The sequence below is a fragment of the Saccharothrix lopnurensis genome, from assembly GCF_042658445.1.
Taxonomy (GTDB): domain Bacteria; phylum Actinomycetota; class Actinomycetes; order Mycobacteriales; family Pseudonocardiaceae; genus Actinosynnema; species Actinosynnema lopnurensis.
In genome coordinates this window covers 1-115,343 of the sequence record NZ_JBHSQO010000021.1, presented here as the reverse complement: position 1 = coordinate 115,343, position 115,343 = coordinate 1, and the positions used below count along the sequence as shown (strand labels likewise).

General features: G+C 73.5%; 73 protein-coding genes and 1 pseudogene (1 of these 74 running past the window's edge). 47 read left to right on the top strand and 27 right to left on the bottom strand.

Annotation, left to right across the window (positions count from 1 at the left end):
- A protein-coding gene (locus tag ACFP3R_RS21240) for a type I polyketide synthase (RefSeq protein ID WP_380638104.1) crosses the window boundary here: on the bottom strand, positions 1–6,256 show its 5' portion. 16,076 nt of this gene lie to the left of the window's left edge; only the first 6,256 of its 22,332 coding nucleotides appear in the window; the start codon lies at positions 6,254–6,256; its stop codon lies off the left edge, out of view.
- Between the two features lie 169 nt (positions 6,257–6,425).
- Positions 6,426–15,743: pseudogene (locus ACFP3R_RS21235) on the bottom strand (type I polyketide synthase); the annotation flags it as partial.
- A 195-nt stretch (positions 15,744–15,938) separates the two neighbouring features.
- Here ACFP3R_RS21235 and ACFP3R_RS21230 point away from each other — a divergent pair.
- The 7 genes from ACFP3R_RS21230 to ACFP3R_RS21200 are packed head-to-tail and all read left to right on the top strand — an operon-like array spanning position 15,939 to position 22,286.
- Positions 15,939–17,195 (top strand): glycosyltransferase, encoded by a 1,257-nt coding sequence (locus ACFP3R_RS21230; RefSeq protein ID WP_380638102.1) that lies wholly within the window; start codon positions 15,939–15,941, stop codon positions 17,193–17,195.
- Positions 17,192–18,031, top strand: a complete 840-nt coding sequence (locus ACFP3R_RS21225) for a 3-hydroxyacyl-CoA dehydrogenase family protein (RefSeq protein WP_380638101.1) — start codon at positions 17,192–17,194, stop codon at positions 18,029–18,031. Before ACFP3R_RS21230 ends, ACFP3R_RS21225 begins: the two co-directional genes overlap by 4 nt.
- Complete coding sequence (locus tag ACFP3R_RS21220) at positions 18,028–18,285, top strand: acyl carrier protein (RefSeq protein ID WP_380638100.1); 258 nt, start codon at positions 18,028–18,030, stop codon at positions 18,283–18,285. The genes ACFP3R_RS21225 and ACFP3R_RS21220 overlap by 4 nt, the downstream gene beginning before the upstream one ends.
- Positions 18,278–19,384 carry an acyl-CoA dehydrogenase family protein gene (locus ACFP3R_RS21215; RefSeq protein WP_380638099.1) on the top strand — a complete coding sequence of 369 codons (1,107 nt, stop codon included), beginning with the start codon at positions 18,278–18,280 and terminating at the stop codon, positions 19,382–19,384. Before ACFP3R_RS21220 ends, ACFP3R_RS21215 begins: the two co-directional genes overlap by 8 nt.
- A 19-nt stretch (positions 19,385–19,403) precedes the next feature.
- The gene (locus ACFP3R_RS21210; protein WP_380638098.1) at positions 19,404–20,543 is read left to right on the top strand and encodes an HAD-IIIC family phosphatase; all 1,140 of its coding nucleotides are present in this window, start codon (positions 19,404–19,406) and stop codon (positions 20,541–20,543) included.
- Positions 20,540–21,529 carry an ATP-binding cassette domain-containing protein gene (locus ACFP3R_RS21205; RefSeq protein WP_380638097.1) on the top strand — a complete coding sequence of 330 codons (990 nt, stop codon included), beginning with the start codon at positions 20,540–20,542 and terminating at the stop codon, positions 21,527–21,529. The genes ACFP3R_RS21210 and ACFP3R_RS21205 overlap by 4 nt, the downstream gene beginning before the upstream one ends.
- A complete protein-coding gene (locus ACFP3R_RS21200; protein ID WP_380638096.1) occupies positions 21,519–22,286 on the top strand; it encodes an ABC transporter permease in 768 nt (255 codons plus the stop codon). Before ACFP3R_RS21205 ends, ACFP3R_RS21200 begins: the two co-directional genes overlap by 11 nt.
- 66 nt (positions 22,287–22,352) lie before the next feature.
- On the opposite strand, the gene ACFP3R_RS21195 is transcribed toward ACFP3R_RS21200, so the two are convergent.
- Positions 22,353–23,471, bottom strand: a complete 1,119-nt coding sequence (locus ACFP3R_RS21195; protein ID WP_380638095.1) for a DegT/DnrJ/EryC1/StrS family aminotransferase — start codon at positions 23,469–23,471, stop codon at positions 22,353–22,355.
- An 11-nt stretch (positions 23,472–23,482) separates the two neighbouring features.
- Positions 23,483–24,907, bottom strand: a complete 1,425-nt coding sequence (locus ACFP3R_RS21190; protein WP_380638094.1) for an NDP-hexose 2,3-dehydratase family protein — start codon at positions 24,905–24,907, stop codon at positions 23,483–23,485.
- Positions 24,908–25,021: 114 nt separating this feature from the next.
- Between ACFP3R_RS21190 and ACFP3R_RS21185 the strand changes: the two genes are divergently transcribed.
- The 3 genes from ACFP3R_RS21185 to bla all read left to right on the top strand — a co-directional run bounded on the left by ACFP3R_RS21185 (position 25,022) and on the right by bla (position 28,172).
- Positions 25,022–26,239, top strand: coding sequence for a macrolide family glycosyltransferase (locus ACFP3R_RS21185; RefSeq protein ID WP_380638093.1), 1,218 nt, complete (start codon positions 25,022–25,024; stop codon positions 26,237–26,239).
- Positions 26,239–27,000 carry an NAD-dependent epimerase/dehydratase family protein gene (locus ACFP3R_RS21180; protein ID WP_380638092.1) on the top strand — a complete coding sequence of 254 codons (762 nt, stop codon included), beginning with the start codon at positions 26,239–26,241 and terminating at the stop codon, positions 26,998–27,000. Before ACFP3R_RS21185 ends, ACFP3R_RS21180 begins: the two co-directional genes overlap by 1 nt.
- Positions 27,001–27,245: 245 nt before the next feature.
- A complete protein-coding gene (gene bla, locus ACFP3R_RS21175) occupies positions 27,246–28,172 on the top strand; it encodes a class A beta-lactamase (RefSeq protein WP_380638091.1) in 927 nt (308 codons plus the stop codon).
- A gap of 16 nt (positions 28,173–28,188) precedes the next feature.
- On the opposite strand, the gene ACFP3R_RS21170 is transcribed toward bla, so the two are convergent.
- From ACFP3R_RS21170 to lat, 7 genes are read right to left on the bottom strand one after another with little or no spacing between them, the layout of a single operon-like run.
- Positions 28,189–29,748: a carbamoyltransferase C-terminal domain-containing protein gene (locus ACFP3R_RS21170; RefSeq protein ID WP_380638090.1), complete on the bottom strand. Its 1,560-nt coding sequence runs from the start codon at positions 29,746–29,748 to the stop codon at positions 28,189–28,191.
- A gap of 2 nt (positions 29,749–29,750) precedes the next feature.
- Complete coding sequence (locus tag ACFP3R_RS21165; protein WP_380638089.1) at positions 29,751–30,692, bottom strand: 2OG-Fe(II) oxygenase family protein; 942 nt, start codon at positions 30,690–30,692, stop codon at positions 29,751–29,753.
- 51 nt (positions 30,693–30,743) lie between these two features.
- A complete protein-coding gene (locus ACFP3R_RS21160) occupies positions 30,744–31,616 on the bottom strand; it encodes a CmcJ/NvfI family oxidoreductase (RefSeq protein WP_380638088.1) in 873 nt (290 codons plus the stop codon).
- 7 nt (positions 31,617–31,623) lie between these two features.
- Complete coding sequence (locus tag ACFP3R_RS21155) at positions 31,624–32,319, bottom strand: CmcI family methyltransferase (protein WP_380638087.1); 696 nt, start codon at positions 32,317–32,319, stop codon at positions 31,624–31,626.
- A gap of 55 nt (positions 32,320–32,374) precedes the next feature.
- Entirely contained in the window at positions 32,375–33,358 is a 984-nt protein-coding gene (locus ACFP3R_RS21150; protein ID WP_380638086.1) for a 2OG-Fe(II) oxygenase family protein, read from the bottom strand.
- Positions 33,355–44,484 carry an amino acid adenylation domain-containing protein gene (locus ACFP3R_RS21145; RefSeq protein WP_380638085.1) on the bottom strand — a complete coding sequence of 3,710 codons (11,130 nt, stop codon included), beginning with the start codon at positions 44,482–44,484 and terminating at the stop codon, positions 33,355–33,357. The genes ACFP3R_RS21150 and ACFP3R_RS21145 overlap by 4 nt, the downstream gene beginning before the upstream one ends.
- A gap of 40 nt (positions 44,485–44,524) precedes the next feature.
- Positions 44,525–45,907 (bottom strand): L-lysine 6-transaminase, encoded by a 1,383-nt coding sequence (gene lat, locus ACFP3R_RS21140; RefSeq protein WP_380638084.1) that lies wholly within the window; start codon positions 45,905–45,907, stop codon positions 44,525–44,527.
- Between the two features lie 865 nt (positions 45,908–46,772).
- Here lat and ACFP3R_RS21135 point away from each other — a divergent pair.
- The 6 genes from ACFP3R_RS21135 (at position 46,773) to ACFP3R_RS21110 (ending at position 53,848) form a co-directional block, all read left to right on the top strand.
- Positions 46,773–48,035: an aminotransferase class V-fold PLP-dependent enzyme gene (locus ACFP3R_RS21135; RefSeq protein ID WP_380638083.1), complete on the top strand. Its 1,263-nt coding sequence runs from the start codon at positions 46,773–46,775 to the stop codon at positions 48,033–48,035.
- Entirely contained in the window at positions 48,032–48,973 is a 942-nt protein-coding gene (locus tag ACFP3R_RS21130; RefSeq protein WP_380638082.1) for a 2OG-Fe(II) oxygenase family protein, read from the top strand. The genes ACFP3R_RS21135 and ACFP3R_RS21130 overlap by 4 nt, the downstream gene beginning before the upstream one ends.
- Complete coding sequence (amaB, locus tag ACFP3R_RS21125) at positions 48,970–50,502, top strand: L-piperidine-6-carboxylate dehydrogenase (protein WP_380638081.1); 1,533 nt, start codon at positions 48,970–48,972, stop codon at positions 50,500–50,502. The genes ACFP3R_RS21130 and amaB overlap by 4 nt, the downstream gene beginning before the upstream one ends.
- 53 nt (positions 50,503–50,555) lie before the next feature.
- Positions 50,556–52,022 carry an MFS transporter gene (locus ACFP3R_RS21120; RefSeq protein ID WP_380638080.1) on the top strand — a complete coding sequence of 489 codons (1,467 nt, stop codon included), beginning with the start codon at positions 50,556–50,558 and terminating at the stop codon, positions 52,020–52,022.
- 58 nt (positions 52,023–52,080) lie between these two features.
- The gene (locus tag ACFP3R_RS21115; RefSeq protein ID WP_380638079.1) at positions 52,081–52,464 is read left to right on the top strand and encodes a hypothetical protein; all 384 of its coding nucleotides are present in this window, start codon (positions 52,081–52,083) and stop codon (positions 52,462–52,464) included.
- Positions 52,465–52,609: 145 nt separating this feature from the next.
- A complete protein-coding gene (locus ACFP3R_RS21110; protein ID WP_380638078.1) occupies positions 52,610–53,848 on the top strand; it encodes a PQQ-dependent sugar dehydrogenase in 1,239 nt (412 codons plus the stop codon).
- A gap of 239 nt (positions 53,849–54,087) precedes the next feature.
- On the opposite strand, the gene ACFP3R_RS21105 is transcribed toward ACFP3R_RS21110, so the two are convergent.
- Positions 54,088–54,645, bottom strand: coding sequence for an EF-hand domain-containing protein (locus tag ACFP3R_RS21105; RefSeq protein WP_380638077.1), 558 nt, complete (start codon positions 54,643–54,645; stop codon positions 54,088–54,090).
- An 83-nt stretch (positions 54,646–54,728) separates the two neighbouring features.
- Here ACFP3R_RS21105 and ACFP3R_RS21100 point away from each other — a divergent pair, with 83 nt between their 5' ends.
- From ACFP3R_RS21100 to ACFP3R_RS21085, 4 genes are all read left to right on the top strand, one after another.
- On the top strand, positions 54,729–55,787 hold the full coding sequence (locus tag ACFP3R_RS21100) for an SDR family oxidoreductase (RefSeq protein ID WP_380638076.1): 1,059 nt from the start codon (positions 54,729–54,731) through the stop codon (positions 55,785–55,787).
- Positions 55,784–57,463 (top strand): fatty acyl-AMP ligase, encoded by a 1,680-nt coding sequence (locus ACFP3R_RS21095; RefSeq protein ID WP_380638075.1) that lies wholly within the window; start codon positions 55,784–55,786, stop codon positions 57,461–57,463. The genes ACFP3R_RS21100 and ACFP3R_RS21095 overlap by 4 nt, the downstream gene beginning before the upstream one ends.
- Positions 57,456–57,704 (top strand): acyl carrier protein, encoded by a 249-nt coding sequence (locus ACFP3R_RS21090; protein WP_380638074.1) that lies wholly within the window; start codon positions 57,456–57,458, stop codon positions 57,702–57,704. Before ACFP3R_RS21095 ends, ACFP3R_RS21090 begins: the two co-directional genes overlap by 8 nt.
- Before the next feature lie 61 nt (positions 57,705–57,765).
- Positions 57,766–58,251 carry a DUF5980 family protein gene (locus tag ACFP3R_RS21085; protein ID WP_380638073.1) on the top strand — a complete coding sequence of 162 codons (486 nt, stop codon included), beginning with the start codon at positions 57,766–57,768 and terminating at the stop codon, positions 58,249–58,251.
- 117 nt (positions 58,252–58,368) lie between these two features.
- Here the strand turns inward: ACFP3R_RS21085 and ACFP3R_RS21080 are convergent, their stop codons facing one another.
- Positions 58,369–59,871, bottom strand: coding sequence for a multicopper oxidase family protein (locus ACFP3R_RS21080; protein ID WP_380638072.1), 1,503 nt, complete (start codon positions 59,869–59,871; stop codon positions 58,369–58,371).
- A 159-nt stretch (positions 59,872–60,030) separates the two neighbouring features.
- Between ACFP3R_RS21080 and ACFP3R_RS21075 the strand changes: the two genes are divergently transcribed.
- From ACFP3R_RS21075 to ACFP3R_RS21065, 3 genes are all read left to right on the top strand, one after another.
- Positions 60,031–62,718, top strand: coding sequence for an AAA family ATPase (locus tag ACFP3R_RS21075; RefSeq protein WP_380638071.1), 2,688 nt, complete (start codon positions 60,031–60,033; stop codon positions 62,716–62,718).
- A gap of 116 nt (positions 62,719–62,834) precedes the next feature.
- Positions 62,835–63,386: a hypothetical protein gene (locus ACFP3R_RS21070; RefSeq protein ID WP_380638070.1), complete on the top strand. Its 552-nt coding sequence runs from the start codon at positions 62,835–62,837 to the stop codon at positions 63,384–63,386.
- 290 nt (positions 63,387–63,676) lie between these two features.
- Positions 63,677–64,195 (top strand): hypothetical protein, encoded by a 519-nt coding sequence (locus tag ACFP3R_RS21065; RefSeq protein ID WP_380638069.1) that lies wholly within the window; start codon positions 63,677–63,679, stop codon positions 64,193–64,195.
- Between the two features lie 287 nt (positions 64,196–64,482).
- Here ACFP3R_RS21065 and ACFP3R_RS21060 read toward each other — a convergent pair whose 3' ends face one another.
- Entirely contained in the window at positions 64,483–64,968 is a 486-nt protein-coding gene (locus tag ACFP3R_RS21060; RefSeq protein WP_380638068.1) for a peptidase inhibitor family I36 protein, read from the bottom strand.
- Here ACFP3R_RS21060 and ACFP3R_RS21055 point away from each other — a divergent pair.
- Positions 64,949–68,917: an nSTAND1 domain-containing NTPase gene (locus tag ACFP3R_RS21055; RefSeq protein ID WP_380638067.1), complete on the top strand. Its 3,969-nt coding sequence runs from the start codon at positions 64,949–64,951 to the stop codon at positions 68,915–68,917. The genes ACFP3R_RS21060 and ACFP3R_RS21055 overlap by 20 nt on opposite strands.
- 168 nt (positions 68,918–69,085) lie before the next feature.
- On the opposite strand, the gene ACFP3R_RS21050 is transcribed toward ACFP3R_RS21055, so the two are convergent.
- Complete coding sequence (locus ACFP3R_RS21050; RefSeq protein WP_380638066.1) at positions 69,086–69,469, bottom strand: hypothetical protein; 384 nt, start codon at positions 69,467–69,469, stop codon at positions 69,086–69,088.
- Between the two features lie 918 nt (positions 69,470–70,387).
- On the opposite strand from ACFP3R_RS21050, the gene ACFP3R_RS21045 reads away from it, so the two are divergent.
- Genes ACFP3R_RS21045 through ACFP3R_RS21030 form a run of 4 tightly spaced genes read left to right on the top strand, consistent with a single transcriptional unit; the run spans position 70,388 to position 75,882 of the window.
- Positions 70,388–72,187, top strand: coding sequence for a hypothetical protein (locus ACFP3R_RS21045; RefSeq protein WP_380638065.1), 1,800 nt, complete (start codon positions 70,388–70,390; stop codon positions 72,185–72,187).
- On the top strand, positions 72,180–74,996 hold the full coding sequence (locus tag ACFP3R_RS21040) for an ATP-binding protein (protein WP_380638064.1): 2,817 nt from the start codon (positions 72,180–72,182) through the stop codon (positions 74,994–74,996). The genes ACFP3R_RS21045 and ACFP3R_RS21040 overlap by 8 nt, the downstream gene beginning before the upstream one ends.
- Positions 74,997–74,999: 3 nt before the next feature.
- Positions 75,000–75,452 carry a hypothetical protein gene (locus ACFP3R_RS21035; protein WP_380638063.1) on the top strand — a complete coding sequence of 151 codons (453 nt, stop codon included), beginning with the start codon at positions 75,000–75,002 and terminating at the stop codon, positions 75,450–75,452.
- A complete protein-coding gene (locus tag ACFP3R_RS21030; RefSeq protein WP_380638062.1) occupies positions 75,442–75,882 on the top strand; it encodes a hypothetical protein in 441 nt (146 codons plus the stop codon). Before ACFP3R_RS21035 ends, ACFP3R_RS21030 begins: the two co-directional genes overlap by 11 nt.
- 140 nt (positions 75,883–76,022) lie before the next feature.
- Here ACFP3R_RS21030 and ACFP3R_RS21025 read toward each other — a convergent pair whose 3' ends face one another.
- Positions 76,023–76,322: a hypothetical protein gene (locus tag ACFP3R_RS21025; protein WP_380638061.1), complete on the bottom strand. Its 300-nt coding sequence runs from the start codon at positions 76,320–76,322 to the stop codon at positions 76,023–76,025.
- Positions 76,323–77,148: 826 nt separating this feature from the next.
- Between ACFP3R_RS21025 and ACFP3R_RS21020 the strand changes: the two genes are divergently transcribed.
- Together ACFP3R_RS21020 and ACFP3R_RS21015 are read left to right on the top strand one after the other, a co-directional pair.
- Positions 77,149–78,333 (top strand): cytochrome P450, encoded by a 1,185-nt coding sequence (locus tag ACFP3R_RS21020; RefSeq protein WP_380638060.1) that lies wholly within the window; start codon positions 77,149–77,151, stop codon positions 78,331–78,333.
- Between the two features lie 214 nt (positions 78,334–78,547).
- The gene (locus tag ACFP3R_RS21015; RefSeq protein ID WP_380638059.1) at positions 78,548–78,874 is read left to right on the top strand and encodes a hypothetical protein; all 327 of its coding nucleotides are present in this window, start codon (positions 78,548–78,550) and stop codon (positions 78,872–78,874) included.
- Here the strand turns inward: ACFP3R_RS21015 and ACFP3R_RS21010 are convergent.
- The 7 genes from ACFP3R_RS21010 to ACFP3R_RS20980 all read right to left on the bottom strand — a co-directional run bounded on the left by ACFP3R_RS21010 (position 78,852) and on the right by ACFP3R_RS20980 (position 82,127).
- On the bottom strand, positions 78,852–79,706 hold the full coding sequence (locus ACFP3R_RS21010; protein WP_380638058.1) for a helix-turn-helix domain-containing protein: 855 nt from the start codon (positions 79,704–79,706) through the stop codon (positions 78,852–78,854). The two genes, ACFP3R_RS21015 and ACFP3R_RS21010, sit on opposite strands and share 23 nt — an antisense overlap.
- An 89-nt stretch (positions 79,707–79,795) precedes the next feature.
- Entirely contained in the window at positions 79,796–80,062 is a 267-nt protein-coding gene (locus ACFP3R_RS21005) for a helix-turn-helix domain-containing protein (protein ID WP_380638057.1), read from the bottom strand.
- 24 nt (positions 80,063–80,086) lie between these two features.
- Positions 80,087–80,362 (bottom strand): HC3 family zinc finger protein, encoded by a 276-nt coding sequence (locus ACFP3R_RS21000; protein ID WP_380638056.1) that lies wholly within the window; start codon positions 80,360–80,362, stop codon positions 80,087–80,089.
- Positions 80,359–80,925 (bottom strand): helix-turn-helix domain-containing protein, encoded by a 567-nt coding sequence (locus tag ACFP3R_RS20995; protein WP_380638055.1) that lies wholly within the window; start codon positions 80,923–80,925, stop codon positions 80,359–80,361. The genes ACFP3R_RS21000 and ACFP3R_RS20995 overlap by 4 nt, the downstream gene beginning before the upstream one ends.
- Positions 80,926–80,977: 52 nt before the next feature.
- Positions 80,978–81,502 (bottom strand): hypothetical protein, encoded by a 525-nt coding sequence (locus ACFP3R_RS20990; protein ID WP_380638054.1) that lies wholly within the window; start codon positions 81,500–81,502, stop codon positions 80,978–80,980.
- The gene (locus ACFP3R_RS20985) at positions 81,499–81,915 is read right to left on the bottom strand and encodes a hypothetical protein (protein ID WP_380638053.1); all 417 of its coding nucleotides are present in this window, start codon (positions 81,913–81,915) and stop codon (positions 81,499–81,501) included. The genes ACFP3R_RS20990 and ACFP3R_RS20985 overlap by 4 nt, the downstream gene beginning before the upstream one ends.
- Positions 81,912–82,127 carry a hypothetical protein gene (locus tag ACFP3R_RS20980; RefSeq protein ID WP_380638052.1) on the bottom strand — a complete coding sequence of 72 codons (216 nt, stop codon included), beginning with the start codon at positions 82,125–82,127 and terminating at the stop codon, positions 81,912–81,914. Before ACFP3R_RS20980 ends, ACFP3R_RS20985 begins: the two co-directional genes overlap by 4 nt.
- A gap of 98 nt (positions 82,128–82,225) precedes the next feature.
- Here ACFP3R_RS20980 and ACFP3R_RS20975 point away from each other — a divergent pair, with 98 nt between their 5' ends.
- From ACFP3R_RS20975 to ACFP3R_RS20905, 15 genes are all read left to right on the top strand, one after another.
- Entirely contained in the window at positions 82,226–83,482 is a 1,257-nt protein-coding gene (locus tag ACFP3R_RS20975) for a hypothetical protein (protein ID WP_380638051.1), read from the top strand.
- A 12-nt stretch (positions 83,483–83,494) separates the two neighbouring features.
- Positions 83,495–84,058, top strand: a complete 564-nt coding sequence (locus tag ACFP3R_RS20970; RefSeq protein ID WP_380638050.1) for a flavoprotein — start codon at positions 83,495–83,497, stop codon at positions 84,056–84,058.
- Positions 84,059–85,036: 978 nt separating this feature from the next.
- The gene (locus tag ACFP3R_RS20965; protein ID WP_380638049.1) at positions 85,037–85,306 is read left to right on the top strand and encodes a phosphopantetheine-binding protein; all 270 of its coding nucleotides are present in this window, start codon (positions 85,037–85,039) and stop codon (positions 85,304–85,306) included.
- Between the two features lie 70 nt (positions 85,307–85,376).
- Positions 85,377–88,487, top strand: a complete 3,111-nt coding sequence (locus ACFP3R_RS20960; protein ID WP_380638048.1) for a non-ribosomal peptide synthetase — start codon at positions 85,377–85,379, stop codon at positions 88,485–88,487.
- Positions 88,484–91,525: a type I polyketide synthase gene (locus tag ACFP3R_RS20955; protein WP_380638047.1), complete on the top strand. Its 3,042-nt coding sequence runs from the start codon at positions 88,484–88,486 to the stop codon at positions 91,523–91,525. The genes ACFP3R_RS20960 and ACFP3R_RS20955 overlap by 4 nt, the downstream gene beginning before the upstream one ends.
- Positions 91,518–92,639: a MupA/Atu3671 family FMN-dependent luciferase-like monooxygenase gene (locus tag ACFP3R_RS20950; RefSeq protein WP_380638046.1), complete on the top strand. Its 1,122-nt coding sequence runs from the start codon at positions 91,518–91,520 to the stop codon at positions 92,637–92,639. The genes ACFP3R_RS20955 and ACFP3R_RS20950 overlap by 8 nt, the downstream gene beginning before the upstream one ends.
- Positions 92,636–95,749: a condensation domain-containing protein gene (locus ACFP3R_RS20945; protein WP_380638045.1), complete on the top strand. Its 3,114-nt coding sequence runs from the start codon at positions 92,636–92,638 to the stop codon at positions 95,747–95,749. Before ACFP3R_RS20950 ends, ACFP3R_RS20945 begins: the two co-directional genes overlap by 4 nt.
- The gene (locus ACFP3R_RS20940; protein WP_380638044.1) at positions 95,746–97,098 is read left to right on the top strand and encodes an MFS transporter; all 1,353 of its coding nucleotides are present in this window, start codon (positions 95,746–95,748) and stop codon (positions 97,096–97,098) included. The genes ACFP3R_RS20945 and ACFP3R_RS20940 overlap by 4 nt, the downstream gene beginning before the upstream one ends.
- On the top strand, positions 97,095–97,943 hold the full coding sequence (locus ACFP3R_RS20935; RefSeq protein ID WP_380638043.1) for an SDR family oxidoreductase: 849 nt from the start codon (positions 97,095–97,097) through the stop codon (positions 97,941–97,943). The genes ACFP3R_RS20940 and ACFP3R_RS20935 overlap by 4 nt, the downstream gene beginning before the upstream one ends.
- A gap of 5 nt (positions 97,944–97,948) precedes the next feature.
- Positions 97,949–99,298 (top strand): condensation domain-containing protein, encoded by a 1,350-nt coding sequence (locus ACFP3R_RS20930; RefSeq protein ID WP_380638042.1) that lies wholly within the window; start codon positions 97,949–97,951, stop codon positions 99,296–99,298.
- Entirely contained in the window at positions 99,295–99,987 is a 693-nt protein-coding gene (locus ACFP3R_RS20925) for a thioesterase II family protein (protein ID WP_380638041.1), read from the top strand. The genes ACFP3R_RS20930 and ACFP3R_RS20925 overlap by 4 nt, the downstream gene beginning before the upstream one ends.
- A 2-nt stretch (positions 99,988–99,989) precedes the next feature.
- Positions 99,990–101,399, top strand: coding sequence for a serine hydroxymethyltransferase (locus tag ACFP3R_RS20920; RefSeq protein WP_380638040.1), 1,410 nt, complete (start codon positions 99,990–99,992; stop codon positions 101,397–101,399).
- Positions 101,396–103,819: a non-ribosomal peptide synthetase gene (locus ACFP3R_RS20915; RefSeq protein WP_380638039.1), complete on the top strand. Its 2,424-nt coding sequence runs from the start codon at positions 101,396–101,398 to the stop codon at positions 103,817–103,819. The genes ACFP3R_RS20920 and ACFP3R_RS20915 overlap by 4 nt, the downstream gene beginning before the upstream one ends.
- Positions 103,820–103,951: 132 nt before the next feature.
- Entirely contained in the window at positions 103,952–107,113 is a 3,162-nt protein-coding gene (locus ACFP3R_RS20910; RefSeq protein WP_380638038.1) for an amino acid adenylation domain-containing protein, read from the top strand.
- Positions 107,114–107,187: 74 nt separating this feature from the next.
- On the top strand, positions 107,188–107,892 hold the full coding sequence (locus tag ACFP3R_RS20905; protein WP_380638037.1) for a thioesterase II family protein: 705 nt from the start codon (positions 107,188–107,190) through the stop codon (positions 107,890–107,892).
- A gap of 66 nt (positions 107,893–107,958) precedes the next feature.
- Here ACFP3R_RS20905 and ACFP3R_RS20900 read toward each other — a convergent pair whose 3' ends face one another.
- From ACFP3R_RS20900 to ACFP3R_RS20890, 3 genes are all read right to left on the bottom strand, one after another.
- Positions 107,959–109,530, bottom strand: a complete 1,572-nt coding sequence (locus ACFP3R_RS20900; RefSeq protein ID WP_380638036.1) for an amino acid adenylation domain-containing protein — start codon at positions 109,528–109,530, stop codon at positions 107,959–107,961.
- A complete protein-coding gene (locus ACFP3R_RS20895) occupies positions 109,530–110,549 on the bottom strand; it encodes an NAD-dependent epimerase/dehydratase family protein (RefSeq protein ID WP_380638035.1) in 1,020 nt (339 codons plus the stop codon). Before ACFP3R_RS20895 ends, ACFP3R_RS20900 begins: the two co-directional genes overlap by 1 nt.
- A gap of 232 nt (positions 110,550–110,781) precedes the next feature.
- Positions 110,782–110,991 (bottom strand): hypothetical protein, encoded by a 210-nt coding sequence (locus ACFP3R_RS20890; protein ID WP_380638034.1) that lies wholly within the window; start codon positions 110,989–110,991, stop codon positions 110,782–110,784.
- A 604-nt stretch (positions 110,992–111,595) separates the two neighbouring features.
- On the opposite strand from ACFP3R_RS20890, the gene ACFP3R_RS20885 reads away from it, so the two are divergent.
- Together ACFP3R_RS20885 and ACFP3R_RS20880 are read left to right on the top strand one after the other, a co-directional pair.
- Positions 111,596–113,074, top strand: a complete 1,479-nt coding sequence (locus ACFP3R_RS20885; protein ID WP_380638033.1) for a PKD domain-containing protein — start codon at positions 111,596–111,598, stop codon at positions 113,072–113,074.
- Positions 113,074–114,510, top strand: a complete 1,437-nt coding sequence (locus tag ACFP3R_RS20880) for a PKD domain-containing protein (protein WP_380638032.1) — start codon at positions 113,074–113,076, stop codon at positions 114,508–114,510. Before ACFP3R_RS20885 ends, ACFP3R_RS20880 begins: the two co-directional genes overlap by 1 nt.
- Before the next feature lie 76 nt (positions 114,511–114,586).
- Here the strand turns inward: ACFP3R_RS20880 and ACFP3R_RS20875 are convergent, their stop codons facing one another.
- Positions 114,587–114,742, bottom strand: coding sequence for a hypothetical protein (locus tag ACFP3R_RS20875; protein WP_380638031.1), 156 nt, complete (start codon positions 114,740–114,742; stop codon positions 114,587–114,589).
- Positions 114,743–115,343: the final 601 nt, after the last annotated feature.

Genomic DNA, 115,343 nt, shown 5'->3' with positions numbered 1-115,343 from the left:
TCGCCATCACCACCTTGATGACGCCGGCGATGCCCGCGGCCCACTGCGCGTGCCCGATGTTGGACTTGATCGACCCCAGCCACAGCGGCCGCTCGCGGTCCTGCCCGTAGGTGGCCATGAGCGCCTGGAGCTCGATCGGGTCGCCGAGCCTCGTGCCGGTGCCGTGCGCCTCGACGGCGTCCACCTCGGACGGCGCCAGGCGGGCGGCGGCGAGCGCGGCGCGGATCACGCGCTGCTGCGACGGGCCGTGCGGCGAGGTGATGCCGTTGGACGCGCCGTCGGAGTTGACCGCCGTGCCGCGCACCACCGCCCACACCTCGTGGCCGAGTTCCCGGGCCCGCGACAGCCGTTCGACCAGCAGCACGCCGACGCCCTCGGACCAGCCGGTGCCGGCCGCGTCGTCGGCGAAGGCCCGGCAGCGGCCGTCGGCGGACAGCGCGCCCTGCCGGCTGAACTCGACGAACAGCGACGGGTCGGTGAGCACCGTGACACCGCCGACCAGCGCCATGCCGCACTCCCCGGCCCGCAGCGCCGACACCGCCGAGTGCAGGGCGACCAGGGAGGACGAGCAGGACGTGTCGACGGTGACGGCCGGGCCCTCCAGGCCCAGGAAGTAGGCGACGCGACCGGAGGTGAAGCTCGGCGCGGTGCCGACCGCGTGCAGCCCCTCCAGGTGGGCGGCCTCCTCGGCGGTGCCGGGCGCGTAGCCGGTCCCGGTGGCGCCGACGAACACACCGGTGCGGGTGCCGCGCACGGAGGTCGGGTCGATGCCCGCGTGCTCGAAGACCTCCCACGCCGCCTCCAGCAGCAGGCGCTGCTGCGGGTGCATGGCCAGCGCCTCGCGCGGCGGGATGTCGAAGAAGGCGGCGTCGAACGCGCCCGCGTCGGGCAGGAACCCTCCCGAACGGGTGTAGGTGGTGCCCTGGCGGGTGCGGTCGGGGTCGTGGATGCGGGCCAGGTCCCAGCCCCGGTCGGCCGGGAAGTCGCCGATGGCGTCCACGCCGTCGGCGACGACCCGCCACAGGCCCTCGGCCGAGTCCGCGCCGCCGGGGTAGCGGCAGCTCATGCCCACGATGACGACGGGGTCGTCCTCGGCGCCCACCTCGGCGGTCCGCGGCTCGTCCGGCGCGGTGCCGGTCGCGCCGGACAGCTCCGCGACCAGGTGGCGGGCGAGGGCGGCGGGCGTGGGGTGGTCGAAGACGGCCGTGGCGGGCAGCCGCAGGCCGGTGGCGGCGGCGAGGCGGTTGCGCAGGTCCACGGCGGTCAGCGAGTCGAAGCCGAGGTCGCGGAACGCGCGGTGCGGCGGCACCCGGTCGGGGTCGGCGAAGTCGAGGACGGCGGCGGCGTGCGTGGTGACGAGCCTGGCCAGCGCGCGTTCCCGGTCGGCGGCGGGCAGCGCGGCCAGGCCCTCGGCGCGCTCGGTGGTCGACGCGGTGCGTCGGGTCGGGCGGCGGGGTCCGCGCAGCACGCCCGGCAGGTCGGGTCGGTCGGCGAGCACCGCCCGGTCGAGGTCGGCGGGCACCACGACGGCGTCGGTGCCGGCCAGCGCCGCGTCGAACAGCGCCAGCGCGTCCGGGGTGGGCAGCGGGCGGACGCCGGTGGTGGCCAGCCGGGTCACGTCCTGGTCGGTGAGGTGGGCGGTCAGCGCGCCGCGCAGCTCCCAGAAGCCCCAGGCCAGGGCGTGCGCGGGGAGGCCGTGCGCGTGCCGGTGGGCGGCGAGGGCGTCGAGGAAGGCGTTGGCGGCGGCGTAGTTGGCCTGCCCCGCCTGGCCGAGGGTGCCCGCGAGGGAGGAGAAGAGCACGAACGCGGCCAGGTCGAGGTGCGCGGTGGCCCGGTGCAGGTGCCACGCGCCACCGGCCTTGGCGGCGAGCACGCGGGAGAGCTGGTCGCCGGTCAGGTCGGTGACCAGGGCGTCGTCCAGGACGCCGGCCGCGTGCACGACGGCCGTCAGGTCCGGGATGCCGTCGACCAGGCGGCGCACCGCCTCGGCGTCGGTGACGTCGCAGGCCACGACCCGGACGTCGGCGCCGTCGAGGCCGCTCGGGACCTCGCCGCCGGTGCGGCCGGCGAGCACCAGGCCGCGCACGCCGTGCCGCTCCACCAGGTGCCGGGCGATCTCGCCGCCCAGCGCGCCGAGCCCGCCGGTGACCAGGACCGTGCCGCCGCCGAACGACGCCCCGCCGGTCGGCGTGACGCGCGCGAGCCTGCCCACGAGGACCGTGCCGCCGCGCACGACGAGCTGCGGCTCGTCCGTGCCCGGCAGGAGGTCGAGGACGGCGTCCGGGTCGCCGTCGGTGTCCACGAGCACGAGGCGACCGGGGTGCTCGGCCTGCGCGGCGCGCACCAGGCCCCACACCGCGCCGGCGGCGACGTCCTCGACCGCGTCGCCGGGGAGGGCGGCGACGGCGTTGCGCGTGACGACGACGAGCCGCCCGCCTTCCGCCGCCAGGCACTCCCGCAGCGCGGCGAGCACCCGCGCGCACAGCACCCCGGCCTCGGCCCCGGCGTCCACCGACGACGACGCGACCGGCAGCACGACCGCGTCGGCCAGGCCCCCACCGGCGGGGACCGGCGCCCACTCGACGCGGCGCAGCGCGGCGCCCGTCGTGGTCGCGTGCTCCCGGCGGCGCAGGACCAGGCGCTCGACCGACGCGACGGGCGCGCCGGCGGGGTCGGACGCCTCGACCGCGAACCCGGTCCCGGCGTTCCCCGTCACGCGCACGCGCAGCACCGACGCGCCGGTCGCGTGCAGCTCGACCCCGGCCCACGCGAACGGCAGCCCGGCGGGCCCGTCCCCGGCGAGCGCGGTGACGTGCAGGGCCGCGTCGAGCAGCGCCGGGTGCAGGCCGTAGCCGTCGGCCGGCGCGGCCTCGGGCAGCACGACCTCGCCGAACAGCTCGTTCCCCCGCCGCCACGCGGCCGTGAGCCCCCGGAACGCGGGGCCGTAGGCGAACCCGTGCGCCGCCAGGCCGTCGTGGAACCCGGCGAGGTCGACCGGCTCGGCGTCGGCGGGCGGCCACTGGGCGTCCGGCACGGGGGCCGCCCGCCCGGCCACCAGCACGCCGGAGGCGTGGTGCAGCCACTCGTCGCCGACGCGGGAGTGCACGTCCACGGTCCGCCGGCCGCCGTCGTCCGCGCCGACCACGACCCGCACCCGGACCCCGGGCGCGGGCACGGTGAGCGGCGCGTGCAGGGTCAGCTCGGCCACGCGCGGGCAGCCGACCTCGTCACCGGCCGCCACCGCCATCTCGACGAACGCCGCGCCGGGCAGCACCACGACCCCGTCCACGGCGTGGTCGGTCAGCCACGGCAGCGCGGCGGACCCCAGGCGCGTGCCGAACACCACCGCGCCCGACCCGATCACCTCGATCGGCGCGCCCAGCAGCGGGTGCCCCTCGGCGAGGGCGACGGGGCGGGGCGCGGGCCAGTAGCGGCGGCGCTGGAAGGCGTAGGTGGGCAGCTCGGCGCGCGGCCCGTCGGGCAGGGCGTCGAGCACCCGGACCGGGCAGCCGCGCACCGCCAGCTCGCCCAGGGACAGCAGGAAGCGGCGCGGGCCGCCCTCGTCGCGGCGCAGCGTGCCGACCGAGACGCCGGCGCCGGTCTCGGCCAGGGTCTCCGCGATCCCGGCGCGCAGCACGGGGTGCGGCGCGACCTCGACCAGGAACCCGTGGCCCTGGTCGAGCAGCGCGCGCACGGCCGGTCCGAAGTGGACCGTCTGCCGGAGGTTGCGGAACCAGTAGTCCGCGTCCAGCGCGGCGGTGTCCAGCCAGTCGCCGGTCACCGCGGAGAAGAACGGCACGGTCCCGGTGCGCGGCGCCACCGGGGCGAGGTCGGCCCGCAGGCGCTGCTCCAGCTCGGCGACCTGGGCCGAGTGCGAGGCGTAGTCCACGTCCACGCGGCGCGCGCGCACGCCCCGCGCGGTCAGCTCGGCGAACACCGCGTCCAGCGCGCCGACCTCGCCGGAGACGACCACCGAGGAGGGCCCGTTGACCGCGGCGATCGAGACCTCGGGGTGGTCCGCGAGCAGGTCCCGCACCCGCTCGGCGGGCCACGGCACGGACACCATGCCGCCGCGACCGGCCAGCCGTTCGCGGATGGCGGTGGCCCGCAGCGCCACCACGCGCGCGCCGTCCTCCAGCGACAGGCCGCCCGCGACCACGGCCGCCGCGATCTCGCCCTGGCTGTGGCCGACGACGGCGGCGGGCCGCACGCCGTGCGCCCGCCACACCTCGGCCAGCGACACCATCACCGCGAACAGCGCCGGCTGCACGACGTCCACGCGGTCCATCGGCACCTCGCCGCGCAGCACACCGGCCAGGTCCCAGTCCACGTGCGGCGCGAGGGCCCGCGCGCACTCCTCGGCGCGCGCCCGGAACACCGGCGAGGTGTCCCACAGCTCGTGGCCCATCGCCACCCACTGCGAGCCCTGACCGGGGAAGACGAACACGGCCTTGCCCCGGCCGTCGGCCACGCCGGTCACGACGTTGGCCGCCGCCCGCCCCTCGGCCAGTGCCGCGAGACCCGCCACCAGCTCGGCGCGGTCCGCGCCCACCACCACGGCCCGGTGGTCCAGCCGGGCACGGGTCCCGGCCAGCGCCCGGCCGACGTCGGCCGGGTCCAGGTCGGGTCGCCCGGTCACCCACGCGTGCAGCCGGGCGGCCTGGGCGCGCAACGCGTCCCCGGTCCGCCCGGAGACCAGCCACGGCACGGCCACCGGACCGGTCGCCTCGGCCACGGGTTCGGTCGCGGGTTTCACCACGGGCCCGGCACCGGTCGCGGGTTCAGCCGCGGCCCCAGTCGCGGGCCCCACCACGGCCCCGGCCGTCGCCCCGGCCACGGGCCCGGCGGTCGGCCCGGCGGTCGGTTCGTCCGCGTCGGGGTCGACCAGGTCCTGGACCGGCGCGTCCCCGGGAGCCTGCTCCAGGACGACGTGGGCGTTGGTGCCGCTGATGCCGAACGACGACACCGCCACCCGCCGCGGCCTGCCGGTCTCCGGCCACGGCTCCGCCTCGGTCAGCAGCCGCACCGCGCCCGCCGACCAGTCGACCCTCGTGGACGCGGCGTCCACGTGCAGGGTGCGCGGCAGCACGCCGTGCCGCATCGCCTCGACGACCTTGATGACGCCGCCGACACCCGCCGCGGCCTGCGCGTGCCCGATGTTCGACTTGAGCGACCCCAGCCGCAGCGGCTCGGACCGCTCGCCGCCGTACACGGCCAGCAGCGCCTGCGCCTCGATCGGGTCGCCCAGCGCGGTGCCGGTGCCGTGCGCCTCCACCGCGTCCACGTCGGCCGGCGTCAGGCGGGCGTCGGCCAGGGCCTCGCGGATCACGCGCTGCTGGGACGGTCCGTTGGGCGCGGTGAGCCCGTTGGACGCGCCGTCGGAGTTGACCGCGGTGCCGCGCACGACCGCGAGCACCTCGCGCCCCTCGCGCACCGCGTCGGACAGGCGCATCAGCACCAGCACGCCCACGCCCTCGGCCCAGCCGGTGCCGTCCGCGCCGTCGGCGAACGCCTTGCACCGGCCGTCCGGGGCCAGCCCGCCCTGCCGGGTGAAGTCGATGAACATCGACGGCGTGGCCATCACCGTGACGCCGCCGACGAGCGCCATCCCGCACTCGCCCGAGCGCAGCGACCGCACCGCCCAGTGCAGCGCCACCAGCGAGGACGAGCACGCCGTGTCCACGGTGACCGCGGGCCCCTCCAGGCCCAGCACGTACGCCAGCCGCCCGGACAGCACGCTGGTGGTGTTGCCGGTCAGCCGGAAGTCCTCCGCGTCACCGCTCACCGCCGCCGCGTAGTCCTGCGCGAACCCGCCGACGAACACGCCGGTGCGGCTGCCGCGCAGCGACAGCGGGTCGACGCCGGCCCGCTCGACCGCCTCCCAGGCGACCTCCAGCAGCAGCCGCTGCTGCGGGTCCATCGCCAGCGCCTCGCGCGGCGAGATCCCGAACAGCTCGGCGTCGAACCGCGCCGCGTCGTGCAGGAACCCGCCGCGGTCGGTCGCCGACAGCTCCCGCAACGCCTCCAGGTCCCACCCGCGGTCGGTGGGGAACGGCGTGGTGGCGTCCACCTCGGACGCCACCAGCCGCCACAGGCCCTCCGGGTCCTCCACCCCGCCGGGGAAGCGGCAGGCGGTGGCCACGACGGCGAGCGGTTGGCTGTCCCGCTCCTCCAGGTCGCGCACCCGCTGCTTGCTGCGCCGCAGATCGGCGCCCGCACGGCGGAGGTACTCCCGGAGCCTGTCTTCGTTGCCCATTCAACCCAACCCATCTCGACGGCCGACGGCGACACGAACGGGTACGCGTCTGCCCAGTCTCGACGGGTGATCGCCGGAAAATCCCTAGAGTCGCGGCGGCCTAGGACAACCCCAGCTCGTTGTCCAGCAGCTCGAACATCTCGTCGTCACCGGCCAGGTCGAAGTCGAAGTCGGCCAGCTCGTCGCGCACGGCGGGAGCACCCCACCGGCCGCGCAGCGCGTCCAGCCGCAGCGCGACCTGGTGGCGCAGCTCGGCGTCCGGGTCGACCTGGGCGCACAGGGCGTCCAGGCGGTCCAGCTCGACCAGGACCGCGGCCCGCTCCGAGGTCTCGGCGAGGCCGAGTTCGGCCAGCAGCAGGCCCGCCAGCGCGGCGGGCGTGGGGTGGTCGAACACGGCGGTCGGCGCCAGCCGCGCGCCGGTCGCCCCGGTGAGCCGGTTGCGCAGCTCCAGTCCGGTCAGCGAGTCGAACCCGGTGTCCCGGAAGGACCGGTCGGGCGCGACCCGCTCGGGGCCGGGCAGGCCCAGCACCACCGCGGCCTCGCGGCGCACCAGGTCCAGCGCGGCGTCCGCGCGGTCCGGTCCCGGCAGCGCGGCCAGTCGCCCGGCCGCCCCCGACCCGGTGGGCGCGGCGGCCGGCGGTCGGGTGGTGCGCCCCAGGCCGCGCAGCGCGGTCGGGCCGTCGGCGGTGAGCGCGTCGGCGTCGACCCGGGCCGCCACCACGGTCGGCTCGGTCCACGCCAGCGCCGCGTCGAACAGGGCCAGGCCGTGCGCGGGGGCCAGCGGTGGGGTGTAGCGGGTCAGCCGCGCCAGGTCGGCCTCGGCGAGCCCGCCGGTCATGCCCGTCTCGGCCGTCCACGGGCCCCAGGCCAGCGAGCGGGCGGGCAGGCCCTCGGCGTGCCAGTGGTCGACCAGGGCGTCGAGGTGGGCGTTCGCGGCGGCGTAGGCGGACTGCCCGGCCGCGCCGAGCGTGCCCACGACCGACGAGTAGGTCACGAACGCGGCCAGGTCCAGGTGCCGGGTCGCCTCGCGCAGCGCGCGGGCGCCGTCCACCTTGGGTCGCAGCACGGCCGCCAGCCGGTCCGGGGTGAGCGCGTCCAGCAGGCCGTCGTCCAGCACACCCGCCGCGTGCACCACGGCGGTGAGCCCCGGGACGCCCGCGACCAGGTCGGCCACGGCGTCGGGGTCGGCGACGTCGCACGCCGCCGCGGTGACCTCGGCCCCCAGCCCGCGCAGCGCGGCCAGCTCGTCCTCCCGGCCCGCGCCGCCGCCGCGCCCGACCAGCACCAGGCGGGTGACGCCGCGGTCGGCGACCAGGTGCCGGGCCAGGGCCAGCCCCAGCCCGCCGAGCCCGCCGGTGATCAGCGCGGCGCCGTCGGGGTCCCACGCGCGGGGCACGGTGAGCACCACCTTGCCGATGTGCTTGGCGCGGCTGACGTGCCGGAACGCCTCGGGCGCGCGGCGCACGTCCCACACCGCGACGGGCAGCGGCGCGAGCGCGCCGGCGGCGAACAACCCCGTCACGGCGGTCAGCATGGGCGCGATCCGCGCGGGCGGCAGCTCCAGCAGGTCGAACGCGGTGTGGTCCACGCCGTCCGGGTCGCGCGGGTCGGTCTTGCCCAGCTCGACGAACTTCCCGCCGGGCGCGACCAGGTCCAGCGAGGCGTCGGTGAACTCGCCGGCCAGGCAGTTCAGCACGACGTCCACGCCCCGGCCGCCGGTGGCGGCGCGGAACGCCTCGGCGAACTCCAGGGTGCGGGACGAGGCGATCCGGTCCTCGGCCAGCCCGAGCGCCCGCAGCGCGCCCCACTTGCCGGGGCTCGCGGTGGCGAACACGTCCGCGCCGAGGTGGCGGGCCAACTGGACGGCGGCCGTGCCGACCCCACCCGCGCCCGCGTGCACCAGCACGGACTGCCCGGCCCACACGCCCGCGACCTCGACCAGCGCGTGGTAGGCGGTGAGGAAGACGACCGGGGTCGCCGCCGCCCGCACCCACGACCAGTCGTCGGGCACCGGGGCGAGCAGGTCGCGGTGGGTGTCGGCGACGGGGCCGAACGAGCCCGCGAACAGGCCCATCACCCGGTCGCCCACGGCCAGGTCGGTCACGCCCGCGCCGACCGCGAGCACCACGCCCGCGCCCTCGATGCCCATCGGTCCGGGCTCGCCGGGGTAGCGGCCCAGCGCGGTGAGCACGTCGCGGAAGTTCACGCCGGCCGCGCGCACGCCGACCCGGACCGTGCCCGGCGCGGGGTGCTCCGCCGTGGGGACGGCTGCCGTGGAGGCGGCCACCACGGGGGTGACCGCCGTGGAGGTGGCCGGCGCCGGGGTGTCCGCCGTGGGGGTGTCCGCCGTGGGGGTGTCCGCTGTGGGGATGCCCGCCGTGGGGGCGGCCGGCGCGGGAGCGGCCTCCGCGGGGGTGCCCGGCGCGGGAACGGTCACAGGGGGAGCGGCCGGCGCAGGGGTGCCCGGCGCGGGCGAGGCGGGCGTGTCCAGGGCGCGCAGGACCAGCGCGTCCAGCGTGCCGGGCGCGGTGGTGTCCAGCCGCCAGGGCCCCTCCGGCGGGGTGAGCGCGTCGTCGGGGCGGCAGCGCACCAGTCGGGCGACCTTCGCCGTGCCCGCGCGCACCGCCGCCTGCGGCTCGTCGGTGAGCAGGGGCGGGCCGGTGTCGACGTCGACCAGCAGCAGCCGGCCCGGGTCCTCGGCCTGCGCCGCGCGCACCAGCCCCCACACCGCGGCGGCGTCGGGGTCGCGCACCGGTTCGCCGGGCTCCACGGCCACCGCGCCCCGCGTGACCACGGCCAGCGGGAAGGGCAGGGCGTGCTCGCGCCACAGCCGCAGCTCGTCGAGCACCCGGTTGACCTCGTCGCCCGACACGGGCAGCAGCGCAAGGCCCGGCGCGACCTCGCGCGCCGCGACGGCCTTGACCAGCGCGGCGACGTCCGGGTAGCGCTCGGCGGCGGGCAGGCCGAACCGGTCCTCCCCCACCACCACCGCGTCGGGCGGCAGCGCGCGGGCGGGCGCGGGGGTCCAGTCCAACCGCAACAGCGCCTCCGGCCCCGGTCGGGCGGCGCGCGCGGGCGCCGCCCGCAGCACCAGCCGGTCCACGGCCGCCACCGGCGCCCCGGTGGCGTCGGCCAGGACCAGCTCCACCTCGCCCGGCGCCACGCCGGTGACCCGCACGCGCAGCCCGGTCGCGCCGGAGGCGTGCAGGCGCAGACCGGTCCAGGCGAAGGGCAGGCCGGGCAGCCGGGCGGGGTCGGCCAGCAGCGCGGTGGCGTGCAGGGCCGCGTCGAGCACGGCCGGGTGCAGCGCGAACCGGTCGGCACCGACCGCCTCGCCCGCGCCCGCCACCTCGGCGAACACCTCCTCGCCCCGCCGCCACGCCGCGCGCAGGCCGCGGAAGGCCGGGCCGTAGGCGAACCCGTCGGCGGCCAGGCGCTCGTAGAAGTCCTCCAGCGGCACGGGCCGCGCGCCCGGCGGCGGCCACGCGCCCGCCAGGTCCGGCACGGGCGCGGCGGTCGAGGCCAGCACGCCGCGGGCGTGCCGGGTCCACGGCCCGTGCTCGCCCACCCGGCCGTGCACCACCAGCGCCCGCCGCCCGGCCTCGTCCGGCCCGTCCACGACGACCTGCACGGTCACCGGGTCCTCGGCCAGCACCAGCGGGGACTCCAGGGTCAGCTCGTCCACCGCGGGCGCGCCCACCTCGTCGGCGGCGCGCACCGCCAGCTCGGCCAGCGCCGCGCCGGGCAGCAGCACCGCGCCGCCCACCACGTGCTCGGCCAGCCACGGCTGCGCGTGCGCGGACAACCGGCCGGTGAGCACCGCGCCGCCCGTGCCGGGCAGCTCGGTGGCCGCGCCGAGCAGCGGGTGGCCGGGCGCCCGCAGGCCCACCGCGGACACCTCGGCGGCCGGGGCGGGCGACCAGAACCGCTCGTGCCGGAACGGGTAGGTCGGCAGGTCGACCACGCGCCCGCCGGTGCCGGCGCAGAACGCCCGCCAGTCCACCGGGACGCCGTGGACGTGCAGCCGGGAGAGCGCCTCGACGAGCGCGTGGTCCTCGTCGCGGCCGGCGCGCAGGCCCGGCGCGCACACCAGCCCGTCGGCGCGGGAGCCCGCGACGGCCTCCTGCGCCATCGCGGCGAGCGAGCCGTCCGGGCCGGTGTCCAGGGCGATCGTGACGTCCAGGTCGGCCAGCGCGCGGACGGCGTCGGCGAACAGCACGGGCTCGCGGACCTGCCGCACCCAGTGCTCGTGGTCGGTGGCGTCGACGCGCCCGCCGGTCAGGGTGGAGATCAGCGGCACGCGCGGCGGGCGCGGGGTGAGCCCGGCGACGACCTCGCGGAACCGGTCGAGCACCGGGTCCACCAGCGGCGAGTGGAAGGCGTGGCTGACCCGCAGCACGCGGGCCCGGTGGCCGCGCGCGGTGAGGTCCGCGGCGGCCCGGACCACCGCGTCGGCCTCGCCGGACAGCACCACCGAGCGCGGCCCGTTGACCGCGGCGACCACCAGCCCGTGCCCCAGGACCGGCCGCACGTCGTCCACCCCGGACCGCACCGCGACCATCGCCCCGCCGGGCGGCAGCGCGGCCATCAGCGAGCCCCGCGCGGCGACCAGGGCGCACGCGTCGGGCAGCGACAGCACGCCCGCGACGTGCGCGGCGGCGACCTCGCCGACCGAGTGGCCGACCACCGCGTCCGGCCGCACGCCCCACGAGTCCAGCAGGCGGGCCAGCGCGACGCCGAGCGCGAACAGGGCGGGCTGGGCGAAGCCGGTGTCGTCCAGGGCGTCCGCGTCCGCGCCGAACAGCACATCGCGCAGCGGGCGCGGCAGGCGCGGGTCGAGCAAGGCGCACACCTCGTCCAGCGCGTCGGCGAACACCGGGTGCGCGGCGGCCAGCCCGGCTCCCGCGCCGAGCCGCTGCGCGCCCTGCCCGGCGAACAGGAACGCGGTCACGGGCACGGGCACGGCGGTGTCGACCAGCACGCCCTCGGCCGACCCGCCCGCCGCCAGCGCCGCCAGCGCGGTCGCGCGGTCCTCGGCCACGACCGCCGCCCGGTGCCCCAGGTGGGCGCGCGTGGTGGCCAGCGACACCGCCACGTCGACCGCTCGACCGTCCACACCGGACAGCAGCCGGGCCTGCCCGCGCAGCGCCTCGGCACCGCGCGCGGACAGCACCCACGGCACCACCCGGTCGGTGGCCCCGGCCGGCGGCACGTCCTCGACGTCACCCTCCTCCAGCACGACGTGCGCGTTGGTGCCGCTGATGCCGAACGAGGACACCGCGCCGCGCCGGGGCCGATCGCCTCGCGGCCACGGCCGGGGCGAGGTGACCAGCTCCACCGCGCCGGCCGACCAGTCCACCCGGGACGACGGCGCGTCCACGTGCAGCGTCGCGGGCACGGAGCCGTGGCGCATCGCCTGCACCAGCTTGATCACCCCGGCCACGCCGGCCGCGGCCTGGGTGTGGCCGATGTTCGACTTGAGCGAGCCCACCAGCAGCGGCGACGGCCGGTCCTGCCCGTAGGCGGCGAGCAGCGCGCCCGCCTCGATCGGGTCGCCGAGCCGGGTGCCCGTGCCGTGCGCCTCGACCACGTCCACGTCCGCCGGGGCGAGCCCGGCCCGGCGCAGGGCCGCGCCGATCACCTCGCGCTGCGCCGCGCCGCTGGGGGCGGTCAGCCCGTTGGACGCGCCGTCGGAGTTCACCGCGCTCCCGCGCAGCACCGCCCGCACCGGCAGGCCGCGCCGGCGTGCCTCGGACAGCCTCGCGACCACCAGCACGCCGACGCCCTCGGCCCACCCGGTGCCGTCGGCGCCCTCGGCGAACGCCCTGCACCGGCCGTCCGGTGACAGCCCGTCCTGCTTGGCGAACTCCACGAACAGGCCGGGCTCGGACATCACCGTGACACCGCCCGCCAAGGCCAGGTCGCAGTCCCCCGCCCGCAGCGCCTGGGCGGCGAGGTGCAGCGCGACCAGGGACGAGGAGCACGCCGTGTCGACGGTCAGCGCCGGGCCGGCCAGGCCCAGGACGTAGGCGATCCGACCGGACAGCACGCTCGGGGTGGTGCCGGTGAGCGCGAACCCCTCGGTGCCGCCGGAGGTGCGGTGCAGCGGCGGCCCGTAGTCCTGCGCCATCGAACCGAGGAACACGCCGGTGCGGGTGCCCCGCAGCGCGGTCGGCGCGAGCCGGGCGCGTTCGACGGCCTCCCAGGCGACTTCGAGCGCCAACCGCTGCTGCGGGTCCATGGCCGACGCCTCGCGCGGCGAGATGCCGAAGAACTCCGCGTCGAACCCGGCCACGTCGGGCAGGAAACCCCCGCCGCGGCCCGTGCCCGTCACCGCCGGGCTCCAGCCCCGGTCGGCGGGCATCGGCGACACCGCGTCCACGCCGTCGGCCACGAGCCGCCACAGCGCCTCGGGCGAGTCCACGCCGCCGGGCAGCCGACACGCCATGCCGACGATCGCGATCGGCTCGTCAGCGGTGGCCCCGGCCCTGGTTTCGGCCCCAACCCCAACCCCAGCCCCAGCCCCAGCCCCAGCCCCAGCGCCGGCGCCGGCGCCGATTCCGGCCTTGGCCTCGGTCTCGGCAGCGTCGAAAAGCGGGGCGATCACCTCCGCCGTCGAACCCGCGATCGGCCCCGCGGTCGGCCCCGCCGTGGCCGCCAGGTGGGCGGCGAGCCTGCGGGGCGTCGGGTGGTCGTAGACCACCGCGGCCGTCACCTCGACACCGGTCGCCGCGCGCAACCGGGCCGCCAGCTCCACCACCATCGTGGAGTCGAAGCCCTGGGCCCGCAGCGGTTCGTCCACGAGCACCCGGTCCGGGTCGCGCGCCCCCAGCACCACCGCGCACTCGCCGCGCACGGTCCGCAGCGCCGCCGCGGGCTCGAACCGCCGGGCGACGACCTCCGGGTCCGGCCCGACCTCCTCGCCGATCCAGTACCGCTCCCGCTGGAACGCGTAGGTCGGCAGCGGCACGTGCCGCCCGCCCGGGTAGAGGGCCCCGAGGTCGACGGGACCGCCGTGCGCGGCCACCTCCGCCAGCGCCGCCAGCACCCGCTCCGGACCGCCCTCGCCGCGCCGCAACGTGCCCACCACCGCCACCGGCCGGTCGCCCGCCGTGTCGCGGACGCCGCCCGCCAGCACCGGGTGCGGGCCGACCTCCACGAACAAGCCGTGGCCGGCGACGATCAGCCCGTCCACCACCGCCCGGAACTCGACCGCGTGCCGCAGGTTCCGGTACCAGTACCCGGCGTCCAGCGAGGACGTGTCCAGCTCACCGCCGGTCACCGTCGAGAAGAACGGCACGCGGGACGTCCGGGGGCGCACCGGGCCCAGCAGCCCGACCAGCCGGTCCCGCACCCGCTCGACCGCCGGTGAGTGCGACGCGTAGTCGACGTCGATCCGGCGCACCCGCCCGGTGGACCCCCACCGCTCGACGAACTCCCCCACCGCGCCGGCCTCGCCGGTGACCACGAGCGACTCCGGCCCGTTGACCGCCGCCACCTCCAGCCGCCCGGCCCACGGCGCGAGCCCCGCCCGCACCTCGTCCTCGGGCAGCGCGACGGACACCATCCCGCCGCTGCCGGCCAGCTCCTCCGCGATCACCGCGCTGCGCAGGGCCACCACCCGCGCGCCGTCCTCCAGCGACAGCGCGCCCGCGACGCACGCGGCGGCCACCTCGCCCTGCGAGTGCCCGACGACCGCGGCGGGCTCCACCCCGCGGGACCTCCACACCGCCGCCAGCGACACCATCACCGCCCACAGCACGGGTTGCACGACGTCCACCCGGCTCAACGGGGGCGCGCCCGCGTCCTCCCGCAGCACGGCGGCGGCGGAGAAGTCCACGAACGCCGACAGCGCCTCGTCGCACCGGGCCAGCTCGGCGGCGAACACCGGCGACCCCTCCAGCAGCCGCGCGCCCATCCCCGCCCACTGCGACCCCTGCCCGGGGAACACGAACACCGGCCCGCCGGCCACCGCCGAGCCGCGCACGACGCCCACGGCGGGCTCGCCGGCCGCGACCGCCGCCAGACCGGCCGCGAAATCGGGCCCCGCCACGGCGGCCCGGTGCGGCAGCAGGGCCCGGCGCGTCGCCAGGGTGTGCCCGACGTCGGCGGGCAACAGCGCGGCCACGTGCGGCAGCAACCGCGCCGCCTGCGCCCGCAGCGCCGCCGGGTCGCGCGCGGACAGCAGCCAGAACGGCGCGTCGACCGGCGCCCGCTCCTCCCGCGCGCCCCGCGGCCCGGCCGAGAGCACCAGGTGGCAGTTCGTGCCCGACACGCCGAACGACGACACGCCGGCCAGCAGCCCGCCGCCGGCCGCCGCCGGCCACGGCACCGCCGAGGTCGCGACCTCCAGGTTCCACTCGTCGAACCGGATGTCCGGGTTGGGCTCGGTGAAGTGCAGGCTCGGCGGCACGACGCCGTGCCGCAGCCCCAGCACCGTCTTGAGCAGGCCGGCCACGCCCGCCGCGCCCTCCAGGTGGCCCACGTTCGTCTTGACCGACCCCACCAGCAGCGGCCCGCGCGCCCGCGCCCGCCCGTACACCTCGCCCAGGGCCGCGGCCTCGACCGGGTCGCCCACCCGGGTGCCGGTGCCGTGCAGCTCCACGTGGCCGACGTGCGCCGGGTCGATCCCGGCCCGGCGGCACGCCAGCCGGACCAGCTCGGCCTGCGCCGACGCGCTGGGCACGGTCAACCCCTCGGCCGGCCCGTCGTTGTTCACCGCCGAGCCCTCGATGACGGCCAGCACGTCGTCGCCGTCGGCCAGCGCGGCGGACAGCGCCTTCAGCACCACCACGCCGCCGCCCTCGCCGCGCGCGTAGCCGTTGGCGCGGGCGTCGAAGGTGTGGCAGCGGTGGTCGGGCGAGAGGGCGCCGAACCGCTCGACCACCTCGGTGCCGTCGGCGGCCAGGTTGAGCTGCACGCCGCCGGCCAGCGCCAGCGCCGACTCGCCGCGCCGCAGGCTCTCCACCGCCAGGTGCACGGCCACCAGCGACGAGGACTGCCCGGTGTCGACGACCATGCTGGGGCCGCGCAGCCCCAGCAGGTGCGACAGGCGGGTCGCGGCGGAGGCCCGGTTCAGCCCGGTCAGGGTGTGCGGGCCGATCTCGCCCGCGGTGCGGGTGAGCACGGCGTAGTCGTCGGTCATCGCGCCCAGGAACACCGCCGTGTCGGTGCCGCGCAGCGCGTCGGCGGGCACGCCCGCGTGCTCCAGCGCCTCCCAGCCCAGCTCCAGCGCCAGCCGGTGCTGCGGGTCCATCGCGCGCGCCTCGCGCGGGGAGACGCCGAAGAACCCCGCGTCGAAGGCGTCCACCGCGGGCAGGAACCCGCCCGTGCCGCGACCGGGCACGGTGGCGACGGCGTCGGTCCCGGACCGCAGCAGCCGCCAGAACGCCTCGGGGTCGGGCGCCGAGGGCAACCGGCAGGACAGGCCGATCACCGCGACGGCGGTGCGGGCGCGGTCCGGTGTGGGTGCTGGTGCTGGGGTCACGACTGGCTCCCGCTGGTGCGCGCGGCGATCGCGGGCCCGGCCGGGCCGACGGTCGCGGTGGGTCGTCGATGCCCTCCCCAGTCTCGGTGCCGCGCGGCCGGCGCGGGGCGCGCCTTTCTGGGGCTTTCCCCAGACATCCGGCCCTATCGTCACGCTCGGCAGTCCAGGCACACCCACTCCCAGGCGAAGGTGCCCATGAGGATCACGATGCTGACGTTCGGCACCCGCGGCGACGTGCAGCCGCTGGTCGCCCTCGGTCGGACCCTGCGCGGGCGCGGCCACGACGTGCGGATCGGCACCGCGCCGGCGTTCCGCGGCCTGGTCGAGGACGCCGGCCTCGACTTCCGGGCCGTCGAGCCGCCGCCGGGGATGCGCCCGGACCTGTTCAGCCAGCCCCGGATGAACGCCGCGCTGCGCAAGGGGCCGTCGTTCGTGCGCACCGTGCGGTCGGTGCAGCCGCCCACCGACGACGAGGTGGTGACGATGTTCGAGGGGATGCGCGCCGCGAGCGCCGACGCCGACCTCGTGGTGACGGCCCCGTTGACGCACATCGCCGGGTTCACCGACCCCGACCGGCCGTGGTGCTCGGTGTCCTGGATACCCATGACCCCCACCCGTGACTTCCCCGCCTACCAGGCCCGGCCGCGCCCGTGGGGCGGCGGCTACAACAGGCTCACCCACTGGTTCTTCGACACGTTCCAGTGGACCTCGATGAGCTGGATGGCCAACAAGTACGTCGAGCGCGTCGGCGGCGCGGCCCTGAAGGGCAGGTCGCGGTTCGCCGAGATCGGCCGTGACCGGCCGCTGCTCTACCCGTTCAGCGAGGTCGTGGTGCCCCGGCCCGCGGACTGGCCCGGGCAGGCGCACGTCACCGGCTACTGGTTCCACGACCGGGAGTGGTGGACCCCGCCCGCCGACCTGGCCGACTTCGTCGCGCAGGCCCCGCCCGTCCTGCTCACGCTGGGCAGCACGTGGCCGGTGCACGACGCGGACCGCACCGTGGACTGGGCCGTCGACGCGGCCCGCGGCGCGGGTCGGCCGCTGGTGGTGGTCGGCGGCAACGACCGCGCGCTGCCCGACGACGTGTTCCGGGCGACCGAGGTCGACTACAACTGGCTGATGCCGCGCTGCGCGGCGCTGGTGCACCACGGCGGCTGCGGCACGGCCGGCTCGGCGCTGCGCGCGGGCATCCCGCAGGTCACGATCCCGGCGGTGTTCGACAACCCGTTCTGGGCGCGGCGCATGCACGGGCTGGGGGTCGGCCCCGCTCCCCTGCCGCTGCACCGCCTGACCCGTGACGGCCTGGTCGCCGCGGTGGCCGAGGCGGTCGCCGACGACCGGATGCGCGAGCGCTCGGCCCGGCTGGGCGAGGCGATGGCGGGCGAGACGGGCCTGGCGACCGCCGCCGACGTGGTGGAGAAGTACCTGGCCGGCACCGGGGCCGCCGCGTGATCGCGATCTTCGGCGCGGGCACGATGGGGGCCGGCATCGCGGCGCTGGCGCTCGGGCACGGGGTGCCGGTGACCCTGGTCGACCTGGACCGGGCGACGGTGGACGACGCCGCGACGCGCGTGCGCGGCCACCTGCGCCACGGCGCGCTCCTGGGCTCGTTCCCCGACGTGGCACCCGGTGGGCTGACCACCGCCACCGACCCGTCGGCCGCCGCGGGCGCCGAGCTGGTGATCGAGGCGATCGTCGAGGACGCGCACGCCAAGGCCGAGCTGCTGGCCGGGCTGTGCGGGATCGTCGCGCCGGGCACGCCGCTGGTGTCCAACACCTCCGGCATCCCCATCGACGAGCTGGCGCGGGCCGTCACCGACCCGGCCGACCTGGTCGGCGTGCACTTCATGAACCCCACCTGGCTCATCGGCACCGCCGAGGTGGTGCGCGGGGACCGCACCGGCCGGCCCGCCCTGGACGCCGTGCTGGCCCTGCTGGAGCGCCTGGGGCGCAAGGCGGTCGTGGTCCGCGACGCGCCCGGCTTCGTCACCAGCCGGCTGCTGCACCCGATGATCAACGACGCGGCGCGGGTCGTGCAGGAGGGCACCGCGACCGCCGAGCAGGTCGACGAGCTGATGCGCGGCTGCCTGGGCCACCCCACCGGTCCCCTGCTCACCGGGGACCTCATCGGCCTGGACAACCTCGCCGACGCGCTGCGCGCGCTGGCCGACCGCACCGGGATCGCCTCGCACGCGCCGTGCGAGCTGCTGCTGGCCAAGGTCGCCGCGGGTCACCTGGGGCGCAAGAGCGGCCAGGGCTTCCACGACTACAGGAAGGTGCTGTCGTGACGGTCGAACCGATCTCGGCGGACATCGCCGGACCCATCACCGCGTTCCTCGCGGAGCGCACCAAGGTCGACGTGCCGCCGGACCAGGACCTGTTCGCCTCCGGCCTGGTGTCGTCGATCTTCGCCATGGAGCTGATCGTCCACCTGGAACAGACCTTCGACATCGCCATCACCGGCTCGGACCTGCGGTTGGACCACTTCCGCACGGTCGACCGGATGACCGGGCTGGTCACCCGGCTGCGGGCCGGTGCCTGAGCCGGCCGACCCGCGCGCGCTGGTGGACGACCTGGTCGCCCCGCACGCGGGCGACTGGGACCTGGCGGGCGCGGTGCCGCGGGAGGTGCTGCGCGCGCTGGGCGGGGCGGGGCTGCTGTGCCCCGGGGTGGACGCCCGCCACGGCGGGCTGGGCCGGGACAGCCGGTGGACCGGCGAGTTCACCGCCCACCTGGGCAGCCGGTGCAGCTCCGTGCGCAGCGTGCTGACCTCGCAGTCGATGGCCGCCGGCACCATCGCCCGCCTCGGCGACGCCGAGCAGCGGCGCGAGCACCTGCCCCGGCTCGTCTCGGGCGCGCTCGCCGCCGCCGCGTTCAGCGAGCCGGGGGCGGGCAGCGACCTGTCCGCGATGACCACCGAGGTGCGCCGCGACGGCGACGAGGTCGTGCTCACCGGCCACAAGACGTGGATCACCGCCGCCTCCTACGCCGACCTGGTCGTCGTGGTCGCCCGCCAGGACGACGGCGCGTCGGCGGTCGTGGTGCCCGCCGACGCGCCCGGCGTGGTGATCACCCCGGTGGCCGCGCCGAGCGGGTGCCGGGCCGCCGGGCACGCCGACGTGCGCCTGGACGGCGTGCGGCTGCCCGCCTCGGCCGTGCTGGGCGGCGGCGGGCAACCGCTGCCGCTGCTGGTCACGGCCGCCCTCCAGCACGGCCGGATGTCGGTGGCGTGGGGCTGCGTCGGCATCCTGCGCGCCTGCCTGACCGAGGCGTCCCGGCACGCGGCCGTCCGCGAGCAGTTCGGCGTGCCGCTGGCCGAGCACCAGCTGGTCGCCCGGCACCTGGCCGAGCTGCTGGTGGCCGAGCGGTCGGCGACGCGCGCCTGCGAGCACGCCGCCGACGCGGTGGACGCCGCCTCCCCCGACCAGGTGGTGGCGGCGGTGCTGGCCAAGCACACCGCCGCGACGCTGGCCGCGCGCGGCGCCGCCTCGGCCGTGCAGGTGCTCGGCTCCGCGGCGGCCCACGACGGGCACCCGGTGGCGCGGGCGCACCGCGACGCCAAGCTCATGGAGATCATCGAGGGCACCAGCGAGATCTGCCAGCTCATCCTCGCGCGCCACGCCGTCGCCGCGGCGCGCTGACCCTCCCGGGAGGACTCCGGTGGACCGATCGACCGCGCTGGTCAAGTGCCTGGTGTGGGACCTGGACAACACGCTGTGGCAGGGCACCCTGCTGGAGGACGGCGGTGGTGTGCTGCGCGAGGACGTGCTGCGCACCGTCACCGCCCTCGACGAGCGCGGCGTGCTCCAGGCCGTGGCCAGCCGCAACGACCACGACCACGCCTGGGCGCGGCTGGAGGCGCTCGGCGTCGCCGGGTACTTCGTGGCCGCGCGCATCGGCTGGGGCCCGAAGTCGGCCGCGGTGCGGGACATCGCGGAGGAGCTGGGCTTCGCGCTCGGCACGATCGCGTTCGTCGACGACCAGCCGGCCGAGCGCGCCGAGGTCGCCCACCACCTGCCCGAGGTGCGCTGCCTCACCCACGAGGACGTGCCCGGCCTGCTCGACCTGCCCGACTTCACCCCCGAGGCGGTCACCGAGGACTCGCGCCGCCGCCGCGCCAGGTACCAGGCGGGGCGGCAGCGGACCCACGCCAAGGAGGAGTTCGCGGGCGCCGACCAGGACTTCCTGCGCTCGCTGGAGATGCGCCTGGGCATCCGCCGCGCCGGACCGGACGACCTGACCCGCGTCGCCGAGCTGACCCTGCGCACCAGCCAGATGAACGCCACCGGCGTCCACTACCCGGACGCCGCGCTGCGCGAGCTGCTCGACGACCCCGCGCACGAGGTGCTGGTGGCCACGATGGACGACCGGTTCGGCGCGCACGGCGCGATCGGCGTGGTGCTGGTCGAGAAGCACGACCGGGTGTGGCGGCTCAAGCTGCTGGCCACCTCGTGCCGGGTGGTCGCGTTCGGGGCGGGCGCGGTGATCCTGACCTGGCTGGCCGACCAGGCGTACCGGGCGCGGGTGCACCTGGTCGCCGACTTCCGGCGCACCGACCGCAACCGGGTGATGGAGGTGGCCTACCGGTTCTCCGGCTACACCGACGACCCGTGCCCGTGCCGCGCGGAGATCGGCGCGGAAATCGACGCGGACACCACCGGGGACGGCGACGGCGCCGGGGACCGGGACGGCGACGGCGCCGGGGAGGTGCAGCGCCTGCACCTGGTGCCCGCGCCGCAGCCGCCGCCGGCGACGATGGCCCTGTACGCGCCCGAGCTGATGACGGCGGCGGTCCGGTGATCAGCGCGCGCGGGTTGACCCGCGACTACGCCACGCGGCGCGGCGTCGTGCACGCCGTGCGCGGCGTGGACCTCGACGTGGCCGCCGGGGAGATCGTCGCCCTGCTCGGCCCCAACGGCGCGGGCAAGACCACGACCCTGCGGATGCTGACCACCCTGCTGCGGCCCAGCGCCGGCGCCGCGCGGATCGCCGGGTGCGACCTGGTGGCCGACCCCACCGGGGTGCGCCGCCGCATCGGCTACGTCGCCCAGCACGGCGGGTCGGCCCCCGACTGCCGGGTGCTGGAGGACCTGGTGCTCCAGGGCCGCATCCACGGCCTGGCCAAGGCCGAGGCCCGGCGGCGCGCGGAGCGGCTGGCCGCCGAGCTGGACCTCAACGGCCTGGGGGGCCGGGTGGGCAAAACGCTGTCGGGCGGGCAGCGCCGCCGCCTGGACCTCGCGCTCGGGCTGATCCACGAACCGCGGCTGGTGTTCCTCGACGAGCCCACCACCAGCCTGGACCCGCAGAGCCGGGCCAACCTGTGGCAGCACATCCGCCGGCTGCGCGAGGAGCGCGGCATCACCGTCGTGGTGACCACGCACTACCTGGACGAGGCCGACTCGCTGGCCGACCGCGTGCTGGTGGTCGACCGGGGCCGGGTGGTCGCCTCCGGGTCGCCCGACGAGCTCAAGCGCGCCCTGGGCGGCGACACCCTGCTGCTCGGCGTGGACCGGGTGGACGACGCGGTGCGCTGCCTCCGGGCGCTGCCCGACGTGGGCGAGGTCCACGCCGGCGCCGACGGCGTCCGCTGCCGGGTCCGCGACGGCGGGACCGCGCTGCCCACCGTGCTGCGGGCGCTGGACGCGGCGCGCGTGCCGCTGAGGTCCGTGCAGATGCACCGGCCCACGCTCGACGACGTGTTCCTCGACCTCACCGGCCGCGCCCTGCGCGAGGCGGGCGAGGCCGGCGGGACGGCGCCGACCGAGGAGGCCGACAGTGTTGCGTGACACCGGGCTGCTGTTCCGCATGGAGCTGCTGCCGTCCCTGCGGAACCCGGGCCTGATGGCCGTGGCCATGACCCAGCCGCTGTTCTTCCTGCTGCTGTTCGGACCCCTGATGGAGAAGCTCGTCGGGGCGATGCCGGGGTTCCCGCCCGGCGACAGCTGGACCGTGTTCACCCCGGCCCTGATCATCCAGCTGGCGCTGTTCAGCGCCTCCTTCGCCGGGTTCACGCTGCTGTCGGACCGGCAGAACGGCCTGCTGGAGCGGTTGCGCGTGACGCCGGCGAGCGCGGTCGCGCTGCTGCTGGGCCGGACGCTGACCAACACCGTGCACACGGTCGTGCAGTCGCTGCTGATCATCGGCATCGCGGTGCTGCTGTTCGACCTGACCGCCACCCCGGTCGGCGTCGGGATGATCCTGCTGGTCGCGGCGCTGCTGTCGGTGGCCCTGGCGTCGGCCTCGCAGGCGCTGGCGCTGGTGCTGCGCAACGAGGAGGCGTTCCTCGGGCTGATCAACACGGTGCTGATGCCGCTGCTGCTGCTCTCCGGGATGCTCATCCCCATCACCACCGGCCTGGCGCCGCAGTGGCTCTACACCCTCTCCCGGCTCAACCCGCTCACGCACGTGGTGGACGCGGGCCGGGCCGGGTTCCGCGGCGACCTCGCCTTCTCCGCGCTGTCCACCGGCATGGTGCTGCTGGTCGTGATGGCGGCGGCGTCGGTGTGGTGGGGCGCGCGGACGCTGCGCCGCGACGACGCCTGAGCCACCCTCCCCCGCGGAACGGGGGTCGGGAGCGGTGATCCGCTCCCGACCCCCGTTCCGCACCGCTCAGAGCCGGTCGAGCACGTCGAGCAGGGACTCGATCACGTGGTCCTGCTCCCCGGTGGGCAGCGAGGGGTACATGGGCAGCGAGAAGATCTCCTCGGCCAGCCGCTCGGTCACCGGCAGCGAGCCCTCGCCCAGCCCGAGGTGGGTGAAGCCCCGCTGCCGGTGCACCGGCCACGGGTAGCTGATGTTGAGCTGCACGCCGTGCTCCCGCATCCCCTCCATGATCTTCTCCCGCAGCGGGTGCCGCACCACGTAGACGTAGTAGACGTGGTCGTTGCCCGGCGCGAGGGCGGGCAGCACGAGCCCGGTGCCCCCCAGCGCCTCGGCGTAGCGGGCGGCGACGGCGCGGCGGCCGGCCACGTAGGCGTCCAGGCGGGTCAGCTTGCGGGTCAGGATCGCCGCCTGCACCTCGTCGAGCCTGCTGTTGTACCCGGGCGTGGAGACGACGTGGTAGACCTTCTCCATGCCGTAGTAGCGCAGCCGGCGCAGGTTCGCGTCGACCTGCGGGTCCGAGGTGATCGTGGCGCCCGCGTCGCCGTAGGCGCCCAGCACCTTGGTGGGGTAGAAGGAGAACGCCGCCGCGCGGCCCGTGGCGCCCGCGAGCACCCCGTTGCGCCGCGCCCCGTGCGCCTGCGCGCAGTCCTCCAGGATCGGCAGGCCGTGCCGGTCCGCGATCGCGGTCAGCGCCTCCAGGTCCACGCACTGGCCGTACAGGTGCACCGGCAGCAGCGCGCGGGTGCGCGGCGTGATGGCCGCCTCCACCTGGTCCACGTCCATCAGGTACGTGTCCTCGTGCACGTCGACGAACACCGGGGTCGCGCCCACGGCGTCGATCGCCACGACGGTCGGCGCGGCGGTGTTCGACACGGTGATCACCTCGTCGCCCGCGCCGATGCCCAGCGCGCGCAGGCCCAGCACGAGCGCGTTGGTGCCGTTGTCGACGCCGACGCAGTGCGCGACGCCGTGCCAGGCGGCGAACGCCTCCTCGAACCCGGCGACCGCCGGGCCCAGCACGAGCTGCCCGGAGCCGAAGACGGCGTCCACGGCGGCCAGCAGGTCCTCCCGCTCGGCCTCGTACTCACGCAGGTAACCCCAGACGTAGTGGGTGGTTCCGGACACCGGTTCCCCTTTCAGGCGGCTAGCAGGCACGCGAACAGCGTCCTGGCCTGCACGTTGATGTAGTGGCTGTGCTGGAGCAGCTCGGCGAGCTGGTGCGCGGTCAGCCAGTGGAAGCCCGGCGGGGCCTGCGCGGGCACCGACTCGTCCTCCACCACCAGGTAGCGGGTGCGGGCGTGCAGGAACCGGCCGCCCTCCTCGGACAGCACGGTGTCGAAGCGGACCTTCGCCGGGTCCGGGTCGAGCACCAGGTCCAGGAAGCGCGGTCGGTGCCCGGCCGGCACGTGGGCGTAGTTCGCCGGGGTGGCCTGCACGGTCGGCGCCAGCTCCACCGTGTCCAGGTAGCCGGGTTCGACGTGCGCGTTGACCAGCACGTGCAGCACGCCGTGGAACTCGCGCACCAGCAGCGCCGCGATCCCGGTGCCGACCGGTTCCAGCAGCGGCTGCTGCCAGGACGACACCTCGCGGCTGTTGGCCACCACGTCGACCGCGACGACCTTGAAGTAGCGGCCCTCCACGTGCGCGATCTCGTAGTCGGTGCGCTTCCAGTCCGCCACCGCGCACAGCGGGATGCGGCGCGCGAGCAGTTCGTGCCGGGCGTGCATGCCGGTGATCCAGCTCAGCACCTCGGTGGTGGTGTGCAGGCCGCCCTCCTCGGCGCGGCGCGAGCGGCGCAGCGCCTCGGCGAACGGGGTGGGACCCTCGCCCTCGCCGCCGCCGTAGGGCAGGCACGACAGCACGGTGCGCGCGTCCATGCTGACCAGGTCGTCCTCGCGCAGCAGGTCCAGCAGCTGCCCGAGGGTCAGCCAGCAGAAGTCCTCGCCCGCCTCGACGTCGTCGCCGACCTCCACGACCATGTTGCGGTTGCGCTTGCGGTAGAACCACGCGCCCTGCTCGGACTGGAGCACGTCGGCCAGCACGCGCGACGGCTCGGCCTCGCGGAACAGCGGCAGGTAGGGCACCTCCGCCCCGCCGTGCACGCGCGTGTAGTTGCTGCGGGTGGCCTGCACGGTCGGCGACAACTGCACGCCGTTGACGTTGCCCGGCTCGTACTTGGCCTGCACCAGGCAGTGCAGCACGCCGTCGATCTCGCGCACGGCGATGCCGAGGATGCCGATCTCGGGCTGGTTGATGATCGGCTGCGCCCACTCGCGGACCGGGCCGCAGTCCGTGGTGACGTGGATGCCCTCCACGGTGAAGAACCGACCGCTGACGTGCCCGAGGTTGCCGGTCTCGTGGGCGAAGCCCCACCGGTCCATCGACGTCAGCGGCACCCGCCGCACCTCCTGGCACTGCGCGCGCCTGCGGTCGGCCAGCCACGCGCGGAACCCGGCGTCGTCGAGCACCCCGCCCTCGCGGGCCCGCAGGGACCGCTCCAGCCGGGAGGACCGGCTCGGGTCGGCCCGGCGCAGCTGACCGGGTTCGACGACTGGGTGCACGGTTCCTCCTCGGGGGGCGTGCCCCTGAGGATCGCTGCTCGCGCACTAGGGAAATCCCGAGATCGGAGCTCCTAGGCTGGGGCGCGTCGTCGAAGTCGTGGGAGGCGCCCGGCCGTGGCACACATCGCGTTCTTCTCCATCCCGGCCCACGGCCACATGAGACCGCCGCTGGCCGTGGCCGCCGAGCTGGTCCGCCGCGGGCACCGGGTGAGCTTCGCCGCCACCCCGGGCTTCGCCGGGGCCGCCGCCGCCACCGGCGCGACCGTCGTGCCCTACGAGACCCGGATGGCCGAGTGGTTGGGACCAGGCCAGGCGGCCAACGCCGACCAGGACGCCAACGCGCTGGCCTGGTCGACCGTGCTGTTCTTCGTCGAGAGCGCCCACCTCACCGCGTGCGCGGAGCGGGCGTTCGCCGGGGACCGGCCCGACCTCGTGGTGCACGACATGTCGCTGGCCCCGCTCGGCCGCGCCCTGGAGCACGCCTGGGGCTGCCCGGCCGTGCAGTCGACGCCGTCCATGGCCTCCAACCGCTACTACTCCCAGCTCGACGCGCTGCTCAAGGCAGGCGGTGTCCGGCGCGGCCACCCGGCGCTGGTGGAGCGCCGCAGGCTCGCCGCCGCGTTCGCCGCCGAACGCGGCCTGCCCGACACCCCCGAGGCGCTGGTCGGCTGGGCGGCCGACCGCGCGCTGGTCTACGTGCCCCGGGTGTTCCAGATCGCCGCAGACACCTTCGACGAGCGCACCGCGTTCGTGGGCCCCTGCCTGGGGGACGACGACCTGGAGGGCCGCTGGGAGCCACCGGACGACCGGCCCGTGGTGCTGGTGTCCATGGGCACCACGGTCAACGGCGATCCCGGGCTCTTCCGCGAGTGCGCCGACGCGGTCGCCGACGCGCCCTGGCACGTGGTGCTCGCCCTCGGCGGCGGGGTCGCGCCGGAGGCGCTGGGCGAGCTGCCGCCCAATGTGGAGGCGCACGCGTGGGTGCCGCAGCTGGCGGTGCTGGAGCACGCCGCGGCCTTCGTCACCGCCGGCGGGCTCAACAGCCTGATGATGGCGCTGCTGACCGGGGTGCCCGTGGTCGCCGTGCCGCACATGTCCGAGTCCCTGCTGCTGTCCCGCCGCGCCGCCGCGCTCGGCGCGGGCACCGTGCTCGCGGGCGGGGAGGCCACCGGCGCCCGCCTGCGCTCCGCCGTGGCGGCCCTGCTGGCGGACCCGACCACGACCACCGCGACGCGCGCCCTGCGCGAGCGGACCCGCGCCGCGGGCGGCACGGGAGCCGCCGCCGACGCCCTGGAGGCCCACCTGCCCGCCACCGCCAGGAGTGGACCCTGATGGAGATCGTCGGCCGCGGTTTCGTGGCGCGCAACCTGTCCGGCGTGGCCCACCGCCACCCGCACGCCCTGGTGCTGGCCGCGGGGGTGTCCAGCACCAGCGTCCTGTCCCGCGAGATGTTCTCCCGGGAGGCGGACCTGGTCCTCGACGCCCTCGACCGCTGCCGCCGCGCGGGCTCGACCCTGGTGTTCTTCTCCAGCGCCTCGCACGCCATGTACGGCACCACGACCACCCACCCCGCGCCGGAGGACGTGCCCACCACCACCGATTCCCCCTACGGCAACCACAAACGCCGCATGGAAGCCCTCGTGCGCGACTCCGGCGTGCCGTGGCTGGTCCTGCGCATGAGCCACGCCATCGGCCGCTGGCAGCGCGAGCACCAACTGCTGCCCAATTTCGTCAAGCAGATCGGTTCCGGCACCGTCAAGCTCCACGAGGGCACCTACCGCGACCTGGTGGACGTGCTCGACGTCGTGCACGCCGTGGACGCGCTGCTCGACCTCGGCGTGCGCGACGAGGTCGTCAACGTCGCCTCGGGCACCCCCCGGCCGGTGGCCGACCTGGCGCGCGCCATGGCCCACCGGATGGGCGCCACCCCGGTCTACCAGGTCGTGCGGGTGCCGCCCGTGCGCACCCTCGTGTCGGTGGACAAGCTGTGCGACCTGGTCCCCGCCCTGGGCCGGGTGCGCGAGCCGGGGTACGTGGAGGACATGCTCGACCGCTACATCGGCCACTACTGGCCCACACCCGCGCCCGCCTGACCGCCGCGCACCCGCGATTTCCCGGCGGGTCGTCCGCATTCGGAATGCGTGGGTTCCGGACCGGCGGGCCACCTCACCGGAAATACCGGGAACGCAGTGGTCAGAACATATCCATCACCACCTGAAAGCGTGAAGATGTCCACCGGCACGGCCACCGATTCCCGGTGCGGCCTACACTGGCTCGGGTAAATTCGGGTTTTGTGCCGGAAAGGACGTCCTGCGGCGTGATCCAGCGGCTGTGTGCTGTGACCGTTCTCCTCTGCGCGGCGGTCGGGGGGTGTTCGTCGCCCGCGGGGCAGTCCTCGCCCGAGAGCGCGGTGTCGCCCGGCCCGACCTCGTCGAGCGCGTCGAGCGCGCCCGCTCCGGCCGTCGAGGTGGACGATCCCGCCGTCGCGCCGGAGTTCGCCCGCCTGGAGTCGGTCCACGACGCCCGGCTCGGGGTGTACGCCGTGGACACCGGGTCGGGGCGCGCGGTCGCGTACGGGGCCGACGAGCGGTTCGCGTACGCGTCCACGTTCAAGGCGTTCGCGGCGGCGCTGGTGCTGGCGGACACCACGCCGGCGCAGTTCGAGGAGCCCGTCCGGGTCGAGGCCGCCGACCTGCTCGCCAACTCCCCCGTCACCGAGACCCGGGCGGGCACCACGATGACGTGGCGCGAGCTGTGCGACGCCGCCGTGCGGTACAGCGACAACACGGCGGGCAACCTGCTGCTGCGGCGCCTCGGGGGTCCCGGGGGGTACGACTCCGCCCTGGGCGAGCTCGGCGACGACGTCACCTCGGCCGACCGGTACGAGCCGGACCTGTCCTCGGCGGTGCCGGGCGACCCGCGCGACACGAGCACGCCGAGGGCGATGGCCGACAACCTCCGGCAGTTCGCCCTCGGCGAGGCGCTGGACGACGCCGACCGCGAGGTCTTCCTCGGCTGGCTGCGCGGCAACACCACCGGCGCCGCCGTGGTCCGGGCCGGCGTGCCGGAGGGCTGGGTCGTCGGGGACAAGACCGGCACCGCGTCCTACGGCGGGCGCAACGACATCGCGGTGGTGTGGCCACCGGACCGGGACCCGATCATCATCGCCGTGATGACGAGCAGGGACCGCCAGGGCGCCGACCAGGTGGACGCGCTGATCGCCGACGCCACCCGCGTCGTGGTGCGGGTCCTGGCCGAGAGCTGAGAGGCGGGGCCGCTCCTCAGCGGACCCGCTCGAACCACGTGTCGCCGATGACCATGTCGTCGACGCCCCGGGACTCGCAGTACCGCACCAGGTCCGAGGTGCGGTTGATGAAGCCCTCCCCGTTGAAGTTGAGGGACGTGTTGCACAGCACGCCCGCCCCCCGCTCGACCGCGAACGCGCTCAGCAGCCGGTGCAGGCGCGGGTTGCCGGACTCCCGGACGGTCTGGACCCGGGCCGAGCCGTCCACGTGGGTCACCGCCCGCACGCCGCTCGACTCCCGCACCCGGCGGAAGTACAGCATGTGCGGGTCCTCGAAGGTCTCGTGGAAGACCTGCCCCAGGTCCTCGACGCGGCAGACCGGGGCGATCGGCCGGTAGTCCTCGCGCTGCTTGATGTCGTTGAGCCGGTCGCGGGTGCCCGAGCCGAACGGCTCGGCCAGGAGCGACCGGTTGCCCAGCGCGCGCGGGCCGATCTCCCAGCGCCCCTGTACCCACGCCACCACGCGGCCCGTCGACAGCGCCCGCGCCAGCTCGGCGTCGTCGAGCCGGCGGGACCGCCACGTGGCCGGGTCGGGGCGGGCGTCCTCGACGAAGTCCAGCCCGCTGTAGACGCTCCAGTCGATGTGCGGGTCGCCCGTGCACGCCGTCAGCGCGTCGATCGCCGTGCCCACCGCGGAACCGGAGTCGTTCGTGCAGGGCGCGACGAACACCGACGAGAAGTAGCCGAGGTCGGCCCAGGCCCGGTTCCAGTCGCAGTTGAGCCCGCAGCCGCCGGAGATGTAGAGCGGGCTGCCCTCGGGCAGCTCCGCGCGGGCCACGGCCGCGAACGCCTCGAAGACGCGCGCGGTGAGCAGGGCGGCGGCCGTCTTGCACTCGGCGGACTCCACGCCCGCGTTGTGCAGCACCGTGCCCTGGTACTCGACCTTGGGCGCCGGGTACATCGAGTCCTGCTTCAGGATGCGGTCGACCACGTGCACGATCTCGGGACCGGCCTCCGCGGCGTCGCCGAAGGCGGCCAGGGCCATCAGCTTGCCCGCGTCGTTGAGGCGCGGCTTGCCGCCGGTGTCCGGGAACGTCGGGTCGGCGAGGCCGAACAGGAACGAGTACCGGGCGCCCGGTCCGCTCATCACCGGCACCCTGCGGGTGATGCGGTGCTCGGCGTCGACGACGTAGAAGGCGCCCACGTCGCCCTCCCAGACCAGCACGGTCCGCTCCGGCGCGCTGCTCCGCTCCCCCATGCCCAGCGCCATGTAGACGTGGGAGCGCTCGTGGGTGGAGCTGAAGTAGGTGACCTCCTTGCCGAAGAAGCGGGACGTGCCGATCTGGGGTTCCTGGATGCCGGTGTACCCGGCGCCGGTGCGGACGACGCCGCGCGGGCGCAGGTCGGCCCACCCGCCCAGGGCGACCACGTCGGGGATCTCGCCGAGGTGCTCGGCGATGTCGAGGACCGTCGTCGGCAGCAGGGGCGAGTACCGGGGGCGGGAGTCCTTCTCCGACTCCAGCGAGAAGAGCAGCTCGCGGTCACCGATGGCGGCGATCGCGCCATCGTGCCCCGGCTTGACGGCGACGACGAGCATCCTCAGCCTTCCTTCGCGTGCATGGTGACGTAGTTGGTGCCGATCCAGTCGCCGAACGTGGCGGTGTCGCCGGGCACGTCGATGTCGACGGCCAGGCCGTACTCGCGGGCCTTGGCGACCGAGAACGAGAAGTCGATCGACGGGCGCAGGAAGAACACGCTCGACGTGCGGTCGCTGCCCTCCCGCAGGTGCGCCCCCGGCGAGCGCACGTGGTGCCGGGGGGCGGGCACGGTGCCCCGCGTGACGAGCGGGGCGATGGCGCCGCACAGCACCACCACGGCGTCGGGCACCGCGGGCAGGTCCACCAGCTCGCCGTGGACCTCGGCCTGGAGGCTGACGAACCCGTTGGCGCAGGGCGTCTGGTGGACGAACGTGATCAGGGACAGGTCGTAGTGCGGGGCCATCCGCCGGGGCTCGTGCTCGGCCGCCCGGTGCTCGGGGACCTCGGGGAAGTACCGCAGCCGGAGCACCGGATCGCAGTCGAGCAGGGTCTCCAGGTCCCCGCCGTCGTAGGAGCCGCTCGCCTCCAGCACCGCCGCGCAGGTGCGCCGCGCCGCGGCGTGGAGGCGGTCGAAGTAGCCGGTCCAGACCTGCTCGAACCGCTCGGAGGGGAACAGGTTGCGGTCGATCCCCATGGAGTAGGACTCGGAGTAGTCGGTGTAGGAGCCGGTGCGGGTGACCTGCGCCGTGCTCTCGGCCTCCAGCGCGGAGTAGCCGCGGCGCAGGGTCGGCACGCCGGTGGTCATCGCCCGCTTCTCCTCGGGCGTGCCCGTGAAGAAGAAGCCGGTGGCCGTGTCGGTGGCCAGCCGGTGGTCCTCCTCGGTGACCCCGTAGTCGGTGAGGTAGAAGACCCCCAGCTCGGTGACGCAGCGGTGGAACTCGTCCCGGTGCGCGCCCCGCTCCAGCTCGGCGAGGCTGAAGAGCGGGACAGTCGTGTCGGCCATGGTCCTGGTGCTCCTTGTCGTGACGTGCGGCGGTCGCCGGCGGGGGGTGGCTCAGTCGTGGAACAGCAGTGCCCGCACCTCCAGGGACACCCGCAGCCTGCCGGTGGCGGGGCCGTCCGGCACGAAGAACGCCGAGTGCGGGGAGAGCCCGGCCACGTCGGCGAGCTCCCGGTCCGGGGTCGCGCCGTCCGCGTGCGGCAGTGCGCGGCTGGCGCTGTCGTAGCACTTGAACAGCACGACCTCGGCCGGGGTGAGCGCGTCCCAGAAGTACCAGCGGTGGGCGGGGTTGTGCCGGACCGAGTAGTTCTCCCGGTCCCGCAGCCAGTCGGGGAAGTCGAGCCTCGTCGCCACCAGGTCGGCGGCCGGGTCGAGCGACCGGAAGTCGCACAGCGCCAACGGGTAGTTGCGCACCGGCGCGAGCAGCGGGCGCCACGCGTTGACGATCTGGAACCGGCGGGACGACCGGCCGGGACCGCCGTGGTCCGCGGCGCGGGCCCAGGCGCTGCCGGGGCTCTGGTCGACGTGGACCCGCTGGTGCGGCGCCTGGTTGTCCGGGTCGCGCGGCGCGCCGGTGTCCTCCACCCGGACGGTGGCGTCGAAGAACGACACGCGCGCGGCCCCGGTGCGGGCCAGCAGCAGGTCCCCGACCTCCTCCTGGTAGGCGGCGATCGCCCCGGGCTCGCGGGCGAAGAGGGCCTGCTGGTCGACGCGCGTCGGCGCCTCGACCTTCTCGAACCCCGCGCCGTCGAGGTCCGGCCGGGTCCCGCCGGCGCGCAGGTCGGTGATGGCGGTGTCGACGGGGACCTTGCGGAAGTTGAACAGCACGTCGGGCGGCCGGGACACGGCGTCGATGCACCAGTCGTCGACCCGGCCGTCCGGGGTCAGCGGCGCCGCGTAGAACAGCGGGCTGGTCACTGTCGGCACGGGCGCCTCACCGCCTGCGGAACACGCCGCGGTCCAGCTGCGCGCTGGCGTTGGCGTACACCATGTCCATCGACAGCGTCTTGCCGAACGCGCCCAGGTACTCCTCCAGCAGGTTCGGGCAGTACCGGTGCCAGTAGGGGATCATGTCCTCGATCACGAAGTAGTCGCCCGCCACCAGCAGGTTGTCCACCGTCCACCGCATGACGTTGAACGTGTTGGCGTGCGCGTCGTCGATGAACAGCAGCGGGTGCGGCAGGTCCCGCAGCTGCTCGAACGTCGTGAGGTCCGCGCAGTCGGCCTCGCTCAGGGTGATCCCGGCCATCTCCGACTCGGGAATCCGGCAGCGGCCCAGGTCGCGGTCGATGCCGACGACCCGGCAGTCCAGGTCCATGAGCCGGGCCATGTCGCGGAACCACATCAGCGAGCCGCCGCTGAACACGCCCAGCTCCACGACCGTGCGCGGTCGCAGCTCGCAGAGCAGGTCGTGGTAGGCGGCCTGCGTGTCCGGGTCCTTGAGCAACCGCAGGCCCCGCCACTGGTAGCGGGCGAAGTCGGGGTACCCGAGGTCGCGTGGCGCTTCGGCCCACTGGTCCAGCGGCCAGTCCCTCGGCCGGTCCGCCAGGACCGGCGGGTGCCACACCGGGTCCTCGCCGACGCCCCGGAAGTCGTTCAGGTCCAGGAATTCCTGAGGGGTCTCGCCCATGCGCTTCGTCGTTTCCTCACGTGTCGCGTCGGGTTCGGGGTCGTGGCCGGACCGCTCAGGTCTGGCCGTTCTTCTTGATGAGCGCGGTCAGGCCGTGCCGCAGGTAGTCGCCGTAGCTGACCGCCTCGTTCGGCTCGCCCTCGTGCGCGCCGTCCGGGGAGAACGGCTGGATGAGCGTGTCGTTGCCCGCGTGGAAGAAGAACGGCAGCGAGAGGCGCTCGGCGTTGACGAACTTCACCCGGTGCAGCGGGGCCGGGAAGTAGTCGTGGGTCAGGTGCGCGAGGTAGGTGCCCGCGTTGACCAGGAAGTTGTCGCTGTCGGTCGGCAGGTCCCGCCACCCGTCGACGGTCTCGACCTGGAGGTTCTGCACCGCGGTCTGGAACAGCACGGTGATCGTCGAGACGTCGAAGTGGTCCTCGAAGCTCAGCGGCTCACCGTCCGGGCCGGTCTTCACCGGCGGGTAGGTCTCCAGGCGCGGGTAGCGGATCAGCGAGACCGCGGACAGCGTCTCGGACTCGCGCAGCTCCGGCTCGAAGAACAGCTCGTCCTTGCCCAGGGCCAGGGCGAAACCCCGCATCAGCCCCTTGGACAGGGTGAACATCGTCCGGAAGTACTCCTCGCAGAACTCCCGGAAGCCGGGGTGGCGCTCCGCGTCCGGCCAGGTGTTGACCTCGTGGCCGGGCACCCCCGCGCGGATCATCGGGTGGTCCTCGTCGAAGTCGGGGTTGAGGTAGCAGAAGGACTCCACCGCCTTCTTCCCCTCGATGGCCTTGTAGTAGCCGTTGCGCACGCGCGGGTTCGCCGGGTTGTAGGCGTTGATGGCGAGCTCGTGCTTCTCCGCCGCGGTCATGGTGCGGTGGAACTCGTTGACGACGTCCTGGAGGCGCTGGACGTCGACACCGTGACCGGACGCGTAGAAGAAGCCCGAGCCCCGGCACGCCTTGTTGATCTGCTCGGCCACCTGCTTCTTGGCGTCGGCGTCGGCGCCGAACAGCGGCGACACGTCGATCGTGGGCACTTCGGCGGACGGCATCTTCATGTGGGTCCTCCGTTCCCTTCTGCTCTCGCGGCCTCCCGCGACCGCGACCCGGCGAGCAAGGCCAGGACCCGGTCGCAGATGGTGGTCACCAGGTCCACGTGGTGCACCCACGAGTGGTGCGTCGCCCCGTCGAGCACGTGGGTCTCGATCGACCCGGCGGGCACGAGCAGGTCGAGGTGGTTGTGCGCGGTCCGCTGGTAGTGGGCGAAGATCCGGCTCTGCCGCTCGTCGGTGACGACGTCGTTGACCTCGCCCGCCTTGAACAGCACCACGTCGCCGAGTGCGTCGGCCAGGCGCGCCAGGTCCGCGGCGGCCGGCCGGTAGTGGAAGTTGATCGGGTCGAGGACGTCCTCGACGTCGGGCAGGCCGATCGCCGCGGACGCCCGGGGCACCCCGAGGTAGGGGTCGATGAGCACCAGGTGCTCGACCCGTTCGCCGGCCAGGGCCAGCTGCCGGGACATCTCCAGCGCGAGCACCCCGCCGAAGCTCCAGCCCAGGAACGCGTAGGGGCCCTCGGGTTGCAGGCGGCGCACGTGGTCGAGGTAGTAGCGGCCCAGGTCCTCGAAGGAGGCCATGGGCGTGTGCAGGTGGACGTTGTTGAACAGCACCAGCCGGTGGCCGGGCAGCCGCCGGGCGAGGTTGCCCAGGTAGCTCTCCGCGCCGCCCTCGCCCGGCGGCAGCAGGAAGATCGTGCGCTCGGCGTCCTCCTCGACGAGGAGGTACGGCTCGAACCCCTCGGTCGGCGCGGCCGCCCGCCGCCGGGCCCGGCCGTCCCCGTCGCGGGCGGCGGCGGAGGTGTGGGCGATCAGCCGGGCGAGCCACGTCGCCAGCTCGTCGGTGAACGCGCGGGTGGCCCGCTCCCCCATCCGGCTGTCGACGCGGGTGACGAGGCGGCCGGCGACGCAGCTCATCGTCACGTCCACCACGGCGTCGTTGGCGTCCGCGTCGGCCTCGGTGTGGTAGCTGCCCGAGAGCGCGGGGTCCAGGTGCCAGCCCGCGGTGGGGACGGCGTCGCCGTCGGCGGGGTCGGCGCCGTCGAGGCGGCCGAGGTAGTTGAAGGTCACCGGCGGCAGCGGGGCGCGGTCGCCGCCGTAGCGGCCGAACAGGGCGCCGTAGCCGATGCCGTGGTGCGGCAGCCGCCGGGCGTCCCGGGTGGCCAGGAGGCCGCGGGCGGGGTCGTCGGGGTCGGCCACCACGGCGACGGGGTGCATGGTGGTGAACCACCCGACGGTGTCGCGCACGTCGGGCGCGCCGTCGAACAGCTCGCGGCCGTGCCCCTCCACCGTCACGTGGTTGACCGCCAGCCCGGTGACCGCGCGCACGGCGTGCGCGGTCGCGGTCAGCAGCACGTCGGTGATCTCGGTGTCGTAGGCCCAGGAGGACTCCGTGAGCAGCGCCTGCGTCTCGGCCGGGCTCAGCGCAAACTCCTCGTGCCGCGCCGGTCCCTCCCGGCGCGGGACGTCCAGCGCCATGCCGTGGACGGTCTCGACCCAGCGCCGCCGCTCGTCCCCGGCGGGCCGGTAGTCGCGCAGCGCCCGCGACCACCGCTGGTAGCTCGCGGTGCGGCGGCCGAGCACGCCGCCGTGGTAGAGGACCTCCAGGTCCTGCGCGAGGATGCGCCAGCTGACGGTGTCGACGACGAGGTGGTGCGCCGCGAACCACACCCGCGTGCTGCCGTCGGGGAACCCGTGCAGGTGGGCGGCGACGGCGATCGGGCCGTGTTCGAGGTCGAACCCGTGCTGCAACGCCTCCAGCCACGCCGCCACGTCCGCGTCGGACCGGCCGCGCACGTCCAGCTCGTGCAGCACGACGCCCGGGTCCCCGTCGGCGTAGACCTGCCGGACCGCCCCGCCGCGGACGCCCGGGTAGCGCAGCCGGAACGCGTCGTGGTGGTCGACGAGCCCGGCCAGCGCGGCGCGCAGCCGGTCCGGGTCCAGCGGCGGGGTGCGCACCGCGAAGTGCTGGTTCCAGCAGTCGCGGTCGACGAGCGGTTTGGCGAAGAACCACTCCTGCACCGGGAGCAGGGGCACCTCGCCGCCGGGCCTGCCCTCCTCGGGCTCCTCCGGTCCGGCCGCGGTGGCCGCGTGCGCCGCGAACCGCCGCACGGTCGGGAAGTCGAACACCTCCTTGACGCCGACCCGCCTGCCCAGCTCGCGCTGGATGCCGCTCGCCAGGTGCAGCGCGCTGATCGAGTCGCCGCCGCAGCGGAAGAAGTCGTCGTCGATGCCGACCGACTCGACGGGCAGCCGGGCTCCCCACAGCCGGCACAGCCGCGCCTCGACCCGGTCGCGGGGAGCCGCGTAGGGCGCCCGCGCGGGCGCGGCGTCGGGCTGCGGCAGGGCGGCGGTGTCGAGCTTGCCGGTGATCGTGGTCGGGAGCGGCCCGTCCAGGCGGATCAGCACGCCGGGCACCATGCTCGGCGCCAGGCGGGCGCGCAGTGCGGCCAGGACGTCGTCCCGCGTCACCTCGGCGCCGTCGTCCGGCAGGTAGTAGCCGATCAGCCGCCTGCCGTCCGGGGTGCGGCCGTCGGGACCGGCGACGACCGCGCACTGCCGCACGCCGGGGCACGCGGCGAGCGCCGCCTCCACCTCGCCCGGCTCGACCCGGACACCGTTGATCTTGACCTGGTCGTCGTTGCGCCCGAGGAAGCGCAGCCCGCCGTCCGGGCCGACGCGGACGACGTCGCCCGTGCGGTACAGCACGGGGAAGCGCCCGGCCGCGCGGTCGGCGTCGGTGCGGAAGGGGTTGGGGACGAACCGCTCCCCGGTCAGCTCGGGCCGGTTCAGGTAGCCCGCCGCGACGCACTCGCCCGCCACGTGCAGCTCGCCGACCGCCCCGGCGGGCAGCGGCGCGCCGCCGTGGCCGAGCACGTGCATCCGGGTGTTGCCCAGCGGGTGGCCGAGCGCGTTGCGGTGCTCCGCGCCGGGCGCGAAGCACTGGACGGTGTTGTAGACGGTGGTCTCGGTCGTGCCGTAGGCGTTGTAGAGGGTGCCCGCGAACTCGGCCCGGATCTTCGAGAAGTGGTGGGCGCCGAACACCTCGCCCGCCACCAGGACGGCCCGCAGGTGCGGCAGCCGGGTCAGGTCGAAGCGCTGGACCTGGGTCGGCGTGCCGCTGACGTAGCTGAGCCCCTCGCGGTCGGCCAGCACGTAGAACGCCGGGTCCTCGGCCGCCGACGGCGACGGGACGATGAGCTTGTGCCCGCCGAGCACCGACAGGGCCAGCTGCTCCACCGAGAAGTCGAACACGTAGTTCGCGAGCATCAGGACGCCCTGCCGCCCCTCCCGCGGCGGGCCGAAGTAGCGCCCGGCGAGCTGCTCTCGGAAGCTGTCGACGGACGCGTGCGTCACCAGCACGGCCTTGGGCCTGCCGGTGGTGCCCGAGGTGTAGATCGCGTACGCCGGGTCGGCGGCGGTGGCCGCGGTGCGGGGTTCGTCCTCGGGACCCCCGGCCGGCCGGTCGACCGCCAGCACGGGGATCCCGGCCGCGATCGCGCGCAGCCGGTCGGCGTGCGGCTCACCGGCCACCACCGCGCGCGCCCCGGTGTCGGTCAGCATGAAGGCCACGCGGTCGTCGGGTGAGCCGGGGTCGACGGGCAGGTAGGCCGCGCCCGCCTTCCACACGGCCAGGACCGCCACGACCGTCGCGGCGCTCTGGTCCAGCACGAGCGCGACGAGGTCACCGGGCGACAGCGCGACGGCGGCGCGCAGGTCGTGGGCGAGCCGGTTGGCCCGCGCGTCGAGCTCCCGGTAGGTCAGGCGCGTGGTGGCGTCCACCACCGCGACCTCGTCCGGCCAGGTGGCGGCCACCTCGGCGAACACCTCGCGCATCGTCCGGCGCGCGGCGGGCTGCCCAGAAGATTTGGGCTCAGAAGATTTGGGCTCAGAAGGTTCGGGCTCGGGCTCGGCGACGGGTTCGACGAGGCCGATCGCGGCCACCGCGGTCCGGTCGGGCTCCAGGCCCGGCCGGGTCAACTCGGCGAGCACGTGCCGGAAGGTGTCGGCGATCCCGCGCGCCGTGGCGTCCTCGAACAGGGACGCGGCGAAGGTCAGGTTGCCGCGCAGCCCGTCCCGGGTCTCCCACAGGGTCGTGGACAGGTCGAACTTCGTGGCGGTCCAGCCGTCCGCGTCGGGCAGGTACTCGTCCGGTCCGGTCGGGTCGCCCGCGGCGTTCTGGAGGGTGAAGTTGACCTGCACCACCGGGTGACGGCTCGGGTCCTTGCGCACCGCGAGCTCCTTGACCAGCTGCTCGAACGGCAGCTCGCCGTGCACCTGGGCGGCCAGGACGGCCTCGCCGACCGCGCGGACGTGGTCGCGCACCGAGGCGTCCGGCTCGACCCGCACGCGCAGCGCCAGCAGGTTGGCGAAGAAGCCGACGGTGTGGTCGAACTCGGGGCGCCCGCGGTTCGCCCACGGCGTGCCCACGACCAGGTCCCGCCGGCCGGTGTACCCCGCCAGCACCAGGTACCAGGCGCTGAGCAGCACCGCGTAGAGGCTCACCCGCGTCGAGCGGGCCAGCTCGCGCAGCGCCTCGGTGGTGGCCGCGTCGACGGCGAACTCCAGCTCCCGGCCGCGGTGGTCGAACCGGGCGGGCCGGGGGTGGTCCAGCGGCAGCCGGATCGTCTCGAACCCGTCCAGGGCGGTGCGCCAGAAACCGGTCAGCTCGGCGAGCCGCCGACCGGACAGGTACCGCCGCTGCCACACGGCGAAGTCCCCGTACGACGCGCGGACCCGCGGCAGGTCGGACTCCGGTGCGCCGGCCAGCAGCGCGGCCAGCTCGCGCCGGAACACGCCCCACGACCAGCCGTCGAAGCACGTGTGGTGCAGGACCAGGCCGAGGTACCGCGCGCCGGCCAGTTCGACCAGGTCCGCGAGGATCGGCAGCTCCTCGTGGGTGCGGAACACGTGCCCGGACCGGGCGACGAGCAGCGCGTCCAGCTCGGCGGTGGTGCCGACCACGTGCACCGGGACGGTGAACGCGGCCATGGCCTCGTCCCCGGTCAGGACGCGCTGGCGCAGCACCCCGTCGACGTCCGCGGCCAGCAGCGTCCGGAGCGCGGGGTGGCGGCGCACCAGCGCGCGCACGGCGGCCGTGACCGACGCCGCCGTCAGGCCCTCGTCCGCGAGCCGCAGCGTGAACGGGATGTTGTAGGCCGCCGTGCCGCCCTCGAAGTCGTCGATGAACAGCAGCCGTTCCTGGGCCGGCGACACCGGCGGCTGCTCCAGGCGCCCGGCCGCGCCCTCGACGCCCTCGGCATCGAGCGTGGCGGCGGCCGCCGCGATGTGCTTGGCCTGCGCGGACAGCGTGGTGTGCCGCAGGACGGTGGCCACGCCGAGGCCGCTGCCGAACCCGGTGGTGATGCCCTGGGCGAGCGACATCGCGCGGATGCTGTCGCCGCCGAGCGAGAAGAAGTCGTCGTGCGCGCCGATGCGGTCCGGCGCGACCCCGAGCACCCGCGACCAGATGCCGCACAGCTTGACCTCGACGTCGCCCGAGGGCGGCGCGTAGTCGCCCGCGCCGTCCCCGCCGAACTCGGTCTCGGGGAGCCTGCGGACGTCCAGCTTGCCGCTCGGCGTGACCGGGATGTCGTCGATGCGGATCACCCGGGCGGGCACGACGGCCTCGGGCAGCTTCCCGCGCATCCACTCCTTCAGGTCCGGCTCCGCGAACTCCCGGTCCGCGATGTAGAAGCCCACCAGGTACTTCTGCGGCGCGGCGGTGCTCGACCCGGTGTGCGTGCGGGCCACCACGAGCGCCCGGGTGACGCCCGGGTAGGACGACAGCGCGGCCTCGACCTCGCCCAGCTCGACGCGCTGGCCGCGGATCTTGACCTGGAGGTCGGTGCGGCCGAGGTACTCCACCTCGCCGTTCGGCAGCCACCGCACCAGGTCGCCGGTCTTGTACATGCGCGCGTTCTCGCCCCCGGCAGCCTGCTCGGCGGTCCGGAAGGGGTTGTCGAGGAACCGCTCCGCGGTCAGGTCCGGCCGGTTGAGGTAGCCGCGGGCCACCCCGGCGCCACCGATGTAGAGCTCGCCGACCCCGCCGATCGGCACCCGCCTCATGGCGCCGTCGAGCACGTAGCAGTGGTAGTTGGCGAGCGGGAGCCCGATGCTCTTGTTCACGCGGCGCTCGCCGGGCGGGTAGGGCCGCTTGTGGCTGGTGATCGAGATCTCCGTCGGCCCGTAGCCGTTGATGACGGTGCCGGGGTAGGTGCGGCGGATCTTGTCGAACACGGGCTCGGTGAAGTCCTCGCCGATGGCGTCGACGCGGGTCAGCGACGTGGCCGCGGTGAAGTCGTAGAGCGAGAGCACGGACGGCGTGCCGGACAGGTAGGTGACCCGCTCGTCGGTGAGGTACCGGCACAGCCGCGCCTCGTCGGCGCGCATGGTGTCGTCGAGCACGACGAGCTTCTGCCCGTTGAGCAGCGCGTCGGTGAACTGCTCCACGAAGTGGTCGAAGATGTAGTTGGAGAAGGAGAGGAACGCCTCGTCGCCGTCCTCCTTGGACAGCGAGAAGGTCCGCGAGAGCGACCACTGGAGGTTCACCACGCCGCGGTGCTCGACCAGCACCGCCTTCGGGCGCCCGGTGGTGCCCGAGGTGTAGATCGCGTAGGCCAGGTCGGTGCTCGTGACGTCGGTGACCGGGTTGGCCGCGGGCAGGTGGTCCAGCCGCAGGCCCTCGATCGCCAGCACGGGCGCGTCGCCCGCCAGCGGGCGCAGGCGGTCGGCGTGCGCCTCGTTGGTGAGCACCACCTTCGCGGCGGTGTCGGAGAGCATGAACGCCACGCGGTCGTCGGGGTAGGCGGGGTCGACGGGCACGTACGCGCCGCCCGTCTTCCAGGCCGCGATGATCGCGACCATCATCGCCTCGTCCTTGTCCAGCACCAGCGCGACGATGTCGTCCGGCCGCGGCCGCGCGACCGCGCGCAGGTGGTGGGCGAGCCGGTTGGCGCGCTCGTTCACCTCGCGGTAGGTCAGGCGGGTGTCGCGGTAGACCACGGCGACCTCGTCGGGCCACCGCGCGGCCACCTCCTCGAACACCCCGTGCAGCGTCTTGTCGCCGGGGAAGTCCGCGTCCGTGCGGTTCCACTCCTCGTACCGGGCCAGCATCGCGGGCGGCACCGGGTCGAGGTCGGCGACCCGCTGCCCCAGGTCCCGCGCGACCTGGGCGAACAGTGTGTCCGTGACGCCGACCAGGGTGTCGACGGCGCTGTCGTCGAACAGCTCCCCCGCGTACCAGAGGGTGACGGTCAGCTCGTCGCCCTCCTCGCGGGCCACCACCGCGATGGGGTAGTCGACCTTGTCGGAGTCGTACGCCTTCTCGAACCGCAGCAGCTCCTCGTCGGCGCCGTGCTCGGTCTCGGCGAGCAGGTCCGGGTAGTTCTCCAGCACCAGGAGCGTGTCGAACAGGCTGCGCTTGCGCTCGCCGCTCTCCAGCCTGCCCAGCTCCACGATGCTGCGGTCGTTCATGGTGTTGACCAGGTCCTGGATGTCGCGCACCACGTCGGCGACGCGGTCCGGCCCCCGGCCCCGGTGGTCGACCACGAGCGGCAGCGTGTTGATGAACAGGCCGACCGAGTCCTCCACGCCGTCGATCGGGAGGTTGCGGCCGGACACGATGGTGCCCACGACGGTGGTGGTGCCGCCGCCGATGGCGTGCAGCACCCGGTGCCACACGAACTGGAGCACGGAGTGCAGGGTGACGCGCTCGGCCGCGCACGCCGCCTTCAGCGCCGCGGTGCGCTCGGCGCCGAGGCCCAACCTGCGGGTGCGGTGCTCGCGCACGTGGTCGTACTCGCTGAGCGAGACCTGGTAGCGGCTGGCCTCGTTGAGCAGGCCCGCGAAGTCGCCGCGCTCGTCGATGCGGGCGATCTGGCCCACCCAGTAGTCGGCGTGGTCGCCGCGGCGCTCGGCCCAGTACCGCTGCGCGGCCACGTAGGCGGTGTCGGAGGCGCGCTCGACGGGCAGCCCCCGGACCAGGCGCAGGTAGGCGCGGTGCACCTCGTCGTGCAGCACCGGCAGGCTCCACCCGTCGAGGATGACGTGGTGGCAGCTGAAGACCAGCGTGAACAGGTCGTCGCGCTGCTTGACGAGGTAGACGCGGAACAGGCCGCCGCGGTCGAGGTCGAAGTGCTCGGCGCGGTCCCGCTCCTGCACCCGCCGGATCCACTCCTCGCGGGCGGCGTCGTCGGCGAGGTCGGTCAGGTCGAGGTAACGCCAGTCCACCGGCGCGTCGTCGTCGACGACGACCTGCACCGGCTCGTCGACCCACTCGAAGCGCAGCCGCAGCGACGGGTACCGGCGCCGCGCGTGCTGCCACGCCTCGCGCATCAGGTCCGGGTCGATGCGGCAGCGGTAGTGGTGCACCGACTGCATGACGTAGGCGTCGTCCTCGTCGGTGCGCCGCAGGGCGTGGTAGTAGAGGCCCTGCTGGAGGCCGTTGGCGGGCAGGCGGACCTCGCCGCCGGTGTCGGCGGCGGGGTCGGTGGCGGTGGCGGTGATCGCGGGGCTGCGCTGCTCCACCAGGTGCCGCGTCATCCCGGCCAGGGTGCGGAGGCGGAACACGTCCGCCACCTCGACCGCGCGCCCGAACCGCTGCCGCACCCTGGCGATGAGCAGGATGCAGGAGATGCTCTGGCCGCCGAGGCGGAAGAAGTCGTCCTGGTCGTCGACGCGGTCGGCCGGCACGCCGAGCACCTCGGCCCAGATGTCGCGGAGCGCCCCGGCGATGTCGTCGACCGGGGTGTCGGCGGCGACCGGGGAGGCCGCCGGGGAGGTGGCCGGCGCGCCGTTCCCGGCGACCGGGTCCACCTCGGGCAGCGCGCGCCAGTCGACCTTGCCGTTGACGTTGACGGGCAGGGCGGGCATCCGCACCATCCGGGCGGGCACCATGATGCGGATCAGGCGGGTCTCCAGGAACGCCACCAGGTCCGCCTCGGTCACGCCCGCCTCGTCGTCGGCCACGTAGTACCCGACGAGGTACCTGCCCGCCGCGCCGCGGCCCTCGCGGGCGACGACGACGCACGCGCGCACACCGGGGTACTCCAGGGTCCGCGCCTCGATCTCGCCCGGCTCGACCCGCACCCCGTTCAGCTTGAGCTGGAAATCGCTGCGGCCCATGAACTCGACCTCGCCGTTGGGCAGCATCCGCGCCAGGTCGCCGGTGCGGTACAGCCTGCCGTTCTCGCCGCGCTCCCGTTCCCGCTCGCTCTGGAACGGGTTGGCGGTGAAGCGCTCCGCGGTCAGGTCGTCCCGGTTGAGGTACCCGGGCGCCACCCCGCGCCCGCCGATGTAGAGCTCGCCGAGCGCGCCGATGGGCAGCTGCTTGAGGTCCTGGCTCAGCACGTACCACTTCACGTTGCGCACCGGCCTGCCGATGCTGCGGTCGCGCCGGGCCACGACACCGGGCGGGAACTCCTTGACCGCGGTGACGAACGCGGCCTCGGTGAAGGCGTACTCGTTGACGACCAGGCCCCCGAACCGCTCGCGCAGCCTGCGCAGCCCGGCGGCCGTCAGCTCCTCGCCGACCAGCATCAGCTTGCGCAGGCTCGGGCAGCGGCTCAGGTCGAAGTGCTGGAGCACCGACCCGGTGGCGTTGAGGTAGGTCACGCCGTGCCGCTCGACGTAGTCCGGGAACCGGTCGGGGTCCAGCCGGACGTCGTCGGGCACCACGACCAGGGTGTGCCCGTTGAGCAGCGCGATCAGCGTCTGGCGCAGGTGCGGCTCGAACACGTAGGAGGCGAACAGCGCGACGCGCTCCTCCCCCGGCCGCAGCATGTCGTAGCGCTCGGACAGGTCGGTGATGCTGTTGACGACGCTGTCGTGGAACTTGGGCACGCCCTTGGGCACGCCGGTGGTGCCGGAGGTGTAGGTGGCGTAGGCGATGTCGCCCGCGCTCAACGCCAGCCCGGGGTGCTCGCGCGTGGACCGCCCGGCGGCCTCCTGCTCCACGAGGACGTCCTCGACGGCGACGACCCGGACGCCCGGGTGCGCGTCCCCGAGGACGTCCCGCAGCCGCTCGACGTGGCGCCGGTTGGTCAGGACGACCCGCAGGCCGGTGTCGCCGACGATGAACCGGACCCGCTCGGCGGGGTAGGCCGGGTCGATCGGCACGTAGGCGGCCCCGGCCCGCCAGATGCCGACGGTGAGGGAGACGCCGAGGTCGCTCTTGTCGAGCAGGAGGCCGACGAGGTCGCGCACCCGCACCCGCACCGGCGCGCGGAGCAGCCAGTTGGCGACCTGGTTCGCGCGCTCGGACACCTCGCGGTAGGTCAGGCGGACCTCGCCGCACACGACCGCCTCGGCGTCGGGGAACCGCCGCACGGCCGCCTCGAACAACTCGTCCAGGCGGGTGTCGGTCGGGAAGTCGCCGTCGGTGTCGTTCCACCGCAGCAGTTGCAGCTCCTGCTCGGCGGAGAGCAGGTCGATGTCGGAGACCAGCTGCTCGGGGCGTCCGCTGAACTGCCCGTGCACCTCGCGGGCCACGTCGAGCAGGCCGACGACGATCTTGTCCTCGAACAGGTCGCCCGCGTACCACAGCGTCCACCGGGTGCGACCGTTCTCCGGGTCGTCGCGCACGACCACGACGAGCGGGCAGGCGGGCAGCTCCTCGGGGACGAGGTCGCGGTCCGCGAGCACCACGAGCGCGTCGAACAGGCCGTGCTGCAACAGGTCGGCCTGGGGCAGGTAGGCGTTCCGGTCGCGCACGACCTCGTCGATCGCCTCGACGGCCGCCGCGCAGGTGAGCCGGGCCTGCGCCACGTGGTCGACCACGACCGGGAGCACCCGCGCCGCGTCGGGGTCGGGCGCGTCGACGAGGTCCAGGAACGCGACGACGGTCTGGTGCCCGTGCCCGTAGGCGTGCAGGACGCTGTGCAGCACCGCGAGCGCGAGCGCCCCGGGCGACGCGGCGTCGCGCCCGGCCGGGCGCGGGATGCCGTGCTCGTCGTGGACCAGGACGAGGTCCTGGCGGTGGGTGGCGCGCAGCCCGGAGCCGTCGTCGCGCACCGCGATCCGGTGCCGCCACTCGTCCCGCAGCAGCATTTCGAGGTCGCACCGCCTGCCCGCGATCCCGGCGATGCGCTCGCGCCACTCCGCGGCCGAGTCCAGGTGTCGTGACGACGTCATCTGCGGTGGTTCCTTCTCCACTGAGGTCGGGTGTGGCCGGTCAGAGCGCGCCGACGACGTTCGCCAGCGCGTCGAGACCGAGGTCGAGTTCGTCCTCGGTGATCGTCAGCGGGGGCCGGAACCGCAGTCCCCGCTCCCCGCAGGGCAGGGCGATCACCCGGTGGTCGCGGTACATCCGGGTCAGCACGTCGTCCCGGGTCGCGGTGTCGGGCAGGTCGATCGCGCACATCAGCCCCCGGCCCCGGGGGTTGCGCACCACACCGGGGTGCGCGGCCGCCAGGGCCACCAGGCCGTCGAGCAGGTGCTGCCCGCCGCGGGCCACGGCGTCGAGGAGCCGGAGCCGCTCGACGGTCTCCAGGACGCGCGTGGCGCGCACCATGTCGACGAGGTTGCCGCCCCAGGTGGAGCTGATCCGGGAGGGGACGGCGAAGACGTGGTTCGGCACCTCGTCGATCCGCCCGCCGCCCATCACCCCGCACACCTGGGTCTTCTTCCCGAACGCGACGAGGTCCGGGCGCAGCCCGAGCTGCTGGTAGGCCCACGGGGTGCCGGTGATGCCGCAGCCGGTCTGCACCTCGTCCAGCACGAACAACGCGTCGTTGTCGTGGCAGAGCCGTTGCACGGCCTGGAGGAACCCGGCGCCGAGGTGGTTGTCACCGCCCTCGCCCTGGATGGGCTCGGCGATGAAGCACGCGATCATGCCGTCCGCCGCGGCGAACGCCGCCTCGGCCGCCGCGAGCGACCGCCGCTCGGCGTCCCGGTTGGCGCTCTCGTGCTCGGCGAGGGGGTGCCGCAGGGCCGGCGACGGGATGCGCGGCCAGGCGAACTTGGGGAAGCGGAGGGTTTTCGCCGGCTCGGTGTTGGTCAGCGAGAGCGTGTAGCCGCTGCGGCCGTGGAAGGAGCGTTCCAGGTGCAGGACCTGGAGGCCGTCCACGGCGTCGTCGGGCAGGCCGAGCTTCTGCGCCTTCCAGTCGAACGCGGCCTTGAGCGCGTTCTCCACCGCGAGCGCGCCGCCCTCGACGAAGTGCAGGTAGGGCAGCAGCGGGTCGCCGAGCACCTCGGCGAACGTGTGGACGAAGCGCGCGTAGGGCACCGTGTAGACGTCCGGGTTGGACGGCTTGTGCAGCGCGGCCACGGCCAGCTCGTCGAGGAACTCCCGGTCTCCCACCATGTGGACGGAGTTGAAACCGAGGGGCGACGAGGCGAAGAATGAGAACAGATCGAGGTAGCGCTCCCCGGTCAGGGCGTCGACCAGCCAGACCCCGAAGCTGGCGTTCAGGTCCAGCACGAGGTCGTAGCCGTCGACCAGCATGTGGCGTTCGAGCACGGCACGGACGTCCCCCGGCCCGATGCCCGGACGATTTGGTGCCGCGCGGCGCCCCGGCCCGTCATGGCCGTAGGCCGTCGGCGTTCCCAGCACCATGGCGCTCCCCAGCGTCGTGTCCGCGATGCGTACTGTTGGCAGGTGATGACCGCGTGCGTCGGCGCGGTCGCGGCACGCGGGCAGGGGGCGCTTGGGCCCCTCATCCACGTCCGGACCGGCAGTTCCGCACCGGTGGGTGAAATGCGCGCTCCGCGCGCAGCGCTTCGTACCGGTTCAGCGGAACCGATACGGGTACCGGATTGCGGAATCACCTCCTGATGAGCCGCCACCGGCGGCCGAATACCCACCGAGAACAGTCTTGTGATTCGTCGACCGGAATTCAGACTAACAGGTGAATTCATGCCTAGTACCGCCGTTCGAGTGGCAACACCGAAGGCGGGAGCGGTGAGAACGGCACCGTGGATGCGAATCCGCGATGTTGGGCGGATCGGCCGCGTGACGTTTCATGATCTTCGCGGTATGCCGGGCGGAAGGAGCCTGGGCGAGGCGGGGGCTTGACACCCGCCGAAAAGGCGCGACCAGGTGCGATCGGACGCCTCTACCCGCGTCGAAGACGAGGCCGACCCGGTCTTTCACGCCGCCGACAGGACGTGCCGGGTCACCCCGACGGCGGGGTGCCGGTGGTCGCGGTGCGTGGTCGGGATTCGGGGCGAGTGCCGATCGCGAGCGTTCCGCACTTCGCTCCCGACGCCCGCGCGACATCGCGTTGACCGCGCCGCGGAATTCAAACTCCGCCTCTCCGTATCTTCGTGTTCACCGGTTGACTGGTAGCATCCCGGGAGTCGACTCAGTTCACCGGCGGCACCCCACCGCGTCCGGTGAACGCACACCTCGGTTTGAGGTATATCAATTCCCACGGGCGTATTGAATTCCATGCTGTCTGGAATCACGTGAGGGATGGGCGATGCCGGAGATCGACTGGGCGCTGGTGCGCGGCCGGGTGCTGCTCGACCCGACCGCCGCGCACCTGAACGCGGGTTCCGGGGGACCGCTGCCCCGGCCGGTCTTCGACCGCGTCAGCGGTTTCCGCGCGCACCTCGCCGCCGCGCCGATGGACTTCCTGCTGCGGGAGGTCCCGCCGCTGCTGTGGACCGCCCGCGAGCGGCTCGCCCGCTTCCTCGGCGGCGACCCGCGCCGGCTGGTGCTCACCACCAACGCGACGGCCGCCGTCAACCTGGTGGCCTCGTCGCTGCGCCTGCCCGCGCCCGGCGAGATCCTGCTCACCGACCAGGAGTACGCGCCGATGCGCTGGTGCTGGGAGCGGGCCGCGGCGCGGCAGGGCCTGACCGTGCGGACCGTCGCCCTGCCGGAGCGGCCGACCGGTCCCGGGGACGTCGTCGACGTGGTGACCGCCGCGATGGGTCCCCGCACCCGCCTGCTCTTCTTCAGCCACGTGCTGTCCCCGACCGGGACGGTGCTGCCCCTCGCCGACCTGTGCGCGGCGGCCCGCGAGCGCGGGGTGGTGACGGTCGTCGACGGCGCCCAGGGGCCGGGGTTCACCCCGCTGTCCCTGGCGGACGTGCCGTGCGACTACTACGCGGGCAGCGGGCACAAGTGGCTGCTCGCGCCCACCGGCACCGGCTTCCTGCACTTCGCCGGGGGTCGCGGTGAGGCGCTGTCACCCCCGCAGGTGAGCTGGGGCCACCGGCCACCGGCCGACCACCCGCCCGACGAGCGCGACGGTTTCGGCAGCACGCCGCGGCTGCGCGTGCTGGAGTGCGAGGGCACGCGCGACCTGACCCCGTGGCTCGCGCTGCCCGAGGCGATCGACTTCCAGGCCGCGCTCGGGCACGACCGGGTCGCGGCCCGCGCCCGCGCCCTCGCCGGCGCCGTCCGCGACCGCCTCTCGGGCCGGCACGGGCTGCGCCCCGCGACCCCGGAGCACCCGGCCCTGCACGGCGGCATGACGGCGTTCCACCTGCCCGAGGGCGTCGACGCCACCGCGCTCCGGCACGCCCTGTGGCACCGCCGGCGGATCGAGGTGGCCACGACCGAGTGGGCCGGCCGGCCGCTGCTGCGGGTCTCCACGCACCTCTACAACACCGAGGCCGAGGTCGAGCGCCTGGCCGAGGCACTGGAAGAACTGGTCGGAACGCGCCGTGACCCGGTTCGCCCCGGCCAGGAGTCCCTGTCACGAGACGAGATCGCGGAGAAGACGAGCACATGACGGACACGACGGTCCCCACGTTCGACCTGACCGGGCTGCGCGACGGCCACCGCCGGGACGAGTTCCGGGAGTGCCTGCGCGAGAAGGGCCTGTTCTACCTCACCAACAGCGGCCTGACCGAGCAGGACCACGAGGCGGCGCGGGAGATCGCCGTGGACTTCTTCGAGCACGGCCCCGAGGAGCAGAAGCGGGCCGCCACCCACCCGGTCCAGACCATCCGGCGCGGGTTCACCCGGCTGGAGTCGGAGAGCACCGCGCGCATCACGAACACCGGCAAGTACACGGACTACTCGATGTCCTACTCGATGGGCGTCGACGAGAACCTGTTCCCCACCCCGGAGTTCGAAGCGGTCTGGCAGCGGTACTTCGACTCGCTGAACGTCGCCGCCAAGGACGTCGCCCGGCAGGTGCTGGCCGCCGTCGACGCCCGGCCCGCGGGGGGCGTCGAGGAACTCCTCGACTGCGACCCGGTGCTGCGGCTGCGGTACTTCCCGGAGGTGCCGGAGGACCGCATCGCCGAGAAGCAGCCGCTGCGGATGGCCCCGCACTACGACCTGTCGATCGTGACGCTCATCCACCAGACCCCGTGCCGCAACGGGTTCGTCAGCCTCCAGGGCGAGGTGGACGGCCGGTACGTCGACCTGCCCGCCACGCCGGACGCGGTGCTGGTGTTCTGCGGGGCCGTGGCCACGCTCGTCTCCGACGGCGCGGTCAAGGCGCCCCTGCACCACGTCGCCGCGCCCGGCGAGGACAAGCGGGTGGGCAGCGGGCGCACCTCCAGCGTGTTCTTCCTGCGGCCGAGCCTCGACTTCGAGTTCTCCGTGGCCCGCGCGAAGGAGCTCGGGTTCACCGTGGACCTGCCGGTGGAGACCGCCACGTTCAACGACTGGATCGGCGGCAACTACATCAACATCCGCAAGACCGCGGACGCGCGATGACGGCGATCAGCGCCACGGAGGAGGTCCGCGCCCGGGTCGAGACCGCGCTGAAGCGGTGCGGGGTCGACCCGGCGGCGTTCGCGGGCGACGGTGTCACGGCCCGCACCCCCGTCACCGGCGCGCCCCTGTTCGACCTGCGCGCGCACGGCCCGGCGGAGGTCGACCGGGCCGTGGACGCGGCGCACGAGGCGTTCCTGACCTGGCGGACGACGCCCGCGCCCGTGCGCGGCGCGCTGGTCAAGCGGTTCGGCGCGCTGCTCTCCGAGCACCGGCAGGACCTGGCCGCCCTGGTCACCGCCGAGGCGGGCAAGATCGGCTCCGAGGCCCTCGGCGAGGTGCAGGAGATGATCGACGTCTGCGACTTCGCGGTGGGTCTGTCCCGCCAGCTCTACGGGCGCACCATGCCGTCGGAGCGGCCCGGCCACCGGCTGATGGAGACCTGGCACCCGCTCGGCGTGGTCGGAGTGATCAGCGCGTTCAACTTCCCGGTCGCGGTGTGGGCGTGGAACGCGGCGGTGGCGCTGGTCTGCGGCGACACGGTGGTCTGGAAGCCCTCCGAGCTGACCCCGCTGACCGCGCTCGCCTGCGCGGCGCTGCTCGACCGGGCCGCCGCCGAGTCCGACGCGCCGCCGCACCTCAACCAGGTGCTGCTCGGCGGCGCGGAGACCGGCGCCCGGCTCGTGGACTCGCCCCTGGTGCCGCTCGTCAGCGCCACCGGGTCGACCCGGATGGGCCGGGAGGTGGGGCCGAGGGTCGCCGCCCGGTTCGGGCGGAGCCTGCTGGAGCTGGGCGGGAACAACGCCGCCGTCATCGCCCCGTCCGCGGACCTGGACCTGGCGGTCGACGCCGCCGTGTTCGCGGCGGCGGGCACGGCCGGGCAGCGGTGCACGACCCTGCGCAGGCTCATCGTCCACCAGGACGTGGTCGACGACGTCACCGACCGGCTCTCCGCCGCGTTCCGCGTCCTGCCGGTCGGCGACCCGTTCCGGGACGGCACGCTGGTCGGACCGCTGGTGCACGGCGCGGCGCACGCCGCGATGCGGGCGGCGGTCGAGCGCGCGGTGGCGCAGGGCGGCTCGGTCCTGGCCGGCGGTGAGCGGGAGCTCGCGGACCTGGCGCCCGACGCGCACTACGTCCGGCCCGCCCTCGTGCGGATGCCCGCGCAGACCGAGGTGGTGCGCGAGGAGACGTTCGCGCCGGTCCTGTACGTGCTGTCCTACCGGGACTTCGCGGAAGCGGTCGAGCTGCACAACGGCGTGCCGCACGGGCTGTCGTCGGGCATCTTCACCCGCGACCACGGGGAGGCGGAGCGGTTCCTGGCCGCCGACGGCGCGGACTGCGGCATCGTCAACGTCAACATCGGCACCTCCGGCGCGGAGATCGGGGGCGCGTTCGGCGGCGAGAAGGACACCGGCGGGGGCCGCGAGTCCGGCTCCGACGCGTGGCGGGCCTACATGCGCCGCGCGACCAACACCGTCAACTTCTCCGGCCGGGTGGCGCTCGCCCAGGGAGTCGACTTCTCGGGCTAGCCGGAGCACGCCGGCGGAAGAACGGCGGACGACACAACGGGGGGCGCGGAGCCATGCCCGCGAAACTGAACCACGCCACGGTGCTGGTGTTGTCGTGCACCACGCAGTTCCTGGTGCTGTTCGACACGTCGGTGATCACCGTCGCGCTGCCGTCGATCCAGGCCGACCTCGGGTTCTCGCCGGGGACGCTCCAGTGGGCGGTGCACGGCTACACCCTGGCGTTCGCCGGGTTGTTGCTGCCGGGCGGCCGGTTGGCCGACCTGTACGGGTGGCGACGGGTGTTCCTCGGCGGGATGGCGGTGTTCACCGCCGCCGGGCTCGTCGGCGGGCTCGCCGACTCCGCGGCGACGCTGATCGCGGCCCGCGCCGCCCAGGGCGCGGGCGCCGCCGTCCTCGCCCCGCTCGCGCTGACCATGCTGACCACCACGTTCGCCGAGGGCCACCGGCGGACCCGGGCGCTCACCACCGTGACGGCGGTCGCCCTGGTCGGCGGGGCGGCGGGCAACCTGCTCGGCGGGGTGGCCACGGAGTTCCTGACGTGGCGGTCGGTCCTGCTGGTGAACGTGCCGTTCGGCCTCCCGCTGCTGGTGCTCGCCGCCGTGGTGCTGGCCCCGCGCGGGGTCGTCGCGAACCGCGCCCGGCTCGACCTGCCGGGCGCGGTGCTCGCCACCGCCGGGTTCTCCCTGCTCACCCTCGCCGCGACGCGGACCGCAGAGCACGGTTGGGCGGACCCGGCGGTGACCGCGCCGCTGGTGGCCGGCTCGGCGGCGCTGGTGGGGTTCGCGGTGGTGGAGACCCGGTACGCCCCGGTGCCCCTGGTGCCCCCCCGGTTGTTCGCCCTGCCCGGCATCGCCTGGGGCAACGCGGCGATGCTGCTGGCGGGCGCGAGCCAGGTGCCGGTCTGGTACTTCCTGACGCTGACCATGCAGGACGTCCTGGGGTTCAGCGCGGCGCAGGCGGGTCTCGGCTTCCTGCCGCACGCGCTGGTGATGATGGCGGTGGTGCTGGTCCTGGTGCCGTGGCTGATGCGGCGCGTGCACACCAGGACGCTCATCGCGGTGGGCGGGGTCATCGGCGCGCTCGGCTTCTGGTGGCAGAGCCGCGTGACCCCGGACAGCGACTACGTCGAGGGCGTCCTGGTCCCGGCGGTCGCCATCTCCATCGGCGGCGGGCTCGTCGGCGCGCCCCTGACCAGGACCGTCACCGCCGGTGTCCCACACGCCGACGCGGGCGCGGCCTCCGGCGTCATGAGCACGGCCCGCCAGTTCGGCGGCGCGTTCGGCCTCGCCGCGCTGATCATGCTGACCGTGCCCCCTGCCGGGGCGGGGCCGGTGGAGCTCGCGGCGAGCTACGGGGCCGCGTTCCGGGGCATCGCGCTGATCATGCTCGCCCTGGCCGTCCTGGCCGCGTTCCTGCCCGCGCTGCGGGACGACCACCCCGCGGTGGCGGTCCCCGCCCTCCGCTCCGGTGCCCACGACGCCGCGAGCCGGCACGATGACCGCCACCGGCCACCGCGGTAGGGGCGCCGGTCCGCCCGCCGACACGGCCGCGGACGCCGCGGTCGTGGACACTGTGGCCGTGAACAGCCCGGTCGTGGACAGCCCGGTCGCGAGCAGCCCGGTCGCGGACAGCTCGGTCGCGGACAGCTCGGTCTCCGTCGTGGACGGCTCCGTCGTGGACGGCTCGGTCGTGGACGGCTCGGTCGTGGACGGCTCCGTCGTGGACGGCTCGGTCGTGGACGGCTCGGCGACGCTCCGGCGCGTCGTCGCGATCACCTGCGGCCTCCCCCCGGCGGCCGTGCCCGACGCGGTCGTCACCGCGCTGGCCGAGTCCGACCGGGTGCCGGTGTGCTGGTACCGCGTCGAGGAGCTGCTGGCCGCCGCCCAGGCGGTCGTCCGGGCGGGCCCGGCGTCGCCGGTCACCACAGCGGCCCCCGCCCGGGTCCCCCGCCCGAACCCGTAGGAGCCGACCACCACCACCTGCCGGTCCCCCGCCTCTTCTCCCACCAAAAGGCGGCAGGGCGGTGACTGGATGTCATCGGGCGGTCGCGGTAGGTTGGGAGCGCTCCCAGAACGTGTCCTCCACACCCTGCGCGAGGAGCCGAACCATGTCGCGACGGCGTTGTCGCCCGTTCACCCTGCCCGCCGGCCTGCTGATCCTGGCCCTGTCCGCGTTCCTGTTGCCCCCCGTGTCGGCGAGCGGCAGTGCCGCGGCCGGCCCGTCCCCCACCCGCGCGGTGCCGCTCACCGAGCTGACCGTGACCTCCGAACGGGTGGCGACCGGCCTGCGACGCCCGATCGCGATCACCGGCCTGCCGGACGGCCGGATGCTGGTCGTGGAGAAGGAGGGCACCGTCCGCTCCTACCACCCCGACACCGGCCTGGCGGCCGCACCGGTGCTCGACCTGACCTCCAGGATCGACGCGTCGGACAACGAGCGCGGCCTCCTCGGCATCACGCCCGCGCCGAACTTCGCCCGGACCGGGATGCTCTACGTGGCCTACACGAGCCTGCCGGCCGGCGCGCTGACCCTGGCGCGGGTCCCCCTCGGCGCCCCCGACCGGCTCCAGGTGCTGCTCACCCAGGAGCACGCCGAGTACGGCAACCACAACGGCGGCCAGGTGGCGTTCGGCCGTGACGGCTACCTCTACTGGTCCCTCGGCGACGGCGGCGGCTCGCACGACCCGTTCAAGGCCGGTCAGGACCTCGGCACCCTGCTCGGCAAGATCGTGCGGATCGACGTCAACCGCGCCTGCGGGGCGCAGCCCTACTGCGTGCCCTCCAACAACCCGTTCATCCGCGTGCCGGGCGCGCGGCCGGAGATCTGGCTCTACGGGCTGCGCAACCCCTGGCGCTTCTCCGTCGACCCGGTCGACGGCTCGCTGTGGATCGGCGACGTGGGCCAGGGCCTCGTCGAGGAGATCAACCACATCCGCCCGTGGCAGGGCGGGGCGAACCTCGGCTGGTCCTGCCGGGAGGGCACCCCGGTCTTCGACCCGCAGCAGTGCCGGGCGGGCGGCCGGTACACCGACCCGGTCTTCGAGTACGACCACTACAACGACAACTGCTCGGTGACCGGCGGCGTGGTGTACCGGGGGTCCAGGACCCCGGAGGCGTGGGGCACCTACGTCGCGAGCGACTACTGCTCGACCCGCGTGTTCGCCGTGCGCCCCAAGCTCGACGGCGGCTACGAGTCCGCCACGATCGGCAACCTCCCCACCCAGCCGACCGCGATCGGCACCGACGCGCACGGCGAGCTGTACGTGCTCAGCGACCTCCCGGGGTACCTGAACCGGGTGCGGTTCGAGCGGGTCCAGCCGCCGGCCGGCGGGGCGGCGAACCGCTGAGGCCCCGGGGCGATCCCCCGCACCCGCGAGAACACCGGGATCGCCCACACCTGTGACACCTCCGGGGACGGCCGCGTCCGGGCGGCCGTCCCCGCCTCGGGTCCGGGTGCCGGAGCACGCGCACACCGGGGTCGCCGCACGCCGCGGGGACACCGCCCCCGACGAACCGGGCGCCGTCGAACGAGACCGGCACACCGTGCCGGGTGTGGCCGATCGCGGTCACACCCGACAGGTCGGGGTCAGGCCGCGATCGGACCGAAGATCCAGTTCCCCCTGGCGTCCTCCTCCGGGCTGCGGAAGAACTGCTCGTTGGCGACGTGCAGCTCGGCGCGGTCGAGCCACCCGTTGCCGTCCAGGTCGAGCCGGTCGAACGCGGCGTTGCCCGCGGCCTCGGACAGGCGAAAGGCGCTGGCCGCCATGCGCACGTACTCGGTCCTGGTGATCCGGCCGTCGCCGTCGACGTCCATCAGGTCGTAGAAGGCGTCGGCGACCGGCGCGATGTGGGTGCGGTAGCCGTCCTCGGACGCGGTCACGAACCGGTCCATGCCCGAGGAGTACTCCTCCACGTCGACGCGCTCGTCCCCGTCGGTGTCCATCGGGAGCGTGACCGCCTCCCACAGCCGCTGGTAGCGGTCCCGGACGAGTTCGCTCTCCGGCGAGCCGGGCGCGTACCCGAACGCGGTGACGAGCCGGTCCGCGGAAGCCGTGTAGTCCATCCTGTCGATGGTCCCGTCGTCGTCCACGTCCAGCAGGGCGAAGAGGTGTGCGAGTTTCCGTTCCAGCAGTTCGTTGAGCATGGTGTGCGACTCTTTCTCCCGGCGGCATTACCCTGGCGATGCTAACGCCACCGTTCACAACGCGTCCACAGGGAGGTTGCCCCATGGCCAACCACGTGGTAGATGGTGCCAATGGTTTTGTGGCCTCTCACCTCATCGGCGCGCTCGTGGCGCGCGGCGACTCGGTGACCGCTTTGGCGCGCGCCAGCGGGGAAGTCGTCAGGAGGAAAGTCACCGACGCGCTGGCCACGCTGCACCTGAACCCGGCCCTGGTGGAGAAGGTGCAGGTCAGACCGTTCTCACTGGCCGAACCCGACCTGGGAACGCCGGTTTCCGACGTGTTCGCCGAACCCTGCACGTATTGGCACAGCGCCGCCCTCATCACGTTCTTCCCGCGTCGAGAGGCCGAGTTGCGCGACGTCAACGTGGTCGGCTCGGCCAACGTCGCGGCCGCGTTCGCCAGGCACGCGAAACCCGGTTCCCGGTACGTCCACGTCAGCACGGCCTACCAACACGGAACCACTCAAAGTAGAGCGTTGGAGCAATGGCCTGAACCCGGTCACCCGTCCGAGTTCAGAAACGACTACGAACACTCAAAAAGAGCGGCCGAAGTCGAGCTTTCACACACTGCGCCGGCACGAGAAGGCGAAGTTCTTGTCACCCGATTGGGCGTCATGGTCGGTCACTCCGGCACCGGTCGGGCGTTGACCGACCTCGGCATGTACGACTTCCTCAGGGTCATCGCGCTGTTCGCGAGGCGCACCCCCGGCGAACGCGTCCGCTTCGTCTGCCACCCGGCGGCGGCCCTGCACCTGACGCCGGTCGACGGCACCGTGGACCGGATGCTGGCGCTGGCCGGCGGTCCCCTCGACCGGCCGGTGCGGCACCTCGTGCCCCCGGTCGCGGTCCCGGTGACCGACCTGTTCGCCGCGATCTCCGCGCACCTGCCCGTCGAGCTGGTCGCCGTCACCGCCGCGGACGTCGAAGCCGAGCCCTTCAGCAGGTTCGAGGCGATCGTCAACATGCGGTGCAAGTTCACCTCCCCCTACCTGCGCCACGAGTACGAGTTCGAGTCCCACCCGGACGCCGAGCCGCCACCCGTCACACCCCGGGTACTCGACCTCCTCATCTCCTGGTACGTCCGCGAGGGGCTGCCCGGATGACGGACTTCGCCACCCGCTTCCGCGCCCGCCCGCGCGCCGACCGGAAGGTCACCCACCTCCAGGACAGGGGGCCGGCGGCCGAGCTGACCCACCGCGACCTCGACCGGAGGTCCAGGGCCGTGGCGTCCTGGCTGACCCGGTCCGGGGCGGCGGGCGAACCGGTGCTGCTGCTCTACCCCACCGGGCTGGACTTCCTCGTCGCGTTCCTCGGCTGCCTCTACGCGCGCGCCGTCGCGGTGCCCGCGCCCCTGCCCCTGTCGGGGGCCTCCCGGGTGGACCGGGTGGACCGCCTGCTGGCGGACTCGGGCGCGCGGCTGGTGCTCACCGACGAGGCGCACGTGGCCGCGCTGAGCGACCTGTCGGCGCGGGCCTTCGACGCGACCGAATCCCCCGACCCCTGGGAGCCGCCGGAGGTGGACGCCCACGCCGTCGCCTACCTCCAGTACACCTCCGGGTCGACCAGCCGGCCGCGTGGCGTCGAGATCACCCACGGCAGCCTGACGCACAACCTGGGGATGTTCCGGGGGATCAGCGGCGACGTCCCCGTCCGGCGGATCGGCGGCTGGCTGCCGCACCACCACGACATGGGACTGGTCGGGTTGCAGTTGCAGGCCCTGGACGCGGGGGCGGACCTGGTCCTGCTCTCGCCGGAGGCGGTGGTCGCCCGGCCGATCCGCTGGTTGCGCGCGATCAGCGACCACCGGGTGGACTGGACCGTGGCCCCCGACTTCGGCTACGCGTGGGCGACCCGCCGGATCGGCGACGCGGAGCTGGACGGGCTCGACCTGTCCTGCCTGACGATGGCGGTCAGCGGGGCCGAGCCGGTGCGGATCGCCACGCTGGAGGCGTTCGCCGACAGGTTCGCGCCGGTCGGGTTCCGGCGCACCGCGCTGAACCCCGGGTACGGGCTCGCCGAGTCCACCCTGGTGGTCACCTGCACGTCGCGCGGCCGCGGGCCGATCGTCCGCTCGTTCACCCCGGCGTCGCTGGCCGCCGGCGAGGTCGTGCCCACCTCGGACGCCACCGGGGTGCGGCTGGTCGGGTGCGGCGAGCCGGCCGCCATGGGGGTGCGTGTCGTCGACCCGGCCACGGGCGCCGAGGTGGGCGACGGCACGATCGGCGAGATCGCGGTGTCCGGCCCCAGCCTGGCCGCGGGCTACCACGGCGATCCCGCCGCGACCCGCGCCACGTTCGTCACCGGCCCGGACGGTCGCGAACTGCGGACCGGTGACCTGGGATTCCTCCTCGACGGGCAGCTGTACGTCACCGGGCGGCTGAAGGAGGTCGTCATCGTCCGCGGCCGGAACTTCTACCCGCACGACATCGAGTTCTCGGCGCGGGAGGCGCACCCGGACGCGGGCGCGGGCGCGGCCTTCGGCGTGCGGGACGCCGAGTCGGGGGAGCACGTCGTGCTGGTGCAGGAGGTGCGCCGTGCCTCGCAGGGCGACCCCGGCGGTTTCGCCGATGCCGTGCTCGACGCCGTGACCGGCCAGTTCGGCGTGTCCGTGAGCATCGTGGTCGTCCGGTCGAGCACGATCCGCCGCACCACCAGCGGCAAGGTGCGCCGAGGGCACATGCGTGACCTGTTCCTCGGCGGTGGGCTGTCGGCACTGCACCGCGTGCTGTCCCCCGCCGTCGCCGCCCTCGTCGACACCCCGGAGGAGAACCGTGCCTGACGACACGTTGAGGACCTGGCTCGTCGAGGCCGTGGCGGGCTACCTGGAACTGCCGCCGTCGCAGGTCGGCGCCGACGTGGCCCTGCGTTCGCTCGGCTTCGACTCCGTGCACGCCATGGGGTTGTGCGTCGACATCGAGGAACGCTGGGGAATCCTCGTGGAACCCACCCTGGTGTGGGACTTCCCGACCGTCGACACCATCGTGGACCACCTCGGCGGGCGGATCGGGCAGTCTCAGTGAACTCTGAGATCCGGTCGCCAGCTTCGACCGAAGCGTTCCACCCCGGTTGAGGAGGGATTCGATGAGAGTGGTGTCCCGGATCGCCGGATCGGCGCTCGCCCTGGTCGCGGTGCTCCTGCTGTCCCTGGTCGGCTCATCGGTCGTCGCGTCGGCGCAGGCGGCCTCGCGAACCCACACGTGGCACCTCCAGAACTACGGCGCCCCACAACGGATGTGCGTCCAGCACGGACCCGAGGGGAGGACCCACCAGTCCTACTTCATCTTCGCGGTGACCGGGAGCTGGTCCACCGACCTCGACTTCGGGATGCGCGACCTGCCCCCCGGCTGGACCGCCACGGAGAGCCACATCCCGCCGGGTTCCAACCACCCCGACCCCGACGACGGCGCGGTCGGGGTCAACGGGTTCATCCTCGTGCAGGGGTCCGCGACGGTGCCGTTGGCGACGTACCGCGCGCGGATGTGGGTGTCGGACGGGACGGTGACCGAAACCCACCCGGCCGACATCGTCGTCACCACCGCGTCCTGGGTCGACTGCATGCGGGCGTAGCGGGTGAACCCGGGGCACCGGCGGCGACTGCCGGCACCTCGGGGAATCCGTCACCGCCGCCCGCTGTTCCCACCGCGTGAACCGCGACTCGGCAGCCGCCTCGACACCCCTCGGGCATCAGGGGTGGTGGTGCGCCTTCGGCACGACGCCGACCTGCTCGCCTTCGCCCAGGACGACGAACTGGCCCATCATCCCCTCGTCCTCGTGCCGGAGCAGGTGGCAGTGGTACATGTACGGCACGTTCGGGTCGGTGTGGTCGCCGAACCGCATCGCCAGCCGGTAGCGCCTCCCCGGGGGGAGCAGGACGGTGTCCTTGCGGCCACGCAGGTGTGGCCCCGGTGGCTCGTCGTCGACCGACAGGACCTGGAACCGCACGTCGTGGACGTGGAAGTTGTGCGGGTAGCCGTTGTCGTTCGTCACCTCCCACACCTCGACGGTGCCCCCGCGGACGCCGAAGTCGATGCGGTCCATGGCCATCGGCCGGCCGTTGATCCGGTCCGACGCGAGCACGAAGGAGCGTTCCTCCGCGACCGCCTCGCCGGCGAGGTCCGGCAGGGCGGCGAGCACCGCGGGGAGTTCGGTGTCGTCGGCCAGGGTGCCCGCGGCTCGGAACCGGCAGATGTCCAGGCGGTCGTCGAAGCCGTCGAGCCGCCCCAGTGAGCCGCCGTGGTCGGACGGGTAGGAGCGCAGTTCGACCCGCTCCCCGGGCCGGAAGGCCACCACGACCTCGGCGCGCTCGCCCGGCGACAGGTGCAGGCGGGTGGTCTCCCACGGCTCGGCGAGCAGGCCGCCGTCCGTGGCGATGAGCGAGAAGCTCCGGTCGTCGGAGAACCCGAAGTTGTACAGGCGCGCGTTGGAACCGTTCAGCAGCCGCAGCCTCACGAGCCTGGTCGTGACGTCGAAGTACGGTCCGATCGTGCCGTTGACGAGGATCTCGTCACCGATCACGCCCAGCGAGCCGCCCAGCGGGACCCGCTGCTCGAACTGGTTGTCGCCGTCGAACGCCCGGTCCTGGACGATCATCGGGACGTCGTCGACGCCGTACTCGGACGGCAGGTTCAGCGCGTCGGCGTTCTCGTCGTCGACGATGAACAGGCCGGTCACGCCCCGGTACGTGTGGTCCGCGGTGGCGCCGTGCACGTGCGGGTGGTACCAGAGCGTCGCGGCGGGCTGGTCGATGGTCCACCGCGGTCGCCACACCCCTCCGGCCGGGACGGGCTGGTGCGGACCGCCGTCCACGGCCGCCGGCAGGTGCATCCCGTGCCAGTGGAGCGAGGTCTCCTGATCCAGGCCGTTGCGCACGGTGAGCTCGACCCGCTCACCGCGCCGGGCGCGGATCGTCGGGCCGAGGTACGTGCCGTTCACACCCCAGGTGCGGGTGGGCGGCCCGTCCTTGAACCGGGTCTCGCCGGGCCGGATGCCGAGCGTGAACACCCGGGCTCCCGCCGCGCCGCTCCCCGCCTCCGCCAGGGCCGGGATCGGCAGAGCCCGGTCGAAGGCGATCTTCCCGGCGGTGTCCCGCTTCGCGGCGGCGTAGTACGCACCAAGGCCACCACCACCGAGGGCGACCGCGCCACCGATACCGAAACCGATGGCCTTCAGCGCTGTGCGACGTCTCACGGGGACAACGTGCCGCGGCCGGGGTGGTCGTCGCGTCGGTGAAGACCACCTAGATCCGACGCCGGCCGGCCTCCCGAGCGGCGCGGCGGAGCACCGGATCGCGCGGCTGTCGCCGCATTGCCGACGTGCGTGCCGTGCGACGTTGCTACCGTGCGGGCCGTGCGGACGTTGGCTCCCCCTCGCGGTCCACTGTTCGGCAGGCAGCACGAGGAGCGACGCCTCGACGAGCTGACCGGCGCGGCGAGGACGGGCCGGGGCGGTGCCCTGGTCCTGCGCGGTGAGGCGGGAATCGGCAAGAGCGCGCTGCTGGACCACGCGGAACGAGCCGCGTCCGGGTTCCACGTGGTCCGCGCGTCCGGCTCCCAGCTCGAAGCGGAGCTGCCGTTCGCCGTGCTCCACCAGCTCTGCCACCCGGTGCTGGGCCACCTCGACGAGCTGCCCGCCCAACACCGACGGGCTCTCCAGGTCGCCTTCGGGCTGGCGGCCGGGACACCGGACGTGTTCCGGATCGGCCTGGCGACGCTGGGGCTGCTGGCGGCAGCGGCCCAGGAACGCCCGGTGCTGTGCGTGGTCGACGACGCGCAGTGGCTGGACGCGGCCTCGTCGGGGGCGCTGGCGTTCGTCGCCCGACGGGTCCCCGCGGAGTCGGTGGCCATGGTGTTCGCCGTCCGCCCGCCGTGCCGGGCGGACGGGTTGGACGTCCTGCCGAGCCTGGTCGTCGACGGGATCGGCGACGCGGACGCACGGGCCCTGCTCGCCGCGCAGAGCCACGAGGCGCTCGACGAGCGGGTGCGCGACCGGCTCGTGGCGGAGGCCAGGGGAAACCCGCTGGCCCTGCTCGCCCTGCCCGGGGCGGGCGGGTTCGCCCCGACCGGGACCACCTCGGCGCCGACCCGCGTCGAGCGGGAGTTCCGGGCCACGTTGGCCGGGCTGCCGGCGCGGGCGCGGCTCCTGCTCACGGTCGCCGCCGCCGACCCGACCGGCGATCCGGGGCTGCTGTGGTCCGCCGCGCGCGAGCTCGACATCGACGTGCCGACCGCCGGCGCGGCCGCGACCGCCACCGGTCTGGTCGAGTTCGGCACCCGCGTGCGCTTCTACCACCCGCTGGCGCGGACCGCGGCGTACGAGGCGGCCGGGGCGGATGAGCGCAGGCTGGCCCACCGGGTCCTCGCCGAGGTCACCGACCCGGTGGTGGACCCGGACCGGTGCGCCTGGCACCGCGCCCAGGCCACCGCCGTCCCGGACGACGACGTCGCCGCCGAGCTGGAGCGCTCGGCATCCCGCGCCCGGGCCCGTGGCGGTGTGGTGGCCGCGGCCGCTTTTCTCGAACGCGCGGCGGAGTTGTCGCCCGACCCCGTCCGGCGGGTCGAACGGACCCTCGCGGCAGCGCGCGTCCACCTCGACGCGGGCGCCGCCGACCGGGCGGCCGAGCTGCTGACGACGATCGAGGTCTCGGGTCCGGACGAGCTCCAGCGGGCGGAGGCCGACCTGCTGCGGGGCCGGATCGCGTTCGTCCGGGTGGGTGACGGCGACGGGCCGACGTTCATGCTGCGCGCCGCGCGGCGGTTCGCGGCGCTGGACCCCGACCGCTCCCGCGAGAGCTACCTGGAAGCACTCGAAATGGGTTTGCTCGTCGGGCGCGCGACCGGCGTGGTGGAGATGGTCCTGGCCGCGGCGAAGTCCTCGCCGTCGCACGCACCGGACGTCCTGGACGCGCTGACCGCGCTGGAGGCGGAGGGGCACCGCGTGGCGGTGCCCCTGGTCCGGGAGGCCCTCGACGGCGCGGCAGGTCCCCTGTGGACCCGGCACCCGGCACTCGCGATCGTGCTGGCGGCCGAGCTGTGGGACCTCGACACCCACATGACGATCACCGAGTGGCTGGTGCGGAACGGCCGCGAGTCGGGCTCGCCGCTCGTGCTGCGGCTCGGTCTCGCGCAGGCCGCCTCCGCTGCCGCGCTGGCGGGCGACCTCGACGAGGCGATGGCCGCGATCGCCGAGGAGGAGGCCATCGCCGACGCGACCGGTGGGCCCCCGACCACCTACCACCGGCTTCAGCTGGCCGCGATGCGCGGGCGTCGCGAGGAGGCGTACCCGCTGTTCGAAGCCGTCACGGCCACGGCCATCGGCACGGGACAGCTGGTCGCCAACGTCCACTGGGCGAGTGCCGTGCTGCACAACGGCCTGGCCGAGTACCGGGAGGCACTGGCCGCCGCCCGGCGGGCCACCGCTCACGGGGACCTCTTCATCGCGGGGTTCTCCCTGCCCGAACTGGTGGAGGCGGCCGTCCGGTGCGGCGAGCACGACGCCGCCGCCGCCGCGCTGGCGTCGCTGACCGAACGCACCGGTGCCGGTGGAACTCCGGCCGGGCTCGGCATCGCGGCCTGTGCGCGGGGGCTGGTGACCGGAGCGGAGGACGACTACCGGGAGGCGATCGACCACCTCACGAACAGCCGGCTGCTCCCGTACCTGGCCAGGGCGCACCTCCTGTACGGGGAGTGGCTGCGGCGCCGGGGCCGCAGGCAGGACTGCCGCCCCCACCTGCGCACCGCGCACGAACTCCTGTCCGGCGCCGGGATCGAGGCGTTCGCCCGGCGCCCCGCCGACGAGCTGCGCGCCACGGGCGAGGCGGTGCGCAACCGGTCCGGGCACGCCCGTGACCAGCTCACCATGCAGGAGCTCCACATCGCTCGGCTCGTCGCCACCGGCGCGACGTCGAAGGAGGTCGCGGCACGGCTGTTCCTCAGCCCCCGCACCGTCGACGCCCACCTCCGCAACATCTTCCGCAAGCTGGGCGTCGTCTCCCGCAGACAGCTCAAAGACCTGCCCGACCTGGGACCACCCACCTGATCCCCGCCCGCGGCGGCCGCGGTCCGCGTCCGGGCGGGGCGGCCGTCGGCAACCCCCACCGGGCGCAGGCCGTCCTCGACACGCCCGCCACGAACTTCGGGGTGTCCCGGGGCACGGTGGGACTCGTCGTCACCGTCACCCGGATCGGGTACGCCCTCGGCGTCTTCCTCCTCGTCCCGCTCGGCGACATCGTCAACCGCAAGCGCATGATCCCGGCGCTCGTGCTGCCGGCCGCGGCCATGCCCGGCACCAGCGCCTTCGCGCCGACGTTCCCCGCGCTCCTCGTTACCCTCGCCCTCGTGGGCGTCAGCACCACGGGCGTGACCTTCTTGCTGACCGCGAACCCCTTCGGCTTCTCCGCCACGCAGATCGGCCTCACCAGTCTCATCGGGATCGTCGGCGCACTCGCCACCCGCAGCCGCCTCAACACCCTCTTCATCGTCGGCGACTTCATCGGAGGCGCGATCGGCTCGGTGCTCGCGCCGCCTGGCACTCGCACGCACGCGGCCAGTACCTCCACGTCGAGGAGCACCGGCACGCCGCCGCACCCCGGTGCTTCGATGACGCTGATCGACTGCCCGGCTTCCACTCGCCCCGCTTCCGGTCATGAGACGACCGGACAAACACGAGGCCGCTGCCCACATCTCGACGAATGCGGATCAAGATGAGCACCGGTCGACTTCCGTGCGGTTGTCCGAAGTCTCATCCAGGACGCACTGCGACAAGTTCGGTCCGGGTCCATCGCCCATACCAACGCACTGCACTGAACGGTCGAATTCAATCATCGACAACGCCGCTCCCGACCGAAGGAACCCGATCGGAGTCTGGCGAATTCCCTACGCCGCACCCAACCTTGACAATCGGAAACCATCTCCTCCAGTCACCCGCTTCAAGCCATCTCCCCTGTGCGGATTCGGAGATATTAATGTTACCGCATCGTTTGGCCACCCGCCGTTCCATGCTCGCCAGAGCCGCGGTGGCAGTCCTGGTCGCGGTGGCCTCGGCCGTCACGATCACGCCGGTCGCCACTGCTGACGTCGCCGCCCGGGCATCGGTCTACGAGCCGTTCTACCGACTCTACAACCCGGCGACCGGCGACAATTACAACACCACCAGTCAGGCCGAGGTCATGAACGCGCCGAACAACGGCTACTCCTACGCCGGCATCGACGCCTTCGTGTCGACCACGGCACAGGCCGGCCTCATCCCGTTCTACCGCATCTACAGCCCGATACGTCGCGACCGCTTCCACACCGCGGACTGGAACGAAGTCGTCGCCGCGACCACCGGCCAGGGATACGTCTACGAAGGGATCGGCGCATACGTCTACCCGCCTAATTCGGGAACCGGCAGGCCGTTCCACCGACTGCGCTACCCCGGCAACGGCGACCACGTGCTGATGACCAATCCGGCCGAAGTCGCCTCGGCGACCGCCAGCGGCTACCAGTACGAAGGCGTGGGCGCCAACGTCGGGTAACCACGGATCCTCCACAGTCGCACAGCCCGGCGTTCTCTCCCGCGATGGACAGGGAACCCCTTGACCCCGGAGGAGCACTCCTCCCACCACGACCGCGTGATGGCAGTACCCGCCTGCGGTTCAGTCGCCTCAACGGCACCCGGCGCCGATCTCCACTCACGACGCACCACTTCCACCGATCGGGTGATGCGGTCCGGCTGTGTCCGACCACGAGCGCGCGGTGCGGTCCGGCAGCCGAGGCCGCCGGACCGCACCGCCGGCGGTTCACACCGACCGGACCCGCGTCATCACGAACCGATGTTCACGAACCTGTGGCTGGCGTTCTCGTTCTGCATGGCCGGGATCAGGTTGCCCGCTTCACCGGGGAGGTAGGTGTCGGAGATACCGCCGTAGTTGGAGTTGAAGTAGACGGTGACCCGGTTCGCCGTGGTCTTGTTCCGCGCCGACATCGCGTTGTTCTTGACGCATTGCCCCTGGCCCGCGCCGGGTCCCCTGAACGTGTAGCACGTCGCCGGGGAACTCCCGTAGTCCGGGACCGAGCCGTTGAAGTCCGACACCGAGCCACTCATGTTGAGCCCGTAGTACAGGCAGAACTCACCCACCTCACAAACCCCGTTGCGGGGCGTCGACGCACTGATCTCGACCGACGCGGCTCCCGCACTGCCCGGCGGGTAGTCGGAGGCCGTGGCCTGGGCGGTGGCCGGCAGCGTGAACAGCAGCGCGAGCAGCGCGCCGAGTACCCCCGGACGGGCGATGGATTTTTGCGCGTTCATTCTGGTTCCCCTCTTCTTGTCACCGGCGGTGCCGCGAACCGGTGTGAGCGCCGGTACTCCATCAGTGTTCCCCCCTGCGTCTGACGGGTTGCCTCCGACAAGAGGCGAGTACCTTTGCGGTGGTCTGTCGCGGCGCCACTTCAAGTGTCGGGGTTCGGAGCGTGCGGGTCGAGGGGGTGACCGTCTCATGATTTCCGGGAAACCCGAGGAAACACCTGGTCAAGGCAGCAGAAGAGGCTCGGACGGGGCGTTCGGGGCGGAACTGCGTCGGTGGCGGGGGAAAAGGGAGCTGTCGCTCGCGGGCTTGGCGGAGCTGGTGAACTACAGCAAGGGCTACCTGAGCAAGATCGAGAACGGGGACAAACCCGTGACCGCCGACCTGGCCCGTCGTTGCGACACGGCCCTGCAAGCGGAAGGGCAACTGATCGCGTTCGCGTCGGGACCCGCCGGCCCCGAGCCGGAAGCGGTCGAGGCGGCCGCGCGAACCCGGTTCCGGATCCCGGACGACGACCGGTGTCCGTACCGCGGGATGGCGGCCTTCGACGTGGCCGACGCCCAGTGGTTCTTCGGCCGGGAACGGGCGACGGCCGAGTTGGTCGCCCGGTTGACCGACTCCCTCGACCAGGGCGGACCGGTGACCGTGGTCGCACCGTCCGGCGCGGGCAAGTCGTCCCTCCTCCGGGCCGGGCTGATGCCCGCGCTGCTCCGCGGCGCGTTGCCCCGGCGAGGTTCACGGCGCTGGCCCGTCGCGGTGTTCACGCCCACCTCGGACCCGGTGGAGCGGCTGGCCGCCGCGGTGGCGAAGGCCGGCGGGATGGACGCCGCGGCCCTGACCCGGGCGCTGCTGACCGGCGCCGAGACCTTCCGGTCGGCGGTGGTGGGCGCCGGAGGGCGGCCCGAGCGCCTGGTCCTCCTGGTCGACCAGTTCGAGGAGGTCTTCACGCTGTGCCCGGACCCGCGCGGGCGGGAGCTGTTCCTCGACGCGGTGTGCGCGTTGGCGAGGTCGGACGCCGACCACGAGCCGCCCGCGGTGGTGGTGCTGGGGGTTCGGGCGGACTTCTACGGTCGCCTGCTGCACCACCCCGAACTGGCCGAGTCCCTGCGCGATCGGCAGGTGGCGCTGGGGCCCATGCGGCAGGCGGAGGTGCGCGCGGCGATCGTCCGCCCGGCCCGGCTGCTGGGGCTGCACCTGGAGCCGGGACTCGTCGAACTCCTCCTCCGCGACCTGGGCGCGATCCCGGCCACGGGCCGGTCGTACGAGCCGGGGGCACTGCCGCTGCTGGCCCACGCGTTGCTGACGACCTGGCAGAACCGCGAGGGCGGGCTGCTGACCGTCGCGGGGTACGAGCTGACCGGTGGCATCCACGCCGCGGTCGCCACCACCGCCGAGCGGACGTACTCCCGGTTGAGCCCGACCGAGCGGAACACCGCGCGACGGGTGCTGCTGCGCCTGGTGCAGGTCGGCGCCGAAGGCGGACAGGCGCGCCGGAGGTCGACCCCGGAGGCGCTGCGGGAGCAGGTGCCGGACGAGCACGTGGACAGCGTCCTGGAGGCGTTCGTGCGGGCTCGTCTGGTGACCATCGACGCGGACGCGGTCGAGATCACCCACGAGGTCCTGCTGTCCGCGTGGCCCCGGTTGCGGGAGTGGATCGAGTCCGATCGCGCGGGCCTGCACAACCACCAGCGGGTCACGGCCGCGGCGGAGGAGTGGGACCTGGCGGGGCGCGACGACTCGCTGCTCTACCGGGGGGCGCGGCTGGCGGTCGCGCTGGACTGGGCGCGCGGACGCGGTGAACCCGCCCCGCTGGTGGAGGAGTACCTGGCCGCGGGTGCCGCCCGGCAGGACGCCGAACGGCACGGCGCCCGTCGACAGGTCCGCAGGCTGCGCGGGCTGGCCCTGGCGCTGGCGCTGTGCCTCGTGCTGGCCTCGACCGGTGGGCTCACCGCGTGGCGGCAGACCCGGATCGCGTGGTCGAACGAACTGGCGACCCACTCCGGGGTGATGGCCCCCGTGCAGCCGGAGACCTCGCTGATCACGGCGCTGGCCGCGCACGACCTGGCCGAGACGGTGTCCAGCCGCAGCGCGGTGCTCAGCACGCAGGCCCAGGCGTACCTGGGGCCGCTGGCCGACCACGGCGAGGAGATGATCACCGCGCTCGCCGCGGCGCCCACCGGCTCCTCGGTGGCCACGGCGGGCCGTGACGGCTCGGTGCGGCTCTGGGACCTCGCGACCCGAAGCCCGACGACCGCGTTGCCCGCCGAACCCGGCGGAGCCCCCGCGGTCGCCTTCAACCACGCGGGCACGCTCCTGGCGGTGGCGGGTCGGCAGGGCACCGTCACGCTCTACGCCGCCGGTTCCGGCGCTGTCGTCCGCTCCCTCCCCGGACGCGGTGCCGCGGTGCTCGCGGTGGGGTTCGACGAGGACGGCTCCCGGCTGGTCACGGCGTCGGAGGACGGGACGGCGACGCTGTGGGACGTCGCCACCGGTCGGGCGGCGGCCACCCTGGACGGCCACCGCGGAGCCCTGACCGGTGCGGCCTTCATCCCCGGCGGTGCCGCGGTGGCCCTGCTGGCCGCGGACGGGGTGGCCGTGATCTGGGACAGCACCGCGGGCACCACCGCCGACCTGCGCGATCCCGATCAGCGCGGCGGCAACGGGCTGGCGGTCAGTCCCGACGGCTCGTCGCTCGCCGTCGCGGGCGACGACGGGACGAGGCTGTGGGACCTGCGCGGTCGCACCCCCGGCGCCGTGTTGCGGGGCCACACCGACTTCGTCCTCGCCGTGGCCTTCAGCCCCGACGGCTCCAGGATCGCCACGGTCGGCAGGGACAACACCGCCCGCGTGTGGGACGCGGCCGGCCACCGGGTCGTCTTCACCCTGGTCGGCCACAAGGGGCCGGTGAACGCCGTCGCGTTCAGCCTCGACGGGCAGACCCTGATCACGGGCAGCGAGGACGCCCAGGCGCTGCTGTGGGCGGTCGGGGGCGCCGGGGTCGCGACCGCCCGCCCGGTGTCGCCCATCCGCAGCGCGTCCCTGCACGGGGACCGGTTGGCGACCTCGGCGGAGGACGGCAGGGTGACCCTGTGGGACGCCACCGACCTGGCCAGGCCCCCCACCACGTTCGACGCGCACCCCGGCGGGGTGTGGGCCGTGGCGTTCAGCCCGGACGGCTCGGTGCTGGCGACCGGGGGGAGCGACGACCTGGTGCAGCTCCGGGACGCGGCCGACCACCATCTGCTCGCCACGCTGCGCGGGCACACGGCGTCGGTCAAGGCACTGGCGTTCTCCCCGGACGGCGCGGTACTGGCCAGCGCGGGCGACGACCACGTGGTCAAGCTGTGGGACGTCCGCCGGCACCGGTTGACGTGCACGCTCTCCGGACACGACAACGCCGTGTTCGGCCTGGCGTTCAGCCCGGACGGCACGGTGCTGGCGACCGGGAGCCAGGACGACACGGTACGTCTCTGGGACCCGCGCACGTGTCGGATGACGAAGCTGTTCGCCCGGTACTCCGACACCGTCTTCACCGTGGCCTTCAGCCCCGACGGCACCACCCTGGCCACCGGCGGCCGCGACAACCTGATCCGCCTGCACCCCCTCGACGCACCGGAGACCCCTCTCGTCCTCTCCGGCCACACCGGCCCGGTGGTCACCCTGCGCTTCACCGACGCCACCACACTGGCCTCCGGCGGCAGGGACGGCACCGCCCGCCTGTGGGACGTCGACGACGGGGAGCTCCGGACGGTCCTGCGCGGGCACACCGCGGCCGTCCAGGACGCGGTGCCGGTCGGGCGCACCCTCCTCACCTCCAGCCTCGACGGCACGGTGCGCGCGTGGGGCCTGGACACCACCGCGGCGGCGGACAGCGCCTGTGCCGCGTTGCGGGCCATCGCCCCCGACCGGTGGAGGCTGCTCACCGACCAGCCCCGGGACGTCTGCGAGGACTGACCGGTGTCGAGGTGGCCGAGCGGGGCCGCGCCGATGAGGGCAGCCCGACCCCGACCCGCTGTCCCAGGCCCCACCACCTCGTGCCCGACCACCCGGGGCGAGACCCGTAGGGGCGCCGAAATCACCGACCGCGTCCTACGGCGCCCCGGCCGGAGCACCGCGGGTTCGTCAGTAGTGCGCCCGGAGGGTGAAGCTGAGCATCGTCGTCGCCCCCGGGCAGTAGGCCACCGCGGAGGTCCCGAACCGGGTCACCTTGCTGCTGTGGACGCTGCCGTCGCTGCACGACACCGAGACCGAGAAGCCGGACGCACCGCCGCCGAACTGGTAGCAGTCCGCCCAGACGGTGGAGTTGCGACCGGGGAAGTACCGCCAGGTGCAACCGATCGACGAGACCTCCACCTTGCCCTCGGCGGGCTTGAGCGGCGGCACCGGCAGGGTCACCAGGTCCCGCTCCGCCAACGCCGTCGACGCCTGTGCCCCCGCCGCCCCGACCCCGGCCGACACCAGGACCGCGAACACCACCGCCGCAACCCGCTGAACGGCTCTCGACATTGAGTTCCACCCTTTCGAAGTCCGTGAAGCCCGAATCGGAGCAAGGATCACCTTCGGCCGCGTCTCGTGGAATAACAGCCACTCGATCGGACCAGGGCTCCCGCAGCCCCGGCACCCGCGCACCGAACCCCGTCCCGCGAATCGTGTATCAGGCCCGACGAACGGACATCCGTTCCCCTCTCTCGTTCTCCGCCCCGGCGCCCACCTGGACGGCACCGTCGTGGCCCACGACGCCTCGTTCGACCCGGGTTTGCCGGACGTGGTCGAAGGGCTGAGGTGGGCGTGGTCCCGGGTCGGTTCGCCGACGCCGGGGCCGGAGTTCGGCCGAACGCGGGTGTTGTACCGCCGGTACCGCTGTGGGTGCCGGAGCCGGAGGAGCCCGACCGGATTCTCGAAGAACTGCCCGATCCGCGGTGGCTGTCGCCGGTCGAGGTGGCGGTCGAATCCGTTCGTCGGTTCCGACCGCCGGTAAGGCCGGAAATGGTCCTGCGCCGGCATCACGACCTTGTTCGCCCGACGACGCGCGGCGGGCCTCTCCGCAGGTCCGGGCGGCTCCAGCCGGGTGTTCTCCGCCTTCGGCGGTCACGCCGGTTCGCCACTGCGCCAGGCGCGTGCCTTCCCCGCGCGAGCCGCTTCCCCCGGGGGTGCGGGTGTTGCGGGCCGCGTGTCGGCCGCGGTTCGGGCGCCCCGGGGCGCCCGGCAATTCTGCGGGTTCCGGATGATCCGATCCGGTGACCGAGGGCGACAACTCCGTTGCAGCCGGTGATTCGTCGCTAGGGTCGCCCGGAGTCGGGAGGGAGGTCATCCGCGGTGATCGATGTGCCCTCGTCGGGGAAAGGGGCTTCCGAGGACCTCGACGCCGATACGGTTCGTCTCCCGGCCATGCCGTCGCCACGGGTTTCGGGTAGCGCTCCGCTGGTGCGCGGGCTGTTCGACGGGGTGGAGAGGTGGGGGTGGGAGTTCGCGCCGCTCCCCGAGTTCACCTGGGCCCCGGAACCCCCGCCCGAGTGGCGGGAGCCTGCCGAGGTCGCCGCGGCGTGGCGGTCGCGCAGGAGGCGGATGCGGCAGGTGCCGTGGATGTCGGCCGGTATCGGCGCGGTGACGTGGGGAGGCTGGGCCCTTCCGCTCCCGAGCACCGCGGACGTGGTGCTCTCGGCGTGGCTGGTGGTGGGCCTCGCCGCGGTTCTCGTCCGGCAGGTGGCGGTGCCGCGGTCGCGGGTGCGGGCCGCCGCGCGGGAACGCGACTTCCGGTTCGACCTGTTCCGCCACCGCACGGGTGAGTGGCGCGACCGGATGGCGGCTCGGGAGCTGGTGCTGCGGGCTCGCGAGGTCGCGAAGGAGTGGCTCCCGCTGCGGCCGACCGTGACGGCGGCGCGGGTGGAGGTGTTCGGCGGCACCGGTGACGGCTGGGCCAGCCTGGTCACGACGGTCGGCAGTTCCCTGTTGCGAGCGGGCGGTTCGATCCTGGTCGTGGACCTCAGCGAGCGACGGGTTGGTGACGACCTGGTCGTCCTCGCCGGCGCGGCGGGTCTGCCGGTGTCGGCGGTCGCGTTGTCGCGCGACGACGGCACCCTGTTGCGCGGACTCGACGTCGCCGAGGTCGCCGAGGTGGTGGCGGGCGCGGTGGCCACCATGCGGTCCGGCGCCGACACCGCCGACCTGCGGGTGGTCGACGCCTCGATCCTCACCGTCGTCGCCGATTGCCTCGAAGCCCCGGTCACGTTCACGCGGCTCGCGGCGGCCCTGCGGGTGGTGCGGGGCCACTACGACGCCGAGAGCCCGCTGACCCGTGCGGAGGCGCGTCGGCTCACTTCCCGGATCGACACCGTCGGCAGCACGGACCGGGTCGTCAACGCGTTGCAGACGTTGACGACCCTCGTCGAACTGCTCGCCGCCGAGGGACCGCCGGGCGAGCCGGTGACGTGGTCCGGCCCGGGTCTGACCGTGCTGGCCACCGAGGGGCCGCACCCGGTCCGCAAGGATTTCCTCGACCGGGTGTTGTTCGAACGGGTGTTGCACGCCGTGCGCGTGCGCCCGCGACGAACCGGTCGGGACGTGGTGTTCATCGCCGGTGCGGATCGGATCGGACCGGCGGCCGTGGAGGACCTGGCACGCCAGGCGCGGCGTTGCGGTGTGCGCCTGGTGCTGATGCTGGAGCACCTGCGCGGCGACGTGACGCGACTGCTCGGCGGTGCCGACAGCGCGACGATCCTGATGAGGCTGGGCAACCACGAGGAGGCGAAGGTGGCGGCGGAGTTCATCGGCCGCGAGCACACCTTCGAGATCAGCCAGATCACCCGCCAGGTCGGGCAGGGCTTCACCGAGGGCTACAGCGACGCCGCGGGAACCCAGAGCAGCGCCTCGCACAACGAGGGCACCCACCACAGCCGACCCGATCGGGCCCGGTGGTTCGACCGCAAGGCCGGCAACAGCGGGAGTTCGGGGGGCACGACCACGTCGCGGTCCGGCACCTGGCAGCACACCGTGAACTACTCGATCGCCGATTCGGACAGCACCACCACCACCGGGTCACGGGTCTACGAGTTCGCCGTGGAACCCACGCAGCTCCAGGGCCTGCCGCCGACGGCGTTCATCCTCGTCGAGCACAACGGCGGCGGGCAGCGCAGGATCGCGCTGGCCGACTGCAACCCGGGCATCGTCCTGCTGCCCCGCGTGATCGGCGGCTCCAGGTCGGGCGAAGGGGTCCGAAGTGCTTGAGCCGAACGCGTTCGACGGTGCGCGGGTCCTCCGGCTGAGGTCGGCGCCACGCCGGACCGACCCCGACCCGGTGCCCGCCCAGCTGTTCGCCGCCTTGACCGCCGCACACGCGGGGCTCGGCGACCGCGGGCTGATCTTCGCGGCGTGGCAGCGGGTCGCGGGCGATCCGCGGGTCCGGGTGCTGTTCGGCGGGAGCCCCGGATTTCCGCCCGCTCCCGGAATGGGCGGGGCAGGCGGGGCGGGCGAGGTGCTCGCGCTGCTCTACCCGCCGGGGAGCACCGCCGAGGTCGTCGACGTGGACGAGGTCGTCGCCGGTTGGCACGGCCTCCCGGCCTGGGTGCGCTGCGCCGGCCGGTTCGACGCGCTGCGGCAGCCGGTGGCCGGCGGACCGCATCCCCCGCCCCGGGGCGCGTTCGACGACTACGTCGCGCACCTGGGTGAGTCGTTCGTCTGGCTGACCGTCGCGCAACCGCTCACGGCGGACCACGCCGATGACGAGTTGTCCGCACTGGAGGTCTCGATCCCGCCGCTGCGCCGGGAGACCCGGCTGGAGTCCAGCCGGATCGCGCTGCACCGCGCCGAGGGCCGCTACCGCGAGCTGTCCCGCGCGCTCACCACCGGCTTGTGGGATGTGCACGTCCTGGTCGCGGGGCAGGACGACGTCGCGGCACGTCGAGTGGCGACGCTGTTGTGCGGCGCGAGCGACCTGGACGACCTGCCCTACGCGCTCGCGGTCACGGGCGGGACGAACTCCTTCGAGCCGGCGATGACCACGATCGCCCCGGACTCGCCGTTCCCCGCGGGTGGCGAACTGCTGGCCGCGCTGGCGAGGCCGCCCAAGCGCGAACTCCCCGGCATCCGCCTGACCGAGTCCGCCGCGTTCGACCTCACGCCGGAGACGAGCGGGTTCCTCGAACTCGGCACGGTGCTGGACGACGGGGACCAGGCCGCAGGACCGTTCACCGTCGGCGAAGGCACCTTGAACCGCCACACCTTCGTCGCGGGCTCGACCGGCGCGGGCAAGTCGCAGACCGTGCGGCACATGTTGGAGCGGTTGCACCACGCCGGTGTGCCGTGGCTGGTGGTGGAGCCCGCCAAGGCGGAGTACGCCACGATGGCGGGCCGCATCGGCGAAGACCTGGTGACCGTGATCAGACCGGGTGCCCCGGACGCCGTCCCGGTCAGCCTCAACCCGCTGGAACCGGAACCGGGTTTCCCGCTCCAAACGCACATCGACCTGGTGCGGGCGCTGTTCCTGGCCGCGTTCGACGCCGACGAGCCGTTCCCGCAGGTGCTCAGCCTCGCCTTGAACCGCTGCTACACCGAACTGGGCTGGAACACCGTGGTGAGCGGGTCGCGCCTGCCGGGCGTGGTGCCGAAGTACCCGTCCCTGGCGGACCTGAAGCGAGTGGCCCTGGAGGTGGTCGAGGGCATCGGCTACGGCAAGGAGGTCACCGACAACGTCCGGGGCTTCATCGACGTGCGGCTGGGCGCGCTGCGCGTGGGCACTCCCGGCCGGTTCTTCGAGGGCGGGCACCCGCTGGACGTCGCCGACCTGTTGCGGCGCAACGTGGTGCTGGAGATCGAGGACGTCGGCAACGACCAGGACAAGGCGTTCTTCATCGGCGCGGTGCTCATCCGGCTGCACGAACACCTGCGATCGCGCCGGTCCGGCGGTCCGGGTGGCGGGCTGCGGCACGTCACCGTGCTGGAGGAGGCGCACCGGCTGCTCAAGCGCGCCGAGCCGGGCTCGCCGACCGCCCACGCGGTCGAGTTGTTCACGGCCCTGCTGTCCGAGATCCGCGCCTACGGCGAGGGGATCGTGGTGGCCGAGCAGATCCCGTCGAAGATCGTGCCGGACGTCGTCAAGAACACCGCGCTGAAGATCGTCCACCGGTTGCCCGCAGCGGACGACCGGGACGTGGTCGGCGCGACCATGAACCTGGACGAGGCGCAGTCCCGGCACGTCGTGTCGTTGCCGCCCGGTCAGGCGGTGGTGTTCACCGACGGCATGGATCGCCCCGTGCGGTTGACCGTCCCGCTGGGCGAGGACCGGGAGAAGCGCCTGCCCGGCCCGGACCCGGCTGTCCGGGGCACCCGCGGCGCCGCCTGCGGCCCGGCGTGTCGAGCGCGGGCGTGCCTGTTGCGCGAGGTCGACGCCGGCGCGACGGCGGCCGAAGACCCCCGGCTCGTGCTGTGGATCGAACTGCTCGTCGTGGCGCACCTGGTGGGGCGACCGGCACCCGAACCGGAACGCAGGTGGCTGGCCGGCCTCGCCGCGAGGTTCGACACCCGCACCCTGGAGTGCGCCATCGCCCACCGCGTGCTGACCGCGGTCGACCTCCGCTACACCGGGCTGGCGACGCACTACCAACCCGAAGCACTCGCCGAGCACGTCGCGACGTCGGCGCTGTCCACCGCGCGCGGGGGCACCACACCGTGCGACGGGACGGAGGTGCGGTGGCAAGCCGGCAGGTACCGCTGGCTGGACGTGGTGCGGGCGCTCGTCGAGGCCGACCCCCACGCCGGTCCACACCCCGACACCGCGAGCTGGGCCGAACGCGGCCTGCACCTGACCGGCGACACGGTGGCCGAGCAGCTCGCGGACCTGGAAGCCCACCCCGACAGCTGGCTGCCCGACGACGCGGTGATCACCGGCGCGGGCGCACCACCGGTCTACGAGCGGGCATTGGCGAAGCTCAGCCGCGTGAAGCCCCTGGACCAGAGGTTCACCGCGGTCACCGGCTTCCTGCGCCTGGGCACGACGTGGCCGTTGACCACGCTCAACCTCACTAATCACACAGGGTGACTGATGAGTGTCGAGAAGAACAGACCCCCCGAGGGTCCGGGAGACCCGGACCGACCCACCGAGCACGACGACCTGGGCACCACCGGCGAAGGGGATCGGTGGCAGGAGCCCCCGGAGAGCACCGCCCGGCGCTCCCTGCGCGAAGAGCGCCCGCTGGAAACCGACATCCGGGACAAGGTGACGATCGAGCCGGCCGCCAAGGAGATCGCCCGGCACGCGGACCGGCGCGCACTCCAGGGTGACGGCACCCACTACGTCCGCGGCGTCCGCGACGAGGACCTCCCCTACTACGTCGACGGGGTGCTCGAACGACTGGTGCCGAACGTCGAGACCAAGTACGCGCAGGGCAAGGCCGCTTACTGGGACCCCGACAAACAGGCCCTGGTCATCGAGAACGGTGACTCGGGCTCCGTGTTCACGCCGAGGAACGGAAAGGACTACTTCGATGACCTCTGACGGTCAGGAGCTCTCCGGCGACGGTGTCGTCCGGCTGGGAACGGGCGAGTTCGACCTGCTGCGACAGGTCGTGCGGGAAGTTCGCGAACTCGGCGACGACCAACTCGGCGCCCTCGGTGTGCGACGGCACGAGGTGGACGACCTCCGCACCGCGGTGCGCGCCGTGCGCGACGAACTCGCCGACGGCGGCTACACCACCGTGGACGTGGTGCTGGAGGAGTCGGCCACCGAGCCTGCCGTCGCGCCCCACCCAGAACCTCCCGGCACGGCCCGCGTCACCGGCGTGCTCACACGGGCGATGGCCGCCCGACTACCCGACATGATCCACTACGTGCGCGATTGGCTCGGAGAACCGGAACTGGGCCACCGCACCGGCAGCGCCCCCGCGAAACTCGACGAACTCGCCGCCCGGTTCCCGACCTCCGGTTGAGCGCGGTCTTCCGGGGGGGGCGACGCGTTTGTGGTCGACCACCTGCCCCGTCGTCGGCGGCCCGGGTCGCCCGGTCCGAGGCGGTGGCCTCCAGTGGTGGTAGCCGGACCGGGCGACCCCGATTACCTGGCACAACCGCTTCACGCCGTGGCGGTGTCGGTTTTCGGAGACGAACCCGAAGCGGTTCGCCGGCACGTCTCCCCCGCGAAATACCGGGCCGCCTTGCGCAGGACGTCCCGCTCCTCCTCCAACTCGCGGACCCGCCTGCGCAGCGCGGCGTTCTCGTCCTCCGGCGAGGCCGGCGCCGAGGCGCTCGCAGTGGCGGGTGCCCCGGCATCCACGCAGCGGCCGACGACGTCGAGAGCATCGGCGAGCCGTTGGCGGTCGTCGACCTGCCGGAAGCCGTCCGGGTGCGACAGGTCGAACACGGAGCAGGCCACCGGTGTCCCGCATGGTCCCCGTACCCGGGATGGGCAGGCGTTGCGGCCGAGGACCCGCACCTGGCGGCCCGCGACGTAGGCCGGTGCCCGAACCCCGGTGGAGTTCGTGCGGGTTCGCCGACGGCGGTGTTCGTCGGCTGTCGTGGTTCGCGCAGGTGGGACCGCGTATTCCAGCCTGCGTCCGTTCGTGTGGGATTTCACGGGCAACTGCTGGAATCCGGTGGTTGTTGCTCTAACGTGCCTGGTTGTGGCGGATTCCGGAATCCGGGTGTCGAGGGCGGTACGACCCGGAAACGGGTCGGGGCGGCCGGTTCCGGAGCGGCTGACCGACGTGAGGACGCATCCGTCGACCCGTGCGCGGGAGGCCGCGTCATCGACGAAGGCTCCCGGCAGAAGGCGGAACTCCCAGCACCGCCGGCGTGATCCGGCCGGCAGATCACGCTCTCCGCGCGGCATCTCCTCCCGGTGACGGTCACACGTAGCCGGCACAGGTGTCGACGACCGGACGGGAGGTGGCGGCGAGCCAGGCGGCGTGATCGAGGCCGTCCGGAATGCGATGTGGTGGCGCGGAGTCGAATGTGCGTCGGTCTCGAATCCGGATTCGGACCGTTTCCTCCCGCGTCACCCCGATCACCGGACCGCGGCTCGGCTTGCACGTCCGAGTTCGGACGTGCAACCCGATCAGTGTTCACCCGAACAGGCGTGACCTTCCGGTCGCGCCGCACGAAGAGGCGGTCGGACCGTCCGGCGGAGACGCGTTCCGGACAGACCGCGGTCATTCCGGCACCTCCGCGGACCGTGCGGGAGTCACGGGGAAGGACGACCAGTGGACATCACAGCCGCACGGGCCTACCGACGCGATCCGCTGGGGTTCGTCGAACACGCGGCCCGCACGGGCGGAGACGTGTTCCCCCTGCCGGACGACTCGCTGTGCGTGGTCGAACCCACCCTCGCCATGTCGGTGTTGCGCGACGAGGAAGGCCGCTACGAAGACGTGTCGGGCTTCTTCCACACCGGTGACGGCGGGCTACGACCGCGTGCGGCGCAGGTGGCGGTCGGGCGCGCGGCGCGAGCGCTGCTGCGGGACCACCTGGACGACCGACGCGACCGGCTGCCCGCGCTGGCCGCCGGCCTGAACGGCACGAGCCGATGGCCGCAGGCCGGGCCGGCTCTGGTCCACCAACACCTGGTTGACGTGCTGCTGCACCCCGACCGCCCACCGCGGCTGCACCGGCTGGTGCGCCAGGTCGTGCGTCGCGGTGTGCTGGCCCGCCCCGAACACCTGGCCGGTGAGATTCCGCTGGCACTGCTGCGCAACGCCGTCGTGCGCGCGCTGACCGACCAAGTCCGGGCCCGTCGCGCCGCCGCCCCCGGTGACCCGGCCGACCTGCTCGACGCCGTGGTCGACGCGGTCGACGCGACCTCACCCGGTACCGGCGACCGAGCCGTGGCCGAGGTCTACCTGATGCTGTTCCGATCCGTGATCGCCCCGATCGGCTACGCCGTTGCGTGGTCGCTGCGGTTGACCGGCGCCCACCAAGGCCGATCGCCGGGCCTGTCGTTCCCCTGGCCCGCGGAGTGGGTCGTGCGGGAGTCGCTGCGGCTGTGGCCGGTGGCCTGGCAATTGGCCCGCACCGTACGCCGCCCCCACGAGCTGGGTGGTGTACCGGTGCGGCCCGGAAAGCAGATCACCGTGTGCACCTACCTGCTGCACCGCGATCAACGCCACTGGCCGCAGGCCGAGGCGTTCCGCCCCGACCGCTGGGCCGACACCCGCCAACACGGCCCCTACCTACCCTTCGGTGCCGGGCCGTTCGTGTGCGCGGGCGCCGCCGTGGCCCACACCCTGGCCGCGGACCTGCTCACCGCGCTGACCGACCGCGCCGATCTCACGATCCACGGCGCGAACGCCCGGCCCTACGCAGCCGGGATCGTCGTGCCCGCGCGGTTCATCCTGCGCCGAACCGCCCACCGAGCCGGCACGTCCACACCGATCGCAGGGAGGAGGTGATCCCGATGAAGACGCTGTGGCACCGCATCACCCGACGTCGTCTCCGCCAGGCGTGGATTCTCTGGTAACCACCTCGGGCAGGCACCACACGAACGGTGGCCGTACCCGCGACCGCGGCTACGGCCACCGCGCGACACCCGCCGAGCCAGGGGGAAGCCGGGTGGTCTTTCGGAGGGTCGGGGAACAACTCCCCGTGCGGGAACACGGTGTTGCCTTGCCGGACGCGGTCGGGGCGGCCGGCGAGCGCCAAGTGGTCCTGAAGCCCGGCGTGGCGGAACCGGTACACCGCTCCGGCCCGGCGCAGCACACCTCGGTGGCGGCCCTGCCGGTGGACTTCCCACCGTGCCCCACGGTCTACAAGCGTTTCGCCCCGTGGGAGAAGGTCGATGCGTCACGACGGCTGCTCGACGCGTTGCGCGACCGCGCGAGGTTTCAGCGTCCTGCCGCCTTGCCGGCGATCCGTCGTCGGAGCCTGGGGTTCGTGTCGGTTCGGCGATGCCGGCTGGTTTCGTGGTGGTTCACGTGGAGTTCGCCAGGTTGAGCAGGAGGGTGTGGGACTCGGTGCGGGACAGGGTGTGTTCCAGGAGTCGGGTGGCCGTGTCGCGGTAGTGCTCGACGAGGTCGGGGCGGTCGATGAACAGGGTGCAGGACACGGTCCTGAGGTGGACCACGGGTCGGTGGGTTTTGCCTTTGGTCAGGGTGAAGGACACCTGTTCCCAGTGGCCGGCCGGTGCCGAGACGGGCATGATCCGTATGGTCGTGTCGCGGTCGGGCAGGTGTGCCAGGTGGTGCAGCTGTTCGGCGATCACCTGTGGGTCGCCGTGGAGGTGGCGCAGGGTGAATTCCTGGATGACGAAGGTGCGTCGTGTGGAGGGTGGGGGCCGGAACGACCGGTGCCGCCGCAGGCCGGCGGGGAGGTGTTGTTCCGTCTCGGCCGGGGTCGTGGTGCCGTCGCGGGTGAGCAGCTCGTGTGCGTAGCGTGCGGTCCGCACGTGTGCGGGCAGGGAGATGAGGTCGTAGAGGAAAATGTCGTCGGCGGTCGCCTCGTGCAGCAGTGCGACGTCGATGCCGTTGGTGTCGCCGGTGTCGTGGGGTTGGATCAGCCATCCTGTCTCGGGTTGGCCGTACAGTGCCATCACCCGTGTGTAGGTCCGGGTGTTGGTCCGGTAGGTGCCCAGCAGGCGGGCCAGGGTGTGCCGGTCGATGTCCTGCCGGCCGGTCTCCACGGCGTGGATCCAGTCGACCGGTCGGTGCAGCAGGGCGGCGGCCGTGTCCTGGTCGGCCCCGAGCCGCTCGCGCGCGTTGAGCAGTTCGCGGCCCAGGACCCTGGTGCGCACCGTCGAGAACGGCAGCGGCGAATTCGTCGTGCTCACACTACGTCTCTTCCACTCGTGGCACCGCCACCCGCGACCCACCCGGTCCCGGACGTCCGGGACCGACTCGACCCGCTGGTGGCGATGGATTACCGGCGGCGGCTCACGGCCGGCGTGCCGGTGGCGGCGGGTTGTACCTGCTCGATGGCGAACAGGTCGTCGAACGTCAGCGGTGCCAGGGCGGTCAGCGCACCCGCGATGAACGCCGGGCCGGGTCGCAGCCGGCCGGCCAGGACGCGGGTGACGGTGCTGCGGTTGACCTGCATCTCCCTGGCCAGGGAGTAGTCGGAGAAGAACCTGGCTTTTCTCAGCGCGGCGAGGAATGCCTCGCCGCGCAGGCGAATCGTGTAGGACATCGTGGTGTCGTTTCCGCGGTGGTGTCAGGTGTGGGTCGTCTGCCGGGGTTCTTCCTTGGGCTGCCGGTGGTGTGGGGTGCGTTGGTGGGGGAACAGGGGGATGCCTTCGTGGTGGCGCCAGGCGGTGTCGCAGTCGGTGCAGGTGTGCCAGCACCACTCCCGATTACCGAGTGGGGTGGCGGGAATGGTCAGTTCCTCGCCGCACAGGGTCGTGGTGTCCCGCAGCGGGGTCGCGTCGTGGGTGACGGCGTGGCGGTGTCCGTCGTGCGGCTGCCAGCGGAACGGGCGCAGGACCGTCATCGGAGCCGCCGTTCGTAGGCGTCCGCCCAGTGGGCCAGGGCCTTGGCCGACTCCTGCTCGCTCAGGGCCAGGCGGGTGAGGTGGCGCAGGACGTTCTCGTGCAGGTAGAAGGTGGCATGTGGGCCCCGGCGCAGGGCCAGCGCCCCCTGCCGCGTCCTGCGCTTGCACACCAAGTCTTCGTCACCGGTCAGGGTCAGGTCGTCGGGGCCGGTGTGGTGCGGGCGCAGGAAGCTGCCGGTGTCGGGTTCGGCGACCAGGGCAAGAATCCGGTCACGGGTGGCCTTGTCCGCGCCGCAGCGGCCGACCAGGGTGCCGATCTCCCAGACACTGGTGCCCCGGCTGCCGGTCTCCAGCTTCGACGACTTGCCCAACGACCAGCCCAAGACCTCACTGACCCACCCGGACGACAGATTCGCCTCGCGCCGGATCCGACGCAACTCCTCCCCCAACTCCCGACTCCGGGCGGTACTCAACCGCGCAGCGGGCCTGCTCGGGCGCTCCTCGACGCTGCTCCCGAAGGCGGCGGTGTTCTCACTGTTGGTGTTGTTGGTGGTGTGCTGCATTCGGGGTCCTCGTTGTGCTCCGGTGCCGCGCGTGGGCGGCCAGCGGGGGTGGTCAGGCGGTCAGGGGTGCCCGTGGATCGGGTCGGGGCCAGGCCGGTAACCCGAACCCGGCCAACGGCAACACCGTCACCACCGGCACCGTGCCCGCCGTGCGAGGCCCGTCGACCACAGCGCGGACCTCGGCGGCGGCCGCGGGATCGACCCGGGCCAGGCAGTGCAGCGCGTCCCGGTAGCCGGTGAACGTGCGCTGCCGCAACACCGACTCACCGGCTGCCCGCGTCCGCCACACGGCCAACTCCCGGATTCCCATCCAGTGCGCCGGCCTGTAGTGCCCCTCCCAGGCACAACACCGGGTGGCACGGTGGAACACCGAGGCGACCTCGGGCAGGGCCGACCTGCGCTTGCCGAGTTCCTCGGTGACCACGCGCAACTGAGCGAGCCGCTCCAGTGCGGCGCCTTCCGGCACCGCCTCCCACAACCCGTCCAACAGGCGAGCGGCCTCGTTCAGTCGGTCGCGCCGCAGTTCATCCTCGGCCGACCACAGGTCCACCGTGAATTGCCCGGTCTCCGACATCACGACCGATCACCTTCCACGCCGGCCGCCCAGCACTCAGGCCGCCCCAGCCACGACGGCACACCCCAACCGCTCGCCGCACCGTCCATGACCGGCATCTGTGGCCACCCGGTGATCCAGTTGAGAAAACACGTCCGCGGTCCGGTAGTCATTTGTGGTGTCCGCGGTTCGGGGTCACCGATGTGCTCCCAGTCGATCCTGTCTTCGCTCCCGAGGATCAGCCGGGCCGCGCGGCAACGATCGCGGTCGAAGATCCACAGGGCGTCGGTGGTATCGCCTGCGCTCTGCCAGCCGACCAGGCCGACCGGAGCGCCACGCTCGTCGGGGAACGGGCAAAAAGCCCACCCGGCCTCTTTGATCTGCACCAGCCTGGCCAGCTGCGGAAACGCCCTGACGGCATCGTCGTTGGCGATCATCGCGTCACCGCCACCAGACGCAGGAACCAGTTCGGTTTGCGATGGTGGGCACACCACCGGTAGCGGGAGCAGTCGATATCCGCACCCAAGCAGGAACACCACCTGCCGGCTCGACCGTCGGCGACAGCTTCGTCCATGACCGCGTGGGCGCGTTGGTCGTCTTGGGCGGTGATCCAGGTGGTGAACAGCGGCTCTGTTGCAGCAACCATCATGATATCACCCTCTGTGCGTTATCCGTCGCGTAGAGTGCACCTTGACATCGATTGGTTCCCCGGACTGCCACAGCAGCGCCACAACCGGGTCGACTTGATTGATCGACGGCGTGAAATCAGGCTGTATGGAGGACACGGTCGAAGGAAGGAACGGAATGAGCGACGAGCGACCGACCCGCATCGGCACGCGGATCGCCGAGTTGAGGAAGATCCACGGCGCTACCCAGCGCGGGTTGTCCCTGCGCGCCAACGTGTCCTATTCCTTGCTGCGCAAGGTCGAATGCGGTGAGCGCCCGGCCAGCCACAGCTTCGTCGCCGCGATCGCCCGGGCGTTGTCGGTCAACGTCACCGACATCACCGAGCAGCCCTACGGCGTCCGCAACGCCTCTCCCGCCTCCGAACAGGCAGGCGTCCCGGCACTGCGGCAGGCCCTCGTCGAAGGCGACGACCCCGAACTCGACACCCCAACCCGCGGCATCGACGACCTGCGCGAAGCGGTCTCGCAGATCAAAGAGTGGGATCGACGCACCAAACACGCCGAGGCCGTGCGGGCGCTGCCAGACGTGCTACGACACCTGCACCGCGCAAGCCACGACCTGCCCGTGACCCAGCGTCCGCCGATCCACGAACTGCTCGCGGCGGCGTACTCCTACGCCGTCATCTCCCTCTACCGCCTGGGTCACCTCGACCTCGCCCACCTCGCCGACGAACGCGCCCGCACCGCCGCAACACGCGGTGACGACCCGCTGCGGACCGCGGTGGCCGAGTGGCACCACGCGCTGATCCTGCTGTTCGACGGCTCCTACCCCGCCGGACTGCGCGCGATCGACCGCGCCTCCGCGCTGACCGACCTCACACCGTCGCAACCCGCGACCCGGGCCGTCCGAGGTGCGCTGCACCTGCGTGCGGCCATCCTGGCCGCGCGGACCAGCAACACCGACCTGGCCGAGTCGCACCTGACCGAAGCCGACGCGCTGACCGCGCCCGGACAGGAACAGGCCAACTTCTACGGCACCAAGTTCAGCGCGCCCAACGTCGACATCCACCGGGTCGCCGTCCCCGTCGAACTCTCCGACGGCACCACCGCGATCAGCAGGGCCGCGTCCATACACCTGCCCGCCACCACCGCACCCAGCCGCAGTGGGCACTACTGGATCGACCTCTCGCGCGGCTGGCTGCTGCACGGCGACCGCCGCCGCGCCCTGGAGGCGTTGCACCAAGCCCGCCGGATCGCGCCACAGCTGACCCGCTACCACCCCCAGGTCCACGACACGGTGCACACACTGGCCGCCAACGACGCCCGCTCCACCGACAGCCTCGCCCACTTCGCCGCCTGGTGCGGCATCCACCGCTGACGAACAGGACCCATGAACGACAACGGTCAACCCGTCCTCTACGCCGTGGTCACCGGCTCACCCGCCGCCCGCGACGTCGACAAGCTCGTCGACCTCGCCCAAGCCGACGGCTGGGACGTCTGCGTCATCGCCTCCCCCGACGGACTCCGGTTCATCGACACCGACGCCCTCGCCGCCAAGACCGGGCACACCGTGCGCAGCAGGTACAAGGACCCCTACGCACCCGACATCCTCCCACCCGCCGATGCCATGATCGCCGCACCGATCACCTGCAACTCCCTGGCCAAGTGGGCAGCCGGGATCTCCGACACCCTGCCCCTGGGCCTGCTCGTCGAAGCCGTCGGCAAACACCAACCCGTGGTCGCGATGCCGTTCTCCAACCGGGCCCAGATCAGCTTCCCCGCCATCCAGGACGCCATGCGCAAACTCGCCGACTGGGGCGTCACCGTCCTCGTCGGCGACGAGGTCTACGAACAACACGACCCCGGCACCGGAGCCAACTACATCCACCTGTTCCCCTGGCACCTCGCCTGGCAGGCAGTGCTCGAACACCCGGCGCGACACTACAACCGCTAGGCACGCAGCGTCGAACGAGCAGCGTGGAGGAGTTGCCGATGAGCGCGGCCGAGGATTCCTCGCAGTTCCTGACCTGGGCGACACGGCGACCGGACGTGACCAGGTCGAGCACCTCGCGACGGAACTCGGGTGGGTACCTCTTGGGCATCGTGGGCTGTCCTCCGGACTACCAGGGGAACCTCACATTCCTCGGCGGCTGATCAACGAACACGAACCCCAGCAGCCTAAGCGCACTTCAAACTGCGTGGCCAACTTCTGCACCCACAAGTACGCCGCCCGCCCGGCATCGCAGATTCATGGCCCGCAAGTGAGCTCATCAGGAAGAACCTCCAGCGGAGTCATCGGCGCATCCAAGGTGAGTTGGTCCGACTCGGTTACCGCATCGCCGACCCGGCGGTCTGGCAGATCCCGCATGGCACGGGCATCATCGCCCACCTCGCACAGGCAGGGACCGTACAGCAGACCAGGGCCTCATCGCCGACCTCGGTCACCGGACGGGGTGACCGCGCTCCCTGCTCCGCGACCGCAACGGCGAGCACGGCCGAACCCAAGGGCCTCAAGACTCTTCCGCCGATACGACAACTGGCCCATGAATATTCCTACATCACGATTCCAGACCGCAGCGTTGCTTCAAGGCGCAGCACCGAACCCGCCAACCCGGCGCAAGATCGAAGTGGGGCCATCCGAGTGAATCCCACGTCTCGTTGTTTACCGGCTCTCGATATCGCCGGTAACGTCACCCCTACTGTCCGAGACGGGGGCCGGCGGCGCGCCGACCGGAAGTAGGGGAATAATCATAAATTCCTGACGCGAACGCGCATTGCGAGCGTTCCTGCGCAATCACAGCGGCCGCCGAAGCGCGCCGACGCTCGTCGTACATCCCATGGCACATTCCATGGTAGGCAGTTTCCATACGCCCTGGGGCGACTGCGGAAAGCAGGACTGCCAAGAGTGAAACCACCAACGGGGGACTTTTCCATGCCGACAGAAGAGTTGTTCGAGGACGCCGCGAACGGGCGCGCGGTGCGGAATTTCGCAGCGGAGATCACCTCAGCCTGGAAGGAAGTGCTCGGAACCGGTGCCGAGGTGAACACGGGGTTCATCGCCAATGGCGGGGACTCGCTCAAGGCCGTGCTGCTCGCCGACCGGATCTTCCGGCTGACCGGCCATGAGGTCGACTACCTGGAGGTTCTGGACGCCCCGGACGCCGCCACCCTCACCCGGGCCATCCCCGATGGCCGCGGTTAGCGGCCCGGCGAACCAGGACAGCCGCCCGGGACCCCGCAGAGACAGCCCGGGTGCGGACGGGGACACAGCGGTGCTGCCCCTCACGCTGAGCCAGTGCGACCTGTACGCAGCCGACCGGAGTGCCGAGGACCCCGCCACGTACAACTCCGCGCTGTTCCTGCGCATCGACGGTGCCCTCGACCTGGACCTCCTGCACACCCGGCTGGACGAGGTGCTCGCCGCCCATCCGTTGCTGAGCGCGCGGGTGGCGGAACACCACGATCGGCTGGTGTTCGCCCCGGCCCACAGGCCCTCGAAGCTGTTCGTCGCCGACGCCCCGGTCGACCCGGACGGGCCACTCGCCCAAGCCCGCCTGCGCCGGGAGGCGCTGCGCCCGTTCGACCTCGACAACGGTCCCCTGCTGCGCGTCGTCCTGGTCAGGCACAGCTCCCGGACTGCACACCTGTGCCTGACGGTTCATCACCTGCTCGTGGACGAAACGTCCATGGCGGTGCTCGCCCAGTGGCTGCTCGGTGACGTACCCGACGTGCCCGGCGAATCCTTCGCACAGTGGTCCCGGGGAAAGCACGAACTGCCGCCCGAGCGGCTCGGACGAGCCGCCGACCTCACCCGTGAACTCGCCCCCGGGGTATCAGCGGCTCTGGAATGGGCCCGCACCCCCGGTGCTCACGCGGCCGGACCGGCCTCAGCCGGGTCGTCCGACACGGTGCCCTTGCTGATCCCCGACGCGGTGTGGGACGCCGCGGGCGAACTGGCGGCCGGGCTCGGCCTCACCCACCACTCCCTGGTGCTCGCCGTCGCGGGGTTGGTGCTGAGCCGCAACAGCACGACCGCCCGGCCCGTGCTCGGCACCACCGTCTCCCGCCGCGCCCCTCGCCACGCAACCGCCATCGGCTACTTCAGCGCCACCGTGCCGGTGCCGCTGGACACCGGCGGCGCCCAAACCGTGGCCGGCTACCTGCGTCAGGCCCACAGGTCCGCCATGTCCGCTTACCGGAACGCCGATCTGCCGCTGTCGGCAGTGCTGCCCCCTGCCGACCGCGCCGGTCTGTCCCTGGTCGTCGTCCCCTGCCGGACGCTGCCCGACATCATCACGCCGGAACTGGCGGCGCGTCCCCTGCCGGACCCCGGGTTCGGACCAGCCCAGTTCCCGCTCGCCCTCTACCTCCGGCAAGACCTCGGTGGCGAGCAGCGCGGCCTGCTGCGCCACCGGCCGGCCGAGGTGGACACCACCGGGGCCACCGGCTTCTGCCGCCAACTGGAGGCCACGCTCACCACCATGGTCAAGAACCCGAACGCCCTCCTCTCCACCGTCGCCGCAACCGACCGTGTCGACACCGCCGAACCGCCGCTCGTCGACACCGCCGGAACCGACCTCGTCTCGCTCTTCGCCGAGCAGGCCACGCGGTTGTCCGGTCACACCGCGGTCAGCTGCGGGGATCAGCGACTGAGCTACCTCGAACTCGACGAACGCGCCACCGCGCTCGCCCTGTCCCTGGCCGAATCGGGTGTGCGCGCCGGTGACCGGGTGGGTGTCTGCCTGCGCCACGGCACCAACCTGGTCGTCGCCCTCCTCGCGGTGCTCAAGGCCGGTGCCGCCTACGTGCCCCTCAGTCCTGACTACCCGCGCGAACGGCTGGCGTTCATCGTCGAGGACACCGGCCTCACCACGGCCGTGACCGACCTTGACCCGGCACTGCTGCCGCCGCACGTGAAACTGCTCCCCGCCGACGCCGCGCCCGCCGACGCCGGAACCCCGTTGCCCGAACCGGACCCGGAGCGGGTGGCCTACGTCATCCACACCTCCGGCTCCACCGGCACCCCCAAGGGGGTTCTGGTACGGCACCGCAACGTAGTCGCCCTGCTGGCCGCAACGGCCGGCCCGGAGGGGTTCGGCTTCACCGAGCGGGACACCTGGTCCCTCTTCCACTCCTTCGCCTTCGACTTCTCCGTCTGGGAGGTGTGGGGGTGCCTGCTGACCGGCGGCCACCTGGTCGTCGTACCGCACTGGACCGCCCGCGACCCGGATGCCTTCCACGCCCTGCTCGTCGCCGAGCGCGTCACCGTGCTCAACCAGACCCCCTCCGCGTTCGCGCAGCTCCTCACCGCGGACGCAACCGCACCGGACCCGCTCTCCGTCCGCCTGCTGATCTTCGGCGGTGAACCGCTGGACACGCGGATGCTGCTGCCCTGGATGGATCGCCACCCGGAGCGGACCTGCCGCGTGGTCAACATGTACGGCATCACCGAGACCACCGTGCACTGCACGTGGCGCGACCTGACCCGGGCGGATGCCCTCGCCGGGACCCGATCGGTGGGACTCCCCCTGCCGGGGTGGCGGCTGTACGTCCTGGACGAGGAGAGGCGCCCAGTGGCCCCCGGGGTCCCGGGCGAGATCCACGTCGCGGGGAACGGCGTCACCGCCGGGTACCTCAACCGGCCCGAACTCACCGCCGAGCGCTTCCTGCCCGGAAGCCTCGCCGGGCTCCCGGAAGAGGTCCTCTACCGCTCCGGCGACCGCGGCCGGGTGCTGCCGAACGGAGAACTGGAGCACCTGGGCCGACTCGACGACCAGGTCAAGGTCCGCGGTCACCGCATCGAACTCGGCGAGATCCGCGGCGCGCTCCTGGCCCATCCCGCCGTCACCGGGGCCGCGGCGGTCGTCCGCGACGCCCACGACGCGGCCATCTCGCGGATCGACGCCTACGTGGTCGGCTCCGGCACCGCTCCCGACCTCGCGGAGCTGCGCCGGTGGCTGGCCTCAAGTCTGCCCGCGCACATGCTGCCTGCGACCCTTACCCCGGTGTCGTCGCTACCGCTGACCGTCAACGGAAAGCTGGATGCGACCCGGTTGCCCCAGCCCACGCGCGGTGGCGACACCGACCCTCCGAAGGCGACCACCGACACCGGCACGGACGTGCCTCCCGGGGAGCCGGCAGACGCGGCGAGCCTGCTGGCCCGGGTGTGGCAGCAGCTCCTCGGCGTCCCCGTGCGACGCGACGACAACTTCTTCGAACTGGGCGGAAATTCGCTGCTGGCGGTGCGCCTGAACGCACTCCAGCGCTCCAACGGCTTCCGCGGTTCCCAGCTCAAGCACATATTCCGCAACCCGACCCCGCGCCGCCTCGCGGACGTCATCGGTCCGCCCTCCGACGGGCGCGCCCGCCAGGAGGAAGCGTGAGCGAGAACAGCCACGACGAGCACCCCGGCACGGCCCCGGAGGGGAGGGACGCCGTCGCCGTCATCGGCCTGTCCTTGCGAGTGCCCGGTAGCGCGGACCCCCGGGCCTTCTGGGCGGCGATCGCCGACGGAGTCGTCTCCCTGCCGGCCGCCACCACACCCGGCGACCGGCTGCGCGCGGGGCAGATCGACCGGTTCGACCGGTTCGACGCCGAGTTGTTCGGCATGCTGCCCTCCCAGGCCGCGGCCACCGATCCCCAGCACCGGGTCCTCACCGAAGTGGCCTGGCAGGCGTTGGAGGACGCCGGGGTCGACCCCGAACGCACCCAAGACCGCATCGGGGTGTTCGTCGGGTGCGGTAGTGAGACGTACTACCGCGACCACGTCCTCAAGGACGAGAAGATCCTGCTCGCGCTCGGTGCCGAACAGCTCGCCCTCGGGAACTCCCGCGATTTCCTCGCCACCGGCCTGGCCTACCGACTCGGTCTGACCGGCCCGGCCATCACTGTGCAGACCGCCTGCTCCACCTCTCTGGTCGCGGTGCACCAGGCGATCCGCAGCCTGCTCACCTACGAGTGCGACATCGCGATAGCCGGCGGGGCCACGGTGCACCTCGACGCGGAGCAGGGCTACGCGTTCGCCGAGGGCGGTGTCACCTCGCCCGACGGCCGGTGCCGCGCATTCACCGAGGGCGCGGCGGGGACCGTGCCCTCCAGCGGAGCCGGCATCGTGGTGCTGCGCCGGGTGTCCAACCTGCCCGGCACCGGCGAGAGCGCCCGCGCCCACCTGCTGGGGAGTGCCGTCAACAACGACGGCGCCGCTCGCATGAGCCTCACCGCGCCGAGCCCGCAGGGCCAGGCCGACGTCCTGCGCGAGGCACTGGCCGTCGCCGGGCTGGAACCGCGCGATGTCGGCTACGTCGAGACCCACGGCACCGGCACGATCCTCGGCGACCAGGTCGAGCTCGCGGCGCTGGCCGAGGTCTACGGGCAACGGCCCGCCGATTCCGTCCTCACGCTGGGGGCGGTGAAGCCGAGCATCGGCCACTGCGACTCGGCGGCCGGTGTCATCGGCCTGATCAAGGCGGTCCTCGCGGTCGAGGCGGGCGTACTGCCGCCAACCCCGTCCCAACCCGGCGACGGCGCCGACGCAGAGCTGGGCTGCGCCTCCTTCGAACTGCCCCGCGTCGCGCGGCCCTGGCCCACCGACCGGCCCCGTACCGCGGGGGTCAGCTCGTTCGGGCTCGGCGGCACCAACTGCCACGTGCTGCTGTCCGCGGCGCCCCGATCCACCGATCCGGTCGAGCACGACCCGGCGGGTCAGGCCACGCCTCACCTCGCCGTGCTGTCCGCAGCCACCCCCGAAGCCCTCCGGGACAAAGCTCGCGACCTGGCCGCGTGGCTCGGCGTTGACGGCGCCGAACTCCCCCTGGGCGAGATCACCGGCACGCTGTGGCACCACCGCAGGGCACTACCCGAACGGTGGGCCACCGTCCTGCCCACCAACCCCGCCGAGGCCCGCGACCACCTGGTGGCCGAGCTGACCGCGGCGGCCGGCAACGGCGGACGCCGCGCCGTGACCGCTCCGTTGCTCGCCGCCGTGCTGCCCGGTCAGGGTGTCGACCTGGCCGGCGCGGGAGCGGGTCTCGCCGCCGGGGACGAGCGGTTCGCCGCCGACCTGGCCGAACTCGCCGCCGAGGTGCGCCGGGCCGGCGGACCCGACCTGGCCGACGCCCGGAACTGGCTCGCCGGCGATCCGCGCCTGGTCGACACCACCTTCGTCCAGCCCTTGTTGTTCATCCTCGGACTGGCCGGCCTTCGCCAGGCCGAGCGACACGGCCTCACTCCGGGGTTGCTGCTCGGCCACAGCATCGGCGAGCTGACCGCAGCCGCCCACGCGGGTGTTTTCTCCACGGCCGACGCGGCGGCCGCCGTCGTGCGCCGAGGACACCTGATGGCCGCTGCGGAACCCGGGGCGATGACCGCCGTGCGCGCCGGAGAGGACACCGCGGTACGGCTCGCAGCCGGCTTGGAGGTGGACGTGTGCGTGCTCAACGGACTGGACAACACCGTCTGCGGCGGCCGCGAAACGGCTCTGGTCGCCTTCGAAGCGCGCTGCGGCGAGGCCGGGATCCGCACCAAGCGCCTGCCGATCGCCCGCGCCGCCCATTCGCGCTCGATGGTCGGCCCCGCCGAGGAGTTCGGGGCTTTCGTCGCCTCCCTGTCCCTGTCGGTACCCGCGGTCCCCATCATCTCCGGGCTCACCGGGTCGTTGCTCACCGAAGCCCAAGCGGTCGACCCGGCTTACTGGGGACGCCAGATGAGCAACCCGGTCCGCTTCACGGACGCGGTCACCACGCTGCTCGACACCCGCCCGGACACCGTCCTCGGCCTGCACCGGGCCCACGCGGCCACCGCGGAGGTCCGCCGGGCGGCCTCGGCCGCGCAGTGCGACGTCCTCGTCGTCGACGCGTCGGACCGCCGCGGCTCGGACGAGACCGCCGAATGGCACGACGCCTTGGCGGTGCTGTGGACAGCGGGCCACCCGCTGGCCGACCCGGCATGGCCCGCACGCGCCGTGACGCTGCCGCCCTACCCCTTCACCGGCAACCGCCACTGGGTGGAGTCTTCGACGTCCCAGGCCCCCGAGGTCCACCCGCCGGCCGTTGCGACTGCGACGGATCCGGTTCTCGTGGCCGATGGCGCCGACCCGTTCCCGGCCGCCGGTGCGGAGCCGTCCGGAGAAGCGTCGACGGCCGACGCCGTCCGCGACATCTGGCAGGGGGCGTTCGGCATCACCGGACTGCGGCCAGAAGACAACTTCTTCGACCTCGGCGGCACCTCCTTGCACGCCGCCCACCTGGTCAGCGTCGTCAACGACGCCCTCATGGTGGAGATCCGGCTCCAAGACCTCTACGAGAACTCCTCCCTCGCCGGGTTCACGGCCCGGACCGCGGAACTCGTCGCGGAACGCGACGACGAGGCCCTGTTGCTCCTGTTGGAGGAGATCGAGAACGAGAACGGGCAGAACCATGAGTGATCTCTCCTCGCGCCTCGACGCGCTGAACCCGGAACAGCGGCGCCGGCTGAGCGCGGGTCTGCGAAGCCAGCGTGCCGGGCAGTTGCAGGCCCCGGTGGCACTGCCCGAGCACCTGCGCCGCAGCCTCTACTTCTTCGCCAGCGCCGACCAGGCCGACGCCGCCGCCTACTACGCCTTCGTCCTGGAAGCCGCCGCCAAGGCCGACGCGGCGGGCCAGCACGCCGTGTGGTTCCCGGAGCGGCACTTCGTCGATTTCGGTGGTTTCTCGCCCAACCCGGCGCTGCTGGCCGCCGCGGTCGCCACCCGCACCCGCACCATCCGGATCCACGCGGGCAGCGTGGCCGCCCCGCTGCACCACCCGGCCCGCATCGCCGAGGAGTGGGCGGTCGTGGACGTTCTCTCCGGCGGCCGCGTCGGCCTCTCCTTCGGCAGCGGCTGGCACCCGGACGACTTCGCCCTGGCCCGTGACGACTACCGGGAACGGCGCGAGGTCACCGGCCGCACCATCGAGGACGTGCGCGCCCTGTGGCGCGGCGAGGCCCTGCCGTACCCGTCCACCGCGGGCACCACGACCGAGGTTTCGACCCGCCCTCGGCCCGTCCAGGAGGAGCTGCCGGTGTGGCTCACCGCCACCGGCACACCCCAGACCTTCGTCACCGCCGCCCGGGCCGGCTACGGGGTGGCGACCGCGCTCCTCGGGCAGACGTTGCCCGCCCTGCGGGAGAACATCGCCCGCTACCGGCAGGAGTGGCAGGACGCGGGACATCCCGGCGCGGGCGACGTCGTGGTCATGACACACGCACACGTCAGCGATCGACCGGACCTGGAGGACTTCCTCCGCCCGGCCATGCACGCCTACCTGCGGTCCTTCCGCAGGCAGACGGGGGGAAGTGATGAATTCGTGCTCCTGGAGAACGCCTACCTCGACTTCCTGACCGGCCCCTCGCTGCTCGGCAGCCCGGCCAAGGCCCGCGCCGTCCTCGCCGACCTGGCCGCGGCCGGCGCCGACGAGGTCGGCTGCCTGATCGACTTCGGGCTCCCGGCCACCGATGTCCTGGAGTCGCTGCCCGCCTTGTTCCACCTCGGTGCCGCGGCCGTGGAGAGGTCCGCGTGAACACTCCCGCCGACCAGCGGCTGACGACCCGGCTCGCCCGGCTCACCCCCGCTCAGCGCGCGGCGCTCACCCATCGGCTCGCCGCCCGCCACGGCCCGGTGCTGCGGCCCAGGCCAGGGCCGCGGGACCGGTTCCCGCTCGGCATGGACCAGGAACGCCTGTGGATCCTCGACCAGCTCGATCCGGGAACCACCACCTACACCCTCGGCTACGGGCTGCGCGTGCTCGGAGCCTTCGACCTGGACCTCTTCAGCCGCGCCGCGGACAGCCTGGTGAGCCGCCACGACCTGCTGCGCTCCGGCGCCGAGGCCGAGGACGGCCGCCCCTACCTGCGGGTGCACCCCGACCGGCGGGCGGACCTCGGCTACACCGACCTGACGGCCGCCGACACCACCGCCGTGCCCGCCGACGAGGCCGAGCGGCGCCGGCAGGAGTTCATCGCCGCGCAGGTCCGCCGCCCTTTCGCCCTCGCCACCGACCCGGTGTTGCGCCTCGCGGTGGCCAAGGTCGCCGAGGACGACCACCAGGTCGTGGAGACCATGCCGCACTCGTTCGTCGACCAGTGGTCGTACGTGCGCCTCAACGAGGAGCTCCTGGAGCACTACCGGGCCCTGGCCGAGGGGCGTGCGCCGCGTGTCGCCGAGATGCCGGTGCAGTTCGGCGACTGGGCCCACTGGCAGCGCGAGTGCTTCGCCGGTCCACAGGGCGCCCGCCACCGGGACTTCTGGCGCACGTTCCTGGACGGCGTCCCCGAGCACCTCGCCCTGCCCTACGACCGCAGTCCCAACACCTCCGACCACGCCGGCGAGCACTACGGCTTCATCCTCGACGGGGCTGTCGCCGAATCCTTCTTCCGCCGCGCGCGGGAGGTCCGCACCACCCCGGCGACGGCGATGACCGCCGCGTACGCCGCGCTGCTGTACGAGCGCACCGGGCAGCGCGACCTGGTGATCGGGATCCCCACCGCCACCCGCGGCGAGCCGGAGGCGGCACCGCTGATCGGGTTCCTGCTGACCAGCATCCCACTGCGGATCCGGCTGCCCGAGGACCCCACCCCGCTGGACGTGCTCGCGGCCACGACCGCTGCCGCCGCCGCCGTAGCCGATCACCGTGAAGTGCCCTTCGGGGAGATCGTCGAGGCCACCACCCCCGGCCGGTCCGCCACCCGGTACCCGCTGCTGCGGACCATGCTGGTGCAGTTGGACATCGACGACTCGCGGCCCCTGGAACTGCCCGGCGCCGAGGTGTACGCCAACGCCGTGCCCGAGGGCATCTCCACGATGGACCTGACCACCGCCTGGTGGCGGGTGGGGAAGGTCGTCTACGGGCGCATGGAGTACCGGACGGCGCTGTTCGACCACGCCACCGTCGCCGACCTGGCCGACCGCCTGCTCCAGCTCGTCGAGCAGTTCGCGGAACGCCCCGACGAGCCGCTGCGGCGGCCCGCCCCGCCGCCGCCGGCACCGCCGCCCCCTCTGCTCGGCCACGACGCCGGAGCCGGCACGGTGGCCGGCGGACCGGTCGACGCGGCGGTCCTGGACCGGGTCACCGCCGCCTGGGGGCACGTGCTCGGCGTCGAACGCGCCGACCCCGACGCGGTGTTCTTCACCAGCGGCGGCACCTCGCTGCTCGCCGTCCGGCTCACCCACCGACTGCGCGCCGACGACCTCACCGTCACCCTCAAGGACGTCTTCACCCACCCGACCCCGGCCGGGCTCGCCCGCGTCCTCGGCACGCGCCACGACGCCCCGGCGGACCGCGCGCCCGCCCCCTCGCCCGGACCTCCCGGCCCCGAGCAGGAGATGCTCCTGAGGAGCGGGCTGTCCCGGGTGGAGGACCTCTCGCACAGCCACGTCCTCACCTCGGACCGCCGCCTGGACCCGGAGCGCTTGCGCCGGGCGGCCCGGGAGGTGGTCCGCGCCCACCCGACGCTGACCACCACCCTGCGCCCCGACCGCGTCCTCGGCACCCGGCTCGTGCCCGGCGCGGACTGGCGCTGGTCGACGGAGCCCGCCGGCGTCGCCCCGGAGCGGGTGGTGGACGCCCAGCGGGCGGACTTCGACCGCGTCACCGGGCCGCTGTTCGCCGTCAGCCTCCTGCCCGGGGCGCCCGGCGAGGCGGACCGCGTCGTCCTCAGCGCGAGCCACCTGGTCATCGACGGCATGTCCTGGGGCATCGTCATCGCCGACCTGGCCGCCGCTTACCGGGGCCGGCCGCTGGTGGCCGAACGCGCCGGGTACGCCGAACACGCCGCCGTCGTGCGGGCACTGGACCCGGCGCCGCACGCCGGGTACTGGCGGGCCCAGACGAGCGGGACCGGCCACTACCGCTGGCGCCTGGACGGCCCCAACACCTATGCCCGCGAGCGGTCGTCGGAGGTGTCGGTGGCGCTGCCGCCCGGCGGCCACGGCACGCTGCGGGCCGCCGCGCTCACCTCCGTCGCCCGCGCGCTGCGGCGCTGGGCACCGCACGACCAGCCGTCGGTGTGGCTGATCGGCCTGGGCCGCGACCCGCTGGCCGCGCTGCCCGAGTGGGACCCGGACCGGGCCGTCGGGTTCTACGCGTCCGCCCACCCCTTCCGGGTGCCGCTCACCGGCGGCTCGGCCCGGGACGACCTGCGCGCCACCGCCGCCGCGCTGCGCGGGGTCCCCGACTCCGGCAAGACGTTCGGGATGCTGGTCTGCGCCGCCGATCCCGACCTGCGCGCGGAGTTCGCCGCGCTGGAACGGCCCCGGGTGATCGTGAACCACCTGGGCGAACTGACCTCCCCCGTTGACGGTTCGGACGGCCCCTTCACCGCATCGGCGCAGGTCGCCGCCCGTGGCAACACCGAGGTGGAGCGCGAGGTGGACGTGGACGTGACGGTCGGGGTGCGCGACGGCCACGCCGTGCTGCGCTGGCTGCACAACCCCGACGCCGTCGACCCGGCCGCGGTCCGCGAGGCCGCCGAGGTGGCGGCCCGCGAGTTGCGCGGGTTGTTCGAGGTGGCGCGGCAGGCCCGGGGCCCGGTCGGCGTTCCGGGCGCGACGGGGGTCACCGGGGAAACGATGGAACGCCTCTTCGCACGACTCAGCCGAGAGCGCCGCGGGCACCAGGGGGAACAGGCATGACCAAGAGCACCACGGCGGCCGTCCGGCGCCGCAGCCCGCTCGTGTTCCTGCTGGTGGCCCAGTACCTGTCGGCCTTCGGCAACGCCATCACGATCGTGACGGTGCCCCTGTACGTCCTGCACACCACCGGTTCGGCCGTCACCACCGGTCTCGCCGGGTTCGTCGGCGCCCTGCCGATGATCTTCGCGGGCGCTGTCGGCGGCGTCCTGGTCGACCGGTTCGGCGGACGCAGGCTGAGCGTGCTGTCCGACCTCTCCGCGGGAATCCTGGTGCTGCTCGTGCCGCTCCTGGACGCCACCACCGGGCTGCCCGTCCCGCTGCTGCTCGCGCTGCTGTTCGCCCGCACGATCGTGGCGACCCCTGCCACCGCCGCCCGGATGACGCTCCTCAAACCCGTCATCGAGGGCGCCGGGGCCCGGCTGGAGAGCGTGAACTCCTGGTACCAGGCAGCCCCCCGGCTCGGTCTCGTGGCAGGGGCGCCCCTGGCCGGCGTGCTGATCGCGGCGAGCGGCTCGGCCGTCGGCATGTACGTCGACGCCGCGACCTTCCTCGTCGCCGCCGCGCTGGTCGCCTTCGCGGTGCCGGTCACCGAGAGGACGAGGTCCCGGGAGGAACTGGCGGCCGGGCCCGGCTTCTTCGGCCAGCTCCGCGAAGGCGTGGCGCTCATCCGCACCATGCCGGTGATCGGCGCGATGACCGCCTTCGTCGTCGTCACCAACTTCCTCGACGACGCCTTCACCCCGCTGTTCCTGCCGGTCTACGCCCAGGACGTCCTGCGCAGCAGCGCGGCCCTGGGGTGGTTCCTCGGCGCCGTCGGCGTCGGCGCCATCGTCGGCACCCTGCTGTACGGCCCCGCCAGCCGGAACATCCTGGCCAACCGCCGCTACACCCTGTTCGGCTGCTTCGCGGTCGTGGGCGTGCTGCGGATGATGCTCTACTTCGAACCCGGCGCCCTCGGGGTGACGGTGATCTGCTTCCTGGTCGGCGTGGCCGGCGGACCGCTCAACCCGATGCTCTCGACGGTCATGCTCGAACGCGTCCCCGAGGAGCTGCGCGGCCGGGTCTTCGGCCTCACCGGCGCCATGGCCCTCACCGCCGCCCCGATCGGCGTGCTGACCGCCGGGTGGCTGGTGGACCTGGCCGGGCTGCGCGTGCCGATGCTCTGCTTCGCCCTCGTCTACCTCGTCCTGATCGCCGTCAGCTGGCGGTCGCCCGGCCTGCGCGCCATGGACGAGCGGCCGGGTGCCGGCGGTGACCGGGACGGGCCCGCCGCGCCGGAGCAGGGCGCGCGGATCGCGCCCGACGCGGACCCGGAGCCCACGTCGGGCAGGGGGGCGACGGTCCGATGACCGCGGCGCACCCGACCGTCGGCGTCCTCGAAGGGCGCACGGCGGTGATCACCGGGGCCGCGCGGGGCGCGGGGCGCGCCTGCGCGCTGGCCTTCGCGGCCCAAGGCGCGGACCTGGTCCTGCTCGACGTGGCCGCCCCGGTGCCCGGCGTGCCCTACCCGATGGGCACCGCGAGCCAGCTCGACCACACCGCCGACACCTGCCGCCGCCTCGGCGCCGACGTCCTCACCGCGGCCGTCGACGTCCGGGACCTCCAGGCCCTGACCGAGCTGCGCGAGCGGACCCACGACCGGTTCGGCGCGCCGCACGTGCTCGTCAACAACGCGGGCATCGTGGCCCCTTCCGGCCGGCCGGTGCACGAGACGTCGGAGGCGGATTGGCAACTGGTGGTGGACGTCGACCTCGGCGGCGCCTGGCGCGCCACCAAGGTGTTCGCCCCCGCCATGGTGGAACGCCGCTCCGGGGCGATCGTCAACATCGCCTCCACGGCGGGTCTGGTGGGCTACCGCAACTTCGCCGGGTACGTCGCGGCCAAGCACGGCCTGGTCGGCCTCACCAAGGCCAGCGCCCTCGACTACGCCTCGTACGGCGTGCGCGTCAACGCGGTGTGCCCCGGCAACATCCGGGACGAACCCGCCGTGGAGGGGCGGATGCTCTCCGAGGTCGCCCGGGTGCTCGACGTCCCCTTGGCCGAGCACGAGGAGCTGTTCACCGCCGATCAGCCGATGCACAGGCTGGTCGAGCCGGCCGACGTGGCCGCCGCCGCGCTCTGGCTCGCCTGCGACGCCTCCCAGCGCGTCACCGGCACCACCGTGACCGTCGACGCGGGCTATTCGGCCCGGTGACGCCCGTGGACGACTCCTCGACGCCCCGTGCCGAACCGCGCGCCGCCTCGGCGACGGAACGCCAGTTCTGGTTCGCCGAGCGCATCGCCCCCGGCGCACCCGCCTGGAGGGTGCTCAGCACCGTGCGCGTCGAAGGCACCCCGGACCCGACGGCACTCGCCGCGGCAGCGGCACGGGTGGTCGCCCGCCACCCCGTGCTGAGGTCGGTCTTCAGGCCCGAGGCGGGGGAACTGCGGTGCACGACCGTGCCGCCCGTCGCACCGCCACTGCTGGAACTCCCCCCGGGCACCAATTTCGACGCGGCCGCCCACGAGCTGGCCCGGACCGGGCTCCTCGATCCCGCCACCGGGCGCCACGTGGTCCTCGCGCTCGCCGAGGACGCGCAGGACGCCCCCGGCGCCACCCTGTACGTCCTCACGCACCACCTCGTGTACGACGGGCTGTCCCACGAGGTGTTCACCGGCGACCTCGCGCGGGCCTACGCCCGCGTCGTCGCCGGGGAACCCGAGCCGCCGCCCGCCCACCCGGCCCCACGACCTCCGGCCCCACGACCTCCGGCCGCCGAACGCCGGGCCGAACTCGCCGCCCACTGGCGGACCGCGCTCGACGGCGTGCCCGACCTGCCGGGGGACCGCGACGGCCCGACCCAGCGCGAACTCGCCCAGGCCGAGCTGCGCTGCCACGCCGTCCGATTCCCCGACGGGGCGGGCGCGGCGGCGCGCGAAACGGGCCGGCGCCTCGCCTGCCCCCCGTTCGCCGTGCTGCTCACCGCGTACGCCCAGGCCCTGCACGACCTGTGCGGGGCCGAGGACTTCTGCGTCGGGACCCCGGTGTCCACCCGGACCCCCGACCTCGCGGACGTCATCGGCTGCCTGCTGACCACGCTGCCGGTGCGCGTGCGGCGGCCCGCCGGGCCTGCCGCCTGCGAGCGCACTTGGAGGACCGTCACCGACGCCCTGTCCCACATGGACCTGCCGCAGGACGACGTGATCCGCGCGGTGCGCACCCGTCCGGGGCGCCGGATGCCGCTGTACCAGGCCCTGTTCGCGTACGAGAGCTGGCAGCGCCCCGTCCACGCCGCCGGAGGGGTCCTCATGCACACCGAACCCGTGGTGCCGCTCGGCGGGCAGGCCGAGGTCCTGTTCCAGCTGAACGAGCTGCCCGGCCACCGTCTCGCGGGAATGCTGCAAGCCCCGGCCAACAGCCCCTGGGCAGGGCGTTTGGCCGGGCTGTCGGCTGCCGTCCGGCACCGGCTCGCCCTGCTGACCGGAGCGGAGGAGCGGCACACCGCCGCGGCCCCTCCCGGACCGTTCCAGCCCGCACCCACGACGACCAGCGAGGAGAGCGTCCGATGACACGAGTGATGTGCCTGCCGTACGCCGGAGCGGGTGCGGGTGTCTACCGCCCTTGGAAGACCCTGAGCACCGGCCGGGCGCGCGCCACACCCGTCCAGCTCCCAGGACGGGAGGAGGAGTTCTCCCGCCCCTGCTACGCCTCCTTCCACGAGTGCGTCACCGACCTCTCCCGCCGCGTCACGGAAGCCGCCGCCGGGGAACCCTTCGCGATCTTCGGCCACAGCTTCGGCGGGCTGCTCGCCTTCGAGACCGCCCGCCACCTGCACGAGACCGGGGGGCCGCTGCCCGAGCGGCTGATCGTCAGCGGCACGCGCAGCCCTCGCCACCGCGGTTACACCGGCCTCAGCCCCGACGACGACGAGGCCGTCAGGTCGTTGAAGCAGGACAGCCTGCGCGGCTTCGAGGCACTGGACCACCCCGAACTGCGGGCCCTGCTGCTGCCCGTGCTGCGCTCCGACGCACGGCTCCTCCAGCAGTACAGCGACTACCGGCCCCAGGTGCTCGATCCCCTGCCCGTCCCGCTCACCGCGGTGCGCGGCGCGTCGGACACGGTGGCCACCGCGGCAGGGGTCGCCGATTGGAAGACCTTCACCACCAAGGACTACGTCGAGGTGGAGATGCCCGGCGGACACCTCTACCTGCTGGACTTCATGCCGGAACTGTGGCGCGTCATCGAGGAGCAGCTGTGACAGTGGCCGACCTCCCCCCGAATCCGTACGGGGTGGAGTACGGGCAGGCCGGCCTCACCCACGTGGGGCTGGGCGAACTGCACCGCGAGGACCCCGAACTCGCGGGCCTGCTCGACGCGGAGGTCCGGCACCAGGACACCACCCTGGCAATGATCGCGTCCGCCAGCATCGCCGCGCCCTCCGTCCTCGCCGCGAGCGGATCCGCGCTGTCGAACGTCACCGCCGAGGGCTACCCCGGCGCCCGCTACCACCCCGGCACGGGCAACTTCGACGAGGTCGAACGGCTCGCCGTGCGGCGCGCCAAGGTCCTGTTCGGGGCGCGCTACGCCAACGTCCAGCCGCACTCGTGCTCCTCCGCCAACCTCGCCGTGCTGGCCGCCCTCGTGCCGCCTGGCGGTACCCTGCTCGGTCTCGACCTGGACGCCGGCGGCCACCTCACGCACGGTTCTCCGGCTTCGGTCACCGGACGGCACTACCGGGCCGTGCGCTACGGCCTCGACGCGAGCGGTCGGATCGACTACCGCCAGGTCGCCGAACTCGCCGCCGAACACCGCCCCACCGTGCTGATCGCCGGTGCCAGCGCCTACTCCCGGACCCTCGACTTCGCCCGCTTCCGGGAGATCGCCGACTCGGTCGGCGCCTACCTCCTGGCCGACATCTCGCACATTTCGGGCCTGGTCGCCGCCAACGAGCACCCCAGCCCCATCGACCACGCGCACATCACCACGACCAGCACCTACAAGCAACTCGGCGGACCGCGGGGCGGGCTCATCCTCAGCGGTCGCGACCACCAGGCCCCCGGTCCCGACGGGCGCACGCCGCTGGACCGGCTGATGCAACGGGCCGTCTTCCCGCAGAACCAGGGCACCCCCGCCCCCGCGTCGATCGCCGCCAAGGCGCGCGCTTTGGCACTCGCCGCCGAGCCCCTGTTCGCCCGTACCGCGAGACTCACCGTCTCCGGGGCCCGCGCGCTCGCCGCGGAACTGGTACGCCTGGGCCACGAGGTGCTCACCGGCGGGACCGACAACCACATGGCCCTGATCGACCTCCGCGACAGCCGGCTCACCGGTGTCATCGCGGAACGGGCGCTGGAGGAGTGCGGAATCCTCGTCAACCGCAACCGCGTCCCGGGTGACGCCCGGCCTCCCCTGATCACCAGCGGCATCCGGCTGGGCTGCAACATCCTCGCCCAGCGCGGCATGGGCCCGGAGCACGTGCGCGAGTGCGCGGGACTGGTGCACGCCGCCTTGACCGCGACCACCCCGCTGAGCGACACCGAGTACCGCGTCGACCCCCACCAGCGCATTCGCCTGCGCGAGCACGTCAGGGCGCTGTGCGCCCGCCACCCCCTGCCGCATTCGACCGCCCTGGCCGAAGCCCACGGCGTCCTCCGGACAGGAGCATCCCGGTGAGCCCCGACACCACCAGAGCCCCGGCGACCTGGCCGGCCGTGCTCGTCCGCGCCGACCGACCACGTCGTGCCGGTGCCGCCCCCCGGGCAACCGGTCTGGTCCGGGACGGCCTGGCCGGTGTCGCGCAAGAGGACGGGGCGGCAGCCCACGAGCGGCTCACGGCGTGCTTCGCGGCACTGCTGCACCGTCTCACCGGCCAGGGCCTGATCGCCCTCGCCACCCCAGGTGGCGTCATCGGGTACACCGTCGACCCGGACTCCACCGCAGCGGACCTGGTGGCCCGCAGCACCCTCGTGGCGCCCGCCGCCGACCTCGGCACGCCGGTGGTGGCGGTCGCCCACGGCACCCGGCCGCAGGGCGCCCCGCCGTTCGAGTGGCACCTCACCCTGGACCGGCGGGACGACACCTGGACCGCCGAACTGCGCTACGACGAGCGGCTGTTCACGGCGGACACCGCCCGTCGCGTCCTGTCCCACCTGCGCACCCTCACCGCGGGCGCCACCCGCGCTCCGCGCACACCGGTCTCCCGGCTGGCCCTGCTCACCGCCGAGGAGGCGCACCGCGTCCTGGTCGAGTGGAACGACACGGCGGTCGACCTGCCGCACGACACCTGCCTGCACACGGCGTTCGAGGAGAGGGCCGCGGCCGACCCCGGCGCACCCGCCGTCATCGACGGTGCGCGCACATGGACGTACGGGGAGGTCAACGCGGCCGCCAACCGGCTCGCACACCGGCTCCGGGAGGAGGGCACGGGGCCCGGCGCCCGGGTCGGGCTGTGCCTGGAGCGCTCCGCCACCCTGCTCGCCGCCGTGCTGGGCATCCTGAAGGCCGGTGGCGCCTACGTGCCCCTCGACCCGGACTACCCCGCCCGGCGGCTGCGCTCGATGCTGGACGGCACCTCCTGCGCGGTCGTGGTCACGGACCGGATCCGGGCTGCCGCGCTGCCCGCCCCGCCGACCGGCGCCGACCGGAAGACCGTCTTGGTCGAAGGGCTCCTCGACGGCACCGCGCTTGACCTCGCGGCGCGACCGGGAACCGACGCCGGCCGGATCGCGGGTCCCGACGACCTGTGCTACGTCATCCACACCTCCGGGTCGACAGGTCTGCCCAAACCCATCGCCCTGCGTCACCGCGGCGTGGTGAACAACCTGGCAGACCTCAACTCCCGCTTCGCCGTGGGCTCCTCGGACCGCGTCCTGGCCCTGTCCTCGCCGAGCTTCGACATGTCGGTCTACGAGTTCCTCGGGATCACCGCGGCCGGCGGCACCGTCGTGGTGCCCGAGGCGGACCGCGCCAAGGACGTGGCGCACTGGGCTCGTCTCGTCGCGCAGCACGACGTCACCGTCTGGAACTCCGCCCCGGCCCTCCTGGAACTGCTCGCGGAACACCTGGAGAACACCGGTGGCACGGCCCTGGGCCGGCTGCGGCTGGTCATGCTCGGAGGCGACTGGGTCCCCGTGTCCTTGCCCGAACGGGTGCGGGCGCTCGCCCCCCACGTCCACTTCGTGGCCCTCGGCGGTGCCACCGAGGCGTCGATCCACTCCACGATCCACGAAGTGACGGAAACCGACCCGACCTGGATCAGCATTCCCTACGGCCGCCCCATGGCCAACCAGCGCGTGTACGTCCTGGACGACGCGTTGCAGCCGGTCCCGCCCGGGGTCGTCGGCGAACTCCACCTGGCCGGGGTCGGTCTGGCCCGTGGCTACCTGGAACGCCCCGACCTCACCGCCGAACGCTTCCTGGACTGGTCCTGCGGTGTCGTGCGCGATCGCCTCTACCGAACCGGGGACCTCACCCGCTGGCGCCCGGACGGCGTCCTGGAACTCCTCGGCCGCAAGGACTTCCAGGTCAAGCTGCACGGCCTGCGCGTCGAACCGGGTGAGGTGGAAGCCGTGCTGCGCGCCCACCCCGACGTGAAGGACGCCGTCGTCACGTCCCGGGAGGATCCCCCCGGAACCCGGCGGCTGGTCGGCCACGTCGTCCCCCGCCCGGACCGGACCCCGCGCCCCGGGGAACTACGCGCACACCTGGCCAGGGTGCTGCCCTCCTTCATGGTTCCCGCAGCGGTCCTCGTCCTGGACGAGTTGCCCGTCAACGCCAACGGCAAGCTCGACCGCAAGGCCCTCACCGCCCTCTCGGCGGCACCCGGCACACCGGAGTCCGCGGCGGTGGCCTTCGAAGCGCCGGTCGGTGCCTGGGAAGAGCACATCGCCGCGGTTTGGCAGGACGTCCTGGACACCGGTCCGGTCGGCCGCGACGCCGACTTCTTCGCGCTCGGCGGCGACTCCATGTCCGCGGTGCGCTGCCTGGCCCGCATCGATGGCGACCTGAGCTGGCCCGAGCTGTTCCGCCACCCGACGGTCCGGCGGCTCGCCGCCCACGTCGCCGCCACCGGACGCCCGCCGCTGCCCGGCTGAGCGCCCCTGACCCCCGTACCTCATGCCATTCCGCCGAAGGAGCCTTGACCTCGCCGTTCTCCGCGGCCTCGGCCGCACAACGCCGCGGGACCTCCCGGAGTGGGGACCCAAGCCTCCTGGAAGGGACTCCGAATGCAGAAACCCGCGACCCCGGGGCAGCTCCGCTTCTTCGTGCTCGACGCGCAGCGGCCCCGGCCCGCCATCGTGCACCGCTTGGCCGTTTCCGGAGCGGTGGACATCGACCGGCTGCTGACCGCCGTGCGCGCTGTGCTGCGCGCCCAGTCGGCTTTGCGGGTCTCCCTCCGCACGGAGCCCGAGGGCCTCGTCCAGCGTGTCCACCCGGTGCCCGAGGTTCCGCTCGCCGTGCACCCCCTGCCGGAGGACGAGGAGTCGGCGCACCGGGTCCTCGATCACCACGTGTCCACGCTCGGCGCTCCCTTCGACCACTCCGGTGCACCGCTGTGCCGGATCGCGGTCCTGCACCGCGCCGACCGGGCGCACCTGCTGTTCGCCGTGCACCACGGCGTCTTCGACGACGGTTCCGCCGCCGCCCTGCTGTCCTCGCTGACGACCGCCCACGGGCTGGGGCCGGGCGAACTCGCCGACGCCGAGCCGCCCGAGGGCGTCCTGTCCGTCGAACGCCTCGACCTGCTGCGGCAGTTCTGGACAACCGCGTTCGAGGGGGCGCCGGAGGACTGCGCCCTGCCGCAGCTGACGCCCGGCGCGGACCGCGCCCGCGCGTCGCTCACCACGCGGCTGTCCGACGCCCTCGTGGACCGGATGTCCCGCCGCGCGGCGGAGACGGGGGCGAGCGCGTTCACCCAGGTGATGAGCGCCCTGGCCTGGGTCGCGGGGTGGTACGGGCGCACCGACGACATCGTCGTCGCCACGGTCAGCGGAGCCGAGCGGGACACCCGCGGCGTCTCGGTCGTCGGTTGTCTCCAGAACACCATCCCGATCCGCGTCGACCTGACCGGCGCCACCACGGAAGACCTGCTCGACCGCACCCTGGAAGCCCTTTTCGACGCGGTCGAGCACGCGGACCTGCCGATCGAGGACATCCTGGCCGTGACCGGCGCGCCGCGCCATCCCGACCGCAAGCCCTTCACCCAGCTGCTGTGCACCCAGGGCGCGCTGCACACCGAGACCATCGACGCGGCGGGTCTGCGGTGGCGGATGGAACCGCCCGAGTCCGACCAGGTCGAGTACGACTTGAGCGTCACCCTGCTGCACGCCCCCGATGGCGGGAAACACCTGGTCGTCGCCCATCCCCGTCCGGCCCTCGACGCCCGCACCGCGGAGCGCTTCCTGGACCACCTCGTCGCAGCCCTCGACGCGCTGACCGGTGCAGAGGCCCGGCTGCTGACCGCGCACGACCTCCTCGGCGCGCGGGAACGCGCCGAACTCGCGGCGCTGACGGGTCCTCCGGTCGCCACCGCGACCGTGCCGGTGCACCACCTCGTCCGGGCCAGGGCGGAGTCCGCCCCGGTGGCCACAGCCGTTCGCAGCGGCACCGGACACCTGGACTACGCCGCCGTGACCGGCCGCGCCCGAGCCCTCGCTGCCGCCCTCGTGGCAGCGGGCGTGCGCCCGGGGGACCGGGTCGGCATCCACCTGGACAGCTCACCGGACCTGGTCATCGCGATCCTGGCCACCTGGTGGGCGGGTGCCGCCTACGTGCCGCTGGACCCCGACCACCCGGCCGAACGGCTGCGCTACGTCCTGCGGGACGCCGAGCCCGCCGCGCTGATCGCCAGGGCTCCCCTGCTGCCCGGCCTGCGGACGCTGGCCCCGGACTCCTCCTCACCGGCGCCGGTGAAGTGGCCGGAGATCACCGCCGACGCCCCCGCATACGTCATGTACACCTCCGGGTCCACCGGCCGCCCCAAGGGCGCCGTCATCCGCCACGACAACCTGTGCGCCCTGTTCGCCGCCTTCGAAGCCGAGTTCCCCGGCGGCCCCGACGTGGTCCTGGCAGGCACCAGTTCCTCCTTCGACATCAGTCTCATCGAGCTGGTCTGGCCGCTGACCAGCGGTCGCACCGTGCACCTGACCAGCCACCGCACGGTGCTCCACGACGTACCGGACCCCGACGGCGCGTTCTACCAGTGCACCCCGTCCGCCGCCCGGCTGCACCTCGCCTCCGTGCGGGGGCGCGCGTTCCTCGCCCGGCTCGGCGGTCTCCTGGTCGGGGGCGAACCGCTCGCCGACGACCTCGCCGACGACCTCGCCGATCTCGTCCCCGGTCCGGTCCTGAACGGCTACGGACCCACAGAGGCCACCGTGTACACCACGCTGTGGCGGGTCGTCCCCGGCACACCGGTGCACATCGGCCTGCCGCTGCCGGGCGTGCGCTGTCACGTGGTGGACGCGAACGGCCGCGACCTGCCACCGGGGTGCCCCGGCGACCTGCTGATCTCCGGCACCGGCGTGGGTGACGGCTACTGGCGGCGTCCGGACCTGACCACCGAACGCTTCCCCGCGCTGCCCCGTGCCGATGGCGTCACCGGCTACCACAGCGGCGACGTCGTGTCCTTCACCCCCGGTGCCGGCCTCAAGTTCCTCCACCGGGCCGACGAACAGGTCAAGATCCTCGGGCAGCGCGTCGAAACCGGGGAGATCGAGACCACGGTGCGGCGGCGTCCCGGCGTCCGGGACGCCGCCGTCGCCCCGCTGCCGGACCACACCGGTGTCATCGCCTTCCTCGTGCGCGAGGACGATCCCGGAGCGGGCCCGTTGCCCCGCCCGCTGCCCGCCGCCGTCGCGGCGGAGCTGCGGCGCGGCACGGTGGACTGGCTCACCGGGGCCATGCTGCCCACCGAGTGGCACGGCGTGGCCGACCTGCCCCGCTCGCCCAACGGCAAGCTCGACCGGCGGGTCCTCGCCGGCTGGGCTGCCGCGCGTGCCGAGGTGGTGGAGTCCGCCGCCTCCGCACTGCCCGGGACGGCCGCTGCCGCGGTCCTCCAGGTCTGGGACCGGGTCCTGGGCGAACCGGTCACCGACACCGGAGCCACCTTCTTCGAACTCGGCGGCACGTCCTCGGGGATGCTCCAGGTGTTGGCCCTGCTGCGGTCCCGCTACCCCTCACTGCACGCGGCAGACCTGTTCCGGTACACCAGGGTGCGGGCGTTGGCCGGGTTCCTGGACGGTCTCGACGACGCTCGCCCCGACGGTGCCGGGGCTCCCACCGGTGGAGGACGGAGCCCGGCACCGGCCGACGCGCCGACCGGCTCGCAGCGCGGTGCGCGCCGCGCCCGGGCCCTGAACGGCTGGGCCGGCCGGTCCCGTCGTTGACCACCCGACGGCTCCCCGTGCCGCAGTGCTCGGGGCGCCGCGGTCCCCTCCTCCCGCACCTCCCTGGAGTCACGATGACGATGGCCGTGATGTGCCTGCCCTACGCCGGAGGCGGGGCCGGGGTCTTCAGGCCGTGGCAGAACCAGCCCGGTCTGCCGTTCCGGATCGTTCCGGTCCAGCTGCCGGGACGGGACGAGTGGTTCGTCCAGGAAGCCTGCACGACCATGGCGGAGGCCGCCCGCGTCTGCGTCGACCAGATCCGGGAAGCGGCGGGAACCGGTCCGTTCGCCGTGTTCGGGCACAGCTTCGGCGCGCTGCTCGCGTACGAGGCGGTCCGGCTGCTCGCCGCCGACGGAGCGCGGCTGCCCGAGCGCCTGGTGGTCAGCGGGGCGGCGGCGCCCGGCGTGGCCCGCCCCCGGATGGACGGCGCCCTGCTCGACGACGACGCGTTCGTCACCCGGTTGCGCGGCCTCGTGGGTTACGACCACGAGGCGTGGCACGAACCGGAGTTGCGGGAACTGCTGCTCCCGGCGCTCCGGGCCGACCTGGAGATCCAGGACGGCTACACCCCTTCGTCCGGCGGCCCGCTGACCGTGCCGGTGAGCGTCCTGCGCGGCACCGAGGACGAGCTGGTGCCGTACGAGGACGCGGCTCGCTGGGCTGAGCACACATCCTCCGAGACCACCATGGTGGACGTGCCGGGCGGGCACATGTACTTCACCCACGACTGGCCGCTGTTCTGGAAGACGCTCGGCGCGCTGGTGAAGGCCCCCGGGTGAAGGTCCGCGGCAGGGGAAGGGCCGGCGGTCCCGGGAACCCGCCGGCCCTTCCCCCTCATGCCCCGATCAGTCCTGGGGCGCGGCCAGCTGCTGCGCCAGCACCAAGCGGTCCAGCTTGCCGTTGGAGTTCATCGGCAGCTCGGCCCGATGGGTGAACCGGAGCGGCACCATGTAGCGCGGCAGGCGTTCGGAGAGCGCCTTTCGCAGCTGCGCCGCGGGCCGGGTGATCCCGGTGTACACCGCCTCCAACCGCGTCTGCCCGTTCCCGTCGCGGAGGGCCACCACCGCGACCTGACCGATACCGCCCTGCTCACGCAGCACCGCCTCGACCTCGCCGATCTCCACCCGCTGGCCCATGATCTTGACCTGCTGGTCGAGCCGCCCCAGGTGCACCAGGAGCCCGTCGTCCAGGACCCGCACCAGGTCTCCGGTGCGGTACCAGTGCTCCTCGTCCGGGGCATACCGCCCGGTGGTCTTCACGGGACGCCCCGAGGCATCCAGGAACCGTCCCCGGTTGTCGTCCTCGTCGAGGTATCCGGCGAACCGCTGCACGCCGCGCAGGAGCAACTCGCCCAGGTCGGAAGGTCTGCCCTGATCATCCACGACCCGATGGTCGAGATGGGGGTAGACCCGGCCGATGGGCAGGGTGCCGTTGGCCGTGCGCGGCCAGTCCTCCACCCGCTCCGGCAGCCGGTACTGCGTCGAGAGGATGGTCAGCTCGGTCGGCCCGTACACGTTCTCCACAACGCTCTGCGGCGCGGCCGTGCGCCATGCCCCGGCCTGCTGCACCGTCAGCTGCTCGCCCCCGAACAGGCTCCAGCGCAACGACGGCATCGAGCCGGGGCCGAGACCTCCGGTCAGGTCCGCCATCGTGATCACGGACGGCACCGAGAACCAGTGCGTGATCCCCTCACGGGCCACGAACCGGGCCGGTTTGGGCAGTTCACCCCGGCGTGGGACGACCAGGGTGGCGCCCGAGCCCCAGGCGCCGAACATCTCGAGGACGGACGCGTCGAACGCCAGGCCGCTGTTCTGGGCCATCCGGCAGCCGGGTCCGAGCGCGTAGCGGTCGACGACGTACCGCAGGAAGGCGTCGATGCTGCGGTGCGCAACCGGTACGCCCTTGGGAGTGCCGGTGGATCCCGAGGTGAACAGCACGTACGCGGCATCCCCCGCGGGTGCTTCGGCCCGGGGTGGTGCCTCCCCCACCGCTTCGCCTTGGCGCAGCCGCGCCAGGAGGTCCGCGGACAGGCGGAGGACCGGTACGTCCGGGACCTCCGGTGCCGGGGCGTGGTCGACCAGGCGCAGGTCCAGACCGGAGGTCCGCGCGATGTGGGTCAGCCGTGCCGCGGGGAAGGACGAGTTGAGCGGGACCACGGCCGAGCCCAGGCGCAGCACCGCCAAGCAAGCCGCGTAGGTCGACGTGCCCGGCGTCGTCGTCAGGCCCACCCGACGTGGAGCACGACCGCCGCACGCGGTCAGGATCTCCCCGGCCAGCGCCACGGCCAGGCCGTCCAGTTCACGATAGGTCAGCCGTTCCCCACCGACCTCCAGGGCGACGAGCCCGCCGTGCTCCCGTGCCGATGCGGCGAACCAGTCGTACAGGTCGCGCGGCGCGCCGGATTCCTGTCCGGTCATCAGTCGCCCGCCTCGGCCCGCCACGCGTGAAGTACTCCACGCTCCTTCACCGGGTCGATCCCGAGCACGGCGTCGCCCTGCCGGTAGGGGGTCTGGGACGGACCACGCTCACGCAACCACTCCCAGGTGTCCGCGACCGTCCGGGCCGGCGGGCGGCAGCGCAGCCCAGCGGCGACGGCCTTCGCCGGGGACGCCGCCCAGGCACCTGCCGTGGCGGGCTTCTCCAGCGCCCAGAACGGCATCTCGGTCCAAGGCTCCACGCCTTGGTCCACGAGGAAGTCCTCGGCGACCCACACCGGTTGTGCCCCGGCTCCGGTCACCCGCGCGCACAGGTCCAGCAGTTCACCGAAGGTCGTGGTGTCGTTGGGGCCGGTGACCACGTGACGCCCCGCGACGCCCCTCTCCAGCAGGTCGAGACCGAATGCCGCGACATCCCGGGCGTCGATGAGCTGGACCGGCTGCCCGGCACGGCCCGGCGCAACGACCTCGCCGCCCCGGGCCATGCGCTCCAGCCACCACAGCAGCCGTCCGGGAGTCTCCCGGGGACCGGTGATCAGTCCGGGGTTGAGCACGCAGGTGTCACCCTCGAAGTACTTCTCGACAGCCCGCTCGCACCCTGCCTTGAGCACATTGCCGGACACCTCGTCAACGGCAGCGTCCGGCGGGCAGGGGTGGCGCGCCGACTGCTCGTCGACGGGTCCGGCAGGCCAGTCGGCATAGGCGTGGACGGACGACACGAACAGGTACGTTCCCGCCCTGCCGCTGAGGGCTCGGGCCGACTGCCCGACGGTGCGGGGCTGGAAACCACTGGTGTCGATCACCGCGTCCCACGGTCCCTCAGCGGCGAGGGCATCCAGGTCGAGTGGATCCTCCCGGTCACCCCGAAGGTTCTTCGCTCCCCGTGTGCCGGGTCCGGATCTTCCTCGGTTGAACAAGGTCAAGGAATGTCCACGATCGATTGCCTCCCGCGCGAAAAACCACCCGAGGAATACCGAGCCCCCAATGATGAGAACATCCACCTCCCCATGGTCACATAACCACGACCACTTGACAAGGACTCGGAATCCAGGTTACTGCACACAGCCGATCGCAAGCGAATGCAGATCTTGAAAACCAGCATTACCGCGGTTCAGGCCCGAGGTCCCGGTCCGGCGTGGACGAAGAAGGCTTCGACCAGCTCAAGCCAGCACCGGATGCGCTTGAGCCGGGTCTTGGCGGGATTCAGCCCGAGGGCGTGGGCGGGCAACCGGATCACGTGCAGCCGGCCCAAGCCGCGACCAGCCTGCGGCGGACCACCGCGCCGACCCCATCGTCCACCTCATCCTCGAACAACAGGAACACATCATCGCCAAACGCATCCCCGGCTTGAAAACCTCGACCAATCACCACGTCACATGAAGATCCACGATCGCGATCCGAATACTGGCGACAACAGTGCATTTCATCAAACACCGAACCCATAGAGCGTTATTCGGAACCTCTGAGCTGACAGCGCACCAGCCCTGTCTGGGCAGGGTCGGTTTCCTCTGACGGAAACGACCACCACAGGACAGGGCTGTTGCGCTACCACTCTACGACCGGCCTGGACCACCACCAGATCAGGGAGCCGGTCCGCCGCATCGACCAACTCCGACCAACCGTGAAACCGCAGCTCGGACGGCCTCCCGTACTGGGACTGCACCGCTCGGTGCTGCTCACCCCTGATCCTGCTGCGTGCACCCGCGCCGACGCCACCGAACGGCTCGATCAACAGCACCGCGCACGCCGCCTCGGCCGTGCTAGGCAACCCCTGCACGGTCGTGCAGTCCAACGACTACGGCTCCAAGGACGACCCGACCCCCCTGGTCGGCGCACCGACGCCGGCGGCACGCCCGTCAACAGCGGCTTCGACCAGGTCTGCTCGTCGGCGCGTTTACCGACCCATCGCCACCGCCGCCACCACGGACCGCGACCTCGTTGCTGCGAACGGGTTGCCCGTCGACGGCGAACGTGACGTCGGGTGCTCGGCGAGCGACATCTTCCCGGGGGGGGCTCCTGCCGAGCCCGATGATCGAGGGGGAAATCGATGCACTCGGCCTCACGGCGCGGGCGATTACGCACGCGCGCGGTCACCGTCGTCACCGCGGTTCTCGTCCTGGCGGGGTTGTCGCCCGGCGTGGCGTGGGCGGCACCGCCGTCGAACGACGACTTCGACGACGCGACCGCGATCAGCGCCCTGCCCTTCACGATCGACATGGACCTGTCCGAGGCAACGGCGGCCGCGGACGATCCACAGGTGTGCACGACGGAGTCGCTGCCCACGGTGTGGTTCGACTACACGCCCGTCGCCGACGGCTTCCTGGCTGTCGACCTGGACGAGACCGGTTATGCCCACATCGCGGTCTTCACCGGTGTGCGTGGCGCACTGCGGGTCGTGCCGGAGAGCTGCCACGTCAGCTGGGACACGCCGGATGTCCTGCCCGTCACGGCGGGCACGACCTACCACGTCCAGGTAGCCATCGACTGGCCGGAGTACCCGGTCAGGCTCACCGTCGAGGACGTGTTCCCGCCGTCCGGCGACGACTTCGCCGACGCCGTCCCCATCACCACCGTGCCCGCGACGATCGAGGCCCGATTAGCGGCGGCGACGGTGGAACAGGGCGAGCCTTCGCCGTCCTGCGCCCCGTACGGGGCCGGGAGCCCGTCGGCCTGGTTCGCGCTCACCGCGCCGCGGACGGAGTCCGTCGTCCTGCGCCAGACCAGCGATGACCACGAGGCGAAGGTCGCCGTCTACACCGGGACCTCCTTGACCGACCTCACCGAGGTCATGTGCGGGAGCTGGCACGCCGGCGTCGTGCCGGTCGCCGGCGGGCGGACGTACTGGATCCAGCTGGTCCACCATCGCCCGGAGGCGCTGCCCACCACGTTCACACTGGCCGAGGCGCCGCCGCTGAACGTCGACATGGCCTGGTCGTCGGCCGACCCGTCGATCTTGGACAGCGTCACGTTCACCGGTCAGGTCTGGGACGAGGCGGGTCAGCCGATCACGCGTTTCGACTGGGACTTCGGCGACGGCACGACGGCGTCCGGCTACGAGGCCGGGCACCGGTACGTCGCCGACGGCGATTACCCCGTCCGCCTGACCGCCACCTCCGCCGACGGACGCACCGGCACGTCGACCCGGACGGTCGCCGTGCGCACCCACGACGTGCGGATCCTGTCCTTCACCACGCCGGCCAGGGGACGACCGGACCAGACCAGGCCGATTGAGGTCGTGATCGGGAACCAGCTGCTGCCCGAGGACGTGGTGGTCACCCTGTACAAGAGCGCCCCCGGCGGTTACCAGGAGGTCGGCCGCGCGACCCAGTACGTGCCGGCGCACCCGAGCCGATCGGTGGCGTTCCCGTTCAACTACACGTTCACGCCGGCGGACGCGGCGGTCGGTCGTGTCGCGTTCCGGGCGGTCGTCACGTTGGCGGGCGGCAGCCGGGACGCGCGGCCCGTCGACAACGAGGCCATCGCGCCCGCGACCGTGGTCCGGTCGACGGCGAACGAGGTGATCTGATGTCACGACACGGACTGCGCATCGCGGTGTTCGCCGCCGCGCTGTCGCTGCTGCCGGTGGCCGGTGTGGCGCACGCCGAGCCGCCGTCGAACGACGATTTCGACCACGCCACGGTGATCACCGCCCTGCCGTTCGCCGGCGAGGTCGACCTGTCCGAGGCCACGAAGGCCCCGGACGACCCGAACTACTGCTCGCACCTCGAGTCCGCCTCCGTGTGGTACTCGTTCACCGCCGCCGAGGACGTGACGGTGACGCTGGACTTCGACGGCACGTACGTGGAGACGGCGTTCTACACCGGTGTTCGCGGCGACCTGGACCCGGTCACCGGGACGTGTGACAGCGGTTTCGAAGTCCGTGCGCTGGACGCTCGCGCGGAGGTCACCTACTACCTGAAAGTGACCGGATCCCGTTGGTACGGCCGCTTCCCGTTGACCGTGGAGCAGGTGCCCAGACCGGCCAACGACGACTTCGCCGACGCGGAGGTGATCGGCAACCTGCCGTTCGTCGGGAGGTCCGTGCTGGCGGCGGCAGGCACCCAGGCGGGTGAGCCTCGGGCGTCCTGCGACGCCAACCCGGGTTCGCCGTCGGTGTGGTACCGCTACACGCCCGTCGAGTCCCAGTCGTTGCTGCTCGCCGCTTCCACGCCCAGTGGTTACAACGCGGTCGCGGCGGCCTTCACCGGCGACTCGCTCGCCGACCTGACCGAGGTGTCGTGCATCGACAGCCACCGGACGTTGTTCCGCGCCGAGGCCGGTCAAACCCTGTACATCCTGCTCAACGCGCCCAGCACGGGCGGCGACGCGGTCAGCCTGGCACTGCGCGAGGCCCAGCCGCTGCAACCGCGCCTGGAGCACCACCCGACCGAGCCGTCGATGTTCGACGACATCAGGTTCATCGACCAGTCGTGGGACCCGGAAGGGGGCGGGAACAGCATCGTGCGGCTGGACTTCGGTGACGGAACGGCGGTGACACCGATCGGGGTGTCCTACGCCGACCACCGGTACGCCGCGGACGGTGACTACACCGCGAGGTTGACCATCAGCTCGTGGGGCGACCGCACCGCGACGACCGCGGAGGTGGTGCGGGTCCGAACCCACGACGTGGGGATCACCGGGTTCCGCGTCTCTTCGTCGGCCCGGGTCGGGACGACGAAGTCGCTGGAGGTGGCGGTGGCCAACACCCGCTACGACGAGTCGGTTGCCGTGACGCTCTACCGCGGCACGGCGGCGGGCTTCACCGCGATCGGCACGCTCACCAAACCGGTGCCCTCCCGGCCGTTCGGCACGGTGAAGTTCGCGTTCTCCCACACCTTCACCACAGCCGACCTGACCGAGGGAGCCGTGGTGTTCAAGGCAGTGGCCGAACCGGCGGGCGTGCGCGACGCATTGCCCGGCGACAACACGACGATCGCGCCGGCGACCCGAGTCCTGCCCTGACGATCGGGGACGGGGCCGCTCACCGGCCCCGTCCCCGGGTATCGGCACGTGGTCGAGACCCTGTGCCACTCGAAAGTCATCGTCGCTGGTAGGCGAGAGTGCCACCGTCTTGGGAGTATGGCCGGGTGATCGTGTCCTTGCTGTACAAGGTGACCCGGAGGTTGCTGTCCGTCCCGGCGGTGTTGCTGCGCAGCCAAGCGGTGAAGAACGCCGACTGCTCGTGCTGCGCCACGAGAACGTCGTACTCCGACGGCAACTCGCAGGTCTGGTCCGCTATGAACCCGCCGATCGGCTCTGGTTCGCAGCCCTGTCCGGCTTGGTGGATCGTCGACGTTCTCAGAGACCTTTCCGGTCACCCCGGGCACTCTGCTCGCCTGGCACCGCAAACTCATAGCCTGCAAGTGGGACTACTCCGCCCGTCGACACACCGGACGCCACCAACCCGAGCGGTCGTCAAGTGGTCAGAGTTCTCGCCGAAAGTACCACGGCTGTAGCCACAACAGCTGCATCTCGACGCTACTTGATCGACAGCACGAAGCTACGGCGGTTCAACTCACAGGTCAGAACTGCGGGACTGGCTTCTGACACCCCCACAGACACCGGCTCGGCGGTCTAAAGCCAACTGACCCGGCCTCTAATATTACCGGGGCAGTAAATTCGATGGTCACGACGCCTCATATGCCGTCGCTGGCGGAGCGGACAATATGGTCCGCCGGGGCCGACCGTCTGGTTGCGCAGAACGATTTGGACCCGGCCCTCTAAGTAGCCGTTTCCGAGCTACTGGTGTTGGGTGAGTCGGCGGCTGGTGATGCGGATCATGGACCAGCGGACCA

Coding starts and splice junctions, on each gene's coding strand:
- ACFP3R_RS21230 (WP_380638102.1), top strand. CDS start 15,939: ATGAGGATCACGATGCTGACGTTCGGCACCCGCGGCGACGTGCAGCCG.
- ACFP3R_RS21180 (WP_380638092.1), top strand. CDS start 26,239: ATGGAGATCGTCGGCCGCGGTTTCGTGGCGCGCAACCTGTCCGGCGTG.
- ACFP3R_RS21170 (WP_380638090.1), bottom strand. CDS start 29,748: ATGCTCGTCGTCGCCGTCAAGCCGGGGCACGATGGCGCGATCGCCGCC.
- ACFP3R_RS21165 (WP_380638089.1), bottom strand. CDS start 30,692: ATGGCCGACACGACTGTCCCGCTCTTCAGCCTCGCCGAGCTGGAGCGG.
- ACFP3R_RS21155 (WP_380638087.1), bottom strand. CDS start 32,319: ATGGGCGAGACCCCTCAGGAATTCCTGGACCTGAACGACTTCCGGGGC.
- ACFP3R_RS21150 (WP_380638086.1), bottom strand. CDS start 33,358: ATGAAGATGCCGTCCGCCGAAGTGCCCACGATCGACGTGTCGCCGCTG.
- ACFP3R_RS21145 (WP_380638085.1), bottom strand. CDS start 44,484: ATGACGTCGTCACGACACCTGGACTCGGCCGCGGAGTGGCGCGAGCGC.
- lat (WP_380638084.1), bottom strand. CDS start 45,907: ATGGTGCTGGGAACGCCGACGGCCTACGGCCATGACGGGCCGGGGCGC.
- ACFP3R_RS21135 (WP_380638083.1), top strand. CDS start 46,773: ATGCCGGAGATCGACTGGGCGCTGGTGCGCGGCCGGGTGCTGCTCGAC.
- ACFP3R_RS21130 (WP_380638082.1), top strand. CDS start 48,032: ATGACGGACACGACGGTCCCCACGTTCGACCTGACCGGGCTGCGCGAC.
- amaB (WP_380638081.1), top strand. CDS start 48,970: ATGACGGCGATCAGCGCCACGGAGGAGGTCCGCGCCCGGGTCGAGACC.
- ACFP3R_RS21120 (WP_380638080.1), top strand. CDS start 50,556: ATGCCCGCGAAACTGAACCACGCCACGGTGCTGGTGTTGTCGTGCACC.
- ACFP3R_RS21110 (WP_380638078.1), top strand. CDS start 52,610: ATGTCGCGACGGCGTTGTCGCCCGTTCACCCTGCCCGCCGGCCTGCTG.
- ACFP3R_RS21105 (WP_380638077.1), bottom strand. CDS start 54,645: ATGCTCAACGAACTGCTGGAACGGAAACTCGCACACCTCTTCGCCCTG.
- ACFP3R_RS21100 (WP_380638076.1), top strand. CDS start 54,729: ATGGCCAACCACGTGGTAGATGGTGCCAATGGTTTTGTGGCCTCTCAC.
- ACFP3R_RS21095 (WP_380638075.1), top strand. CDS start 55,784: ATGACGGACTTCGCCACCCGCTTCCGCGCCCGCCCGCGCGCCGACCGG.
- ACFP3R_RS21085 (WP_380638073.1), top strand. CDS start 57,766: ATGAGAGTGGTGTCCCGGATCGCCGGATCGGCGCTCGCCCTGGTCGCG.
- ACFP3R_RS21065 (WP_380638069.1), top strand. CDS start 63,677: ATGCTCGCCAGAGCCGCGGTGGCAGTCCTGGTCGCGGTGGCCTCGGCC.
- ACFP3R_RS21055 (WP_380638067.1), top strand. CDS start 64,949: ATGGATTTTTGCGCGTTCATTCTGGTTCCCCTCTTCTTGTCACCGGCG.
- ACFP3R_RS21060 (WP_380638068.1), bottom strand. CDS start 64,968: ATGAACGCGCAAAAATCCATCGCCCGTCCGGGGGTACTCGGCGCGCTG.
- ACFP3R_RS21050 (WP_380638066.1), bottom strand. CDS start 69,469: ATGTCGAGAGCCGTTCAGCGGGTTGCGGCGGTGGTGTTCGCGGTCCTG.
- ACFP3R_RS21035 (WP_380638063.1), top strand. CDS start 75,000: ATGAGTGTCGAGAAGAACAGACCCCCCGAGGGTCCGGGAGACCCGGAC.
- ACFP3R_RS21030 (WP_380638062.1), top strand. CDS start 75,442: ATGACCTCTGACGGTCAGGAGCTCTCCGGCGACGGTGTCGTCCGGCTG.
- ACFP3R_RS21005 (WP_380638057.1), bottom strand. CDS start 80,062: ATGTCCTACACGATTCGCCTGCGCGGCGAGGCATTCCTCGCCGCGCTG.
- ACFP3R_RS21000 (WP_380638056.1), bottom strand. CDS start 80,362: ATGACGGTCCTGCGCCCGTTCCGCTGGCAGCCGCACGACGGACACCGC.
- ACFP3R_RS20995 (WP_380638055.1), bottom strand. CDS start 80,925: ATGCAGCACACCACCAACAACACCAACAGTGAGAACACCGCCGCCTTC.
- ACFP3R_RS20985 (WP_380638053.1), bottom strand. CDS start 81,915: ATGATCGCCAACGACGATGCCGTCAGGGCGTTTCCGCAGCTGGCCAGG.
- ACFP3R_RS20980 (WP_380638052.1), bottom strand. CDS start 82,127: ATGATGGTTGCTGCAACAGAGCCGCTGTTCACCACCTGGATCACCGCC.
- ACFP3R_RS20970 (WP_380638050.1), top strand. CDS start 83,495: ATGAACGACAACGGTCAACCCGTCCTCTACGCCGTGGTCACCGGCTCA.
- ACFP3R_RS20965 (WP_380638049.1), top strand. CDS start 85,037: ATGCCGACAGAAGAGTTGTTCGAGGACGCCGCGAACGGGCGCGCGGTG.
- ACFP3R_RS20950 (WP_380638046.1), top strand. CDS start 91,518: ATGAGTGATCTCTCCTCGCGCCTCGACGCGCTGAACCCGGAACAGCGG.
- ACFP3R_RS20940 (WP_380638044.1), top strand. CDS start 95,746: ATGACCAAGAGCACCACGGCGGCCGTCCGGCGCCGCAGCCCGCTCGTG.
- ACFP3R_RS20935 (WP_380638043.1), top strand. CDS start 97,095: ATGACCGCGGCGCACCCGACCGTCGGCGTCCTCGAAGGGCGCACGGCG.
- ACFP3R_RS20925 (WP_380638041.1), top strand. CDS start 99,295: ATGACACGAGTGATGTGCCTGCCGTACGCCGGAGCGGGTGCGGGTGTC.
- ACFP3R_RS20910 (WP_380638038.1), top strand. CDS start 103,952: ATGCAGAAACCCGCGACCCCGGGGCAGCTCCGCTTCTTCGTGCTCGAC.
- ACFP3R_RS20905 (WP_380638037.1), top strand. CDS start 107,188: ATGACGATGGCCGTGATGTGCCTGCCCTACGCCGGAGGCGGGGCCGGG.
- ACFP3R_RS20900 (WP_380638036.1), bottom strand. CDS start 109,530: ATGACCGGACAGGAATCCGGCGCGCCGCGCGACCTGTACGACTGGTTC.
- ACFP3R_RS20890 (WP_380638034.1), bottom strand. CDS start 110,991: ATGGGTTCGGTGTTTGATGAAATGCACTGTTGTCGCCAGTATTCGGAT.
- ACFP3R_RS20885 (WP_380638033.1), top strand. CDS start 111,596: ATGCACTCGGCCTCACGGCGCGGGCGATTACGCACGCGCGCGGTCACC.
- ACFP3R_RS20880 (WP_380638032.1), top strand. CDS start 113,074: ATGTCACGACACGGACTGCGCATCGCGGTGTTCGCCGCCGCGCTGTCG.